The 111,221-nt window shown below is 59.6% G+C and carries 120 protein-coding genes (2 of these 120 only partly in view); 50 read left to right on the forward strand and 70 right to left on the reverse strand.

Annotated elements, in window-relative coordinates; translation table 11 throughout:
* The 8 genes from BDE40_RS09755 to coxB form a co-directional block, all read right to left on the reverse strand.
* A protein-coding gene (locus BDE40_RS09755) for a M16 family metallopeptidase (RefSeq protein ID WP_134014377.1) crosses the window boundary here: on the reverse strand, positions 1-248 show its start. 1,012 nt of this gene lie to the left of the window's left edge; 248 of the gene's 1,260 nt are visible here — the first part of the coding sequence; the start codon lies at positions 246-248; the stop codon falls past the left edge of the window.
* The gene (thrC, locus tag BDE40_RS09760) at positions 245-1,633 is read right to left on the reverse strand and encodes a threonine synthase (RefSeq protein ID WP_134014378.1); all 1,389 of its coding nucleotides are present in this window, start codon (positions 1,631-1,633) and stop codon (positions 245-247) included. Before thrC ends, BDE40_RS09755 begins: the two co-directional genes overlap by 4 nt.
* An 11-nt stretch (positions 1,634-1,644) precedes the next feature.
* Positions 1,645-2,319: an SURF1 family protein gene (locus tag BDE40_RS09765; RefSeq protein ID WP_134014379.1), complete on the reverse strand. Its 675-nt coding sequence runs from the start codon at positions 2,317-2,319 to the stop codon at positions 1,645-1,647.
* A 71-nt stretch (positions 2,320-2,390) separates the two neighbouring features.
* Positions 2,391-3,191, reverse strand: coding sequence for a cytochrome c oxidase subunit 3 (locus tag BDE40_RS09770; protein ID WP_134014380.1), 801 nt, complete (start codon positions 3,189-3,191; stop codon positions 2,391-2,393).
* Positions 3,192-3,216: 25 nt separating this feature from the next.
* Entirely contained in the window at positions 3,217-3,816 is a 600-nt protein-coding gene (locus tag BDE40_RS09775; RefSeq protein WP_134014381.1) for a cytochrome c oxidase assembly protein, read from the reverse strand.
* Positions 3,816-4,007, reverse strand: a complete 192-nt coding sequence (locus tag BDE40_RS09780) for a hypothetical protein (protein WP_073142600.1) — start codon at positions 4,005-4,007, stop codon at positions 3,816-3,818. Before BDE40_RS09780 ends, BDE40_RS09775 begins: the two co-directional genes overlap by 1 nt.
* 5 nt (positions 4,008-4,012) lie before the next feature.
* A complete protein-coding gene (gene cyoE / locus BDE40_RS09785; RefSeq protein ID WP_134014382.1) occupies positions 4,013-4,951 on the reverse strand; it encodes a heme o synthase in 939 nt (312 codons plus the stop codon).
* 61 nt (positions 4,952-5,012) lie between these two features.
* A complete protein-coding gene (gene coxB, locus BDE40_RS09790) occupies positions 5,013-5,897 on the reverse strand; it encodes a cytochrome c oxidase subunit II (protein WP_134014383.1) in 885 nt (294 codons plus the stop codon).
* Positions 5,898-6,058: 161 nt separating this feature from the next.
* Here coxB and tldD point away from each other — a divergent pair, with 161 nt between their 5' ends.
* Entirely contained in the window at positions 6,059-7,489 is a 1,431-nt protein-coding gene (gene tldD / locus BDE40_RS09795; protein ID WP_134014384.1) for a metalloprotease TldD, read from the forward strand.
* A 184-nt stretch (positions 7,490-7,673) separates the two neighbouring features.
* Positions 7,674-8,801: a DNA-processing protein DprA gene (gene dprA, locus BDE40_RS09800; RefSeq protein WP_134014385.1), complete on the forward strand. Its 1,128-nt coding sequence runs from the start codon at positions 7,674-7,676 to the stop codon at positions 8,799-8,801.
* Here the strand turns inward: dprA and BDE40_RS09805 are convergent.
* The 4 genes from BDE40_RS09805 to BDE40_RS09820 all read right to left on the reverse strand — a co-directional run bounded on the left by BDE40_RS09805 (position 8,798) and on the right by BDE40_RS09820 (position 12,650).
* Entirely contained in the window at positions 8,798-9,625 is an 828-nt protein-coding gene (locus BDE40_RS09805; RefSeq protein ID WP_134014386.1) for a DMT family transporter, read from the reverse strand. The two genes, dprA and BDE40_RS09805, sit on opposite strands and share 4 nt — an antisense overlap.
* Positions 9,626-9,833: 208 nt before the next feature.
* The gene (groL, locus tag BDE40_RS09810; RefSeq protein ID WP_134014387.1) at positions 9,834-11,477 is read right to left on the reverse strand and encodes a chaperonin GroEL; all 1,644 of its coding nucleotides are present in this window, start codon (positions 11,475-11,477) and stop codon (positions 9,834-9,836) included.
* Positions 11,478-11,545: 68 nt separating this feature from the next.
* Positions 11,546-11,833 (reverse strand): co-chaperone GroES, encoded by a 288-nt coding sequence (locus BDE40_RS09815; protein WP_073142584.1) that lies wholly within the window; start codon positions 11,831-11,833, stop codon positions 11,546-11,548.
* A 148-nt stretch (positions 11,834-11,981) separates the two neighbouring features.
* Positions 11,982-12,650, reverse strand: coding sequence for a DUF2161 domain-containing phosphodiesterase (locus BDE40_RS09820; RefSeq protein ID WP_134014388.1), 669 nt, complete (start codon positions 12,648-12,650; stop codon positions 11,982-11,984).
* Positions 12,651-12,758: 108 nt separating this feature from the next.
* On the opposite strand from BDE40_RS09820, the gene BDE40_RS09825 reads away from it, so the two are divergent.
* The 7 genes from BDE40_RS09825 (at position 12,759) to BDE40_RS09855 (ending at position 19,247) form a co-directional block, all read left to right on the forward strand.
* Entirely contained in the window at positions 12,759-14,228 is a 1,470-nt protein-coding gene (locus BDE40_RS09825; protein WP_134014389.1) for an asparagine synthetase B family protein, read from the forward strand.
* An 88-nt stretch (positions 14,229-14,316) separates the two neighbouring features.
* A complete protein-coding gene (locus BDE40_RS09830) occupies positions 14,317-15,234 on the forward strand; it encodes a manganese-dependent inorganic pyrophosphatase (RefSeq protein ID WP_134014390.1) in 918 nt (305 codons plus the stop codon).
* A 109-nt stretch (positions 15,235-15,343) separates the two neighbouring features.
* Positions 15,344-16,216: a TIGR01459 family HAD-type hydrolase gene (locus BDE40_RS09835; RefSeq protein WP_134014391.1), complete on the forward strand. Its 873-nt coding sequence runs from the start codon at positions 15,344-15,346 to the stop codon at positions 16,214-16,216.
* An 83-nt stretch (positions 16,217-16,299) separates the two neighbouring features.
* Positions 16,300-16,758 carry a MaoC family dehydratase gene (locus BDE40_RS09840; protein ID WP_073142572.1) on the forward strand — a complete coding sequence of 153 codons (459 nt, stop codon included), beginning with the start codon at positions 16,300-16,302 and terminating at the stop codon, positions 16,756-16,758.
* Positions 16,759-16,796: 38 nt separating this feature from the next.
* On the forward strand, positions 16,797-17,729 hold the full coding sequence (locus BDE40_RS09845; protein ID WP_134014392.1) for a bifunctional riboflavin kinase/FAD synthetase: 933 nt from the start codon (positions 16,797-16,799) through the stop codon (positions 17,727-17,729).
* Positions 17,726-18,193, forward strand: a complete 468-nt coding sequence (locus BDE40_RS09850; RefSeq protein ID WP_134014393.1) for a YcgN family cysteine cluster protein — start codon at positions 17,726-17,728, stop codon at positions 18,191-18,193. Before BDE40_RS09845 ends, BDE40_RS09850 begins: the two co-directional genes overlap by 4 nt.
* A gap of 1 nt (position 18,194) precedes the next feature.
* Positions 18,195-19,247: a threonine aldolase family protein gene (locus BDE40_RS09855; protein WP_134014394.1), complete on the forward strand. Its 1,053-nt coding sequence runs from the start codon at positions 18,195-18,197 to the stop codon at positions 19,245-19,247.
* Here BDE40_RS09855 and BDE40_RS09860 read toward each other — a convergent pair.
* On the reverse strand, positions 19,244-19,975 hold the full coding sequence (locus BDE40_RS09860) for an alpha/beta fold hydrolase (RefSeq protein ID WP_134014395.1): 732 nt from the start codon (positions 19,973-19,975) through the stop codon (positions 19,244-19,246). The two genes, BDE40_RS09855 and BDE40_RS09860, sit on opposite strands and share 4 nt — an antisense overlap.
* On the reverse strand, positions 19,976-20,572 hold the full coding sequence (locus BDE40_RS09865) for a 2-hydroxychromene-2-carboxylate isomerase (protein ID WP_134014396.1): 597 nt from the start codon (positions 20,570-20,572) through the stop codon (positions 19,976-19,978).
* A gap of 117 nt (positions 20,573-20,689) precedes the next feature.
* Between BDE40_RS09865 and BDE40_RS09870 the strand changes: the two genes are divergently transcribed.
* Positions 20,690-21,706, forward strand: a complete 1,017-nt coding sequence (locus tag BDE40_RS09870; RefSeq protein WP_134014397.1) for a ribose-phosphate pyrophosphokinase — start codon at positions 20,690-20,692, stop codon at positions 21,704-21,706.
* Between the two features lie 93 nt (positions 21,707-21,799).
* Here the strand turns inward: BDE40_RS09870 and BDE40_RS09875 are convergent, their stop codons facing one another.
* The 7 genes from BDE40_RS09875 to BDE40_RS09905 all read right to left on the reverse strand — a co-directional run bounded on the left by BDE40_RS09875 (position 21,800) and on the right by BDE40_RS09905 (position 28,200).
* Positions 21,800-22,150 (reverse strand): H-type lectin domain-containing protein, encoded by a 351-nt coding sequence (locus BDE40_RS09875; RefSeq protein WP_134014398.1) that lies wholly within the window; start codon positions 22,148-22,150, stop codon positions 21,800-21,802.
* A 156-nt stretch (positions 22,151-22,306) separates the two neighbouring features.
* Positions 22,307-22,696, reverse strand: coding sequence for a F0F1 ATP synthase subunit epsilon (locus tag BDE40_RS09880; RefSeq protein WP_134014399.1), 390 nt, complete (start codon positions 22,694-22,696; stop codon positions 22,307-22,309).
* Between the two features lie 18 nt (positions 22,697-22,714).
* Positions 22,715-24,139, reverse strand: coding sequence for a F0F1 ATP synthase subunit beta (gene atpD / locus BDE40_RS09885; RefSeq protein ID WP_134014400.1), 1,425 nt, complete (start codon positions 24,137-24,139; stop codon positions 22,715-22,717).
* An 18-nt stretch (positions 24,140-24,157) separates the two neighbouring features.
* The gene (locus BDE40_RS09890; RefSeq protein ID WP_121021998.1) at positions 24,158-25,030 is read right to left on the reverse strand and encodes a F0F1 ATP synthase subunit gamma; all 873 of its coding nucleotides are present in this window, start codon (positions 25,028-25,030) and stop codon (positions 24,158-24,160) included.
* Between the two features lie 15 nt (positions 25,031-25,045).
* Entirely contained in the window at positions 25,046-26,584 is a 1,539-nt protein-coding gene (atpA, locus tag BDE40_RS09895; protein ID WP_134014401.1) for a F0F1 ATP synthase subunit alpha, read from the reverse strand.
* Between the two features lies 1 nt (position 26,585).
* On the reverse strand, positions 26,586-27,146 hold the full coding sequence (locus BDE40_RS09900) for a F0F1 ATP synthase subunit delta (RefSeq protein ID WP_073142547.1): 561 nt from the start codon (positions 27,144-27,146) through the stop codon (positions 26,586-26,588).
* A 292-nt stretch (positions 27,147-27,438) separates the two neighbouring features.
* Positions 27,439-28,200: a class I SAM-dependent methyltransferase gene (locus BDE40_RS09905; RefSeq protein ID WP_134014402.1), complete on the reverse strand. Its 762-nt coding sequence runs from the start codon at positions 28,198-28,200 to the stop codon at positions 27,439-27,441.
* A gap of 258 nt (positions 28,201-28,458) precedes the next feature.
* Between BDE40_RS09905 and clpA the strand changes: the two genes are divergently transcribed.
* Both clpA and BDE40_RS09915 read left to right on the forward strand, forming a co-directional pair.
* Positions 28,459-30,792, forward strand: coding sequence for an ATP-dependent Clp protease ATP-binding subunit ClpA (clpA, locus tag BDE40_RS09910; protein ID WP_134014403.1), 2,334 nt, complete (start codon positions 28,459-28,461; stop codon positions 30,790-30,792).
* On the forward strand, positions 30,792-31,754 hold the full coding sequence (locus BDE40_RS09915) for a M23 family metallopeptidase (RefSeq protein ID WP_134014404.1): 963 nt from the start codon (positions 30,792-30,794) through the stop codon (positions 31,752-31,754). Before clpA ends, BDE40_RS09915 begins: the two co-directional genes overlap by 1 nt.
* On the opposite strand, the gene BDE40_RS09920 is transcribed toward BDE40_RS09915, so the two are convergent.
* The 3 genes from BDE40_RS09920 to BDE40_RS09930 all read right to left on the reverse strand — a co-directional run bounded on the left by BDE40_RS09920 (position 31,741) and on the right by BDE40_RS09930 (position 35,368).
* Positions 31,741-33,531, reverse strand: a complete 1,791-nt coding sequence (locus tag BDE40_RS09920; protein ID WP_134014405.1) for a peptidoglycan -binding protein — start codon at positions 33,529-33,531, stop codon at positions 31,741-31,743. The genes BDE40_RS09915 and BDE40_RS09920 overlap by 14 nt on opposite strands.
* A gap of 4 nt (positions 33,532-33,535) precedes the next feature.
* On the reverse strand, positions 33,536-34,750 hold the full coding sequence (locus BDE40_RS09925; protein ID WP_134014406.1) for a biopolymer transporter ExbB: 1,215 nt from the start codon (positions 34,748-34,750) through the stop codon (positions 33,536-33,538).
* An 81-nt stretch (positions 34,751-34,831) separates the two neighbouring features.
* Positions 34,832-35,368, reverse strand: a complete 537-nt coding sequence (locus BDE40_RS09930) for a gamma-glutamylcyclotransferase (protein WP_134014407.1) — start codon at positions 35,366-35,368, stop codon at positions 34,832-34,834.
* A 65-nt stretch (positions 35,369-35,433) separates the two neighbouring features.
* Here BDE40_RS09930 and BDE40_RS09935 point away from each other — a divergent pair, with 65 nt between their 5' ends.
* The gene (locus BDE40_RS09935; RefSeq protein ID WP_134014408.1) at positions 35,434-36,435 is read left to right on the forward strand and encodes a DUF2125 domain-containing protein; all 1,002 of its coding nucleotides are present in this window, start codon (positions 35,434-35,436) and stop codon (positions 36,433-36,435) included.
* Here the strand turns inward: BDE40_RS09935 and BDE40_RS09940 are convergent.
* From BDE40_RS09940 to BDE40_RS09955, 4 genes are all read right to left on the reverse strand, one after another.
* On the reverse strand, positions 36,432-36,995 hold the full coding sequence (locus BDE40_RS09940) for an extensin-like domain-containing protein (RefSeq protein WP_246030409.1): 564 nt from the start codon (positions 36,993-36,995) through the stop codon (positions 36,432-36,434). The two genes, BDE40_RS09935 and BDE40_RS09940, sit on opposite strands and share 4 nt — an antisense overlap.
* A 278-nt stretch (positions 36,996-37,273) precedes the next feature.
* Positions 37,274-38,188, reverse strand: a complete 915-nt coding sequence (locus BDE40_RS09945) for a prephenate/arogenate dehydrogenase family protein (protein WP_134014410.1) — start codon at positions 38,186-38,188, stop codon at positions 37,274-37,276.
* On the reverse strand, positions 38,189-39,259 hold the full coding sequence (gene hisC, locus BDE40_RS09950; RefSeq protein ID WP_134014411.1) for a histidinol-phosphate transaminase: 1,071 nt from the start codon (positions 39,257-39,259) through the stop codon (positions 38,189-38,191). It lies immediately after the preceding gene.
* A gap of 62 nt (positions 39,260-39,321) precedes the next feature.
* Positions 39,322-41,499 (reverse strand): primosomal protein N', encoded by a 2,178-nt coding sequence (locus BDE40_RS09955; protein WP_134014412.1) that lies wholly within the window; start codon positions 41,497-41,499, stop codon positions 39,322-39,324.
* Positions 41,500-41,586: 87 nt separating this feature from the next.
* Here BDE40_RS09955 and fsa point away from each other — a divergent pair, with 87 nt between their 5' ends.
* From fsa to BDE40_RS09990, 7 genes are all read left to right on the forward strand, one after another.
* Positions 41,587-42,240: a fructose-6-phosphate aldolase gene (gene fsa / locus BDE40_RS09960; RefSeq protein WP_073142522.1), complete on the forward strand. Its 654-nt coding sequence runs from the start codon at positions 41,587-41,589 to the stop codon at positions 42,238-42,240.
* Between the two features lie 72 nt (positions 42,241-42,312).
* Positions 42,313-43,269 carry a DUF808 domain-containing protein gene (locus BDE40_RS09965; RefSeq protein WP_134014413.1) on the forward strand — a complete coding sequence of 319 codons (957 nt, stop codon included), beginning with the start codon at positions 42,313-42,315 and terminating at the stop codon, positions 43,267-43,269.
* A gap of 55 nt (positions 43,270-43,324) precedes the next feature.
* Positions 43,325-44,272: a DMT family transporter gene (locus BDE40_RS09970; protein WP_134014414.1), complete on the forward strand. Its 948-nt coding sequence runs from the start codon at positions 43,325-43,327 to the stop codon at positions 44,270-44,272.
* A gap of 119 nt (positions 44,273-44,391) precedes the next feature.
* Positions 44,392-45,093, forward strand: coding sequence for a DUF484 family protein (locus tag BDE40_RS09975; RefSeq protein WP_134014415.1), 702 nt, complete (start codon positions 44,392-44,394; stop codon positions 45,091-45,093).
* A complete protein-coding gene (locus tag BDE40_RS09980; RefSeq protein WP_211342422.1) occupies positions 45,093-46,022 on the forward strand; it encodes a tyrosine recombinase XerC in 930 nt (309 codons plus the stop codon). The genes BDE40_RS09975 and BDE40_RS09980 overlap by 1 nt, the downstream gene beginning before the upstream one ends.
* A gap of 113 nt (positions 46,023-46,135) precedes the next feature.
* Complete coding sequence (locus BDE40_RS09985; protein WP_134014417.1) at positions 46,136-46,723, forward strand: cytochrome P460 family protein; 588 nt, start codon at positions 46,136-46,138, stop codon at positions 46,721-46,723.
* Positions 46,724-46,836: 113 nt separating this feature from the next.
* Positions 46,837-47,532 carry a CDP-alcohol phosphatidyltransferase family protein gene (locus tag BDE40_RS09990; RefSeq protein WP_134014418.1) on the forward strand — a complete coding sequence of 232 codons (696 nt, stop codon included), beginning with the start codon at positions 46,837-46,839 and terminating at the stop codon, positions 47,530-47,532.
* Here BDE40_RS09990 and BDE40_RS09995 read toward each other — a convergent pair.
* Positions 47,529-47,993: a methylated-DNA--[protein]-cysteine S-methyltransferase gene (locus tag BDE40_RS09995; RefSeq protein ID WP_134014419.1), complete on the reverse strand. Its 465-nt coding sequence runs from the start codon at positions 47,991-47,993 to the stop codon at positions 47,529-47,531. The genes BDE40_RS09990 and BDE40_RS09995 overlap by 4 nt on opposite strands.
* A 3-nt stretch (positions 47,994-47,996) precedes the next feature.
* Positions 47,997-50,978 (reverse strand): isoleucine--tRNA ligase, encoded by a 2,982-nt coding sequence (gene ileS, locus BDE40_RS10000; RefSeq protein WP_134014420.1) that lies wholly within the window; start codon positions 50,976-50,978, stop codon positions 47,997-47,999.
* Between the two features lie 317 nt (positions 50,979-51,295).
* Here ileS and BDE40_RS10005 point away from each other — a divergent pair, with 317 nt between their 5' ends.
* Positions 51,296-51,919 (forward strand): hypothetical protein, encoded by a 624-nt coding sequence (locus BDE40_RS10005; protein WP_134014421.1) that lies wholly within the window; start codon positions 51,296-51,298, stop codon positions 51,917-51,919.
* A 65-nt stretch (positions 51,920-51,984) separates the two neighbouring features.
* Here the strand turns inward: BDE40_RS10005 and BDE40_RS10010 are convergent, their stop codons facing one another.
* Entirely contained in the window at positions 51,985-52,443 is a 459-nt protein-coding gene (locus BDE40_RS10010; RefSeq protein WP_134014422.1) for an Rrf2 family transcriptional regulator, read from the reverse strand.
* An 81-nt stretch (positions 52,444-52,524) separates the two neighbouring features.
* On the opposite strand from BDE40_RS10010, the gene BDE40_RS18215 reads away from it, so the two are divergent.
* The 3 genes from BDE40_RS18215 to BDE40_RS10020 are packed head-to-tail and all read left to right on the forward strand — an operon-like array spanning position 52,525 to position 54,340.
* Positions 52,525-52,698 (forward strand): hypothetical protein, encoded by a 174-nt coding sequence (locus BDE40_RS18215; RefSeq protein WP_162848068.1) that lies wholly within the window; start codon positions 52,525-52,527, stop codon positions 52,696-52,698.
* Positions 52,683-53,105 (forward strand): group III truncated hemoglobin, encoded by a 423-nt coding sequence (locus BDE40_RS10015; protein WP_134014423.1) that lies wholly within the window; start codon positions 52,683-52,685, stop codon positions 53,103-53,105. The genes BDE40_RS18215 and BDE40_RS10015 overlap by 16 nt, the downstream gene beginning before the upstream one ends.
* 53 nt (positions 53,106-53,158) lie before the next feature.
* Positions 53,159-54,340 (forward strand): FAD-dependent oxidoreductase, encoded by a 1,182-nt coding sequence (locus tag BDE40_RS10020; protein WP_134014424.1) that lies wholly within the window; start codon positions 53,159-53,161, stop codon positions 54,338-54,340.
* On the opposite strand, the gene BDE40_RS10025 is transcribed toward BDE40_RS10020, so the two are convergent.
* Positions 54,337-55,320: a YcjF family protein gene (locus BDE40_RS10025; protein ID WP_134014425.1), complete on the reverse strand. Its 984-nt coding sequence runs from the start codon at positions 55,318-55,320 to the stop codon at positions 54,337-54,339. The two genes, BDE40_RS10020 and BDE40_RS10025, sit on opposite strands and share 4 nt — an antisense overlap.
* Positions 55,317-56,720: a YcjX family GTP-binding protein gene (locus BDE40_RS10030; protein ID WP_134014426.1), complete on the reverse strand. Its 1,404-nt coding sequence runs from the start codon at positions 56,718-56,720 to the stop codon at positions 55,317-55,319. The genes BDE40_RS10025 and BDE40_RS10030 overlap by 4 nt, the downstream gene beginning before the upstream one ends.
* Positions 56,721-56,814: 94 nt before the next feature.
* Between BDE40_RS10030 and truA the strand changes: the two genes are divergently transcribed.
* Positions 56,815-57,606 (forward strand): tRNA pseudouridine(38-40) synthase TruA, encoded by a 792-nt coding sequence (gene truA / locus BDE40_RS10035; RefSeq protein ID WP_134014427.1) that lies wholly within the window; start codon positions 56,815-56,817, stop codon positions 57,604-57,606.
* Here the strand turns inward: truA and BDE40_RS10040 are convergent.
* The 3 genes from BDE40_RS10040 to BDE40_RS10050 all read right to left on the reverse strand — a co-directional run bounded on the left by BDE40_RS10040 (position 57,603) and on the right by BDE40_RS10050 (position 60,184).
* On the reverse strand, positions 57,603-58,286 hold the full coding sequence (locus tag BDE40_RS10040) for a hypothetical protein (RefSeq protein WP_134014428.1): 684 nt from the start codon (positions 58,284-58,286) through the stop codon (positions 57,603-57,605). The genes truA and BDE40_RS10040 overlap by 4 nt on opposite strands.
* Positions 58,287-58,499: 213 nt before the next feature.
* Entirely contained in the window at positions 58,500-59,261 is a 762-nt protein-coding gene (locus tag BDE40_RS10045) for an ABC transporter permease (RefSeq protein WP_134014429.1), read from the reverse strand.
* Positions 59,258-60,184, reverse strand: a complete 927-nt coding sequence (locus BDE40_RS10050; protein ID WP_134014430.1) for an ABC transporter ATP-binding protein — start codon at positions 60,182-60,184, stop codon at positions 59,258-59,260. Before BDE40_RS10050 ends, BDE40_RS10045 begins: the two co-directional genes overlap by 4 nt.
* 245 nt (positions 60,185-60,429) lie before the next feature.
* On the opposite strand from BDE40_RS10050, the gene BDE40_RS10055 reads away from it, so the two are divergent.
* Positions 60,430-60,768 (forward strand): hypothetical protein, encoded by a 339-nt coding sequence (locus BDE40_RS10055; RefSeq protein ID WP_134014431.1) that lies wholly within the window; start codon positions 60,430-60,432, stop codon positions 60,766-60,768.
* Here the strand turns inward: BDE40_RS10055 and rpe are convergent.
* Positions 60,765-61,442, reverse strand: a complete 678-nt coding sequence (rpe, locus tag BDE40_RS10060) for a ribulose-phosphate 3-epimerase (protein WP_073142477.1) — start codon at positions 61,440-61,442, stop codon at positions 60,765-60,767. The two genes, BDE40_RS10055 and rpe, sit on opposite strands and share 4 nt — an antisense overlap.
* Positions 61,443-61,573: 131 nt before the next feature.
* Here rpe and deoC point away from each other — a divergent pair, with 131 nt between their 5' ends.
* Both deoC and BDE40_RS10070 read left to right on the forward strand, forming a co-directional pair.
* Entirely contained in the window at positions 61,574-62,560 is a 987-nt protein-coding gene (deoC, locus tag BDE40_RS10065; RefSeq protein WP_246030410.1) for a deoxyribose-phosphate aldolase, read from the forward strand.
* 4 nt (positions 62,561-62,564) lie between these two features.
* Entirely contained in the window at positions 62,565-64,865 is a 2,301-nt protein-coding gene (locus BDE40_RS10070; RefSeq protein ID WP_134014432.1) for an aldehyde dehydrogenase family protein, read from the forward strand.
* Positions 64,866-64,877: 12 nt separating this feature from the next.
* Here the strand turns inward: BDE40_RS10070 and BDE40_RS10075 are convergent, their stop codons facing one another.
* From BDE40_RS10075 to BDE40_RS10120, 10 genes are all read right to left on the reverse strand, one after another.
* Positions 64,878-65,531, reverse strand: coding sequence for a DUF1523 family protein (locus tag BDE40_RS10075; RefSeq protein WP_134014734.1), 654 nt, complete (start codon positions 65,529-65,531; stop codon positions 64,878-64,880).
* Positions 65,532-65,546: 15 nt separating this feature from the next.
* Positions 65,547-65,816 carry a hypothetical protein gene (locus tag BDE40_RS10080; protein WP_342775008.1) on the reverse strand — a complete coding sequence of 90 codons (270 nt, stop codon included), beginning with the start codon at positions 65,814-65,816 and terminating at the stop codon, positions 65,547-65,549.
* Positions 65,813-67,171: a DUF6638 family protein gene (locus BDE40_RS10085; protein WP_134014433.1), complete on the reverse strand. Its 1,359-nt coding sequence runs from the start codon at positions 67,169-67,171 to the stop codon at positions 65,813-65,815. The genes BDE40_RS10080 and BDE40_RS10085 overlap by 4 nt, the downstream gene beginning before the upstream one ends.
* The gene (locus BDE40_RS10090) at positions 67,168-67,407 is read right to left on the reverse strand and encodes a hypothetical protein (protein WP_134014434.1); all 240 of its coding nucleotides are present in this window, start codon (positions 67,405-67,407) and stop codon (positions 67,168-67,170) included. Before BDE40_RS10090 ends, BDE40_RS10085 begins: the two co-directional genes overlap by 4 nt.
* Before the next feature lie 51 nt (positions 67,408-67,458).
* Positions 67,459-67,920, reverse strand: a complete 462-nt coding sequence (locus tag BDE40_RS10095; protein WP_134014435.1) for a hypothetical protein — start codon at positions 67,918-67,920, stop codon at positions 67,459-67,461.
* A 1-nt stretch (position 67,921) separates the two neighbouring features.
* Positions 67,922-69,853: an ATP-binding protein gene (locus tag BDE40_RS10100; RefSeq protein WP_134014436.1), complete on the reverse strand. Its 1,932-nt coding sequence runs from the start codon at positions 69,851-69,853 to the stop codon at positions 67,922-67,924.
* A 30-nt stretch (positions 69,854-69,883) separates the two neighbouring features.
* On the reverse strand, positions 69,884-71,014 hold the full coding sequence (locus tag BDE40_RS10105; protein ID WP_134014437.1) for a hypothetical protein: 1,131 nt from the start codon (positions 71,012-71,014) through the stop codon (positions 69,884-69,886).
* A gap of 1 nt (position 71,015) precedes the next feature.
* Positions 71,016-71,291: a hypothetical protein gene (locus BDE40_RS10110; protein WP_134014438.1), complete on the reverse strand. Its 276-nt coding sequence runs from the start codon at positions 71,289-71,291 to the stop codon at positions 71,016-71,018.
* Positions 71,292-71,360: 69 nt separating this feature from the next.
* Positions 71,361-72,437, reverse strand: a complete 1,077-nt coding sequence (locus BDE40_RS10115; RefSeq protein ID WP_134014439.1) for a coiled-coil domain-containing protein — start codon at positions 72,435-72,437, stop codon at positions 71,361-71,363.
* Positions 72,438-72,557: 120 nt separating this feature from the next.
* Positions 72,558-73,349: an alpha/beta hydrolase gene (locus BDE40_RS10120; protein ID WP_134014440.1), complete on the reverse strand. Its 792-nt coding sequence runs from the start codon at positions 73,347-73,349 to the stop codon at positions 72,558-72,560.
* Positions 73,350-73,408: 59 nt separating this feature from the next.
* Between BDE40_RS10120 and BDE40_RS10125 the strand changes: the two genes are divergently transcribed.
* Together BDE40_RS10125 and BDE40_RS10130 are read left to right on the forward strand one after the other, a co-directional pair.
* Positions 73,409-73,945, forward strand: coding sequence for an RNA polymerase sigma factor (locus BDE40_RS10125; protein ID WP_134014441.1), 537 nt, complete (start codon positions 73,409-73,411; stop codon positions 73,943-73,945).
* Positions 73,946-75,988 carry a vWA domain-containing protein gene (locus BDE40_RS10130; RefSeq protein ID WP_134014442.1) on the forward strand — a complete coding sequence of 681 codons (2,043 nt, stop codon included), beginning with the start codon at positions 73,946-73,948 and terminating at the stop codon, positions 75,986-75,988. It abuts the gene before it with no gap.
* A 68-nt stretch (positions 75,989-76,056) separates the two neighbouring features.
* Here BDE40_RS10130 and BDE40_RS10135 read toward each other — a convergent pair whose 3' ends face one another.
* The 5 genes from BDE40_RS10135 to BDE40_RS10155 all read right to left on the reverse strand — a co-directional run bounded on the left by BDE40_RS10135 (position 76,057) and on the right by BDE40_RS10155 (position 78,607).
* A complete protein-coding gene (locus BDE40_RS10135; protein WP_121022090.1) occupies positions 76,057-76,611 on the reverse strand; it encodes a F0F1 ATP synthase subunit B in 555 nt (184 codons plus the stop codon).
* Positions 76,612-76,614: 3 nt separating this feature from the next.
* Positions 76,615-77,142, reverse strand: a complete 528-nt coding sequence (locus BDE40_RS10140) for a F0F1 ATP synthase subunit B' (RefSeq protein ID WP_134014443.1) — start codon at positions 77,140-77,142, stop codon at positions 76,615-76,617.
* A gap of 92 nt (positions 77,143-77,234) precedes the next feature.
* The gene (locus tag BDE40_RS10145) at positions 77,235-77,471 is read right to left on the reverse strand and encodes a F0F1 ATP synthase subunit C (protein WP_073142444.1); all 237 of its coding nucleotides are present in this window, start codon (positions 77,469-77,471) and stop codon (positions 77,235-77,237) included.
* Between the two features lie 46 nt (positions 77,472-77,517).
* Positions 77,518-78,276: a F0F1 ATP synthase subunit A gene (locus BDE40_RS10150; RefSeq protein WP_134014444.1), complete on the reverse strand. Its 759-nt coding sequence runs from the start codon at positions 78,274-78,276 to the stop codon at positions 77,518-77,520.
* Between the two features lie 4 nt (positions 78,277-78,280).
* On the reverse strand, positions 78,281-78,607 hold the full coding sequence (locus BDE40_RS10155) for an AtpZ/AtpI family protein (protein ID WP_134014445.1): 327 nt from the start codon (positions 78,605-78,607) through the stop codon (positions 78,281-78,283).
* A gap of 219 nt (positions 78,608-78,826) precedes the next feature.
* Between BDE40_RS10155 and BDE40_RS10160 the strand changes: the two genes are divergently transcribed.
* Positions 78,827-79,150 (forward strand): ArsR/SmtB family transcription factor, encoded by a 324-nt coding sequence (locus BDE40_RS10160; RefSeq protein WP_073142946.1) that lies wholly within the window; start codon positions 78,827-78,829, stop codon positions 79,148-79,150.
* Here the strand turns inward: BDE40_RS10160 and BDE40_RS10165 are convergent.
* Together BDE40_RS10165 and BDE40_RS10170 are read right to left on the reverse strand one after the other, a co-directional pair.
* Positions 79,147-80,022 carry a DMT family transporter gene (locus BDE40_RS10165; protein ID WP_134014446.1) on the reverse strand — a complete coding sequence of 292 codons (876 nt, stop codon included), beginning with the start codon at positions 80,020-80,022 and terminating at the stop codon, positions 79,147-79,149. The two genes, BDE40_RS10160 and BDE40_RS10165, sit on opposite strands and share 4 nt — an antisense overlap.
* A gap of 144 nt (positions 80,023-80,166) precedes the next feature.
* Positions 80,167-81,054, reverse strand: coding sequence for a LysR family transcriptional regulator (locus tag BDE40_RS10170; protein WP_342775009.1), 888 nt, complete (start codon positions 81,052-81,054; stop codon positions 80,167-80,169).
* 140 nt (positions 81,055-81,194) lie between these two features.
* Between BDE40_RS10170 and BDE40_RS10175 the strand changes: the two genes are divergently transcribed.
* From BDE40_RS10175 to trmD, 12 genes are all read left to right on the forward strand, one after another.
* Complete coding sequence (locus tag BDE40_RS10175; protein WP_134014447.1) at positions 81,195-81,668, forward strand: hypothetical protein; 474 nt, start codon at positions 81,195-81,197, stop codon at positions 81,666-81,668.
* Positions 81,647-82,126, forward strand: a complete 480-nt coding sequence (locus tag BDE40_RS10180; RefSeq protein ID WP_134014448.1) for a hypothetical protein — start codon at positions 81,647-81,649, stop codon at positions 82,124-82,126. Before BDE40_RS10175 ends, BDE40_RS10180 begins: the two co-directional genes overlap by 22 nt.
* Before the next feature lie 197 nt (positions 82,127-82,323).
* Positions 82,324-83,826, forward strand: a complete 1,503-nt coding sequence (ffh, locus tag BDE40_RS10185) for a signal recognition particle protein (protein WP_134014449.1) — start codon at positions 82,324-82,326, stop codon at positions 83,824-83,826.
* Positions 83,823-84,335 carry a GNAT family N-acetyltransferase gene (locus BDE40_RS10190; protein WP_134014450.1) on the forward strand — a complete coding sequence of 171 codons (513 nt, stop codon included), beginning with the start codon at positions 83,823-83,825 and terminating at the stop codon, positions 84,333-84,335. The genes ffh and BDE40_RS10190 overlap by 4 nt, the downstream gene beginning before the upstream one ends.
* Complete coding sequence (locus BDE40_RS10195; protein WP_134014451.1) at positions 84,335-84,937, forward strand: GNAT family N-acetyltransferase; 603 nt, start codon at positions 84,335-84,337, stop codon at positions 84,935-84,937. The genes BDE40_RS10190 and BDE40_RS10195 overlap by 1 nt, the downstream gene beginning before the upstream one ends.
* A complete protein-coding gene (locus BDE40_RS10200) occupies positions 84,930-85,223 on the forward strand; it encodes a chorismate mutase (protein ID WP_134014452.1) in 294 nt (97 codons plus the stop codon). Before BDE40_RS10195 ends, BDE40_RS10200 begins: the two co-directional genes overlap by 8 nt.
* A 45-nt stretch (positions 85,224-85,268) precedes the next feature.
* Positions 85,269-85,694 carry a 30S ribosomal protein S16 gene (rpsP, locus tag BDE40_RS10205; RefSeq protein ID WP_073142425.1) on the forward strand — a complete coding sequence of 142 codons (426 nt, stop codon included), beginning with the start codon at positions 85,269-85,271 and terminating at the stop codon, positions 85,692-85,694.
* A gap of 14 nt (positions 85,695-85,708) precedes the next feature.
* A complete protein-coding gene (gene bluB, locus BDE40_RS10210; protein ID WP_134014453.1) occupies positions 85,709-86,338 on the forward strand; it encodes a 5,6-dimethylbenzimidazole synthase in 630 nt (209 codons plus the stop codon).
* Complete coding sequence (locus BDE40_RS10215; RefSeq protein WP_134014454.1) at positions 86,335-86,757, forward strand: EVE domain-containing protein; 423 nt, start codon at positions 86,335-86,337, stop codon at positions 86,755-86,757. Before bluB ends, BDE40_RS10215 begins: the two co-directional genes overlap by 4 nt.
* Positions 86,754-86,900, forward strand: coding sequence for a hypothetical protein (locus BDE40_RS18220; protein WP_162848069.1), 147 nt, complete (start codon positions 86,754-86,756; stop codon positions 86,898-86,900). Before BDE40_RS10215 ends, BDE40_RS18220 begins: the two co-directional genes overlap by 4 nt.
* Positions 86,897-87,403 carry a ribosome maturation factor RimM gene (gene rimM / locus BDE40_RS10220; protein WP_134014455.1) on the forward strand — a complete coding sequence of 169 codons (507 nt, stop codon included), beginning with the start codon at positions 86,897-86,899 and terminating at the stop codon, positions 87,401-87,403. Before BDE40_RS18220 ends, rimM begins: the two co-directional genes overlap by 4 nt.
* Before the next feature lies 1 nt (position 87,404).
* The gene (gene trmD, locus BDE40_RS10225) at positions 87,405-88,208 is read left to right on the forward strand and encodes a tRNA (guanosine(37)-N1)-methyltransferase TrmD (RefSeq protein WP_134014456.1); all 804 of its coding nucleotides are present in this window, start codon (positions 87,405-87,407) and stop codon (positions 88,206-88,208) included.
* Here the strand turns inward: trmD and BDE40_RS10230 are convergent.
* On the reverse strand, positions 88,205-89,233 hold the full coding sequence (locus BDE40_RS10230; RefSeq protein WP_134014457.1) for an NADP-dependent oxidoreductase: 1,029 nt from the start codon (positions 89,231-89,233) through the stop codon (positions 88,205-88,207). The two genes, trmD and BDE40_RS10230, sit on opposite strands and share 4 nt — an antisense overlap.
* A 366-nt stretch (positions 89,234-89,599) precedes the next feature.
* Here BDE40_RS10230 and rplS point away from each other — a divergent pair, with 366 nt between their 5' ends.
* The 3 genes from rplS (at position 89,600) to BDE40_RS10245 (ending at position 91,478) form a co-directional block, all read left to right on the forward strand.
* Positions 89,600-89,974, forward strand: a complete 375-nt coding sequence (rplS, locus tag BDE40_RS10235; protein WP_073142406.1) for a 50S ribosomal protein L19 — start codon at positions 89,600-89,602, stop codon at positions 89,972-89,974.
* Positions 89,975-89,985: 11 nt separating this feature from the next.
* Complete coding sequence (rpmE, locus tag BDE40_RS10240; protein WP_073142404.1) at positions 89,986-90,207, forward strand: 50S ribosomal protein L31; 222 nt, start codon at positions 89,986-89,988, stop codon at positions 90,205-90,207.
* Between the two features lie 458 nt (positions 90,208-90,665).
* Entirely contained in the window at positions 90,666-91,478 is an 813-nt protein-coding gene (locus BDE40_RS10245) for a division plane positioning ATPase MipZ (RefSeq protein ID WP_134014458.1), read from the forward strand.
* Here BDE40_RS10245 and BDE40_RS10250 read toward each other — a convergent pair.
* From BDE40_RS10250 to BDE40_RS10290, 9 genes are all read right to left on the reverse strand, one after another.
* A complete protein-coding gene (locus tag BDE40_RS10250; protein WP_134014459.1) occupies positions 91,475-91,840 on the reverse strand; it encodes a hypothetical protein in 366 nt (121 codons plus the stop codon). The two genes, BDE40_RS10245 and BDE40_RS10250, sit on opposite strands and share 4 nt — an antisense overlap.
* Positions 91,841-92,018: 178 nt before the next feature.
* A complete protein-coding gene (locus BDE40_RS10255) occupies positions 92,019-92,927 on the reverse strand; it encodes an FAD:protein FMN transferase (protein ID WP_134014460.1) in 909 nt (302 codons plus the stop codon).
* Positions 92,928-92,931: 4 nt separating this feature from the next.
* Positions 92,932-93,492: a nitrous oxide reductase accessory protein NosL gene (locus BDE40_RS10260; RefSeq protein WP_134014461.1), complete on the reverse strand. Its 561-nt coding sequence runs from the start codon at positions 93,490-93,492 to the stop codon at positions 92,932-92,934.
* The gene (locus BDE40_RS10265) at positions 93,489-94,313 is read right to left on the reverse strand and encodes an ABC transporter permease (RefSeq protein ID WP_134014462.1); all 825 of its coding nucleotides are present in this window, start codon (positions 94,311-94,313) and stop codon (positions 93,489-93,491) included. Before BDE40_RS10265 ends, BDE40_RS10260 begins: the two co-directional genes overlap by 4 nt.
* The gene (locus BDE40_RS10270) at positions 94,310-95,200 is read right to left on the reverse strand and encodes an ABC transporter ATP-binding protein (protein WP_134014463.1); all 891 of its coding nucleotides are present in this window, start codon (positions 95,198-95,200) and stop codon (positions 94,310-94,312) included. Before BDE40_RS10270 ends, BDE40_RS10265 begins: the two co-directional genes overlap by 4 nt.
* The gene (locus tag BDE40_RS10275) at positions 95,166-96,497 is read right to left on the reverse strand and encodes a nitrous oxide reductase family maturation protein NosD (RefSeq protein WP_134014464.1); all 1,332 of its coding nucleotides are present in this window, start codon (positions 96,495-96,497) and stop codon (positions 95,166-95,168) included. Before BDE40_RS10275 ends, BDE40_RS10270 begins: the two co-directional genes overlap by 35 nt.
* A 3-nt stretch (positions 96,498-96,500) precedes the next feature.
* Positions 96,501-98,441 (reverse strand): TAT-dependent nitrous-oxide reductase, encoded by a 1,941-nt coding sequence (gene nosZ, locus BDE40_RS10280; protein WP_134014465.1) that lies wholly within the window; start codon positions 98,439-98,441, stop codon positions 96,501-96,503.
* A gap of 13 nt (positions 98,442-98,454) precedes the next feature.
* Entirely contained in the window at positions 98,455-100,659 is a 2,205-nt protein-coding gene (locus tag BDE40_RS10285) for a NosR/NirI family protein (protein WP_134014466.1), read from the reverse strand.
* On the reverse strand, positions 100,656-101,120 hold the full coding sequence (locus BDE40_RS10290) for a hypothetical protein (RefSeq protein WP_134014467.1): 465 nt from the start codon (positions 101,118-101,120) through the stop codon (positions 100,656-100,658). The genes BDE40_RS10285 and BDE40_RS10290 overlap by 4 nt, the downstream gene beginning before the upstream one ends.
* A 223-nt stretch (positions 101,121-101,343) precedes the next feature.
* Here BDE40_RS10290 and BDE40_RS10295 point away from each other — a divergent pair, with 223 nt between their 5' ends.
* Together BDE40_RS10295 and BDE40_RS10300 are read left to right on the forward strand one after the other, a co-directional pair.
* Positions 101,344-102,267 carry a LysR family transcriptional regulator gene (locus tag BDE40_RS10295; protein ID WP_134014468.1) on the forward strand — a complete coding sequence of 308 codons (924 nt, stop codon included), beginning with the start codon at positions 101,344-101,346 and terminating at the stop codon, positions 102,265-102,267.
* Positions 102,268-102,422: 155 nt separating this feature from the next.
* Complete coding sequence (locus tag BDE40_RS10300) at positions 102,423-103,283, forward strand: DUF481 domain-containing protein (RefSeq protein ID WP_134014469.1); 861 nt, start codon at positions 102,423-102,425, stop codon at positions 103,281-103,283.
* Between the two features lie 116 nt (positions 103,284-103,399).
* Here the strand turns inward: BDE40_RS10300 and BDE40_RS10305 are convergent, their stop codons facing one another.
* The 6 genes from BDE40_RS10305 to BDE40_RS10330 all read right to left on the reverse strand — a co-directional run bounded on the left by BDE40_RS10305 (position 103,400) and on the right by BDE40_RS10330 (position 109,454).
* Positions 103,400-104,410, reverse strand: coding sequence for an ABC transporter ATP-binding protein (locus BDE40_RS10305; RefSeq protein WP_134014470.1), 1,011 nt, complete (start codon positions 104,408-104,410; stop codon positions 103,400-103,402).
* Entirely contained in the window at positions 104,407-105,432 is a 1,026-nt protein-coding gene (locus BDE40_RS10310; RefSeq protein WP_134014471.1) for a Gfo/Idh/MocA family protein, read from the reverse strand. Before BDE40_RS10310 ends, BDE40_RS10305 begins: the two co-directional genes overlap by 4 nt.
* Positions 105,429-106,268, reverse strand: coding sequence for a carbohydrate ABC transporter permease (locus BDE40_RS10315; protein WP_073142368.1), 840 nt, complete (start codon positions 106,266-106,268; stop codon positions 105,429-105,431). Before BDE40_RS10315 ends, BDE40_RS10310 begins: the two co-directional genes overlap by 4 nt.
* A gap of 10 nt (positions 106,269-106,278) precedes the next feature.
* On the reverse strand, positions 106,279-107,205 hold the full coding sequence (locus tag BDE40_RS10320) for a carbohydrate ABC transporter permease (protein ID WP_134014472.1): 927 nt from the start codon (positions 107,203-107,205) through the stop codon (positions 106,279-106,281).
* Between the two features lie 79 nt (positions 107,206-107,284).
* A complete protein-coding gene (locus BDE40_RS10325; protein WP_134014473.1) occupies positions 107,285-108,538 on the reverse strand; it encodes an ABC transporter substrate-binding protein in 1,254 nt (417 codons plus the stop codon).
* Positions 108,539-108,560: 22 nt separating this feature from the next.
* Entirely contained in the window at positions 108,561-109,454 is an 894-nt protein-coding gene (locus BDE40_RS10330) for an N-acetylmuramic acid 6-phosphate etherase (RefSeq protein WP_246030411.1), read from the reverse strand.
* 152 nt (positions 109,455-109,606) lie between these two features.
* On the opposite strand from BDE40_RS10330, the gene BDE40_RS10335 reads away from it, so the two are divergent.
* Together BDE40_RS10335 and BDE40_RS10340 are read left to right on the forward strand one after the other, a co-directional pair.
* Positions 109,607-110,500 (forward strand): glucosamine kinase nucleotide-binding domain-containing protein, encoded by an 894-nt coding sequence (locus BDE40_RS10335; RefSeq protein WP_134014475.1) that lies wholly within the window; start codon positions 109,607-109,609, stop codon positions 110,498-110,500.
* A protein-coding gene (locus BDE40_RS10340) for a GntR family transcriptional regulator (protein ID WP_134014476.1) crosses the window boundary here: on the forward strand, positions 110,500-111,221 show its 5' portion. 37 nt of this gene lie beyond the right edge of the window; the window shows 722 of its 759 coding nt (coding positions 1-722); it begins with the start codon at positions 110,500-110,502; the stop codon falls past the right edge of the window. The genes BDE40_RS10335 and BDE40_RS10340 overlap by 1 nt, the downstream gene beginning before the upstream one ends.

Raw genomic sequence — 111,221 nt, forward strand, 5'->3', positions numbered from 1 at the left:
TCGCGCGAGGTGTAGGCGTTGATATACCCGCCCACGTCCTCGATCGCCTCGGCAATTTGCAACGCGCTGCGCCGCTTGGTGCCTTTGAACGCCATATGCTCAAGGAAATGCGCGATACCGTTTTGCTCGATACGCTCGTGACGCCCGCCCGCATTGACCCAGATCCCGACGCTGGCGCTTTCCAGCGAAGGCATGTGCTCGGTCACGATGCGGAACCCGTTCGGCAGGGTGGTCAGCTGTTGCGTCATGCGTTGATACGCTCGCGGATCAGGGCTTTGATCTTCTCGATGTCATTTGGCAATTCGGTCATGCGCTCCTCGCGCTCGAACAAGTCCGACATGCGGTCGGGCAGTTCAGGATGGTGGCCGGACGCAGCTTCCACTGCGGCCGGGAATTTCGCGGGATGTGCGGTGGCAAGCGTGACCATCGGGGTCGCGCCCAGATGGTCCATCGCAACTTTCACACCCACGGCAGAGTGCGGGCAAAGCAGCTCGCCCATCGTCGCGTTGGCGCGGGTGATCATGGCGGAGGTCTCTTCTTCGCTGACACGGCCCGACGCGTAGGTTTCCTTCAGCGCCTCGTAGGCCCCTTGGCTGACCTTGAATTCGCCGCTGGTTTTCAGCGTGTCCATCTGGTCCGACACCGCAGCACCATCTTGACCGTAGGCATAGAACAAGGCGCGCTCGAAATTCGACGACACCTGAATGTCCATCGACGGGCTGATCGACGGCTTTACGCCGTCAGTAGTGTAGGAGCCGGTTTCCAGCGTGCGATGCAGGATGTCGTTTTGGTTGGTCGCGATCACCAACTCGCCAATCGGCAGGCCCATTTGCTTGGCGATGTAGCCCGCGAAGATGTCACCGAAATTGCCCGTTGGCACAGTGAAGTTGACCTCGCGATCCGGCGCGCCCAGCGATACGGCGGATGTGAAGTAATATACCACCTGCGCCAGCACCCGCGCCCAGTTGATCGAGTTGACCCCCGCAAGGCGCACCCCGTCGCGGAAGTCGAAATCGTTGAACATGTCCTTGACGGCAGCCTGACAGGTGTCGAAGTCGCCTTCGATAGCCAGCGCGTGGACATTGTCCTCGCTTGGCGTCGTCATCTGGCGGCGTTGCACATCCGAGACGCGACCTTGCGGGAACAGGATAAACACGTCCACCGCATCCAGACCGCGGAACGCCTCGATCGCCGCCGAGCCTGTGTCGCCGGAGGTGGCCCCCACAATGGTCACCCGCTCACCAGAGCGCTTCAATGCGGCTTGGAACATCTGGCCGATCATCTGCATGGCGAAGTCTTTGAACGCCAAGGTCGGGCCGTGGAACAGCTCCAGCAGGTAGTGGTTTGACCCCAGCTGCACCAAAGGCGCGCGGGCGTCGTGGCCGAAGCCTTCGTAGGCCTTGGCGATAATCTCGCGGAATTCGGCGTCAGTGAATGTATCGCCGATGAACGGACGCATGACCGTGAAGGCCACGTCCTCGTAGGACGCGCCGCGCATGGCGCGGATCGCATCATGGTCCAGCGTCGGGACGCTCTCTGGCAAGTACAATCCGCCGTCGCGGGCAAGGCCGGTCAGCATGGCCTGCTCGAATGTCAGGACAGGGGCTTTGCCGCGGGTCGAGATATAACGCATGGGGTGTTCCTTCAAACGGTCCGCTGCCTGATACGCCAAAGCAAAAAGACTGTCATCCCAAACCATATACCTGCGAGCGAAAACCATGTGATCGCATAAGACAGGTGGTCATTGGGGATGCCAGCGCGGCTGACGGGAAGCGGGGTGATTTCGAGGGTGGCAGGTGTTGCAGCGCGCAAGATGAGCAAGACAGGCTCGGTGCCCAGCTTGGCGGCCATGCGGTCGACGTCGCGGGCAAACCAGATGTCGCGCGCCTCGTCCGGCTCGGGGGTGTAGCTATCGACTTCATTGGGCCAGTGGAGGTTGCCGGTCACCGTGACCTCACCTTGGGGCGTGGCGGGCAAGTCATCCGCAATGGGGATGACACCACGATCAACCATAATCGTGCGGCCTTGGGTCGTGAACGGGCTGATAATCCGGTAACCAGCGCCGACTTTCTTTTGGCTGACCAATACGCGAATGCGGTCTGCGCCGAAGCTGCCTGTTGCCTCAACGGGCAGATACAGGTCTCCCTCGCGGTCGAAGCTGACTGGCAAGGCGACGGGCTCAGCCGAGATGCGCGCGTCGATTTCCGACAGCGTCGCTTCCTTCCACGCAAGGCGCTTCACTTGCCATGTCCCGAGGCTCACCAGAATGCCGCAACCGATCAGGCCGAACAGCAAAGGCAGGATCATTCTTTTGGTCATGTTACCTCAATGAAGAAGCGCGAGGGTTTCCCCTCGCGCCTATCGATTTTCTCAGTAGATCGCAGGAAAGCTTAGCCGCCCCAGATATAGACCGCTGCGAACAGGAACAGCCAGACCACGTCCACGAAGTGCCAGTACCAAGCAGCGGCCTCGAAGCCGACATGCTGCTCTGGCGTGAAGTGGCCTTTGTAAGCGCGTATCAGGCAGACCAGCAGGAAGATCGTCCCGACCAGAACGTGGAAGCCGTGGAAGCCTGTCGCCATGAAGAAGTTGGCACCATAGATGTTGCCGGAGAAGCCGAAGGCTGCGTGGCTGTATTCATAGGCTTGGAACACAGTGAACAACGCACCCAGAGCGATCGCCAGGATCAGACCGTTTTTCAGGTCTTTGCGGTTGTTCTCATGGGCCAGCGCATGGTGCGCCCAAGTCGCGGCCGCACCGGAGCAGAGCAGGATCAACGTGTTGATCAATGGCAGGTGCCAAGGGTCGAACGTCTCGATGCCCGCAGGCGGCCATTGGCCGTCAACCGCAGGGCTTAGGGGCCCCATCGGGTACATGGCGTGTTTGAAGAAGGACCAGAACCACGCCACGAAGAACATGACTTCGGACATGATGAAGAAGATGAAGCCATAGCGCAGGCCGATACGCACCACCGGTGTGTGATCGCCTTGTTGGCCTTCGTCGACCATCTCGGACCACCAGCTGAACATCACGTAAAGCACGGTGGCGAAGCCGATCAGGAACAGCCATGGGCCGCCGTCATGCATCCACATCACCGCGCCGGTGAGCATTACGAACGCCGCGAGCGCCCCAAGGAACGGGTTAATCGACGGCGGCAGGATGTGATAGTCGTGGTTCTTGGCATGTGCCATTTTGTTGGGCTCCCTCGTGGTGGGCTTAGTTATATTCAGTTGTTTTTGCGGGCTGCTCGGGTGTCAGGGCCGCTTGCGCGCCCCCGTCTTCGGGCAGGTCGATTTCGTAGAAAGTATAGCTGAGGGTTATTTCCTCGACAAACTTTGCGTCAGGATCGTCGACGATTTCTGGATCGACGAAGAAGGTCACGGGCATCTGGATGCGCTCACCGGGCTGCAAAACCTGCTCGGTGAAGCAGAAACACGCGATCTTGTTGAAGTAGCCACCGGCGGTGAACGGAAAGACGTTGTAGCTGGCCTGACCTGCAATCGGGCGGTCGGTCGGGTTGTAGGCTTCGTAGAAGGCAAGACCCGTCTCGCCGATGCGCACGGTCATTTCCCGCTGCACAGGTTTGAACTCCCACGCCATGTTGGACGACAGAGACCCGTCGAAGCGCACGTTGATGGTGCGCTCCAGAATGGTGTCAGAGCCTGCATCCGCCTGCGCCGTCGTTCCGCCATAGCCTGTGACACGGCAGAACAGATCGTAAAGCGGCACAGAGGCGAAGCCGAGCCCGCCCATGGTCAGCACAACGCCGACCAGCACCGCCATGGTGCGTTGCTTTGGATCGAGCTTGCGCGCCATCAGTTGCTCCCCTCGTCAGGGATCAAGGCCGGGCGGGCCACGTGGTCATAGCCCTCGACGAAGCCGGTGTTTTGCACCTTCACCACGGTCAGCCCGAAGACGATGGCAACGAAACCAACCAGCAACAGGCCCACACCAAGGTTGCGGCCGAAGCGGCGCTTGTGCAGCTCGTGTTCTACTCTGAGTGCCATGACCTCTACCAAGCCCCCATGCCAGCTTTGACCCAGACCGCTTGCAATAGCAGGGCGCAGAAGCTGGCGAATAGATAGACGAGCGAGAAACGGAAGTAAGCCTTCTCGGCGGTATAGATATCGGCCTCGGCGTCGGCTTCCTCGCGCTGCCACAGCTTCCACGCGCCCCAGACGAATTTGGCGTTCAGATAGATCGCTGCGGTCAGGTAGATCCAGCCCCCGATGGAGGTGAAGGCAGCGCCGATGGCCAGCGGGGCCAGAAGCACAGCGTAGATGAAGATTTGCTTGCGGGTCTCGCGCTTGCCGTGGGTCACGGTCAGCATCGGCACGCCCGCATTGGTGTAGTCATTGTTCATAAACAGCGCCAAGGCCCAGAAATGGGGCGGGGTCCACATGAACACGAGACAGAACAAAAGCACGCTTTCGACGGAAACACCGCCCGTCGCGACCGCCCAGCCTATCATGGGCGGGAACGCACCAGCCGCGCCACCGATCACAATGTTCTGCGGCGTCCAGCGCTTGAGCCACATGGTGTAAACGACGGCGTAGAAGAAAATCGTGAAGGCCAGCAAGCCAGCGGCGACCCAGTTGGAGGCCAGCCCCAGCATGGTGACTGAGATAAACGACAGCCACAGGCCCAGCGTCAGCGCCTCGCCCGGCGCGACCTTACCCGACGGGACGGGGCGGTTGGCGGTGCGTTTCATGATGGTGTCGATGTCGTGGTCGTACCACATGTTCAGCGCGCCGGACGCGCCGCCACCCAAGGCGATGAACAGGATCGACACCATAGCAATAAACGGGTGAACGCTGACGGGGGCCACGAACACACCAACGGCGGCGGTAAACACCACCAACGACATCACGCGCGGCTTGAGCAACGCCCAATAGTCGCCGAACTGGCCTTCGCCAGCAGTCGTCCCGATGTTTTGTGTCGCGTCAGTCATGTGGCGTTACACCCAAGAAGAAGAGGAAGCGGTAGGGCGGGGTTCACCCCGCCGCACCTTATTAGTTAGCGGAAGCAACCTGCACGGACAGGGGTGTCCCTGCATATTCTTCAATCGCGCCTTCCAGCCAAGCGTCATACACCTCTTGGCTGACCACTTTCACGGTGATCGGCATGTAGGCGTGGGCTTGGCCGCACAGCTCGGAGCACTGACCGAAATAGATGCCCTCTTTTTCGGCTTTGAACCAAAGCGCTGCCAGACGGCCGGGAACGGCGTCTTGCTTCACACCAAAGGCCGGAATGGTCCACGAATGAATCACGTCCGCGCCTGTGACCTGCATCACGATGGTTTTGTTCACCGGAACGACGACGGCAGTGTCAGTGGCCAGCAGGAACTCGTCTTTGCTGTAGCCCGCTTCGACCAGCTCGGCCTCGACATCCGGTGTCAGGCGGTTTTCGCCCGCACCAATCATGATGCTGTCAAAGCCGAAGCCGTGGTCAACATATTCGTAGCCCCAATACCACTGGTAGCCGGTGGCCTTGATCACGATGTCGCCTTCAGGAATGCGCTGTTGCTTGAACAAAACAGGCACCGAGAACGCGCCGATGATGACCAGAATGATCACCGGAACCATGGTCCAGGCCACTTCGAGCGTTGAATGGTGCGTAAAGGTCGCCGCATTCGGGTTCCGTTTGGCGTTGAAGCGATAGGCACACCACAGCAGCAGGGCCGTCACGAACAAAGTGATCACGGTGATGATCACAAAGACGAACTGGTCCAGCCAATGCAGGTCGCGTGCCAGCTCGGTCACCGCAGGTTGGAAACTCAAGGAAGTCTCGGCATTTGGTTTGCCGATAATTTCCAGGTTATCAAGTGCGGCTTGCGCATGTGCGCCAGTGGCGGTCAATAGGGCCGCGAAGCCAGCAAAAAGTTTTGCAATTCTCATCTGTTGTTCCCGTCGTTGTCAGGGCCGTGCTCTTCGGGCACGGCTCCCCCGCTTGCGTCTGGCCTGTGAGAAACCATATTACCATGCAAGGGGCAAGCGCCGACACCAACAAAGCGCCACGATGCCGCACACAATTTTGCGCTAAATCAAGGGAATCACCAATGACCTCCGCTAACGCCGCCCCGTTTCGCCCGTTCGAGACCATGTTGGACCAAGACCGCGCGCTAGAGATTCTCCGCTCGGCGACCGCCGGAGCCGACGATGGCGAGCTATATCTGGAGCGCAAACGCGGTGAGGTTTTCGCCTTTGACGACGGTCGCCTGAAAACTGCCAGCTATGACGCCTCCGAAGGGTTCGGGCTACGCGCAGTGCGCGGAGAGACCGCCGGATACGCCCACGCCACCGAGATTTCGGAACACGCGATGATCCGCGCCTCTGAAACCGCCCGCCTCGCGGTGGGCGCAGGCGGCGGCACGCTGGCCCCTGCGCCTGCGCGCACCAACCGCAAGCTCTATTCCGACATGGACCCGATGGAAGGCATCGCGTTTTCCGCCAAGGTCGACACCCTGCGCGAAATCGACGCCTTCGCGCGCGCGCTGGACCCACGGGTAGTGCAGGTGTCCGCATCACTGGCCGCCTCCCATCAGGAGGTCGCGATTTTGCGGCCCGATGGCACCTTGGTCACCGATGACCGCCCGATGACCCGCATCAATGTCTCGGTGATCGCTGAGAAAGACGGGCGTCGCGAAAGCGGCACGGCTGGCGGCGGCGGGCGCACCATGCTGGACGGGTTGTTGGAGCCATCCCATTGGCAGGGCCTGATCCGCGAGGCTTTGCGCATCGCGCTGGTCAATCTCGACGCGGTTCCAGCTCCTGCGGGGGTGATGGACGTGGTGCTTGGGCCGGGTTGGCCGGGCATCTTGCTGCACGAGGCCATCGGGCATGGGCTGGAAGGCGACTTCAACCGCAAGAAAACCTCGGCCTTTGCGGGGTTGATGGGGCAGCAAATCGCGGCCAAAGGCGTCACCGTTTTGGATGACGGGACGATCCCGGATCGGCGCGGCTCGATCACTGTGGACGACGAAGGCACGCCCTCGGCCAAGAACACCCTGATCGAAGACGGCGTGCTGGTGGGCTACATGCAGGATCGCCAGAACGCCCGCTTGATGGGGGTGGAACCAACGGGCAATGGACGCCGTGAAAGCTATGCCCACACGCCGATGCCACGGATGACCAACACCTATATGCTGGGTGGCGACGCGGAGCCGGAGGCGATTGTGCGTGACCTAAAGGACGGAATTTACGCGGTGGGCTTTGGTGGCGGTCAGGTGGATATCACCAACGGCAAGTTTGTGTTCAGCTGCACCGAAGCCTACCGAGTCCGCAACGGGGTCGTCGGGGAGCCGGTAAACGGCGCCACGCTGATCGGCGACGGGGCGACCGCGCTAAAACACATCCAAGCTATTGGCAACGACATGGCACTGGACCCGGGCATGGGGAACTGCGGCAAGGCGGGCCAATGGGTGCCTGTGGGTGTAGGCCAGCCGACATTGAAAATTGGCAAGCTGACGGTCGGCGGTTCCGCGACCTAAGCGAAACACCGCGGCTGTGAGAATCAGCGCGCCGCTGGACGGCTGCGCGCTCGCTCTTGATAGGCGCAATTTTTATACAATTGTATTCAGTATCTTAGCGGAAATATCTCATCTTATTATCTGCATTCATTTTCCTTTAACTCCGACGCGGCAGAGTGGGCTCACTGATTAGACGGAGCGAAGAATGGCCAGCGACCTGCTGTCTACCCCACCCCCCCTCGCACCCCCAAGACTACAGGGCGATGTGTCCGCTTGGCTTCGTCTGATCAGGTCTCACCGCGTTGGCGTGAGCACTTTTTTCCGGCTTCTGGATGAACAAGGCAGCGCCGAAGCGGCGCTTGAGGCTTTGCCCGGCATCGCCTCTGCCGCAGGTGTGGCGCGCTACACCCCCTGCTCGCCCGAGGCCGCCCAACGTGAGTTGGAACAAGGGGCACAGCTTGGCGCAAAGCTTTTGCTGCACGGCGCGCCGGATTACCCGCAGGCTTTGATGGATCTGGATGACGCACCGCCCCTGCTTTGGGCGTTGGGCGACATATCTTTGGCGAACCGCGCCTGCATTGCGATGGTCGGTGCGCGCAACGCGTCCTCGCTCGGAACACGCATGGCGCAGGGCTTGGCCAACGATCTGGGCAATGCGGGCTACGCCATCAGTTCAGGTCTCGCACGCGGCATCGACACCGCCGCACATATTGCTGCCCTGCCCCACGGAACCATCGCCGTCGTCGCGGGGGGGCTCGACGTGGTGTATCCGCGCGAAAATGCCAAACTGCATGACGACATTGCCAAACAAGGCCTGATCCTGTCGGAGCGCCCGTTGGGCCTGCAACCACAAGCGCGGGACTTTCCGCGCCGCAACCGGATCATTTCAGGCCTCGCGCGAGGCGTGGTCGTCGTCGAGGCCGCCGCGAAATCCGGCAGCCTGATCACCGCCCGCAACGCGCTGGACCAAGGGCGCGACGTCATGGCCGTGCCGGGCCATCCGCTGGATGCCCGCGCTGCCGGATGTAACCTGCTGATCCGCGATGGCGCGACATTGGTCCGTTCTCCGCAAGATGTGCTGGCAAGTTTGGGGCAGCCACAAACGCATGAGGCACCGAAAGCGGCGCTGCGACTGGCCAGCACCTCCGCACACCCGCATGGTGCTGCACATGCGCAAATCCTTGGCCTGTTGGGGCCAACGCCCGTGGCCGAAGACCAGCTGTTGCGCGATCTGAACATTGACGCGGGGGCGTTGTCACCACAGCTCACCCTGCTGGAACTGGAGGGCAGGATCGAGCGTCAGCCGGGCGGCCTGCTCACCCGCTTGAACTAGCGTGTCGGGCGCAGCGCCAAGGCGACACCGCCGAGCACCAAAACACTTGCGAGGGCAAACCGCAGTGTCAGCGCTTCGTCCAGAAACGCGATACCCCCTGCCAAGGCGATAACCGGCACGGTCAGTTGCGCGGTTGCCGCGATCGTGGTCGGGAGTTGGGGCAATACGCGGTACCAAAGGGCATAGCCCAACGCCGATGTGACCGCACCGGAGACTACCGCCGCCATGTATCCCAGCGGCGTGCCCATCGGCAGACCGATCACTACGGCGATGGCAACCATGAACAGCGCCGCGTATCTGAAATTGCGCTCCGTGCGCAGCAATGGCGCAGCCGCACTGCGCCCGACCAAGGTGTATACACCCCAGCCCACGCCGGCGGCGGCCATCAGTATCGCCCCCCAGACATCCGGAGCTTCACCGCCGACGGGCCAAAGCAACGCGGCGAGGCCGGAAAACGCGATGCCACATCCGATGTAGCGGAGCGCGGGAATGCGCTCGCCCTTGATCGCTGCGGCGGCGAACATGGTTATTTGAACGACACCGAACAGAATCAACGCCCCCACGCCAGCCTCCAACGTCACATAGGCCAGCGAGAAGCCGAGCATATAGACCAGCAAAGACGCTGTGCCGATCAGGCTGCCCGTCTCAGTGACAGGTTTGCGCCGAACCCAGATCAGGAGCAGCAACATCAGGGCCCCACTCCACAGACGAAGCATGGCGAAGTCCAACGGCTCCATCCCGCCCCGAGACACGCCCAGTTTGTTGAGAACGGAGTTGGCGGCAAACGCCACCATCGTGAGAGCTGTGAGAAGGAAAAGACGCATGCGGGACGCATAGGCCGATTAGTGCGGAATGGGAATTCACGAAAAAAGAAAAAGGGCCGCCCAATGAAGGGCAGCCCTAGGTACATCAGACGGTTTGGTTCTCGGCAACGTTTGTCGAAGCGAAAAGCCTTCCCCTCTCGTGACAAAGGCCCCCACGAGGGAGGCCTTTGCACTGACGGATACGCCCTTTTGCCTTTGGCAAAAGGTCTTACATCATGCCGCCCATGCCGCCCATGTCGGGCATGCCGCCGCCGGCACCGCCGCCGTCTTTCGACGGTTTGTCGGCAACCATGGCTTCCGTGGTGATCAGCAGCGAAGCGATAGACGCCGCGTCTTGCAGAGCAGTCCGAACCACCTTGGCAGGGTCGATCACGCCGAATTTGAACATGTCGCCATATTCTTCGGTTTGAGCGTTGAAGCCGAAAGTCGGGTCGCTGGACTCGCGGATTTTGCCAGCCACAACCGCGCCGTCGACGCCAGCATTCTCGGCGATCTGGCGCAGAGGTGCTTCGATCGCTTTGCGAACGATGTTGATCCCGACGTTCTGGTCGTTGTTCACGCCTTCCAAACCTTCAAGGGTCTTGGACGCCTGAACCAGAGCAACACCACCACCGACAACGATACCTTCTTGCACGGCCGCACGGGTCGCGTTCAACGCATCGTCAACGCGGTCTTTACGCTCTTTGACTTCGGTTTCAGTCATGCCGCCCACGCGGATAACAGCAACACCGCCTGCCAGTTTGGCAACGCGCTCTTGCAGCTTCTCGCGGTCGTAGTCGGATGTGGTTTCTTCGATTTGCTGACGGATCTGGGACACGCGTGCCTCGATCTCGGCTTTCTGGCCTGCGCCATCGACGATGGTGGTCTCGTCCTTGGTGATCTGAACCTTCTTGGCGGTGCCAAGCATGTCCATGGTCACGGACTCGAGCTTCATGCCGAGGTCTTCGGCAATCACTTGGCCACCGGTCAGGATTGCGATGTCTTGCAGCATGGCTTTGCGGCGATCACCGAAACCAGGTGCTTTGACAGCAGCAATTTTCAGACCGCCACGCAGCTTGTTCACAACCAGAGTTGCAAGGGCTTCGCCCTCGACATCTTCAGCAATGATCAGCAGGGGCTTGCCGGATTGAATGACAGTTTCGAGCAGCGGAACCATAGGCTGCAACGACGAGAGTTTTTTCTCGTGCAGCAGGATCAGGCAGTCTTCCAGCTCGGTTGTCATTTTCTCGGGGTTGGTCACGAAGTATGGCGACAGGTAGCCGCGGTCGAACTGCATGCCCTCGACAACATCGGTTTCTGTTTCCAGGCCTTTGTTTTCCTCGACGGTGATAACACCCTCGTTGCCGACTTTCTGCATCGCGTCAGCGATTTGGCGACCGATTTCGGTTTCGCCGTTTGCAGAGATGGTCCCGACCTGAGCAACTTCGTCGCTGTCATTGACAGGGCGTGCAGCTGCTTTGATCGCTTCGACGACTTTGGTAGTCGCCATGTCGATGCCGCGCTTCAGGTCCATCGGGTTCATGCCCGCGGCAACCGATTTCAGACCTTCTTGCACGATGGCTTGGGCCAGAACCGTAGCGGTTGTGGTGCCGTCACCAGCTTCGTCATTGGTACGCGAGGCCACTTCTTTGACCATTTGTGCGCCCATGTTTTCGAACTTGTCTTCCAGTTCGATTTCCTTGGCCACGGATACACCGTCTTTGGTGATGCGCGGTGCGCCGAAGGATTTGTCCAGAACCACGTTGCGGCCTTTCGGGCCCAGCGTGACTTTGACAGCGTTGGCCAGAATGTTGACGCCTTTCAGCATCTTGTTCCGGGCTTCGGTGTCGAATTTGACGTCTTTAGCAGCCATTTTCATGTGCTCCTTAAAATTTTAGTTGGATCGAAAGCGTAGGGCGGGTTTGCAACCCACCTTCCAAATCAGGACAGGATGCCCAATACGTCGCTTTCTTTCATCATCAGCAGCTCTTTGCCGTCGACGGTGACTTCCGTGCCGGACCATTTGCCGAACAGGATTTTGTCGCCTTTTTTGACGGCCATGGGGATCAGCTCGCCCGAGTCCTTACGCGCACCTTCGCCAACGGCAACAATAATGCCCTCAGCAGGTTTCTCTTTTGCGCTCTCTGGGATGATCAAACCACCTGCGGTTTTCTCGTCGCCTTCAACACGTTCTACAAGAACGCGGTCGTGAAGCGGTGTTAATGCCATCTGTTGGTGCTCCTTAGCTCCAATGTTACGTCCATGGCTCCGTTTGACCGGAGCCGTTAGCACTCACCCAATGCGAGTGCCAACGACGGATAGCTAAGGAGCAGAGCGGTATGAGTCAACCACTGCATCCAAGAAATTGTCATGAATTTCAGACGGCAAGATCACCGAAGTCGGCAAGACCCTTCTTGCCCTGCGTCGACAGGTCGTAAACGCCTTTGGAAACCTTCTCGAACCAGCCGTAATGATTGTCGCGCATCACCCGTGTGGCGGTCGGTACTTCGGCCCATTCGGCCACCTTCGCCCCCTTGGACGCGCCATGCACCGCCAAGAACCGCGCACAGCGGATTGCGTCCTGCCGATACGCCGTAATCAACCCGTGCCGCGTCGCCCCGCCATCGTTCGGATCACCCACGCGGCGCGCGAATTCCTTCAGCAACCGACCCTTGCGCTTCTTTGATTTGCGGGGGGCATAGGGAACGGGGTCGGCATGCACCTCCACCAGCTTGTCAGACAACCGAACAGTTAAAAGCCCCAACCCGACCCTGCGGCACAGCGCGGTGTTTTCCTTCAACGCCCTTTGAAACGGCTTGCCGGTTTTGCGCGGCACCGCGATGTAAACGTCATCGCTCATCGCCAGCCGCGCCACGCCTTGATGAAACAGGCTCAGCGAAAATGCGGTTTTCAGCTCGACGATCACCGGATCATCACCGCCCCGCACGCCCACGACGTCGCACGCGCCGATCTCGCCCTTCACCTCGTAGCCCTGCCCTTCAAGAAAGGATTTCACCGGCGCGTATAGTTCAGTCTCTTTCGTCATGAGCCGGACGCTACACGGGCCAACAAGGTTTTGCCAAGCACCCGCACCATGGTGTACCATCCGCAAAACACGAGCAGACAATCAGAGCCCCGACAGGAGCCACCCGACATGCTAAGCGCCCCCCTTGCGGCCCATATGGCCTGCGACGCGGCCAAACTGGATTTTTCCCGCATTTTTCGGGGTCAGTTTGCCCTCAGCCAATCCACAGAGTTGAGCCTTGACGGCTACCGCGTGACCGAATTGTGCGAAGACTGGCGTTTGCACCATTGCCGCGCGCTTCCCTATGCCCGCCTGACCGACCAGAACGGCAAGGCTGCGGGCATTGTCCTTGGGATTGCCGTGGATGGCGCGGGCGTGTTGGTCACCGATGGCTACAGGCTGACAGCGTCCTTCGAAGCCTTCGTCACCGATGCAGCCGGGCGCTATGTCGCCTTTGACGCGGCGGGCGCAGTTTACGCCGACCCGACCGGATCAATGGGCGTGGTCTATGACGCGAACACACGCACGGTCGCATCCACCCCCTTGATGTGCTTGAACCGCCCCATCATCGACAACCCCCGCTTTGACGCAGACGCGATTCAAGCAGGGCGCGGCAGCTACGCGCTTGGATTTACCCGCGACACGTTTGTCCGCGGTTTGATGCCGAACCACCGGCTGGACCTGAGCGACTTCTCCCTGACACGTTTCTGGCCGCGCGCAGATGCCACCTATCCCACCGACACGCCAGAGCAGACCATCGCCGCCATGGGACAACGGCTGAGCGACGTCATCGGGGCCGTCGCGAAAGGTCATCCGACCTTACTGCCTCTGACCGGCGGGCGCGACAGTCGCAACCTTGCCGCCGCCGCCAAACCGCATCTGGCGCATATCGTTCAAAGCTACACGTTTGTGTCGAACTGGCAGGGCCAGATCGACGCCGAGGTGGCAGAACAGCTTGCCGAAGCGCTGGCGTTAAACCACCAAACCTATGCCTCGTACATTAACACCGCGCAGGACCGGGACACGCTGCCCCGCCCTGCCCGCAAGCGTCAAAAGATGGCCTACCGGCTGGCAGGCGGCTATGTAGGCGACGCCAACAACGACGTGCTCGACGGTCTGGCGCGCAAGGTGCCAAAGGGCGTGGTGCTGCGTGGCAACGCGATGGAATTGCTGAAAGCCAACCACTGGAAACGCGGCTTGGCCCGCGACGCGGCCCATCCGGACGGCCACGACGCCGATTATGCCACCGAACGGCTGGCGATCCTGCCCGAAGGCGGGGCCACAACCGTGGCGGCGTTCAAGCCCGACTATCTGGCGTGGAAGGCGACATTGCCAGAAGGCGCACAAGCGCTGGCCTATGACTTCGCCTTCGTTGAGAGCCTGCTGCCCGGCTGGCAGCCCAAATTTTATGGCTACACCCGAAACTTCCTGATGAACCCGTTCAGCGATCGCGCGCTGATCGAAGGATGTCTGCGCCTGCCCGTGGCCGAGCGTCAGGCCAACGCCTACAATGATGCGTTGCTGGCCCATCTTGCCCCAGAGTTGTCCGCAATCCCTTTCACGCCGGATGTGAAGCTCGCGCGCACCGCCGCCGCCTAATTCGCCGCATCCAAGCTGGCGTGACAAGCCAAGCGGCGGCTCCTATAAGGCCCGCAAAGACTGCACATATCACGAGGACACTCCCGCAATGACGACTTTTGTTTTTGGCCACAAATCCCCCGACACCGACAGCACCGGATCGCCGCTGATCTGGGAATGGTTCCTGAACCACACTGGCACTGACGCCTCTGCCAAGCTGCTGGGCGAGCCGAACACCGAAGCCGCCTTCATGCTGGAGCGCTGGAATCTGGCCAAGCCGGAAATCATCGACAACGTCGCCGATGGCCAGCCATGCGTGATCGTGGACACCAACAACCCTGCCGAGCTGCCCGCCAACATCAACGGCGCAGACGTCCAAGGCATCATCGACCACCACAAGCTGGTTGGCGGCCTGGAAACGGCTGGCCCGATCGAAATCACCATCCGCCCGCTGGCCTGCACCGCCACCATCATGCACGACCTGATGGGCAAGCACGCCGGTTGCATGCCGGAAAACATCAAAGGCGCAATGCTGTCTTGCATCTTGTCGGACACGCTGGAGTTCCGCTCCCCGACCACCACCGATACCGACCGCGCCTTGGCGGAAAAACTGGCGGGCGAGTTGGGCATCAACATCGCCGAATACGCCTCCGAGCTGTTTGCGGCGAAATCCGACGTCTCCGCGTTTTCGGCGGCCGAATTGCTGCGCATGGACAGCAAGGAATACGAGGTCGAAGGCGTGAAGTTCCGCGTCTCGGTGCTGGAAACAACCAGCCCCAAGATGGTTCTGGACCGGACAGCTGAAATCATGGAAGCGATGCCAGCCGTCGCCGGTGAAGACAAAGTGAACGAGGTTTTGCTCTTCGTCGTGGATATCCTGAACGAAGAAGCCACGATGCTGATCCCCAACGACTTGTCCAAGCGCGTGGCGGAAAAGTCATTCGGCGCGAATGTCACTGGCAACACGGTCGTGCTGCCCGGTATCATGAGCCGCAAGAAGCAGATCATTCCCTCCCTGAAGGTCTGATCCCGCCTCCACACAACCACTATCGGGCGCTGCAATTTACGACCTGCGGTGCCCGACAGAAGTCCGACGGAAAGCCGACAGGTATCCGACACCCAATTTCGAGGCCAAAATGTCCCAGATCATCACCCACCTGTCCGAAATATCCGACCGCTACGACGCGCTGTTCGTGGACCTTTGGGGATGCATCCATAACGGGCTGGAACCCTTTGCCGAGGCCGTCACGGCAATGCAGACTTACCGCGCCAAAGGCGGCAAGGTAATCTTCGTCACCAACGCCCCGCGCCACCGCGGCTCTGTCGCTTTGCAGCTTGGCAAAATCGGCGTGGCCGAGGACAGCTGGGACGCCATCGCCACCTCCGGCGACAGCGCACGGTTTGCGATGTTCAACGGCGCGGTCGGCTCTAAGGTCTATTTCATTGGCCAACCGCATGATCAGACCTTCTTTGATCCGTTGGAAATCGTCGAAAACCCTGTCGCGATTGAACAGGTGCCGCTGGAAGAGGCCGAAGGCATCATTTGTTGCGGCCCTTTCGATCCGCTGGCAGATCCTGACGTCATGCGACCGGAATTTCTTTACGCCAAGCAAAAGGGCCTCAAGCTTCTTTGCGCGAACCCCGATATCGTGGTGGATCGCGGCGAAACCCGCGAATGGTGCGCCGGGGCTTTGGCCAAGCTTTACACCGAGATGGGCGGCGAAAGCCTGTATTTCGGCAAGCCGCATCCACCGATCTATGACCTTGCCCGCCGCAGGCTTGCGGCATTGGGACAGGCCGTTCCGGATGACCGGATTTTATGCATCGGCGACGGCGTGTTGACGGATATCCGTGGTGCGATGGGGGAGGATATTGATTCCCTGTTCATCTCCGGTGGTCTTGCAGCCGCCGAGACGAAAACCACGCACCAGCCTGATCCGGAGGCCCTAAAAGCCTATTTGGAAACGGAAATGTCGTCGCCAACCTATACTATTGGCTACCTGCGTTAGGGCAAAAAAAGCTGGACTTTGCTGCAAGTGCAAAGTAATTATATTTCAAACCTGTCCATTCACTTGTTTGAAAGTTACGCGCCATGCTCGACGTTCATCGCACAGACAACCTTCCCCGCGGCACCATCTGCATCGAGGATATTGAAATCGGCATGAAGCGGCATCTGCGCAAACAGGTGACCGACCGCGACATCGAGTTGTTTGCTGAGGTCTCGACCGACCACAATCCGGTGCATCTGGACGATGACTACGCCCAAGACACCATCTTTGAAGGCCGCATCGCACACGGAATGCTGACCGCTGGCCTGATCTCTGCCGTGATTGGCGAGCAATTGCCCGGCCACGGCACGGTCTATCTGGGCCAGTCGCTGAAGTTTCTTGCCCCCGTGCGCCCCGGTGACATGGTCATGGCCGAGGTCGAAGTGACCGAGATCGACCACGCCAAACGTCGCGTGACTATGCACACCCGCTGCGAAGTGGATGGCAAAAACGTGCTGAAAGGCGAGGCCGTGGTTTTGGCCCCCTCGCGCAAGTTCGACTAGCCCTTGCACCCCTGCCCCACGGCGTTTACCCAAACGCCATGAGGATTATCCGAGACTACCAGTTTGTGCGACCAGAGGACCGTGGGGCGACCGCGGCCATTGGCAATTTCGACGGGGTTCATATTGGCCACCGCGCGGTAATCGACATTGCGCGCCAAGCGGTCCCCGACGCACCATTGGGTATCGTGACGTTCGAGCCGCATCCACGCGAGTTTTTCGCCAAGGACGCCCCGCCCTTCCGCCTGATGAACGCCGAGGCCAAAGCCAACCGCCTTGAAAAGCTGGGTGTCGAGCGACTGTACCAGTTGAACTTCAACACCACCTTGTCGAGCCTGACCGCCGAGGAATTCGCCAGTGACGTGATCGCCAAAGGCCTTGGCCTGAAACATGTCGTTGTCGGTGCCGATTTCTGCTTTGGCAAAGGGCGCGGGGGCAATGTGGAGATGCTCAAGGCATTTGGCGAGACATACGGGTTCGGCGTGACCATTGCCGAGTTGGTGACGCAGGACACAGCGCAGGTATCCTCGACCAATATCCGCACGGCGCTGTCCGAAGGCCGTCCCCGTGACGCCGCCGGAATGCTCAGCCATTGGCACCGCATCGAGGGCGAAGTGATCCAAGGCGACCAACGGGGCCGCGAACTGGGCTACCCCACTGCGAACATGTCGATTGACCGCCTGCATCCGCCAAAGTTTGGCGTCTACGCCGTGCTGGTGGACGTGCTGACAGGGCCGCACAAAGGAAACTATCACGGGGCCGCATCGATCGGGGTGCGCCCGATGTTCGGTGTAAACCGGCCCAATTGTGAAAGCTTCCTGTTCGACTTCAAAGGCGACCTCTATGGCGAGACGCTGTCGGTGGCCTTGGTCGAATACCTGCGCGGCGAAGAGAAGTTTGACAGCCTCGACTCGTTGATCACCCAAATGGATGCAGATTGCGACCGCGCGCGCGCCATTCTGGCCGCGCTATGAAAGACCCGATCGAGCGCGACGGGTTGCGCCACAAGTTCTGGGAAAAAGTCCCGTTGAAGAACATGGCCCCGAAGGAATGGGAGGCGCTGTGCGATGGGTGCGGGCGCTGCTGCCTGAACAAGCTTGAAGACGAAGACACGTTCGAGATTGCCTTCACCCGCGTCGCCTGCCGCCTGCTGGACGGCGACACCTGCCGCTGTGCGCAATATGACATCCGCAAACAATTCGTGCCCGACTGCGTGGTCCTGACTCCGAAGAATATCGACGAAATCGGCTACTGGATGCCTCCCACCTGCGCCTATCGGCTGCTCAACGAGGGCAAGGCATTGTACGACTGGCACCCGCTGATTTCGGGCACCGCCCAAACCGTCCATGATGCTGGTATTTCCGTGCAAGGCTGGACCGTGCCGGAATTCGAAGTGTCAGAGGACGAATGGGAAAACTACATAATCGAGGACCAATGACATGAACTTTGCCTCCGACAATGCAGGCCCGATGCACCCCAGCGTGCTGGACGCCATCGTGAAAGCCAACACCGGCTACGAGATGCCGTATGGCAACGACACAATCATGGCCCGCGTGCGCGACAATATCCGCGCCACATTCGAAGCGCCCGACGCCACCGTCTACCTCGTGGCCACAGGAACCGCTGCAAACGCGCTGGCCCTGGCCACCTACACCAACCCTTGGGACACGATCTTCGCCCACCGTGTGGCCCATGTCGAAGAGGACGAATGCGGCGCGCCGGAATTTTACGCAAATGGCGCGAAGCTGACTTTGGTAGAGGGCGCGGGGGCCAAGATGGACCCCGATGCGCTGCGCCAAGTGATTATCGGCACCGGCCAAAAAGATGTGCATAGCGTCCAGCGTGGCCCCGTGACCATCACCCAAGCCACCGAAGTTGGCACGCTCTACAGCTTGGAGGAAATCGCCAAGATCACCACCATCGCCAAAGAATACGGTCTCAAAACCCATCTTGACGGTGCGCGCTTTGCCAATGCCTGCGCAGCACTCGGCTGCACCGCCGCCGAGATGACATGGAGGGCGGGCATCGACATGGTGTCCTTCGGCGGCACCAAGAACGGCTGCGCAGGCGTCGAGGCTGTGATCTTCTTCGACCCCGAAAAGGCATGGGAATTCGAGTTGCGTCGCAAACGCGGCGCGCATCTGTTCTCCAAGCACCGCTATCTGTCGGCGCAGATGGAGGCCTATCTGAGCAACGACCTCTGGCTGGAACTTGGCGCAAAAGCCAACGCCAATTGCGCGCGGTTGGTTAAAGGGTTGGAAGCCATCAACGGGGCTGAAATCCCCGACGCGCCGGCTGCCAATATGGTCTTTGCTCTCCTGCCCCGCGCCGCACATCGCCGCGCAATCCAAGCTGGTGCGAAATACTACCTGTTCCCCGCTGACGCCCCGCTTGACGGCCCCGATGACGATCTGATCCGCTGCCGCTTCGTGTGCGACTGGTCGAAGCCCGACACAGAGATCGACCAGTTGCTCGCCCTGCTGCGCGGCTAGGTTGTAAGCGCCGTAATCTGCGCTGCCAGTTGCGGGCCATGGGTGACAGGGATCATGTGACCTGCATCCTCGAACACAACACTGGTGCAGTTTTCAATCTGCGCCTCCAGCCCTTGCACAATGCCCGGCATGACGGGTTCGGACTTTCCGCCGGAGACAATCAGAACCGGACAGGTCACATCCCGCAGCCGCGGCCAGATCCGTCCGGTATCCTCGATAAGGCTCGCCGCAGTGACACCGATAAGCGGCATCCGATCAGCAATCGCGGCGCGGGCGGGCGGCGGCATCATCGCCCAGCCGCCCTCAACACCCCAATCGTCAAGGAACAACTCTGCCGCGTGCAGCTGGTCCTTTTTTTCAATGGCCTGCATCACGGGGCCAGCGCGCTGAGCGTATTGGTCAAACAGAGCCGGATCCGCCTGCTTCGCCGCGTAGAAGAAGACAGGGTCCACAAGCGTCAGGCTGCGCATCAAGTCAGGCCGCTCCACAGCCAACCTTAACGCGACAGATGCGCCGAACGAGTGCCCCACCAGATGCAAAGGAGCGTCGCACAGGGACTGCGCCATCTCAAACGCCTGGCTTTGATAGTCCCCGCCATTCCACGCGACCGCACCACCATGCCCCGGCAGGTCCATTGTCCGGCACTTCAACTCAGGAAGATGCGCGGTCACCGACCGCCACACCCGCCCGTCGGCGAGCATGCCATGCAAAAACAGTGCGTCTGACACTTACAGCTTGCCCGACAGGTGCAGGTCCAGATCGTCGATCTTGTCTTGTCCCCAGAAGCGTTCATCCCCGTCGGTAATGTATGTCGGCGCGCCGAAGACGCCCGCCAACACGGCATCCTCCAGATTGCGGCCATATTGCTCCGCTCCGGCCAGCAAACCCTTGTCTGCCAGCGCAGGGTCGAAGCCAGATTTCTCCAGCACGTCGCGCACAACAGAATCCTCCGCGATGTCGCGATCCTCGGCCCAGCAGGCACGGGTGAACGCATGCACCAAAGCGCCGACATCACCGCCCGCAGCTTGAGCCGCAATAATCGCATAGGAGGACGGCGCAGGATTGACCGGCCAATATGCGGGTTTCAGATTGATTGGGAGTTCCAGCTTCTTGGCCGTGCGGCGCATTTCCTGAAGCCGCCATTCCTGGCGGTTGGGGTGACGCTGCGGGGGTGGCGTGCCGCCTGTGCGGGCAAACAGTGCCATGATGTCCAGCGGCTTGTAGGTGATCGTCGCGCCATGTTTCGCGACCACCTCCTCCAGACGCGTACCCGCCATGTAGGTGTAGGGAGACAGTGTCGCGAAATAATAGTCTATATGTGGCATATGGACGTCCTCTCGGGGTTAAACCTTTGCGCGAATCCTAGTCGGGTGTTACGGGGTGCGCAACGCGGTCCGGTTGGGGAACACAGGTCCGTGATAGCTGCCAAACGGGGACACTACATGCCAGTAAACACCGATCCTAAACTCATCGCGGGTAATTCGAACAAGCCGCTTGCCACATCCATTGCCAAGCGCATGTCGATGCATCGCGGTCAGGTCGTCAAACCTATTGATACAAGGGTCGAGCGGTTCAACGATGGCGAAATCTTCGTCGAGGTGTTCGAGAACGTCCGTGGCGAGGATATGTTTATCATCCAGTCCACCTCCAACCCGGCCAATGACAACCTGATGGAGCTGCTGATCATGACCGACGCGCTCCGTCGCTCTTCGGCGCAACGCATCACGGCCGTGATCCCCTATTTCGGCTATGCCCGTCAGGACCGCCGCACCAAGGCCCGCACCCCTATCTCCGCCAAACTCGTCGCCAACCTGATCGCCGAAGCCGGTGTGGAGCGGGTCTTGACCATGGACCTGCACGCCGCCCAAATCCAAGGCTTCTTCGATTTGCCGGTGGACAACCTCTACGCCTCCCCGATTTTCGCATTGGATATCCTGCACCACTTCAAGGACATGGACGACGTCATGGTCGTCTCACCTGATGTGGGCGGTGTGGCCCGCGCCCGAGAGCTGGCGCAACGCATCAAAGCCCCACTGTCGATCGTCGACAAGCGCCGCGAAAAGGCGGGCGAAATTGCAGAAATGACCGTCATCGGGAACGTCGAAGGCAAGCGCTGCATCATCGTCGATGACATCTGCGATACCGCTGGCACCTTGTGCAAGGCCGCCGAGGTCCTGATGGAGGCCGGTGCCACCGAGGTCCATAGCTACATCACCCATGGTGTCCTCTCCGGCCCCGCCGTCGAACGCATTACCAATTCGGTGATGAAAAGCCTGGTGATCACCGATAGCATCCAGCCCACCAAAGAGGTCAAAGCCTGCAAGAATATCCGCATCGTGCCAACGGCACCGATGTTTGCGCAAGCGATCCTGAACATCTCGGGCGGCATGTCCGTCTCGTCCCTGTTCGACAACGAAACGCTGGAGCCGATCTACGAAAGCCTTTATCCCAGCAGCTAACGCTGTCCCTATCATTGCTTCAAAAATACCTTGGGGGTTTGGGGGCAACGCCCCCATCAAAGCTTCAAGCGCCGAAGGCACAACTCGGGCAGCTTAGTACAGCTCCCAATCGTCCTCGTTGGGCAATGGCCCGACGACCATCCAGTTGGCGCGCACGCGCGCCACACGACTGTCACCCCATGTCCGGAACACCAGGTCAAATCCGGTCTCCGAGACGTTCTCTGCGGCGATATCCATCCGCTGGTTGGTCTTGGTATCGCTATCCCACATCGCAATCGACACCATCACATTGGGCACGGCCGCGTATCTTTCGGCAAATTCCACCTTAAACCGGTGCTCGCGAGGACCGGTTCCGGTCCACATCGGACCGTCATCGATGAAATCCGAAAACAAGACGCGGGAGCCTTGCGTGATTCCAACATTATTGCTGGTTAGTCGTTGCATAAATTACCCTTACGCGGTGGTGATACTCGTGAACTTCGGCGACACTATGGCAGTTCCCCTAATGTAAGCCCTGCCTATGGGTAACTTAAAAAAAAGCCCCGACCAAGCGGGGCTTTCTTTAAACGCGTTGCGCAATAGGCGCGTGACTACCGGAAACTAGCCCGAAATCTGGGTGCTTGCTGCAACCAGATCATCGGCATATTTCGCCGCCATATCCGTATTACTTGCATCACGCTGCAGGTTCGCCTCTTTGATGAGATCCTCCAACAGTTCAGGTGTGACATCCGCTTTGGCAAAAGCACGTTCCGCCAACACAGACGTGCCGGCAGCACCCACTTCGGCGAAACCGCCCGTCACCAGATACTCCTCGGTGCCGGACGCCGTCACAACCTTCAGCACGCCGGGGCGCAGGGTGGTGATCACCGGCGCGTGCAGCGCCATCGCGGTAAAGTCACCCTCGGCCCCGGGGATTTGCACCTCGGAGGCCTGCACGGAGGTCAGCCGCCGCTCGGGCGAGACCAGATCGAATTGCATCATCTCAGCCATGTGATGGCCTCCTTGAACTTAGGCTGCGTCAGCAGCCATTTTCTCGGCTTTGGCGATCACTTCGTCGATGCCGCCAACCATGTAGAAGGCACCTTCCGGAAGGTGATCGTATTCGCCAGCGACAACTGCCTTGAACGACGCGATCGTGTCTTCCAAAGGAACCTGCTTACCGTCGGACCCGGTGAACACTTTTGCCACGTCAAACGGTTGCGACAGGAAGCGCTCGATCTTACGGGCACGGGCCACAGCCAGTTTGTCGTCCTCTGACAATTCGTCCATGCCAAGGATGGCGATGATGTCTTGCAGGGACTTGTAGCGCTGCAGGATGCCTTGCACGCTACGAGCAACACCGTAGTGCTCCTCGCCAACAACGGCAGGGTCCATCAGGCGCGACGTGGAGTCGAGCGGGTCAACCGCAGGGTAGATGCCTTTTTCCGAGATCGCACGGTCAAGAACCGTTGTCGCGTCAAGGTGGGCAAAGGATGTTGCAGGTGCAGGGTCAGTAAGGTCATCCGCAGGAACATACACGGCTTGCACAGACGTAATGGAGCCCGCTTTCGTGGAGGCGATACGTTCCTGCATCGCGCCCATGTCGGTGGCCAGCGTTGGCTGGTAGCCCACAGCGGACGGGATACGACCCAGAAGCGCCGACACCTCGGAGCCCGCTTGTGTAAAGCGGAAGATGTTGTCCACGAAGAACAGAACGTCGGAGCCGGTGTCATCGCGGAACTGCTCTGCCAGGGACAGACCGGTCAAAGCGATCCGCATACGCGCACCTGGAGGCTCGTTCATCTGGCCGTAGACCAGCGCAATTTTCGACTCTTCGAGGTTGTCTGGAACGATAACGCCGGATTCGATCATCTCGTGGTAAAGGTCATTGCCTTCACGGGTCCGCTCGCCAACACCCGCGAACACGGACACACCGGAGTGCACCTTCGCGATGTTGTTGATCAGCTCCATGATCAGAACCGTTTTACCCACACCAGCACCGCCGAAGAGGCCAATTTTGCCGCCCTTCGTATAAGGGGCCAGCAGGTCGATAACCTTGATGCCTGTTACCAGAATTTCAGTCGCCGTGGACTGGTCTTCGAACGCAGGCGCGTCGCCATGGATCGGGCGGCGGTTGGTTGCTTTAACCGGGCCCTGCTCGTCCACCGGATCGCCGGTGACGTTCAGGATGCGACCCAGCGTACCCGGGCCCACCGGAACAGTGATCTGACCTTCGGTGTTGATCACTTCCTGACCGCGCACCAAACCTTCGGTGGCGTCCATAGCAATCGCACGAACGGTGTTTTCGCCAAGGTGCTGCGCAACTTCCAACACCAGCGTCTTGCCGTTGTTGTCTGTTGTCAGCGCGTTGAGGATCGCAGGCAGGTCATCGTCGAAATGGACGTCGACGACCGCGCCGATAACCTGTGTAATTTTGCCTTTAACATTGGCCATGTTGAGGTTCTCCGGGGTCTAGAGCGCTTCCGCGCCCGAAATGATTTCGATAAGCTCGTTGGTAATGACAGCCTGACGTGACCGGTTGTACTGGATGGTCAGTTTGTCGATCATATCGCCTGCGTTGCGGGTCGCGTTGTCCATTGCGGACATCCGTGCACCCTGCTCCGAGGCGCCATTTTCCAAAAGGGCCGAGAAGATTTGCGTGGCAACTGCGCGCGGCAGCAAGTCGGCCAATATGGCTTCCTCGCCGGGCTCGTAGTCATAGACCGTGCTTTGCTCGCCTACTTCAACGTGGCTGAAGTCGGCGGGAATGATCTGCTGCTCGGTCGGGGTCTGGCTGATGACGGACTGGAAGGTCGAGTAGAAGATCTTCGCCACGTCAAATTCGCCAGCATCAAAGCGTGTCAGCAAATCCTGAGCAATCGTCGCCGCGTTGTCATAGCCAAGCTTTTTAACTTCTGACAAGTCGACATGGCCAATGAAATGGGACCCAAGCTCGCGTTTCAGCGCCTCGCGACCTTTCTTGCCAACGGTGAGAATTTTCACAGTCTTGCCTTCAGCCAGCAGTTTGTTTGCAGCCACACGGGCCAGCTTGGCGATGTTGCCGTTAAAGCCACCGCACAAGCCGCGTTCTGCGGTCATGACAACCAACAGATGCGTTTGATTGGAGCCATTGCCGACCAGCAGCTTGGGGCCACTGTCGCCAGACACGCCACCGGCCAACTGCGCCATAACGGCGTTAAACCGTTCAGCGTAGGGGCGGCCAGCCTCCGCCGCTTCCTGCGCACGGCGCAGTTTCGCGGCGGCGACCATTTGCATCGCCTTCGTGATCTTGCGGGTCGATTTGACCGACGCGATCCGATTTTTTAGAACCTTGAGGTTTGGCATCTGCCTAAGCCCCCCTTATGCGAAGTCAGCTGCGAACGCGTCGATCTCGGCCTTAACGGCGGCCTCGGCATCACCCTTAATTTTCGGGTCATCCTTGGTGATCATGTCCAGAACCGCTTTGCCCTTGCCACGCAGGTGCGACAACAAACCAGCCTCGAAGCGACCAACGTCAGAGACGGCGATCTTGTCGAGGTAGCCTTTCGTGCCTGCATAGATCACGCAAACGATTTCAGCGTTGGTAAGCGGCGAGTACTGAGGCTGTTTCATCAGCTCGGTCAGGCGCGCACCACGGTTCAGCAACTGCTGGGTTGCGGCATCCAAGTCGGAGCCGAACTGAGCAAACGCTGCCATCTCGCGGTACTGAGCAAGCTCCAGCTTAACCGGACCAGCAACAGACTTCATCGAGTTTGTCTGGGCGGACGAGCCAACGCGAGACACCGAAAGACCAGTATTCACCGCAGGACGGATACCTTGGTAGAACAATTCGGTTTCGAGGAAGATCTGACCGTCGGTGATCGAAATCACGTTGGTCGGAATAAACGCGGACACGTCACCACCTTGGGTCTCAATGATCGGCAAAGCCGTCAGGGAGCCGGAACCATTGTCTTCGTTCAGCTTACAGGACCGCTCCAGCAGGCGGGAGTGAAGATAGAAAACGTCACCTGGATAAGCTTCACGTCCTGGTGGACGACGCAGCAGCAGCGACATCTGACGGTAAGACACGGCCTGTTTGGTCAAGTCATCATAGATGATCAGGGCGTGGCGGCCATTGTCGCGGAAGTGCTCGGCCATTGTCGTCGCGGCGTAGGGCGCCAAGAACTGCATAGGAGCAGGATCGGAAGCGGTCGCAGCAACAACGATCGAATATTCGATCGCGCCGGACTCTTCGAGCTTCTTAACCAGCTGCGCCACTGTGGAGCGCTTCTGACCGATAGCCACATAAACGCAATAGAGCTTCTTGCCCTCGTCGTCGCCTGCGGCGTCGTTGTAGGATTTCTGGTTCAGGATGGTATCCAGTGCGATGGCTGTTTTACCAATCTGACGGTCACCAATGATCAGCTCGCGCTGGCCACGGCCAACAGGGATCATCGCGTCCACAGACTTCAGGCCGGTGGCCATTGGCTCGTGAACCGATTTACGCGGGATGATGCCCGGAGCTTTTTGCTCGGCAACGGCGCGCTTTTTGGTTTTGATCGGACCCTTGCCGTCGATCGGGTTGCCCAGACCGTCAACAACGCGTCCCAGCAGCTCGTCACCAACCGGAACGTCCACGATGGAGTTCGTCCGTTTTACAACGTCGCCCTCTTTGATTTGGCTGTCGGACCCGAAGATAACAACACCGACGTTGTCGCTTTCGAGGTTCAAGGCCATGCCTTGAATGCCGCCGGGGAATTCGACCATTTCGCCAGCTTGGCAATTGTCGAGACCATAAACGCGGGCAATACCGTCACCGACGCTCAATACGCGACCGACTTCAGCAACTTCGATTTCTTTGCCGAAGTTCTTGATCTGGTCTTTCAGGATCGCAGAAATTTCTGCAGCTTGGATCGCCATTTTATCCGACCTCTTTCATGGAATTCTGGAGGGAAGCGAGTTTCGAGCGGATCGAGGTGTCGATCATCTTGGAACCCACTTTTACGACAAGACCGCCAATGAGACTTTCATCGACGGCCATATTGATTTTCACATCTTTGCCCACAGTCGCGGTCAGCGTCTTGGCAAGTTTGTCCTGTTGCGCCTTGGTCAGCGCCTTGGCGGCGGTGACATCAGCGGTAATTTCGCCCTTTTCGTCGGCGATCAGCCCGCGCAGCGCGGTGACCAACTGCGGCAGAACGAAGAGGCGGCGCTTGCCAGCCATCACGCTCAGCGTGTTGGCCATCGTTGGCGACAACTTCATTTTCTTGGCAATCGCCGCGACCGCATTCGCCTGCTGCTCTCGCGAGTAAAGCGGCGATGCGATCAAATCGCGGAAATCAGCACTTTCGGCCAATGCGGCATCCAGCGTGTCGACGTCGGTTTCCAACGCCTTCAGCTTCTTGCCTTCCTTGGCCAGTTCAAACACGGCGGTCGCATAGCGCCCGGCGATGCCTGTGGAGATCGAGACTGGTTCGGACACGTCCACCCTTCCGGTAACGGGGTCGGTGAACTTTAGCGAATGTCCAGACCGACCGTTGCAAGAAAGGCCGCGAACCTCGCAGCCTTCAAAATCAGTGGTGATCTAGCAAAGCGGGGTGCTTACCGCAACAGGGAAGGATAATATAATAGTGCATAAGTATGAGACCCGTTTCCCTTCTTTTATTGGGGTTCAACCAATTCCACCTCTGGGTGCGACCGATTGAAGCCGCAATAAGTGAGCACTTATGTCAAGTTTTTGGCTGATTCCGGCTTCGAGTCACCTTAACGCGCGTTCAGTTCGAACCGGCCAAATCGCGCCCCGCGACAGGATTCGCAGCGCCTTCTAATATTCGCAAAGGTGCCCTTACATCGACGGCCACCCCCCGCTTCTTCGGCGCATAAACTTGTTTGCTGGCTTCAACGATTAACACGCCACCGGCGTAATAGCTCGACATTTTACGCCCGTACCGCTCGAACGTGCTCGCCCATTTCAACCAGACCTTACGCTGGCTGGGAGGTGAAAACAGCGCCGCGCGATGGCTTTCAGGCGTGAAAGAATGGCGCTTCAGCTGCACTTCGAGTTGCGTCAGTGAATAGGGGCGCCCGAAGCCGAACGGCGTTGCATCCCGACTCGACCACAGTCCCGCACGGTTCGGCACCACAAAAACAGCCCGACCTCCGGGGCCAAGGACCCGGAAACACTCATCCAGCAAAGCGGTCGGATTCTCCGTGGTCTCCAGCCCGTGCAAAACCACCAGCTTATCGACCTGTCCGGTCTCCAGCGGCCAGAGCGCCTCTTCGCAGAGCACGGACATGTTATCCTGCCCCGCAGGCCAGTGCATAACCCCCTGAGGGCCGGGCATGAGGGCCACAACGCGGCGGGCTTCGCCAATGAACGGGCGCAGCAAAGGCACCGCGAAGCCGTAGCCCGCCACTGTTTGCCCCTTGGTATCGGGCCACAGCGCACACACCTGATCACGCACCGCGCGTTGCGCAACGCGGCCCAGCCCCGTGCGGTAGTAAAACTTCTTCAAATCCTGAACATCGAGATGCATAAACAGCCCCTAGCGCGTCTGAACCACTGTGCATTTCTTTTGAACACTTGCAAAGGTGCCAGCGCGTCTTACCTGAACTACAACAGCCGGAACGCGTATCCGGAGCAATCACCTCTTTCATTTCGGGCCGATCACGCTCATTGTGAAAAGAAAAGACTTGAAGATCGGCAATATAAACCGAACTGTAAGGTCTAAGAGGCAATGGTAGAGACCGGGTCCTCGGCCCGGAACCTGCCCTCGATAATAAAGGAGCATAGGGTGCCGTCATTCTCTGACACTCTCGAAAAGGCAATTCATTCCGCGCTGGCGCAAGCCAATTCGCATCGCCACGAGCTTGCCACGCTGGAACATTTGCTATTGGCCCTCATCGACGAGCCGGACGCCGCCAAGGTGATGATCGCTTGTGGGGTTGATCTGGATATCCTGCGGACAACCCTTGGTGAATTCATCGAGGACGAGCTGTCCACGCTGGTCACCGATGTTGAAGGGTCGGAAGCCGTGCCAACAGCCGCTTTCCAGCGCGTCATCCAACGCGCGGCCATTCATGTTCAATCCTCCGGTCGCACCGAAGTGACCGGTGCAAATGTGCTCGTCGCCATCTTTGCGGAACGCGAGAGCAACGCGGCCTTCTTCCTGCAAGAACAAGACATGACCCGTTATGATGCGGTGAATTTCATCGCGCATGGTGTCGCGAAAGACCCGACATTCGGCGAGGCCCGCCCGATTTCCGGCTCGTCCGACTTTGAAGACGACATTACGCCCGAAACCGCAGAGGTCGAAGGCGAAGGCAAGGAATCCGCGCTTTCCAAATATTGCGTGGATTTGAATGCCAAGGCTGTGAAAGGCGATGTCGACCCGCTGATCGGTCGATCCGAGGAAGTGGAGCGCTGCATCCAGGTGCTGTGCCGTCGCCGTAAGAACAACCCGCTTTTGGTGGGTGATCCGGGCGTTGGTAAAACCGCCATTGCCGAAGGCTTGGCCCATAAGATCGTGGCGGGTGAAACCCCGGACGTGCTAGCTGGCGCTACAATCTATTCGCTCGACATGGGCGCGTTGCTCGCAGGTACCCGCTACCGTGGTGACTTTGAAGAACGCCTGAAAGCCGTGATGACGGAGATGGAAGATCACCCCGACGCGGTGCTGTTCATCGACGAAATTCACACCGTTATCGGCGCGGGTGCGACCTCCGGCGGTGCTATGGATGCGTCTAACCTGCTGAAGCCCGCGCTTCAGGGTGGCAAGTTGCGGTGCATGGGTTCCACCACCTACAAAGAGTTCCGCCAGCACTTCGAGAAAGACCGTGCTTTGGCGCGTCGCTTCCAGAAGATCGACGTGAACGAGCCATCGGTGGATGACGCGATCAAAATCCTCAAAGGTTTGAAGCCTTATTTCGAGGAGCATCACGACATCAAATATACCACCGACGCGATCAAGTCGGCGGTGGAACTGTCTGCACGCTATATCCACGACCGCAAACTGCCGGACAAAGCCATCGACGTTATCGACGAGGCGGGTGCCGCGCAGCATCTGGTCGCTGAAAGCAAACGCCGCAAAACTATTGGGGCCAAGGAAATCGAGGCTGTCGTGGCCAAGATCGCCCGCATCCCACCGAAAAACGTGTCGAAAGACGACGCGGCAGTGCTGAAAGATCTGGAGAAAGCTCTGAAACGGGTGGTCTTCGGGCAGGATACGGCCATCGACGCGCTGTCCTCGGCAATCAAGCTGGCCCGTGCCGGCCTGCGCGAACCTGAAAAGCCCATCGGCAACTACCTGTTCGCAGGCCCGACCGGTGTAGGTAAAACCGAAGTCGCCAAACAATTGGCAAGCACTTTGGGTGTGGAACTTCTGCGTTTCGATATGTCGGAATACATGGAGAAGCACGCGGTATCGCGCCTGATCGGCGCCCCTCCAGGCTATGTGGGCTTTGACCAAGGCGGCATGCTGACCGACCAAGTGGACCAACATCCACATTGCGTGTTGCTTCTTGACGAGATGGAGAAGGCGCACCCCGACGTCTACAACATCCTGTTGCAGGTGATGGATAACGGCAAACTGACCGACCATAACGGCCGGACGGTGGATTTCCGCAATGTGATCCTCATCATGACGTCCAACGCAGGCGCTATGGAGATGTCCAAATCGGCCATCGGCTTTGGCCGTGACCGTCGCGAGGGCGAAGATACTGCCGCTGTTGAACGCACGTTCACGCCGGAATTCCGCAATCGCCTCGACGCCGTCATCAGCTTCGCGCCACTTGGCAAGAAGATCATCGCCCGCGTCGTCGAGAAGTTTGTGCTGCAACTCGAAGCGCAGCTGATGGACCGCAACGTGACCATCGAGCTGACCCCTGCTGCCGCAGAATGGCTTGGCGATAAAGGCTACGACGACAAGATGGGCGCACGTCCGCTGGGGCGCGTCATCCAAGAGCACATCAAGAAACCGCTGGCTGAAGAACTGCTGTTCGGCAAGCTGTTGAAAGGTGGTGTGGTCAAGGTCGGCGTCAAGAAAGGCGAGATCGACCTGACGATTCTGGAGCCGGAAGCCGCACGGATCACGTCCAAGAAAAAACCGCCGCTGCTCACTGCCGAGTAATGCGCGCCGCTTTTCTGGCCCTTACACTCACAGCTTTCGCGGCCCCCGTGGCCGCGAAAGACCCCCTCCTGTCGTTGCCCATTGATTGCGAACTGGGCAAAACCTGCTTCATCCAAAACTACGTCGATAGCGACCCGAGCCCTGCGGCCAGAGATCACACATGTGGCACGCTCACCTATGACGGGCATAAAGGCACGGATATCCGCGTCGCCACTCTGGCCGAAATGGAGGCGGGTATAACCGTCCTTGCAGCTGCCCCCGGCACAGTCCGTGCAATCCGTGACGGGATGCCGGACATCCCCTCCAACGCACCGGACGCCCCCGATCTTGATGGCAAGGATTGTGGCAACGGGCTGGTGATCAGCCACGGCGATGGCTGGGAAACGCAATACTGCCATATGCGCCGCGGATCAGTGACCGTCGAAAAAGGCCAACGTGTCGCGAAGGGCACCGCACTCGGGCTTGTTGGCCTCAGTGGAAGAACAGTGTTTCCACATATCCACCTGTCCCTGCGCCACAATGGCGAGGTGGTAGACCCCTTCGCCCCCGAAGCCAAAGGCACCTGCGGGCCGTCAGAGAACACACTTTGGCAAGATGGCATCGCCTACCAAGCCGGTGCGCTGCTCGATATCGGATTTTCCGAGGGCGTGCCGGACTTTGCCGATATCAAGGCGGGACTGCCCGACCCGGCAACGTTGAATGCGGATGCCGCTGGCCTTGTCCTTTGGGGCTACGCGTTTGGCACCCGCGAGGGTGACACGATGGAGTTCAACATCACAGGGCCAAACGGGTGGCGTCATGATCAAGTTGTGGAATTTACCAAATCCCAAGCACAAGTCTTCCGCGCGTCGGGGCGCAAACAGCCGCAAGGTGGCTGGCCCGCTGGCACATATGAAGGTGTGGTGACGTTCTCTCGTGCAGGCTCGCTGCTCAGCACGCAAAGCTTGTCTATTTCTCGGTAAGTTTCAGCTCGATCCGGCGGTTCTGCGCGCGCGCCTCAGGTGTGTCCGCCTCGTTTATCGGCTGGTATTCCCCGAAACCATTGGCCGCCAACCGCGCGGGTGGAATACCAAGATCGGCACTCATATAGCGCACCACCGAAAGCGCGCGGGCTTGGCTCAACTCCCAGTTATCCTTGAACTGCCCGAAGCCCGACAGCGGCACATTGTCGGTGTGCCCGTCGACGCGGATCACCCAGTCCAGCGTATCTGGAATGTCTCCGGCCACGCGCGACAGGATCGCCGCCACCTTGGCAACCTCGCCTTTGCCAGCCGGTGACAAGACTGCCTGCCCCGGCCGGAACAGCACTTCAGAGGAGAACACAAAGCGGTCGCCTTCGATGCGGATGCCGTCCTGATTGCCCAGCAGCGCCCGCAACTGGCCGAAAAATTCCGAGCGGTAATTTTTTAATTCTTTCGCCTCGGCCTCCAGACGCAACCGCTCCGCCTCCTCCAGTTTCGCACGTGCGCGCTGTTCAGACGCGACCAAGGCCAACGCGGAATTTAACTCCGACCCGAGATTTTGCACCTGAACATCCGCCGCTTCGCGCCGCGTGTCGGTTTCGTCCAAGATCGCCTGCAACGACCCCAGTTGGGAGCGCAGTGCGGCGACCTGTTGATTGAGGGCTTCGACCTTGCGCTGACTGTCCAGACTGATCGCCTTCTGGTCGGCCAGTTCATCGCGCGCTGCATCCAGCAACGCTGCGCGCTGCTCCGCCACGCTCAACGCTTCACCCGCGCCGGATTCCGCAGCGACCTTTGCGGCAAGCGCTGCCATCAACTGCTCGCGGAGGCTCTCTTGCGCCGTTTCCGCCGCTGCCAGATTGGCGCTGGTATCGGTCTTCGCCGCCAAGGCTGCGGCCAGCTTCTCTTCCAGCGTCAGCGCCGAAGTTCGACTGGACGACAACTCCTCTTGCAGCGCCTTCTCCGCCGCGCGTGCTGCGGCCAATAACGTCAGTGTGTCCTCGGCCTCCTTGCGTTGCGCTTCCAGCGCCAAGGTCATCGCGGTCAATTCGGCATCCGCATTTTTCAGACGGTCCCGCAACGCTTGTGCTGCGGCGGCATCCACAAGCTTCGCGGCTTCGGCTGCGTCCAGCGCGTCTGCCTGCTCGTTGGATTGCACCTCAAGATCGGCAACCAAGGCTTCCAGTGCTTCACGTCGTGCAGCCGCCAGTCGTGCAGCTTCTTCGCCTTCGCTGATCTCCTCGCGGGCTGCGGCCAAGGCAAGTTGCGCGGCCTCTTTCTCTGAAATTTCGCGCGCCAGTCCGGCTTCGATGTCCTCGATGCGCGCGCTCAATCCAGCGACCTGCGTTTGCGAGGCGTCCAGATCGCCGCTCAATGACGCGACTTGGTTTTGCAAACCCTCACGGTCTTTCAAAAGCCCCGCGACCTGTTCCTCGAAACTGGCGATGCGCCCTGCCTGCGTGTTATTTTGCGCCGACAGTGACGCAATTAACGCGGCTTGCTGTGCGGCCTGCGCATCCAGTTCGTCGATGTTTTGCTCAAGCCCGAAGCTGCGTTGCTGCTCCAGTCCGAGCGCTTCCGCCAGCGACGACACTTCACTGGTCAGCTGGTCGAGTTCGCTGTCTTGAGAGGTGATAGTTTCGCTGAGCATGAATTGCACGATCATGAAGATCGACAGCACGAACACCAAAACCAGCAAAAGTGCTGTCATGGCATCGACGAAGCCCGGCCAGATATTGGCCTCGAACCGTTTGCCGTTGCGTCGGGACAGCGCCATGCGGCTACTCCCCCTGCTCGCGGTCCGGTAGTCTGCGGGTGTTCGACGGTCGCCGCTCGCGGGTCAATGCGCGCACGGCCTGGGTGACTTGCGCCAAGTCGCCATGTAGCTGGGACATGCTTTCCTGCCGGCCCGACGACATCTCTTCGAGGATTTTCAGCAGCTGCACGTCAATCGACCGCAGGCGCATCCGGCTTTCAGGATCCACGCCGTCCTCGTTGGGTTCCGACAGTTTCGCCAGCAGACGCTCTTGCCCTTCGGCCACGCGGTTCAGCGCGTCCGTTGGATCAATGGTCAGGTCCAGACGTTCAGTCAGATGCCTGAGAGACGACGTTAGCCCGTCAAGCTTTTCAGCAGAGGCAGCGCGGCTCGCCTCTCCTTGCACGAACAATCCTTGTAGGCTGTCGATCTGCTCGACCATGTGGTCCAGAACCGTTGCCACGACACCTTGATCAAACCCGCCGCTGCCTTCGTTCTCACCAGCGGAAAATCCGACGCGGGTGATCGTCGACAACCATTCTTCCATTTCACGGTAAAAGCGGTTCTGCCCATGGCCCGCGAACAGTTCCAACAACCCGACGACCAATGACCCTGCAAGGCCCAGCAACGAAGACGCAAACGCTGTGCCCATGCCCGCGAGCTGGCCTTCCAGACCGGTCATTAACTGGCGAAACACCTTCGCGCCGCTTTCGCCCTCTGCGACGTTGAGCGAGCGAATGGTATCGACCACGCCGGGAATGGTCGTGGCAAGGCCGTAGAAAGTGCCGAGAAGACCAAGAAATATGAGAAGATTAACAATGTAGCGCGTAATGTCGCGCGCCTCGTCCATGCGTGACGCGACCGAATCCAGAATGGTGCGCGACGAGCCGGAGCTGATCTGCATCCGCGCCCCGCGAGACCGCAACAACCCTGCCAACCCTGCCAGCAAGCGCGGCGCGCGAAATTCATCGTGATCCGCGCGGTTTTGCGCGAAGCTGACAATCCATGACACCGAGGAGGTCAGTTGCAGCACCTGCCAAAAGCACGCCAGAACGCCGACCACAAACACCGTGAAGATCACGCCGTTCAGATACGGGTTGGATGCAAACACCTGCGATACCGCCGGATAGATCAAATACCCGCCAGCCACCACTAGGCCAAGAATGATCAACATGACGATAATCTGCCGCACGGGCTGGGTGAAATGCGGCGTGCGTTCCCGCTCGGCTGGGGTGTCCATCAGATTGGGGCCTCTATCATGCTCGGTCTTCTTTTTATATCGCGCATGATACGGGCGGAAGGGCGCATTTCAAAGGGGAAACTAGCCCGCCAGCTGCCGCACCCGCGCCACCAGCCATTCCATATCGACGTCATCAATTCCGAAGGCATCCAGCTGCTGCGCCGTATTGTAGAGGTATTCCGTATTCGGCCCGCGCCCACCGACCGCCTTGGCGATCACTTGCGCCTGACGCTCCAACTCCAGCCCGCCACAATACTGGATGTGGTCGCGCTCGATCACATAGCATAGGCCCGGAACCTTGCGCCCGTCGCGTAACTCTAGGTCATGCACCTGCTCGACATAGGCCGCGGAAATCAGTTCCCGCTCGCGCAGATAGTCCAGCACGCGGTCGCGCTCCGCATCGGCCACGCGCATCGCCACGCCTTCGCAAGCCGCATCCGCTTCGTCCAACGCCAGTACAAGCCCGGGTTCCTCCTCCGAGCCGCGGTGATGAATGGACCACATACAAAACGACCGATGGAATCCATTGAGCCGCGCCAGCACCTGCTCGGCAGGCTCGAAGCCCGGGTTCCACATCAGCGAGCCGTAGCCAAAGACCCATAGGGGTGTGTTAGTCATCATCTGGTCCTTCCATCTTCCGCCCTGTAAACAGCATCACGGGTTTCGGGAAAAGGACATTCCACATGCGCAAGCTTTTGATCATTGTACTGGTGGCCGCGACCGCATGGGGTGCCTATTGGGTGGTCGGTGCCACAACATCGCAAAAGGCGACCGAGGGTTGGCTGGACGCGCGCCGCGCGGAGGGCTGGCAGGTGGAGTATTCCGACCTGAAAGTACGCGGCTTCCCCAACCGCTTCGACACGACGATCACCGACATTCAGCTTACGGACCCCGAGACCGGCCTCAGCTGGTCCGCGCCGTTCTTTCAGCTTTTTTCACTTAGCTACCAACCTAACCATTTGATCGCAGCATGGCCCAACACACAAGTTTTTGCCACGCCATTTCAGAAAATTGACATTAAAACCAGCAAGATGACTGCATCCCTTAAAGTTCTGCCCACCAGCACGCTGGAACTCGACACCGCGACGGTCGTGATAGAAGGCGCCGCGCTTACGTCCTCGGCGGGCTGGAATTCCGGGGCCGACAAGGTCAATGCCGCGATCCGTCGGACCACCGGCAAAGAGATGACCTATGATGTTGCTGCCCAAGCTGACACCGTGATCCCCGGCGACGCCTTGCGCGACCTGCTGGATGCGGGTGGCACCTTGCCCGACGTGATCGAGGGCTTGACCTTCGATACCGAAATTGGCTTTGCCCGCCCGCTCGACATTCGGGTGATTGAAGACAACCGGCCAGACATCACCACGCTCAACATCAAAGACGCGCGCGGCACATGGGGCGAGCTACAACTGCGCGCCAAAGGCGATTTGGACGTCGATGCCGAGGGCTACGCGAACGGGGAGCTGGCGCTGAACGCCCGCAACTGGCGTGAAATGCTGGCATTGGCCGTCCGTGCAGGGGCTGTCCCTGCCGAGGCTGCATCGGCGGCAGAATTGGGTTTGGGGTTTCTGGCACGGCTTTCCGGCTCCGAAACCTCGCTCGACGCGCCGCTTACATTCGCGGGTAGTCGCGTCTTCCTCGGGCCGATTCCCATTGGCACGGCCCCAACGCTAAACCTGCGTTAACGGCAATAGGTGCCGGAGCGATACCGCGCGGTGTCAAAGTGGAAGTGATCTTGATGAAAGCGGTTCGCGTTCGGGCCAAGCACCGTACCAAACGGCCCGCAGGCCGCTTTGTGCATTTTCTTGAGCGCAGGCCCGTTCTTCGCGCTACGCCAGCCTTTTAGCACCGTCATCGACGAGCCGTCTTTCAAATTGATCGCGGCAATGTCCACTGCACGTCCGCGTCCGTGCTCCGAGACCTTCGCGCCCTTCTGGTTGTTGCGGGTCCGGCAGGCGTAATGCGCGACGACCTTCAAGGACTTAACTCCGCCACCACGGCGACCAACTGCGGGTTTAACGCCCCTTTCGACCCAAGTGTTCAATGCCTTGGCCGTATTACAATCGATCTTTGCGTGCTGCGTCAGCGCAACGCCGGACACTTCGGTAACCTTCACCCCATTATCCAGCCCGCATCCACGCAGCTTTGCGGGAATACGGCTGATCTTTTCGCCCCGAATATTCGGGTTACCGCAGACCGAGCCTTGCAGACCTTTCGCCACGCGCTTGGAGGTCTTTGCGTTCATGTTTGATTTGCTAGCTTTGGGCTTCTTCTTGAACGCCTGCTTCAACTGCTGGCCAAAAGTGTTCGCCCTTGCTTTGCCGCTTGATCCTTTCGTGATCACTCTGCCCCGCATTTCAGGCCGCAGCGATCGTCTTGGGGCAAGTTGCGATCGGGAGACCTCCACAATGACCGCACGGCTGGGTGCAGTAACCAACGGCTCTCGCGGAAGGGGGCGCAGAGAGCTTCCGGTATTTGCCTGCGCAGCGCCCGCGAGCAAAAGGAATGCAACCGCCAGCCGCATCATTTGGCGTTCCGCCCGAAGTTCGGCACGTCGGTATCCTGCCCCGCTTCGATAATGCCCCGCCGGATGGCGCGGGTGCGCGTAAAGTAGTCGTGCAAATGCTCCCCGTCGCCGGTGCGAATGGCGCGTTGCAACGCGAACAACTCCTCTGTGAAGCGGCCTAGAATTTCCAGCGTCGCGTCCTTGTTTGCCAGAAATACGTCCCGCCACATGGTCGGGTCTGACGCCGCGATCCGCGTGAAGTCGCGGAAACCGGCGGCGGAGTATTGGACCACCTCGCTGTCGGTGACACGGCCCAAATCATCCGCCACGCCGACCATCGTGTAAGCGATCAAGTGCGGCGTGTGCGAAGTCACGGCCAGCACCAGATCATGGTGCGGCGCGTCCATCTCGTCCACGTTCGAGCCCATCTGCCGCCACAACTCCTTGTAGCGTTCCAGCACCTCCGGATCTGTACCGTCCAACGGGGTCAGCAGGCACCAGCGGTTGTCGAACAGTTCCGCAAAGCCGGAGCGTGGGCCCGACTGCTCTGTCCCTGCCAACGGGTGCGCGGGGATGAAATGCACGCCGTCGGGCAGATGCGGGGCAACCGCCTCGATCACTGCGCCCTTGGTGGAGCCGACATCCGACACCAACGCGCCCTGTTTTAGATGCGGGGCAATCTCGGCGGCAACAGCTCCCATGGCACCAACCGGCACGCACAGGATCACCAAATCGGCCCCGTCGACGGCCTCGGCCACGCTGTCCACAACGCGGTCGCACAACCCGATTTCACGCGCCACATCGCGGGTCTGGGCAGAGCGTGCGTAGCCCACCACCTCCCCGGCCAAACCGGCGCGTTTCATAGCGTGAAACAGCGACCCCGCAATCAACCCCAACCCGATCAGGGCCACACGGTCATAGAGTTGTGCCATTCAGAGCACCTCCTTGATGGCCGCGACAACCCGCTTGCACGCGGCTTCCGTCCCGACGGTAATGCGCAGGCAATTCGGCAAGCCGTAGCCCGCCACCAATCGCACGATCAGCCCTTTGGTTTTCAAGTGGGCGTCCACGGCCTCGGCCTTCGCTTGATCCTCGAACCGCGCCAGCACAAAATTTGCCTCCGACAGGTCCACGGCAATGCCCATCGCGTCCAGCTGTGCCGTCATCCAGTCGCGCATCCGCGCGTTCTCGGTGCGGCACCAATCAGTGTATCCCACGTCGCGCATCGCCATCTCCGCGGCTTTCAACGCAGGCACGCTCAGGTTGAACGGCCCGCGCACGCGGTTCAGCGTGTCGATGATCTCTTGCGGGCCATAGCCATAGCCGATGCGCAACCCGCCCAACCCGTAAATTTTCGAGAATGTCCGCGTCATGAACACGTTGTCCCGCGCGTCGATCACCGCCTTGCCTGCGTCAAAGCCATCCACGAATTCCGCGTAAGCTCCGTCCAGCACCAGCAGGCAGCCCTTCGGCAGACCGTCCGCCAATCGCGCGACCTCAGCCTCGTCGATCATCGTGCCGGTCGGGTTGTTCGGGTTTGCAATGAAAACCAGCTTTGTATTCTCGGTTACAGCCGCCAGCAATTTATCAACATCCGTGCGCCGCTCGGTTTCCGGCGCGACCACGGGCGTGGCCCCCGCCGCCAGTGCGGAAATACGGTACATGGAGAAACCGTGTTCGGTATAGAGGACTTCATCTCCCGGCCCTGCATAGGCGTAGCACAGGAACGAGATGATCTCGTCCGAGCCCACGCCGCAGGTGATCCGCGCAGGGTCCATTCCCTGCACCTCGCCGATCGCTTCGCGCAGTTCAGCGTGGTCGGTGGACGGGTACAAATGCAGCTCGCCCGCCGCTTGCCGGAACGCATCCAAAGCGCGCTTCGAAGGCCCGTGGGGATTCTCGTTCGATGACAGCTTCACAACCTCAGTGACGCCCTCGATTTTCGAGGCCCCCGACTGGTAAAGCTTGATATCCATGATCCCCGGCTGCGGCGTGATCGTCATGTCGGTTGTCCCCAAAGTTCCGCCCGTTTTAACCAGCCCGAACGGGCTTGGAAAGGACCGCTTTAAAAGAAGCTTTGGGGGTCGATATCAATCTGTAATCGCAGGTCACCTTTTAGCCGCACAGGCCGGATCCATTCCGACAATGCGCCTTGCAAGGCCACACCCTTGGGCGCCTTCACCAGTAACCGCACGCGGTGCCGTCCGCGTATTCGCGCGATGGGGGCAGGTGCAGGGCCGTAGACTTGCGCACCGACGCGCTTCAACGCCCCGTCATTGCGCGCCAGCGCGTTACCCAAATCGAACACCGGCCCGACTTCCGGCCCTGACAGGATCACCCCCGCCATGCGACCGTAAGGCGGCATCCCCGCCTGTTCCCGCTCCGCCGCTTCGGCGCGCCAGAACGCTTCTTCGTCGCCGATCAGGATCGAGGTGATCACCGGATGCTCTGGCTGAAAGGTTTGCAGCAACGCGACTCCGCGCTTTTCCGCACGTCCGGCCCGCCCTGCCACTTGGCGCATCAACTGGAACGTCTTTTCCGCGGCCCGCAGGTCGGAGCCTTGCAGACCAAGATCGGCGTCAATGACGCCCACCAGCGTCAGATGCGGGAAGTTGTGCCCCTTGGCCACAAGTTGCGTGCCGATAATGATATCCGCACCACCTTCGGCAATATCCTCGATATGCGCTTTCAATTCGCGCGATGTGCCATAAAGATCCGACGACAGCACCACCACACGCGCCTCAGGAAACAGCTCGGCCAACTCCTCGCCCATCCGCTCCACGCCGGGGCCGATGGGGGCTAACCGGTCCTCCGCCTCGCAGGACGGACAAGCGGTCGGCATCGGCTTCGTCTCGCCGCATTGATGGCACATCAGGCGCTTCAAGAACCGGTGCTCCACCATCCGTGCGTCGCAATGTTCACACACGATCTGATGCCCGCACGCCCGACACAACGTCATCGGCGCGTAGCCGCGGCGGTTCAGGAACACCAGCGACTGCTCGCCCAACTCGATCCGCTTGGCGATCTCGCGCTGCAAGGTCGGCGACACCCAGCGCGATCCGGGCAGGTCTTCGCGCCGCATGTCGATCGCGCGCATTTCCGGCAGGACGGCATCGCCGAAGCGCGACGTCAGCTCGACCCGCGCATATTTGCCAGCCTCCGCGTTGGCCCATGTTTCCAGCGACGGGGTGGCCGAGGCCAGCACCACCTGCGCCCCGCACAAGGACGCCCGCAAAACCGTCATGTCACGGGCGTTATACAACACGCCGTCCTCTTGCTTGTAGGAGCTGTCATGCTCCTCATCCACGACGATCAACCCAAGGTCGCGATAGGGCAAAAACAGCGCGGAGCGCGCGCCCACGATCAATTCTGCCCCACCATCCGCGACCATGCGCCAGACGCGGCGGCGTTCTGTCATCGTCACGCCAGAATGCCATTCGGCAGGGCGTGCGCCGAAGCGTTCTTCCACGCGGGTCAGGAATTCCGAGGTCAGCGCAATCTCTGGCAGAAGTACCAAGGCCTGCCGCCCGCGGCGCAAGCAGGCTGCGACGGCTTCAAGATACACTTCCGTTTTACCCGACCCCGTCACGCCTTTAAGCAGTGTGGTCGAATACCCCTCCCGATCAAGTGCCGCTACCGCAGCCGCCTGATCTTCGGTCAATTCCTTGCTGGGGCGCGACGGGTCAAGCTTCATGAAGGGTAAATCGCGCGGGCTGTCTTCCTCGCGCACTGCGCCTTGCGCCGCCAATCCCTTGACAACAGACGTCCCGACGCCCGCCTGCTCGGCCAGCTCTTTCAACGTGAAGGACAGCCCGCCAAACTCTTCCAGCACAGCCAGCACTTTCTCGCGGGCGGGGGTCATGCGGTCGACCTTGCCTGAGCCCATGCGAAACACTTTGCGCATCGCGGGCGGGTCACCCAATCCCGGCGAGCGTGTCGCCAGCCGGACCATCGCATGCAACGGCGTCAGCGTGTACGCCCCCGCGCGGGTCAGAAATTCCTTCATCTCGTCGCGCATGGGCGGCACATCCAGCACCCGAATGACCGAGCGGACCTTTGCGTAGTCGAAATCCCCCTTGCCCGACCCCCAAACGACACCAAGCACTTTGCGCGGGCCAAGCGGCACTTCGACGAACGCGCCCAGGTGGCAGCCGCCTTCGGGCGCTTTGTAATCAAGCATGCGGTCCAGAGGCTGGGTGGTCACGACCCCCACCAAATCGCCTTCATGGAAAAACCCGCTCACGACTGCCCTTTCACCGTTTGCCCTCACCTACAGAACTGAGGTAAAGCCACACTTAACCAGAGCAACCGCCCACTGAAAGGTATTCCCATGAAATTCTTCGTAGACACCGCCGAAATCGACGACATCAAAGAACTGAATGCCTTGGGCATCGTGGACGGGGTCACCACCAACCCGTCGCTGATCGCGAAATCCGGTCGTGACATTCTGGAAGTCACCAAAGAAATCTGCTCGATTGTTGATGGTCCCGTTTCCGCAGAGGTGGTTGCGCTGAACGCTGACGATATGATCGCCGAGGGCCGCAAGCTGGCAAAAATCGCGGACAATATCGCCGTGAAAGTGCCGCTGACATGGGACGGGCTGAAAGCCTGTAACGTACTGACAAACGAGGGCCACATGGTCAACGTCACGCTCTGCTTCTCGGCCAACCAAGCCCTGCTGGCCGCAAAAGTCGGCGCGACCTTCATCTCGCCCTTCATCGGTCGCCTTGATGACCTGAACCTCGACGGCATGGAGCTGATCGCGGACATCCGCAACATCTACGACAATTACGGCTTCGAGACGCAGATCCTTGCCGCCTCCATTCGCTCCGCCAACCACATGTCCGATTGTGCAGCCGTTGGCGCGGACGTGGCGACTGCGCCTCCCGGCGTGATCAAGAAAATGGCAGACCATGTACTGACCGACAAAGGCTTGGACGCGTTCATGAAGGACGTGGCCAAGGCGAACATCAAAATCGTCTAAACGCCACCGAAATCCTATGTTAGAAGGCCGTGTGTTCACCCCGAACACGCGGCCTTTCCTTTAGGAGTATTTATGAGCGGACTACTTGCACTACTCGACGACGTTGCTGGCATCGCCAAAGTCGCGGCGGCCTCGGTTGACGATGTCATGGGGCAAGCCGCCAAAGCGGGGGCCAAAGCTGCCGGTGCGTTGATCGACGATGCGGCGGTGACGCCCAAGTATCTGCACGGGTTCGAGGCGTCGCGCGAACTTCCTCTCGTCTGGCGTATCGCCAAAGGGTCGCTCAAGAACAAGCTACTTTATCTGCTGCCTATCGGATTGTTGCTATCGAACTTTGCCCCGTGGTCGATCACGCCGCTGCTTATGCTTGGCGGTGGGTATTTGTGTTTCGAGGGGGCCGAGAAGATCGCTCACCTGTTCACCCATGACGATCACCACGCGGACCAGCCGGAAGACCTGCCAGAAGACCCTGCCCATCTTGAGGAAGAAAAAGCCGCCGGCGCGATCAAGACCGACTTCATCCTATCGGCTGAAATCATGACCATCGCGCTGGCAGAAATCCCGCCAAGCTCGCTGGCGATGGAGGCCGCAACCCTGTTTGCCGTCGCTGTCGGCATTACTGCGTTGGTCTACGGGTCCGTGGGGTTGATCGTTAAGGCCGACGATATCGGCCTGACCATGGCGGAGCGCGGACGCCTCTCGGCAACCCGCTCTCTGGGGCGCGGCATCGTAAAGGCTATGCCGGGCTTCCTGCAAATGCTGCTTGTCGTGGGCACCGCCGCGATGCTGTGGGTCGGCGGCTCTATCGTAATCCACGGCTTGGACAGCCTCGGGTTTAGTTGGCCCGAGCATATAATCCACGACATTTCCTACGCCGCGGCCGATGCTGTTGGTGCCGCCAAAGGTGCGGTGCAATGGATCACCAAGGCCACCATGGATGGCGTCTTCGGCCTTGCACTTGGTTTGGTCCTGATCCCCATCGCAACCAAAATTCTGATCCCGACTTGGGGGGCCATACGCGGGAAATAACCGTTAGGTGCTTTGCCGCTGGACCATGCCTGCGCCCTGCCCTAGCGTCGCCCGAATGAAGCTCTCTCCCACGACCCTCGGCCCGCTGTTTGCCGCCATAGCTGTGACGCTGTTCTCGTTGAACGACGTCACTATGAAGTTCCTGTCGGGCGGCTATGCGCTGCATCAGATCGTGCTGATCCGCTCGATCGTCGGCATGGCTGTGGTGATGCTGTTCATGGTGCCGTTTCAAGGTGGGTTTGCAGCGATCAAAACACACCGCATCGGGGCGCAGATGGCGCGTGCGGGCATGGTGTTCTTCGCTAACATGACCTTTTTTCTGGGCCTCGCCGCACTGCCACTGGCCGATGCCGTGGCGCTGTTCTTCGTGTCGCCCTTCGTCATCACCATATTTTCAGTGCTGTTTCTGGGCGAAACCGTCGGCGCACGCAGATGGGGCGCGGTTGCCGTGGGACTGATCGGCGTCCTCATCATCCTGCGCCCCGGCACGTCAGCCTTCCAGCCCGCGTCGTTGCTGCCCATCGCAGCCGCGTTTGGCTATGGTGGTCTGCACATCATGACCCGCTATTTGCGCAACACCGAGACCACCGTATCAATGGTGTTCTACATCCAGTTGATGTTCATCCTAGCAACCTGCGCCTTGGGTCTGCTCATGGGGGACGGCAAGTTTGCCACGACGGACAACGCCTCGCTGGAATTCCTGTTCCGCCCATGGGTCTGGCCCGAGCCGAGCGACCTGCCCTATATCCTGGTCCTGGGCCTGTTCGCGTCGGTCGGTGGCTACTTCATTTCGCTGGCCTACCGCATGGGAGAAGCGGCCTTGGTCGCACCGTTTGAATATCTGGCGCTTCCTCTTTCGATCATTCTCGGGATGTTGTTCTTTGATGAATGGCCCGACGCGGTCGCTTGGGCAGGTATCGCGCTCATTTTGGCGTCCGGCCTGTATACTGTCTGGCGGGAGCATCAACTGGCCAAGCGGCAAACCCCAAAACGTCAGGGCTAGCATTCTTCAAGGTGCTTCCCATTTGCGACACCTTCCCGCTCGCGCAATCTGAGCGTGGAAAAAGCCTATTCCATGGGCTATAGTCCCACAAAACAAGGCCCTAACCAAAGGCAACGAGCATGATTGAGCAGGCCGAAGTGCTGGACGCGCTGCGCAACAAAATCCTGACTGATCCGGAAGTTATTCTGGAAGATCAAGACCTTATGCGGGCCTTGATCGACGCGAACGAACGCTCACTTGGCGGGAACATCGTAGACCTTCGCGGAATCGCGATGGAGCGTTTGGAGAGCCGTCTTGACCGGCTTGAAGACACGCACCGCTCGGTAATTGCCGCAGCCTACGAAAATCTGGCCGGCACCAACCTCATTCACGGGGCTATACTGAAGGTGTTGGAGCCGACGGATTTCCCTGCTTTCCTGACAAGCCTGTCCAGTGACCTGCTTGAATCGCTGCGGGTGTCACGCCTGCGCCTGATCCTTGAATCCAAAGAACATGATAGCCCGTCCATCGGTTTCGAGGATGTATTGTCCATCGTGGAACCCGGCGTGGTCGACCACTACATCACCGCAGGCCGGGACATTCCCGTTCGCCCTGTGAGCTTGCGTCAGGTCTCGCCCGCGTCCGAGGACGTGTATGGCGACAACGCCGCCTACATCAAATCCGAAGCCCTGCTGCGCCTCGATCTGGGCGAAGGCCGCCTGCCGGGCTTGCTGGTCATGGGGTCCGAAGATCCGCACCAGTTCCGGCCCAATCAAGGCACTGACCTGCTGACCTTCTTCGGGTCCGCCTTCGAGCGGGCAATCAAGCGCTGGCTGGCATAATGCTGATCTCACCCGCCTGCCGCGACGCGCTGGAGGGGTGGCTCATTCATCGCAAATCGCTTGATGGCGTGGCCGCAAACACCATCGAGGCCTATCGCGGCGACGTGTTGGGGTTTCTCAACTTCATCACTGCGCATTTTGGCGACAGCACCGGATTGAAACCGCTGCAACGCGTCAAACCCACCGACATGCGCGCGTGGATGGCGCATGAGCGTAAGCGCGGCGTTGCGGCAAGGTCTTTGGCACGCGAACTGTCCTCCGTCAAAAGTTTCTACCGCTGGTTGGCGGAACGCGAAGGGTTCGAGCCCACCGCCGTCCTCGCGACACGGTCTCCGAAGTTCCAAAAGAAGCTACCGCGCCCGCTGGCCGTAGATGCGGCCCGCGCGATGATCGACACCGTCGAGATACAGGCCAGCAAGGACTGGATCGCGACCCGGGACGCCGCTGTGCTGACATTGCTTTACGGCTGCGGATTGCGGATTTCCGAAGCCCTTGGCCTGACCTTCGCGGATGCGCCGCTGCCGGAAGTTCTGCGCATTGTCGGTAAGGGCGGCAAGGAAAGGATTGTTCCCGTCATTGCCCCCGCCCGCGTCGCGGTGGACCGCTACCTTCAGGCGCAACCCCACCCGATGCAGCCCGGTGATCCGCTGTTTCGCGGTGCGCGCGGCGGGGCGCTAAGCCCGCGCCTGATCGCGAAGGCGATGGAGAGCGCACGGATGCAACTGGGCCTTCCCGCGACTGCCACGCCACATGCGATGCGCCATTCCTTCGCGACCCACTTGCTGGAGGCGGGCGGCGACCTGCGCGCCATTCAAGAACTGCTTGGCCACGCATCGCTTTCCACAACCCAAGCCTATACCGCCGTCGATACGGCACGGCTGATGGAAGTCTATGACAACGCCCATCCGAAAGGGTTGAAGCACGGGTAAACCCTTCAAAGCTTCACGCCTTTGTGTCTGATCGTTTGGAAACTTGTATTGGCAGAACCGGCCCAACCCTGCGACAAACTGTCCAAGTTTTGAATTTTGGGAGACACAAACACATGACCATCCGCACCTTCGTCGCCGCCGCGACTACGGCAACCGCCTTACTGGCCACAGCAGCAAGCGCCGCTGATTGCGCTGTCGACGTCGAAGACCCGTTCGACCTTGAAGCCGCCCAAATCAATGAAATCTACGACTGCCTGAAAGACGCAATGGCCGAAGGCTACGCCAAGGAAGGCGACGAGGTCGCATCGAGTTTCCGGTCCTGGACCGTCACCTCTACCCGTCCCGCCGTCGCCGGCGCGCATGGCAACCGGCTGCTACAAACATTCGCCAATGACATCGCAGCCGAGCAATATCTGAAATTCGCCGAAGAGGGTGTGAAAATGCCCGTAGGCTCTGTGCTGGCAAAAGAGTCGATCACCATATCTAAAAAGAAAAAGCAGGCCCGCGTTGGCCCGCTCTTCATCATGACCAAGATGGAGGACGGGGCGATCCCTGAAACCGCGGATTGGCTTTATGCGGGCATCCAGCCCAATGGCAAAGTCATGAAGATCAAGCAGAGCTTCTGCCATGATTGCCACGCAAGCTACGCTGATCAGGATATGCTCGCCTACCCCCTCGAAGAGGTGCGGGTCGGCAACTAGGCACGAATAAACGAACTTCTGGAAAGGCGCGGTCGAATGGCTGCGCCTTTTCTTATGTAATTTGACGGGTCGTTAGACTTTACAATTTACGTCACTTTGGGCCATGAGGGGCAATGACACCTCAGATCAAAGCCCTCTCCGTCCATTTTCTGACTGCCACCGGAGCCGTTTTCGCCATGTTGGCGATGCTCGCAGCCGTAGAGGAAGAATGGGCACTGATGTTCGTCTGGCTGGTAGTCGCCTTTGGCGTAGACGGCATCGACGGGCCTATGGCGCGCAAATATAACGTCAAACTATTCGCCCCGCAGTTCGACGGCGTGCTGCTTGATCTGATCATCGACTACCTCACCTACGTGTTCATCCCTGCGTTCGCGTTGTTCCAGTCAGGCATGTTCGAGGGTTGGACGGGTTGGTTTGTCATCATCGTGATCACCTTCGCGTCCGCATTGTATTTCGCCGATACGCGCATGAAAACTAAGGACAATTCATTCTCCGGTTTTCCCGGATGCTGGAACATGGTCGCCCTTGTAGTATTCGCCTTACAGCCAAACTTCTGGATCATTCTGGTGCTGGTCACAGTGCTGGCCATTTCCATGTTCGTACCGTTCAAATTCGTCCACCCCGTCCGAACTGAGCGTTGGCGCAGCATCACTCTGCCAATGGCACTGGCGTGGACGTTCTTCGCAGGCTGGGCCGCTTGGGTGGATTTCGACCCGCAAAGCTGGGCGCATTGGGGGCTGATCGTAACGTCGATCTATCTGCTGTTTGCAGGCGTTGCCCAGCAAGTGTTGTTTGGCAAAGACGGCTAGATCAGCAGCGACGCCGCGCCTTCAAGCTTCAACAACTCGATCTTCGCCTCGACCCCGCCCGCACCTGAAAAGCCACCCAAACCCGTGGCCCCCAAGACGCGGTGACAGGGGATCAAGATGGCAATCGGGTTCGCGCCGCAGGCCTGCCCGATCGCCTGAGCCGACACGCCCAACTCCGCAGCCAAATCGCCATAGGTGCGCGTTTCGCCATAGGGGATTGCACCAAGGGCCGCGTAAAACTTCTGTTGGAATTCGGACCCGCGCGGCTTTAGTGGCAGATCAAACTGCTGCCTACTTCCGGCGAAGTATTCTTGCAGTTGGGCGACCGCGTCTCCCAGCACACCTGTTTGCACTATGTCTCCGGAACTATCCCACTCCAGCTCCACAATCGCACCGTCCCGCTCAATTAGAGTGATCGGTCCGACGGGGCTCTCAAGCCGTGCTCGCGCCCCGTCGCTCATTGCTTACTCCAACGCCCTGTCGCAGCGCTGGCACACACCTTCATGAGTGTGTGTCCCCACATCCGGCAGGATCTTCCAGCAGCGTTGGCATTTGTCGCCATCCGCCTTGTCGAACACGACAGAAACGCCGTCAGTATCCTCCAAAGCGAACGCACCGTCCGGTGCCGCATCCGTCGACACCGTGATGCCGGAGGTGATGCACATATCGTCGAAGTTCACCGTTTTCAGCACCTCCGCGGCGTCAGCACCGACAAACACAGTCGGGGCTGCTTCCAGTGACGAGCCGATGACCTTGGCCGTCCGCTCGACTTCCAAAGCACCCGTCACCACGCGGCGAACTTTGCGCACAGTGGCCCATTTGGCGGCCAGCTCTGCATCACGCCACGCAGCTGGCGTTTCCGGAATGTCAGTCAGGTGAACTGACGATTCATCGCCCGGAAAGCGTTCCAGCCAGATTTCCTCGCAGGTGAACACCAGCACTGGCGCAAGCCACGTGGTCAGGCGATGGAACAAGATGTCCAATACCGTGCGCGCAGCACGACGGCGCGCGGTATCGCCGTCGCAATACAATGCGTCCTTGCGGATGTCGAAATAGAACGCCGACAGGTCAACCGTGGCAAAGGTAAAGATCGCTTGGAACACGCCTTGGAAATCGTATTTAGCGTAACCTTCGCGCACCACTTCGTCCAACTCCGACAGGCGGTGCAGCACCCAGCGCTCCAGCTCTGGCATATCCGCAGGCTCGACCCGATCCCCTTCGGTGAAGTCGTTCAGCGAGCCCAGCATATAACGCATCGTGTTGCGCAACCTGCGGTAGCTGTCAGCCACGCCTTTGAGGATTTCATCCCCGATGCGTTGATCCAGCGTGAAGTCCGTCTGTGCCACCCAAAGACGCAGGATATCGGCGCCGTATTGCTGCACGATCTTTTCGGGCACGATGGTGTTGCCGATGGACTTGGACATCTTCATGCCCTTCTCGTCCAACGTGAACCCGTGGGTCAGCACGCCGCGATACGGTGCATGCCCGATAGTCCCGCACGCCTGCAACATCGACGAATGGAACCACCCGCGATGCTGGTCGGTGCCTTCCAGATACAGGTCAGCCATGCCGTCCTCGCTACCATCCTCACGGTCGCGCAAAGTGAACGCATGGGTGGAGCCGGAATCAAACCAAACGTCCAAGATGTCCATCACTTGGTCGTAGTCGTCGGGGTTGACGATGCCGCCCAGAAACCGCTCCTTTGCGCCGTCCTTGTACCACGCATCCGCGCCCTCGGCCTCGAAGGCCTCCAGCACGCGGGCGTTCACGTCTTCATTGCGCAGCAGGAAGTCGTCGGCATCCGGCAAAGCGCCCTTCTTGGTAAAGCAGGTCAAAGGAACGCCCCACGCCCGCTGACGTGACAGCACCCAGTCAGGGCGCGCCTCAATCATCGAGAACAGGCGGTTGCGGCCTGTCTGCGGTGTCCATGTCACCAGCTCGTCGATGCTGCGCAATGCACGCTCGCGGATCGTCTTGCCATAGGTGTCCTGCCCGTCACCGACCTCCTTGTCGACCGCCGCGAACCATTGCGGCGTGTTGCGGTAGATCACCGGAGCCTTGGAGCGCCACGAATGCGGATAGCTATGCGTCAAACGCCCGCGTGCCATCAGCAGGTTACCCGACGCCAACACCTCGATCACCGCCTTGTTCGCGTCGCCCTCTTTGCCGTTGGGCTTGAGGATACGTTTGCCACCAAACAGCGGCAGGTCGGCACGGTAAGAGCCGTCTTCCAAGACGTTGTAGGTCATCGGCAGGCCGAATTTCAGACCGATCTGGTAGTCGTCATCCCCGTGCGAAGGGGCCGTGTGCACGAAGCCCGTACCGGCGTCCTCAGTCACGTGATCACCCGGCAGAAGTGGCACGTCATAGTCCCACTCGCCCTCGCCATCCGGCACGCCGCGCAGCGGATGCTTCAGTGTCAACGCTTCCAGTACCGCAGGCGACGCATCCCGCAGGCGCTGGAATCCATCCACACGCGCTTGACCGAAGATATCTTCCGCCAACGCATCCGCCATCAGGTATTTCTCGCCAATCTTGGCCCAGTTGTCCTCGGCGGCCTCGGTCACCTTATACAGCCCGTAGCTGATCTTCGGCCCGAAACACACCGCACGGTTTTGCGGGATGGTCCATGGCGTCGTTGTCCAGATCACCACATTGGTATTGGTGAACTCTGCGCCGATCTCTTGCGCGGCATTGGCAGTCTTGCCCTCGTCGCCACCGGTGATTTCAGCCACCAACGCCTCGGTGCCAACCAGACCCACAACAGGAAACTTCACCCAGATCGTGTGCGACTGGTGGTCGTGATATTCAACCTCCGCCTCGGCCAGCGCCGTCTTTTCGACAGGCGACCACATCACCGGTTTGGAGCCTTGGTACAGCGTCCCGGTCATCAGGAACTTCTGGAATTCCTCCGCGATCACCCGTTCGGCGTGGTAATTCATCGTCAGATACGGATCATCCCAGTTGCCCGTGACGCCCAGACGCTTGAACTCCTCTCGCTGGATGTCCACCCAGCCTGCCGCAAACTCGCGGCATTCCTGACGGAACTCCACCACGTCCACGGCGTCTTTGTCTTTGCCTTTGGAGCGGTATTTCTCTTCGATCTTCCACTCGATCGGCAAGCCATGACAGTCCCAGCCGGGGATGTAGCGCGCGTCGCGACCCATCATCTGCTGCGAGCGGACGACCATGTCCTTCAGGATCTTGTTCAGCGCGTGGCCAATATGCAGATGCCCGTTGGCATAGGGAGGGCCGTCATGCAGCGTGAAAGGTTGGCGGGTCTCGGCTTTCGCCTTCTCGCGCAGCTTCTCGTAGACGCCAATCTTAGCCCAACGCTCCAGCCAGCCCGGCTCGCGCTTGGGCAGGCCCGCGCGCATCGGGAAGTCGGTTTTCGGCAGGTTCAGCGTGTCTTTGTAGGAAATGGTCTCAGGGGTGTCGGCGCACATGTCAGGCGTCCTTTGTCGTCGAATTTGCAAATCGGAGTGGGGTCGGTGCGAGCATCTCAAACACCTTTGCCCGGCGTCTCATCTGGATCAGAGCGCCGGGGATATAATTCGAATAATGACGCGAAGATAGGTCATGGGCTTTCTATAGCGCTGCTGCGCGCGCTGGTCCATCGCCTTATTGCAGCGCAGGTGATCGCCCGTCAGCGGGGGCTTCACGTCTTTTGAACGGGTTTCTCACACGCTGATCTGGCGGGGGCCGCTAGAGTGTCGTCACTCCCCAATATCCCTTTTCACCCCTCACCTACCCGGAGGTCACTATGTTTAAGACACTTCTTTTCGCAGGTCTGACCACCTTGATCGCAACAGGCCAATTGGTTGCAGGACAGCACCTTTCGCCAAACGGCACAGAGTTAGGGACCGTCTCTGGCGGCTCCAATGACTACCTGTTCCTCAAGTCCCCTCGCGAAGGGGCTGATGTCACGCTGACCATTCGCCCGGTCGCCGGACAGGCCTTTCCCAACGAGATCGAACGCATCAATCCCGGCACCTCTGCACTGGCGGACGAGTTGAAGATCAACTGGTATGCCCAAGCCAGCTGTAGCGAAGGCATCCAGCAACTGCGTTCGGCAGGCCCCGGAGGCACCTCCGTGCAAACCATCAACGGAAGCCGCAACGCCATCGCTGGCCGCAGCAATATCCAGAGCTTTGACGTGGAGGCGGTAGACCGTGTGTGTATCCGCTGGGCAAAAGCCATGATTGCGCAATGCGGTTGGCCAATTGAGCAAGGGGCCGATTGCAGATTCGAGGAGACCTTCTTCTACGATGCAACCACACCGGTTCCACGTAGCAGCCCCGTGCGTATCTCGGGCAGTTGTGTGAACAGCCAGTTGCCCACGACCGACTATTATGGACGTCTGACCTTGCGCTGCGCCTTCGAGTAACCGCGACTCCTACAATCCCGGCGGGCATCTATTGGCAGGCTGCCCGTTAGGCTTGCGCGCCCCCGCTAGGCGGGTTCGTCCTGCACGTTTGCGGCCTCTAAGCCCAGCAATCGCGCCAATGCGGCACCCTGCCCGCTGACATCTTCCAGACTGTAGCCGTCCAGCACGGTAAAGAATGCCTCCTGCGCTTCGGCCAATGGCCCGCGCAGCCCGCAGGCTGGCGTGATGGCGCAAGCCCCGTTGCCCGCAAAACACTCCGCGACAGACAGATTTCGCGTCAGGCTGCGCACCACGGCGCCGATGCGAATCTCGCCAGCGGGCTTGGCGAGGCTCAAGCCACCCGCGCGGCCACGGGTGGACAGAACGAATCCTTCGCTCACCAATGCCGTCGCCACCTTGGAGAGATGATGCTCCGACAGCGAAAACTTCGCGGCAATTTCCGCGACCGACGCTCTGCGCGCGCCGCACAATCGCAGATAGATCAAGGCGCGAAGCCCGTAGTCGGTGAACTTGTCCAGTTGCATGCGACATAATTAGCATTTGTAATGCGCAATTAAAAGCGTTAGATATTGCGCATCTCAAATGCCCATTAAAGGGAATATCCGATGTCCGTAGCCACCACCGCCGAGAAGATCGCCGAAATCCTGCTTTGGCCGGGCACCAAGATTTGCCAGTTTTTCGGTATACAACCCACTGATGACGCGGGCTTGATCCGCTCCATGTTCAATATGCTGGTGTACCTATGCATTCTGCTTCCAATCGTATGGATCGTTCTTTGACCGCTCAGCCGCCCCGTTTCGACATCACGCCTCACCAGATCGACCAAGTGGTCACCAAATTCTACGCAAGGGTCCGCGCCGAACCCGTGCTTGGTCCCGTGTTTGCGGCGCACGTTCCTGACGATGGCTGGCCTGCCCACGAAGCCAAGATCGCCAGTTTCTGGCGCAACGCTATCCTGTACGAGCGCAGCTATGACGGGAACCCGATGCAAAAGCACATGGCCGCGCGCGATGTGCAAGGCGAGCATTTCCCCCGTTGGCTGGCCCTGTTCGACACGGTCCTCGCGGCAGAGCTGCCACCGCAGATAGCACTCGCCTTTTCGACCCTTGCTCACCGCATCGCCCGTGGATTGCGTATGGGCGTTGAAGATCTACGGGCACCCGTTGGGGCACCACCCAGCCTTTGACTGCGGTCATTTAGCTCATGACGCCAGCGGCTTAACCGCCTAAGTTCACCCTCATGAGTTACAACATCGCTATCGCCGGTGCAGGCATTGGCGGCTTGACCGCCGCCGCCCTTCTGGCCCGTCAGGGTCATACCATCACCGTCTTCGACCAATTCGATACGCCCCGCCCTGTGGGGTCCGGCCTGGTGATCCAGCCCGTCGGCCAAGCTGTACTGGACGAGATCGACGCAGGTGAAGCCGCCCGCGCCAAGGGTAATGCAGTGCGCCGGATGCTCGGGCATGAAGCAGACAGCGGACGCCGCGTCCTCGATGTTACTTATGACCACGACCCGAACGGTATCCATGTCGGCCTTGCGATCCATCGCGCCGCGCTGTTTGACGCCATATTGCAATCCGCGCTCGAAGCTGGAGTTGCCATCAAACCATCCCATCAGGTCACCGCGCTGAGGGACCGCCACCTCTCTTTCCGCTCCCATGATCCTCAAGGTCCGTTCGATCTTGTGATCGACAGCTCCGGCGCGTCCTCGCCGCTCTCCCCCATTCAGGCAAAACCGCTGCCCTATGGCGCAATCTGGGGTACCGTTCCGTGGCGCGACTGCGGCCTGCCTCAAGATCAGCTTACCCAAGTCTATCGCCGCGCCGACCGGATTATCGGGATCATGCCCTCCGGCACATTGCCCGGTTCCGACATCCAGCAAGCGGCCGTTTTCTGGTCCATGCCGCGCGATGCGCATGATGCATGGCGCGCCGCCCCGCTTTCGGTTTGGCAGGCAGAAGTTGCGCGGCTCTGGCCCGACGCTGCTCCGATCTTCGAGCAGATCACCAACCACGACCAAATGACCATGGCCCGCTACGCCCATGGCACCTTGCGCAAACCCTATGGTGACAACCTCGCAATCATCGGCGACGCCGCGCACAAGGCGTCCCCGCAGTTGGGTCAAGGTGCGAATATGGCAATGCTCGACGCGTCGGCGTTGGCGAAGGCCATCGCGCAGCATCCGCTACAAGACGCCCTGCCCGCCTACGCCATGGCGCGGCGCTGGCATGTGCGTATTTATCAGGCGATGTCATGGGCCTTCACGCCGCAATATCAGTCAGACAGCCGCATCCTGCCCGCGTTTCGTGATCATCTGTTGTTCCCAATCAGCCAATTTGGCCCGGTGCCACGCCTGCTGACCCGCCTTGTGCGCGGCGACATGATCCCGCCCATGGCCTCGCTCACCCCGCGCGACTAACCTGTCGGGAAAAGCCCAGTCAACGCGCGGCGCACCAGTCCTGTCACTGACGGGCGGTCTTGTGTGGAATACGGCAGCGGGCGGCACACATCCATAGCGGCAACCCCGACGCGCGCCGTCAACGCGCCGTTGATCACGCCCTCGCCAAAGCGGCGTGACAGCTTGGACAACACGCCCCCACCAGCGATGGAGCCAATCAGATCGTCGCCCACAGCCACGGCCCCCGTGGCCACCAGATGCGTCAGCACGGCGCGCGTCAGCCGCCAGCTTCCCAGCGTGCCGGAGCGCCCGCCATAAATCTCTGCAATCCGCCGGATCATTCGCAGGTTCGATGTTAAAGCCGCCACCAGATCGGCCAGCGCCAGCGGGACAATCGCCGTCACCGTGGCCACCTGCCGCGCTGCCGCCTCGACTTCCAAACGCGCCAGCGCGTCCAACGGGGCCAGCAATTGCGTCTCCGCCTCGCCCAGCACTGCATCCGCGTCAAACCCGTCTCCGTCGCGCGCGCTCACCGCGGCACGGCCCGCTTCCAACTCGGGACGGTTCGCATACAGCGTCATAAGTCGCCCCGACACCGCGCGGGAGGCCTTCAGGTCGCCTGTCGCCAACGCCGCTTCCGCGTCTTTGCGCAGCCCGTCGATCTTTTTCAATCGACCGATGGCCAGCCATTCCTTGCCCGAGATCAACAACAACGCGAAGACGAACAATCCCGTCAAACCAAGTGCAATCATGCCAAGAACAGGGCTGCGTTCGATCAATCCGTTCACGAAATCCCAAGCCGCAACGCTCGCCACAAAGCTCACCAAAGCCACCGACGCCGACCAGAAAAACTTCGCCAAGCGCGACGGCCTGCGCGCCGCCAAGGCCGCGACGGATTGCATAGCGCGCCCTTGCGGTATCTCGTCGGCAATCACCGGTGCTGTCGCGGGGGTGATCTCGGCAGGCTCGTCCAGCTCGATCAATACGGGGCGCTTGCTCATCTCAAACGGTCTCCAATCAGGAATTCTGCGGCGCGGTCCAACCGGATATGCGGCGGCCCTTCACCCGGGGCCAAATTCAATTTTGCAGGGGCAAAATTCATCACCGAGTATTCCCCGTCCAGCCAGCCTTGCGCCCCATCACGCGCAGCCCCGATTATCTTGGCAGGGTCCGACGGCAACTCTCCGGGATAGAACGCCGCCTGCTTGCCCGTGTCCACCAAGCGCCCGCGCACCACATCCAGACCTTGCAGATGGTCCTCCGTCGTCGCCCTGAGTGCGGCAATCGACATGGCTTGTGTCTTGGCCCCCGCGAAGTCCGCACGGTCCCGCGCCTCGCGTAACAGCGCTTCCATGATCGCGGTCAAACGCCCGTGTTGTGAGTGATGCAAATGGTCTGCTTTGGTCGCCGCAAACAGGATTTTCTCAACCCGCTTGCCAAATAACAATTGAGACAGCCACGCATTGGCACCGGGCCGGAACGCCCCCAGAATATCCGCCATCGCGTTGCTCAGATCATCCACAGCCTGCGGCCCCGAATGGATCGCGCCCAGCGCATCTACCAGCACCACCTGACGGTCAATCCGCGAGAAGTGGTCGCGGAAAAACGGCTTCACGACCTTGGATTTATACGCCTCGAACCGCCGCTCGAACTCGCGATACAACGATCCGCGTTTCGTGACCTCCGGCACAGGCATCGGCGCAAAGGTCAAAACCGGAGAGCCTTCCAGATCACCCGGCAACAGGAAGCGCCCCGGGGTGTAATCCGAATACCCAGCTTCCCGAATGGCCTGCAAATAAGCGGTATATGCTTCGGCAAACCGCTTCGCTTGCGGCTCGTCCAGCTTCACACCGCCATCGGTAGAGCGCGCCAAAGCCACGAATGCAGCCCCTGCGTCCCGACCGTCAGCGCGGGTCAAAGCCTCTTCCGACCACTGCGCATAGCTCTTGTCCATCAGGCCCAAATCCAGCAGCCATTCGCCGGGGTAGTCCACGATATCCAAATGCACCGTGCGCGGACCGGACACCATGCCCATAAGCCCCGTCGGCTGCACGCGCATCGACAGGCGCAGCTCGGAAATAGAGCGCGTCGACACAGGCCAATGCGGATCAGCCCCCGTCAGCGCGGCGAGATGCGTCTCGAAGTCAAACCGCGGGATCGTGTCATCCGGTTGCGGGTGCAAATACGCGGTCTGGATGCCGCCATCCGCCGCCGCCCGAAGCTGCCCCATGCGGGCGCGATCCATCAAGTTTGCGATCAGCGAGGTGATAAACACGGTCTTACCCGCGCGACTCAACCCCGTCACGCCCAGCCGGATCGTGGGCTCGAACACCCCCGTCACAGACTGCGTCGCGCCTTCCACCGTGCGGCCTATGCCGTCAACAATATCGTAAAGTATCAAGTCTGCCCCTCGGGTTGTTGATCCCTACATAGGGCGCGCAATGCGCTATGTGTAGGCCCTTGGCACCGCGCCGCAGTCAGGCTACCTGTCGGCCATGCCCCGTTACGCGCTCAAAATCGAATATAACGGCCAGCCTTACAATGGCTGGCAACGTCAGGATGGCCAACCCACCGTGCAAGGGGCCATCGAAGACGCCTTGCGCAAATTGCAGCCCGATTTCGAGAAGATTGCCGCCGCGGGGCGCACGGATACGGGCGTGCATGGCTTGGCGCAGGTCGCCCATGCGGACATGACACGCGACTGGGAAGTCTTCCGCCTGAACGAGGCGCTGAACTACCACCTGAAGCCGCACCCGATTTCGATCCTAGAAGTTGTGCGGGTTCACGACGACTGGCACGCCCGCTTCGACGCCACTGAACGGCGCTATTGGTTCCGGCTGCTCTACCGCCGCGCCCCCGCGACGCACGACAAAGGCCTTGTCTGGCAGGTCAACTACCCGCTGGACATCGCCCTCATGCGTGAGGCCGCGCTGCACCTTATCGGGCAGCACGACTTTACCACTTTCCGGTCGTCGACCTGTCAGGCGCTGTCGCCCGTCAAAACCCTCGATGCGCTTGAAATTGAGGAAATCGCCATCCCCTATGGAGCCGAATACCGCTTCTCCATCCGCGCCCGCAGCTTCCTGCACAATCAGGTGCGCAGCTTTGTCGGCTCGCTGGAACGTGTCGGCTGCGGCTCTTGGCAGCCAATCCAGATGAAGCATGCATTAGAAGCTGTTGACCGCGCAGCCTGCGGGCCGGTTTGTCCGGCGAGCGGTTTGTATTTGGCAGGTGTCGGCTATCCGAGCGATCCGTTCACACTTTCAGCCCAACCGCCCCGCAGCTAACTTGCGGTGCGGCGTTTTTTTAGGGCCAGTTGGTCGTCGAGTTCATCGGTGTTCAAGTCAATCAAATCCTGCTGGCAGCCCGCTACATAGCGCTTCAGCATTCCGGTATAGAAGCTGAGTTCTTCTTGTTGATCCGCCAAGCGCTTCAGACGTGCTTCAATCACACCGCTATGGCTTTTCAGAATATCGCGGGACGACGGCTCGGAGAGCGAAATCAGGTCAAATATCGGGGAGACGATATCGCTCAGAACTTCGACCGCAATCCGCTCCCTGACTGTGGCGGAGGGCAAGTCGGCAGATGGCAGGAAACAAAGTACTCTGTTCATGTCCCCGACATGCCGATCGAAACTAAGCCTCACACTTCCCGGCTCATCGACCCCGTGCGCAGGGTCGATGCGCAGGCCGGACACGCCGACCCTCGGAAGGAAGACCTCGAAATCCGGTAGGGTGATTGGCTCGCTTCCAATTTTTTGTGTGTTCAATACGGCAAGAAACCGGTCCGCGAACTCGGGTACGAGAACGCTTTCGATCGTCCGGCTCGTGTCGAAGAAAAAGCTGCTGTGCATCCCACCTGAAATCAGCTGGATGGATCGGACCCGATAGGTCGTATCACAGTATTTTGTTAGCGCAATCGTAACGCTGTCACTCGACATCAAGCCAAGGGATTTTGCCGTAGACATTGGGGGCCTCAATCTAGCGAAAGGGTACAAAAAACAAACTGGTTAAAATCGGCTAAGATCCGTTATTGCTTCGTAAAGACTGCGCCCAAATAGTTAACAAATCCTTTACAGCCGTTTCTGACAGGACCCGAGTGACCTGTGGAGACCTCCGCAAAATCGAAATTTTCTCAGAAAACCCATTGTTACCCAAGTTGGGTGAACACCCTCTGCAACTCAGGTTTTCAACCGATATCCTGTTTTGAATATCCATCCGATGACCGCAATGCAGACGGCCGTGAACAAGGCAATGGCGAACAAGCTTAACCCGATGGACACCTCTGCCTCACCGAAGAACGCCCAGCGGAACCCTGAAATCAGGTAGATCACAGGGTTGAACATGGTGATCGTCTGCCACACCGGTGGCAGCATCGAGATCGAGTAGAACGACCCCCCAAGAAACACCAACGGGGTAATCACCAGCAACGGGATCAGTTGCAGCTGCTCGAAATTCTTGGCCCAGATGCCAATGATGAACCCCAGCAAGGAAAAGCTGAAGCAGGTCATCACAAGAAACGCCATCATCGCCACCGGATGCGCGATTCTGAGGTCGACGAACACGAACGCCGTCCCCAGAATTATTAACCCCACCAGCAACGCCTTGGACGCCGCCGCCCCCACATAGCCGATCATGATTTCCACAAAAGACACCGGCGCCGAAAGCAGCTCGTATATCGTTCCGATAAACTTGGGAAAGTATATCCCGAAGCTGGCATTCGCCGTGCTTTGGGTCATCACCGACAGCATGATCAGCCCCGGCACAATAAACGCCCCGTAGCTGACCCCTTCAACCGTGTCGATACGTGACCCGATCGCCGCGCCGAAGACCACGAAATACAGCGAGGTCGATAACACCGGAGAGATAAAGCTCTGCAACAACGTGCGGAAAAAGCGCGTCATCTCGAAAACGTAGATCGCTTTGATAGCTGTCAAATTCATGCCGCGTCCCCCACCAAGCCAACGAAAATGTCCTCAAGCGAGGATTGCGAGGTCGACACGTCTTTCAGCACCAGCCCTTGCGCTGCCAGATCGCTCAGCAAGGCGGTAATCCCCGTCCGCTCGCCCCGCGTCTCATAAGCGTATTCGAGGCTGCATCCATCCGTGCCGATCACCAGCTCATAGGCGGCCAATCCGGCAGGTATCTCGGCAATCGGTTCCTGCAACTCGATGCACAACTGTTTGCGCCCCATCTGCGCCATCAATTCAGCCTTGTCCTTCACCAACAGGATTTTGCCGTCATTGATCACGCCAACCCTGTCGGCAATGGCTTCAGCTTCTTCGATGTAATGGGTCGTCAAAATGATCGTCACGCCGTCTTCACGCAGCCCGCGCACGATTTCCCACATGTCCTTGCGCAGTTCGACATCCACACCCGCAGTCGGCTCGTCCAGGAACAAAACCCGTGGCTCGTGGCTCAGCGCTTTGGCAATCAACACGCGCCGCTTCATCCCGCCTGACAGCTCTTTAACGCGGGCGTCCTTTTTGTCCCAAAGCGACAATTGGCGCAAAATGCGCTCTACATACGCGTCATTGCGTGGCTTGCCGAACAGCCCGCGTGAGAACCTGACCGAGTTGATGACTTTCTCGAACGGTTCCAGTGACAGCTCTTGCGGCACCAATCCGATCAAACTCCGTGCGCCACGGAAGTCGTCAACAATATCGTGGCCACCCACGCTGATGGAGCCCAAGGTCGCGTTCACCATCCCGCATATGACCGAAATCAACGTGGTCTTGCCCGCCCCGTTTGGGCCAAGCAACGCGAGGATCTCGCCTTGTTCGATATCCAAAGACACGCCTTTGAGGGCTTCAAAGCCGCCCTCGTAAATCTTCGTGACGTCTTTGGCGGATACGATTGCAGGCATGGGACCCCCGTTGATATTATCTCGCACTTGTAGGGGCTGCCGTAGCCAAGGAAAACCCAGAGTTATGTGCAGCAGGTGCAAGCTCATGTGCATTGCAGCTATCTACATTGAAATATTTAGAGTTTTCGGTAAGTTCATTGCATTCGCTCCGGGGTGGGGCACAGATTGATAACGCTTCGATGTCAGGCATATGGCCGATTGGCCATTGCTATGCGTGGTTTGTAACGATTGGGACGAGTGAATAGGTGAGTCTGCAGCAGATCGACACGATGATCGACTTTGCAATTGCGCAAGTGTCTGACACGCCGGACGGCTATCGCGCTGTCGTTCGGGAGCTTGCCAAAAGATGGCCGGACGTCACAGGCGCCCAGATTGTATTTGTCCTCGTCAGCTCGGCCCATGCCATTGAAAGAGTGTTCGAGATGACTCCAGAGCCACGGACCGAGGTGCAGCAAACCTTCCGCGTTGCCGCGTTGTTGGCCAGCGACCTTTTCGCCCTGCAGAAGCGTGGAAACTTCGCCCCGTCCGGTCGCGATTTAACGGCCTACTGGCGCGAAAACGATCCGTTCTTCTTAACCCTTTAAGCGTAAGACGCGCGGATCGCGCGGATGTTCTCGCCATAAGGCGCAGGATCGCTGACAGAGCCGCCCTTGAACACCGCCGAGCCCGCGACCAGCACATCAGCACCAGCCTTCACCAGACCAGGAGCCGTCGCAGGCGTCACGCCACCGTCAATTTCGATATGCACCGGACGGTCGCCGATCATCGCGCGCAACTCCGCCACCTTGCCTTCCAGCGGGATGAAGCTTTGACCGCCAAAGCCGGGGTTCACGGTCATCACGCAGACCATATCCGCCACATCCAGCAGATGCGCTACAGCCGAAGCCGGCGTGCCGGGGTTCAGAGCAACCCCCGCTTTGGCCCCTGCCCCACGGATTGCTTGCAACGTGCGGTGAATATGCGGCCCCGCCTCGACATGTGCCGTGATAATATCCGCGCCCGCCTTGGCAAAATCGTCGATATAGGCGTCGACCGGAGAGATCATCAAATGCACGTCCATAACCGTTTTGATATGGGGTCGGATCGCTGCACAGGTCATCGGGCCAAAGCTCAGGTTCGGCACGAAATGCCCGTCCATTACATCCACATGGATCCAGTCCGCGCCTTGCGCCTCGACAGCGACAATCTCGGCACCGAAATTGGCGAAATCCGCTGCCAGAATGGAAGGCGCGATTTTTACGGAACGGTCGATGGTCATGGCAGAATCCCCTGATGCGTTTACAGCCCTCTCCTAACGCGCAGGGTCTCGCTTGGGAAGGCAGGCTGCGTCTTGCAACGAACGCCCGCCCGTGCCACCTTTCGTGCTTCTCCACCCGAAGGACGCCTGACGTGAGCACCCTGACACAAACCCAAACGCAGTTGCCGCAAGTGCACCTGCCCCGAAACCCCGGCATGGCGCTAGACCTCGACTGGGTTGCGCGGGTTCAGGCGAACACCTCCGCAATCGAGCGTCGGGCCGCGACCCTGCCCGGCCGTCGCAGCGTCAAGAAGGACTATCAAGCTGCGTGGCTTTTGAAGGCCGTGACCTGCATCGACCTGACCACCCTGTCCGGTGACGACACCGTGGGCCGCGTCCGCCGCCTGTGCGCCAAGGCCCGCCAACCGATCCGCGCCGACATCCAAGACGCCTTGGGCGTCAGCGGCATCCAGACAGGTGCGATCTGCGTCTACCACGACATGATCGAAACAGCCGTGGACGCCCTGCAAGGCTCCGGCATCCCGGTCGCCGCAGTGTCCACAGGTTTCCCCGCCGGCCTCTCCCCCTTCCACCTGCGCGTGGCCGAGATCGAGGAAAGCGTGAAGGCTGGCGCGCGCGAAATTGACATCGTCATTTCCCGCCGCCATGTGCTGACCCAAAACTGGCAAGCGCTTTATGATGAAATGAAAGCCTTCCGCAAAGCCTGCGGCGACGCCCATGTGAAGGCTATTCTGGCAACTGGTGAGCTGGGCTCCCTTCGGAATGTGGCGCGCGCGTCGCTGATTTGCATGATGGCCGGTGCAGATTTCATCAAAACATCGACGGGTAAAGAAAGCGTCAATGCGACCCTGCCCGTCAGCCTCGTGATGATCCGCGCCATCCGCGACTATTTCGACGCAACCGGCTTCCATGTCGGCTATAAGCCCGCGGGCGGCATCTCCAAGGCCAAGGACGCAATCACCTACCTTGCCCTGATGAAGGACGAGCTTGGCAACCGGTGGTTGCAACCCGACCTGTTCCGCTTCGGCGCGTCGTCGCTTCTCAACGACATCGAGCGTCAGCTCGAACATCACCTCACTGGCGCCTACTCCGCCTCCTACCGTCACCCAATGGGCTAAAAACATGACCGTAAAAAATATTTTAGAGACGATGGACTATGGCCCCGCCCCCGAAAGTGCTGCCGAGGCCATGGCATGGCTCGACACCAAGAACCGCCAGTTCGGTCATTTCATCGACGGCAAATTTACCCCGCCCATGCAGGACTTCACCTCCAAGAATCCCGCAAATGGTGAGGTACTGGCAAGCCTGTCGCAAGCCCGTCAAGACGATGTGGATGCCGCCGTGAGCGCGGCCCGTAAGGCGCAGAAATCATGGGCGAAGTCGGGCCACACCCGCGCAAAATACCTCTACGCGCTGGCCCGTGCCTTGCAGAAACACGCGCGGCTGTTTGCTGTGCTGGAGACCCTCGACAACGGCAAACCCATCCGCGAGTCCCGCGACATAGACATTCCTTTGGCACAACGCCACTTCTACCATCACGCAGGCTTCGCCCAGCTGATGGAAACCGAGTTGCCCGACCGCGAACCCTTGGGTGTTTGCGGCCAGATCATTCCATGGAACTTCCCGTTGCTGATGCTGGCATGGAAGATCGCCCCCGCTTTGGCGATGGGCAACACCGTGGTGCTGAAGCCAGCCGAATACACCTCGCTCACAGCGCTGCTCTTTGCAGAGATTTGCGATCAGGTCGGCCTGCCCAAAGGCGTCGTGAACATCGTCACTGGTGACGGTGCAGTGGGCGAAATGATCACCGCATCGGATGTGGACAAGCTCGCCTTTACCGGCTCCACCGAGGTGGGTCGCATCATCCGCAAGGCCACCGCAGGTTCCGGCAAGGCCCTGTCGCTGGAGTTGGGTGGCAAATCCCCATACATCGTCTTCGACGACGCAGATCTGGACAGCGCAGTTGAGGGTCTGGTCGACGCCATCTGGTTTAACCAAGGTCAGGTCTGCTGCGCGGGTTCGCGCCTGTTGGTGCAGGAAGGCATCGCCGACACCTTCTATCGCAAACTCAAGTCCCGCATGGACGGGCTGCGCATCGGCGATCCGCTGGACAAATGCATCGACGTCGGTGCCATAGTGGACCCGATCCAGCGCGCCACCATCGCCGATATGGTCGCCAGCAATAAAGAGGGCGAAACCTATCAGACCACCGCCCCCGAAGGTTGCTTCTACCCGCCGACACTGATCACCGGCCTGACCACTTCCTCCAAACTCATGCAGGAAGAAATCTTCGGCCCTGTGTTGGTTTCCACAACCTTCCGCACCCCTGCCGAGGCCGTCGCTATGGCCAACGACACCCGCTACGGGCTGGCCGCAACTGTCTGGACTGAAAACATAAATTTGGCCCTCGACATCGCGCCGCAGCTCGTTTCGGGTATCGTCTGGGTGAACTCTACCAACCTGATGGACGCTGCTGCCGGCTTTGGCGGCGTGCGCGAAAGCGGCTTCGGGCGCGAAGGTGGATGGGAGGGGCTGTCGGGCTATACCAAGGCCAAAGACGCCCCCAAACCCGCCAAACCCGTTACGGCCTTCGAGGGCAAAGGTAGCCTGTCAGACCCGATCGACCGCACCGCAAAGCTCTATATCGGCGGCAAGCAGTCACGACCCGACGGGGGCTATTCCCGCGTGGTTTACGGCCCCAAAGGAGACGCCTTGGGCGAGGTCTCACTGGCCAACGGCAAGGACCTGCGCAACGCCGTTGAAGCCGCGCACAAAGCCAAAGGCTGGAGCAAAACCACGGGCCATTTGCGCGCGCAAATTCTGTACTATCTTGCCGAAAACCTCGCCACTCGCAGCGCAGAGTTTGCCGACCGCATCAAAGCGCTGACCGGAAAGCAAGGCCGCGACGAGGTTGAGAGCGCGATTCAAACGCTGTTTACCTATGCGGCGTGGGCCGACAAATACGACGGGCAGGTGCATGGCGTTCCGATCCGTGGTGTGGCCTTGGCCATGAAGGAACCGGTAGGCGTTATCGCCGCCCTCTGCGACCCGCGCCCCTTGGCGGGTTTGATCGAAGTCATCGCCCCAGCAATCGCCATGGGCAACCGCGTTGTCGCCTCGGCGTCCGAGGCCTTCCCATTGGCAGCGACAGACTTCATTCAGGTGCTGGAAACCTCTGACGTGCCTGCGGGCGTCGTCAACCTGCTGACAGGAGATCACGCCGAAATGGCATCCCATATGGGCGCGCATATGGATATCGACGCGGTTTGGAGCTTCTCGGACCCAAGCCATGCCGCAGCAATCGAAGCCGCCTCGGCAAGCAACCTGAAACGCACGTTGATCGCTCCCGTCCCTGGTGCTGCCAAGGCGATGCTGGACGCCGCGACCGAGGTGAAAAACATCTGGGTGCCCTACGGCGAGTGAGACATTGCCCCGCTACTTGCGGGGCTTGCTTTTCCAACTGTCGAGCCATGCGCGGAACCCCGTGCGTCGCTCATCCGCGTAGTCGTCCACCGCGTCCCAAGTCTCCCCTACACTGTCGGTAATCGGGTCGATCTTGGAGCGTTTGAACCATTGCAACATGCGGAAAATGCCCAGGCAGATACCCGCAAGAATGACCAGGATAATGATGTTCAGCCAAGGGATCAGCGTCGCATCCGGATCATCCGTCGGGCGGATACCAACAGCGTTCGGGAAGATCGAGTAGAATTCGTTGCGCCAGCCGTAATGGGTCAGCACCGCCCATTGCGGGGCCGCTTTGGTCGAAATCAGATCCGCCGCCTCGGTTTGCAGGTTCTTGGTGTCGAACTTGAAATAGGGCGGCCACCCCCAGCCTGTATCCTCATTGCGGTAGACCATCGGCTTGCCGTTTTGCTGGATCGTCTGGATGAACAGCACGTCGCGGTTGGTGCCGGTCACGTCACTGCCGGAATCACCCGATGCCCAGAACCACGAATTTTCGCCATAGTCGATGCGCTGCTCAAAGGTGCCAACAACCCGCACCACATCACGCTGCGGCATGGTGTAATGGAGCACCGAAAGCACAAGCAGCCAGAAAATCAGAACAATGGCGTATTTGACCCAACGCAGCATGGCTTAGGCTCCTTATTGAAAGTTGACCACGTAGACCAGCACAGCGATCACGAGGTAAGGCACCACGAAGACGCCAAGTATAAGTTTGCGACGCAAGGAGCCATCGTACTCCTCAAGCCCCTGCTCGATGAAAGCATCACGATCCCCCTCTCGCACCTCTTCGTCCCATTCCTCGGCCAGCTTGCCGCGGCGTACAGAACGCGACCACGCCGACAGGATAAAGTAGACGATCAGCATCACTATAAACGCGACCAGCGACAGACGTAGAATAGCGAATATCATCGTGTCCTCCTCACTGCGCCCCAAGGCCCGACCACTTCGACAACGTCGCGCGGTGCAGATTGCGGCGGCTCTTCCATAGGCGCGTCACCGCTGCCGAACAAGGCCTCGCGCGCGCCAGCTTTGTCGACCTGATACTCCCTTGCAAGGAAATCAGCCACAAAAGCCCTCTTCTGGTCCGGCCATGTGCGGTAGCGCGCGTAGAACAATTCCTTGTGGCAAATGAACAATTGCCGCACGTCCAGAAGTGACAGCTCGGACAGCAGCATATTCACCAAGTCGCGGTCCTGATGCGGCTTGGCCCTTAGCGTGTAGAAATAGGCGGGATCATTGGACGAGATGCGCGGCCACGCCCCGCCCCCTTCGGCCCAGCGCAACAGCTTGCCCAGAGTGTGAAACTCCGGCGGCAACAGGTCCGAATAGCGACGCGCCAAGGAACGCAGGTCGGTACGGCGCACTTGGCTCAGATCGGCCTCCATCGTCGCCGCGACGTCCACAACAATGAAATCCAGCTTCTGGCGCAGGATCGCCACCGCATCCACGCCACGTGCCTTGACGATAGGTTCCACTAGTTCGTTGTCGTCCAGAAACTTTGCAATCTTCGTGCGCTCCGACGCGCCAATGGCCGCCCCGCCCTGGCCCACGGGCAGATTGCCCAGATCATCCTCGGACATGGAGATCACCGCCGGTTTCTCCATGTCGCGGAACGCATAGAGCCCGCCGAAATGCGAGGTCCAGAAATTCTCCTGCTCGTATTCCGCATGGCCCAGCTTGATCGGCACCCGCGTCACGTCGCCCGTTTTGTGGGCCAGTTTGATCATATCAGCGATCAGCACATCGTCCCACCACGCATCGTCACGCGCGCGAAACTCCGCGATCATCCCGTCCAGCTTCCCCGCATCCGCCACCACGCCGGAGGTCGTGTCGGCCTCCACCCGTATCTTGCGAATGTCGAACAAATGCGCAGGCTTGGTCACGCTATAGACCGAGTTCACCAACTCCCCCGCCACCGCGTCCCGCGCGGTCAGGGCGAACAATTGCGCCTCGTTGGCGTCGATGAACTGCCGCAATATCCCGCGCGAAGTGGAAAACTTCGCCTCCAGCAGCGGCGCGGTTTTCTGCTCGGTCGACAGCAGGATGAACTGCCGGTTGCAGCCCTTGGGGTTCAGATACAGATGGTCGCCCAGCTCCTCGCCCACCTCCGGCGCGTAGCCGGAGATATCGACGTGGAAATCCGTCAGTCCCGTCTCCTTGCCCGTCAGATGCTTGAGCGCACGGTTATACCGGTCCGCCATCGCCTGCCCGTTCACATGGAACAGGTTGCCATACATCAGGCCCTTTTCGATCAAACGCATCATTCGTCAGGCCCCTCCGTCCCATCGCCGCGGCGATAGATTAACAAGTAACTAAACAGCGCACCCACCCATATGGCGATGCAGAACATGATAGCCAAGCTCAGGAACATCTCCCCGAACCCCTCCGTATGCCCCGCATAGTTCGCGCCCGTTGGTGTGAGAGCACCGAACAAGTAGGCCGTCACCGCCCATGCGAGCAGGATCGGGGCGAGGAGGATCGGGAGGAGGAGCACTTTCATACTGCTTAAGCCCATGTTCGCATTGCATTGTTCCAACCTAAAGCCACTACGTTAAAGCCCCAGCAATAGTGTACAGTTCTTCTTGCGATATTCGTTCGCAGCGGTTGCCGCTTGGAGCTCTTTCTTTTGATCAAAGTTCGCTTCCAAATCCTCCTGAAAGGTTTCATCATAGGCATGCTGTGAAAACTGAGCCCACATATATCCCATCGAAAAATCCGCACTGGGCCCACCAACAAAATACCAAGAAATTCCGATGGGTACTTCACTAGTATTCTCCTTAGTGAGCTTGCCATCCCTCCCCGCAGAAACATACGCATGTAGCATCTCGTGACCTTTAGCGAACAGCTCTTCAAAATGCTTCGCTTCGGTTTCAGAGAGTGAGGCGAATGCCGCACAATCCCAGAGAGCATAGCCAGTCTTACCCAGATAGTTATAGTCTGTTTCGGCATGTATAACCGAAGGCACAAACCCGATGAGAAAGGGTAACAACGAAAGGTAACGGGATGACGTCATACTACCCCTTCTTCTCCAAATACCGCCGCTTCGCTTCTTCGCTCAGCCCAAACTCCCGCACCATATTTGCAATCGCCACCTCGTCCGACTTGTCGGCATAACGGAACTCGCTATCGGCGTAGCGGTTGATTTCTTGGATCACCATGTCGACCGTGATCGGCTGGCGTAGCTCTTGGATCATGGCCTTTTTGTCGTCATACCCCTTGAACAGGAACAGGTCCGGCTCCTCCATCCATTCGTCCGGCAGCTCGAAGTCCATTGCGCGGACCTTCACGGCGTCGGTGATGTTCTTGATCGCGCGGCCGGTGAAGCGGTGGTCGGCCTCTTGGATGCCTTTCAGATATGTCCCCAGCTTGGCGATCGTATCCAAGCTACCTATGTCCTTCGACACCCGCTCATAGACCCTCAGCAGCCCGTCCTCATGCGGCTTCGAGTGCCCCTCGAACGATGCGGCGACGGCCTTCTTGATTTCCTGCGCGGCAAAAACCGTGTGGTCCCCCAAGGGAATGTCGTGGTTCTTGCCCATCAGCAGCGCCAGAATGTCGATATAGTCGTCCCGCGTGATCGGCCCGTCCACAAGGAACCGAGCGCCCGCCCGCTGGCGCAGGGCGTCATCCACGTTTTCCGGGTAGTTCGAGAACATCCCGAAGGTGCAATTCCCGCGCACCACGGTGTTGGCGCCCGCGAAGCTTTCCATCAGCACGGCAGTAATCTCCAACTGACCGGCGGAGGACTGACGATCCCCACGCTTGCCCGCCAACTGGTCAATGTCGTCAATGGTGCCGAAGCCGATCACGTTCGGATCGATCACGTTGTTGATGAACGCCTTGGCATTCTGGCCGGACTTGCCCTGATAGCTGTCGATATTATCCGTCGAAAGGTTTTGGTAGCGGAACGGATATCCCGCCGTCTCGCAGTAGCCAGACACCAGCCCCGCCATCATCTGGATCAGCGTCGTCTTCCCCGTCCCCGGCGCACCGTCGCCCATGAAGGTGAAGATGAAGCCGCCAAGCTCCGCAAACGGGTTCAGCTTGCGGTCGAAATCATAGGCCATCAGCATTTTGGCCAGTTTCATCGACTGGTATTTGGCGATATGGTTACCGACGACCTCGTTCGGTTTCTTGAAGGTCATCGTCAGCTTGGTGCCCTTGGCCGCGTGGGCGGGGGTGAAGCCGTTGATCGTCAGGTTGTCCGCCTCGACACGGTAGGAGGCCGAGTTGAACGCCGCCAGTCGCGGCGCGTTCTGGGCGCGCAGGGCGACCTTTTCCATCACCTGCTCGGCATAGGCCAGAACGGTCGCGACCAGCTTGGCGTCGTCCGTGGCGAACAGGGTCAGGTCTTGGTCCAATTCCCACAGCGCTCCGTGCAAGGCCAATTGCGCGTTGTCGGTCAGGATTTCCTCTACTCCACCGATCTCCACCGATACCTCGCTGGCCTGCGACGCCAGCAGAAAGGACGTCGCATTGGCAAAGGTGAACAGCACCGCCAAGGCTTCCGCCGCTAGCAATTCGCCAAACTCCGCGCGGCGGGCTTCCGCGACGCGGCCTGCGAGGTTTTCCTTCTTCAATTCCGCCAGACCCGTGGCTTCCGAGAACGCCTCCCCAGCCGCCAGTGCAATCGCCAAAGCGCGGCGAAGGCCGCGCAACACACTGGCCTGAACGGCGGAGGGCAACACATCCTCGCCCACGCCTTCCACCCGCTCGATCAGCCGCACGCCCTCGGGCCGCGCGGTGGAGCGGGTCACCAGCCCCGGCGTGGTCGACCGGAACCGGCGGCGTGTGCCCAACCCTGCGGATTTCTCCGCCTGCGGGGTTTCTTTCGCCTTCGCGATGCGCGGCGTGTGGTCCACGCCCTCCAGCATCGCCACCGCCGCCGCGTAATGCTTGCGGATGTCGTCTTCGGTCAATTCCATCAAATCGGCTGATTGGCTCATTCTATCTCCGTTGGCGGGTAAACCCCCGCCCTATCTGTAAGAAACTACACGCCCCGCAGGGCTGACGACAAACTTGCGCACGTCATGAAATCCGGCGGGGTTCTTCTCTGCCAGCACCTGAAACGGGCGTTGCGGCAAAATGATCGAGCGTTCAATACTCGTCGTTCCCGTCTCCGCCCCGCGTCCGCCGAACGGGTCGAGCTTGAAAATCTCGCGCTCGACAGTGCTGAACCAGCCCTTCTTCTCCATCTCCGTGCGCTCTGAATGGAGGTCCTCGACCGTCCATGCCAGCGTCCAATCCTCGCCCACGGGGCCTTGCGCCTCTTCCAGCACCTCGCGGATCGGGCCGGATTGCTGGGTAAACGCCGACGAATACATCGGCCCCACATGGACACGCCGCAGGCGCTTGGGGTGCAGATCGTCAAAATCACGATCGAACCCTTGGGCGATGGTCAGCAGCTTAAGCCCTGCCGAGCCTTGCGCGGTCAGGTGCGCCTGCGCCGACGGCCAACGCCGCGCGTCTTTGGGCAGCGCCACTTCCCCCGTGTCCTCGACATCCATCAGGTAGATCGTCGGCACGTTTTGCTGGCTGTCATAGACCGCCCAGTGCAACAGGTAGCTGCGCCGCTCGTCCGTGTTACCGGTCCAAAGCGCCTGCGGATCATTGGTCGCCCAGAACAGCCCGCCCTTGGCCAGCGCCTCATAATACAGCCGCTGCGACATGGCGTATTGCAGCTTGGTCGGCACGGTCAGATCGCCCACGATCTGGCGCACCATCTCGTCTTTCAACTCCTCGACCGAGCGCATTCCCGACAGATGCGCCTTGGCCTGCTGCGCGTCATTGGCCATCTTCATCAGTTCTGCAAAAACTGGAAACCCGCTCTCGTGGCGGTCAATCGACAGCGAGCCGAAGAACACGCCGGTATCGCGTCCCGTCAGCAAATACTTGTGGCTGAGCGCGCGAAAGGTCTGCGCAATCCGCGTCACGTATTCCGAGATGATGCCGACATCCGATTTGGAGAACGTCCGCTCCACTTCCATCTCGGCGGCCACGCGGGCCAGATGGCCGGTGATCCGTTCGAACTTGGAGAAATACCGCCGTGCTGCGAGGTCGTCGGTCAGGCCGGAGTGGTCAGCGGTGAGGTTGAGGTCTTCAGTCATCTTAAATCCCAACGCCCTTTCCAAAAAGCTTGAAGGTCGGCCGAAATGCAAATCGAAGTGCATCAGAAAATCGGTCGATTTGGCGTCGTTCGGCTGCCTTCAAGACCGACCTAGCTCCGGAAAAGATAAGAAACGACGTACCAAAAAAACCTAACATGAACAAAACTTCTTCTATTGTCGTCCTCGCATCAGAAGAAACACCAAGCCAAGTCAAAAATGGAACTGCTTTTAAGACCCCGTAAAACAGCAGCAAATAGATAGCGACAAGAGCAATCATTAACGTCCATAGGCTCGCGAATGTGCGCAACCAAGTTTCAAATCTCATGCCTTTTAGAGACACCTGGGCTTAGGCCCCATACAGGTTCTTGTCGTGCTTCTCGACGATCTTCTCGAACCGCCGCGCGAAGCGCTCATCCGCTTTCGCCTTCTGCTCCAGCACCTTGCGGGCGAAGACCATTTGGTCCTCATGGGCTTCCATCATTTCGGACATGCGCGCGTTGGTGGCCGCACCGATGCCAGCCATGGCGGATTGCGCCTCTTGGTCGGTTTTCACGCCAATCTCGTTGATCTTGTGCGCCACGTCCTGCTGCTGCGCCGTTTTCAACGATTTGGTCAGCGCGTCATACAGCACCACGCGTTGCTTGGTGTCGGTTTCCAGCTTGTTGATCAGCACCATCTGCGTCGCCGCCTGATTTTGCAGCGAGTCGATCCAGGTCTTGCCCTGCTCGATATAGCGTTCCAGCGTTTGGCTTTTGGCAAGTTTGACCTGCTCCGCCTGCACCTTCTCGTTATAAAGCGTGTTCAACTCGGCCAGTTTAGTCTCCAGCTTGGTACGCGCAGCGGCGTCCTGCTCGACCGAGATTTTGTTCTCCAGCTCGATAATCGCAGGGTCCATCGCAACGACTTCCGCACGCAAGGTTTCCAACTCGCCCACGGTAAATTCACGGTCATCGAGGGTCACGGTCAGGTTGGTTTCAACCTTTTCCTTTTGCTCGTTCAGGACAGCCAACTGCCCTTGCAGCAGCGCCACGATAGTGTCGGATTTCCCGATCAGGTCTTGCAGCTTGTCGTCAATCGACGCCGTGCGCATGCGCTCTTGGCGCAGGCTTTCGGATTTGCCTTGCGAGAAGATGCCAACGAAGCTTTCCCAGCCGGTCTTGTCGCGCATGGCGGAAAAGTCCTCGGAAAAGCCGGAGGTCACGTCGTCCAGACCCATGATCAGCTCTGCAATGTTGGCGTCCATGGCAGCGGTGTGCGCGTGCACATCCTCCAGCGAGGCGTTTTCGATGTCCAGTTCCAGCACGTCGCCAGCTTCTATCTTGGCGCGAGCGCTTTCGATCTTGCTCGTCATTTCAGCAATTTTCGCTTGCGCTTCAGCTACTTGCTCTTGGCTTTCACGGACTTGCGCGTCAAAATTGGCCATAGATAATATCCCCTCGTTCAAATGTTATTACCATTTACATAATGGCAAGAATTGCAGTTTTAAAGAGTTTGCCACGCCAAACCCGCCCCGCGCCATAGGAAAAAGGGCGCAGCGGGTAAATTAGCCAAGCGCCGCCTTCATCATCGGGCTATCCGCGTCCCGCAACCCGTCAATCACATCAAAATGGTGCCGACCGGGCAGGATCATCTGCTTCGCGCCCCATGCCTCCGACAGCCAGCGGGCCTGATCCAGAAATACTGGGCGCTCCTGTGCGCCGACCACCACGGTAATCGGCACGTCCAACGGCTTGCCCAAGGCGGGGCTTTCCGCCTCGGCCTCCGCCTCATCAAGCCGCAGCGTGTCGTTCATGGTCAAGGGCAGCAACGGGCGCAGGTCCGAGACGGGCGATATCGACAACACATGCGAAAGCCTGTCCGCAACGTCCTTCGGTAAAACTCCCGCCATCGCCATTCGCGCCACCAGATGCCCGCCTGCGGAATGCCCCGCGAGCACAATCGGCCCCTCTACCCGTGCCGCCAGCGCCGTGACGGCTTGCGCGATATGGGCTGTGATTTCGCCAATCCGAGCCTCTGGCGCCAGCGGATAGCCCGGATGCGCAATCGCCCACCCAGCGTTGAAAGCCCCCTCACCATAGCAGGTCCAGTCGTCCTTATGCCGTTGCAGCCAGTAGCCGCCATGCACGAACACGAACAGGCCCTTAGGGGTGCCTTCAGGCCGTATCAGGTCGAACTTCGCTCGCTCATGGTCACCATAAGCCACGTCATAGTCGCCCGCATGGGCCACCCGAAACGCCACCGACGCCGCTTCCCAGGCATCCGCATAGCTTTGGGCATCAGGAATAAATCCACCGTTTTCATATTCCAAATCAAGCTCTTGCCGGGTTTTCGTCATTTTTCTCAACTTTTTTCCAAGGATTGACGCCGCCCATGCGTCCTACCATCACTATGCGTATGAAAACCAGCGACGAGGCCTTGGCGCAAGCCGCCAGTGACGGGGACAGCGAGGCATTCGGCCTGCTGGCACGCCGCCACTACGACCGGTTGTTCCGCCTGTCATGGCGGCTGACGGGACATAAGGCCGATGCCGAGGACCTGACCCACGACATCCTCGCCGCCCTGCCCGCCAAGCTGCGCGGCTTCCGCTCCGACGCGCGGTTTACCACATGGCTTTACCGCGTGACGCTGAACGCCGCGACGGATCGTGCCCGCAAGGCGCAACGCCGCCGCACCGCTCGCGAGGGATGGGGGCAAGACTACACCCGCCGCGCTGCCGAGGCTGCGGAAGCTGCGCAAGCACAAGACTGGCTGACCACCGCCATGCGCGCCCTGCCGCCAGAGCTACGCGAAACTGTGGCGCTGACACTTGGCGAGGATTTGACGCAAGCCCAAGCCGCCGAGGTCATGGGCCTGTCGGAAGGAACAATCGCGTGGCGCATGTCGGAAGTGAAGCGCCACTTGCGCGAAATGGCCACAGAGGAGGCCAGATAGATGCCCGAATTTAAAGATGAACTAGACAAGCTCCGCGCCGCCCTGCGCGACGCAACCCCCGCGTCGGATGAGGCTTCGAAGGAAGCGGCATTACGCGTGGCCGAAGAAAATTTCGCCAATCTCCAAGGATCGGCCACCGCCGCACGTCCTACAGATACCAGCCCGCAACGGACGGGCCTTCTGAAAGGACTTGGACAGATGTTTATGAAACCGAATTTGAAGCCAATGATGTTGGCGACATCCTCACTGGTGATTATTGGTGTGGGTGTTGTGCTGACGATGCCCTTGATGCGCTCGGATCAAGCGCCGGTAACTAGCAGTGAGCCGCTCGTACCTCCGGTTATGGCCCCTGAAGTTGACGTTGCAGCCGAGCAACCCGCGCTCGCCAAAGTCGCCGAAAGGCCCGAAACCCCTATCGCGGAACTGGTAGAAGCCCCGCTTGAAGCAGAGGCGGAGCTATTCGTAACCGGCGATTTCGGAACAACCACCATGGCCGATACAGTCGGGTCCGCAGTTGCGCCCCCCGCGCCAAGCTCTAAACGATTGGCACGGTCCATGGGGGTGACCGCAATCGAAGGCGCGGCCCCCAGTGGCTTGACTGCCTCAAACGCAGCCCCCCTGCGCGACCGCCTCCCTCAACCACAGATCGCGCAATCCAACGATCAGTTCCCGGACGCCACGCCGAACCCGTTGAAGGTCACCTCCGAAGAACCGGTCTCCACCTTCTCCATCGACGTGGACACTGCCAGTTACTCTTGGCTGCGCTCCAGTCTGTCGCGTGGACAACTTCCCGACCCCAAATCCGTGCGCGTCGAGGAGTTGGTGAACTACTTCCCCTACGCCTACCCTGCACCCGAGGGCGATGTGCCGTTCCAGCAAACCGTGACGGTAAGTGAAACGCCGTGGAGCCCCGACACCCAACTGATGCACATCGCCATTCAAGGCGCTCGGGTGGAAGAGCGTCCACCGCTTAATCTGGTGTTCCTGCTAGACACCTCCGGCTCCATGCAAGACGCCAACAAGCTGCCCCTTCTGGTGCAAAGCTTCCGCCTGATGCTGGGACAATTGCGGCCGGAGGATGAGGTTGCAATTGTCACCTATGCCGGCTCCGCTGGCACCGTCTTGGAGCCGACCAAAGCGTCCGAGCGGCGCAAGATCGAGGATGCATTGCTACGCCTCTCCGCAGGTGGATCGACCGCTGGCGGTGAAGGGCTGCGCGCGGCTTATGCCTTGGCAGACCAGATGAGCCGCGACGGCGAGGTGTCCCGCGTCCTGCTCGCCACCGACGGCGATTTCAACGTCGGGATGCAATCCGACGCAGAGTTGAAAGGCTTCGTGGAACAGAAGCGCAAATCCGGCACCTACCTGTCGGTGTTCGGCTTCGGACGCGGCAACGTGAACGACGCATTGATGCAAACGCTCGCCCAGAACGGCAACGGCCAAGCCGCCTATATCGACACGCTGGCCGAGGCGCAGAAGGTGCTGGTGGACCAGTTGTCAGGCGCAATGTTCGCCATCGCCCAAGACGTCAAAATTCAGGTGGAGTTCAATCCCGCAACCGTCGCCGAATACCGGTTGATCGGCTACGAGACCCGCGCACTGAAACGCGAGGATTTCAACAACGACAAAGTGGACGCCGGAGAGATCGGTGCGGGCCATACCGTGACCGCCCTCTACGAGGTAACGCCCGTCGGCTCTGACGCCGTTCTGACCGACCCGCTGCGCTTTGGCACTGTCGCGGCGGACGGCAACACTTCCGATCTGGCCTTCTTGCGCCTGCGCTACAAAGAACCCGGCGCGACGCAAAGCAAGTTGCTGGAAGAAGTCGTGCCGGTCGGCACAGGCGACGTAGGCTCAGAAGCCGCGTTCAGCGCTGCTATCGCAGGCTTCGGCCAACTGCTGCGCGGCAACACAGCACTTCGCGAGTGGGGATATTCCGACGCCATTGCGCTGGCCAATGCCAATAAGGGCGATGATGAATTCGGCTATCGCGCCGAAGCCGTAAAGCTGATGCGATTGGCGCAGAGCTTGTCACCAAACTAACCCCGAAAAGCAAAAAAAGCCCCGAGGCCAATACGGCATCGGGGCTCTAAAACAATCTCGGTCTGCGTTTAGTGCAGTTTGTCTTTAACCTGTGCGATGGCGTCATCGATCAAGCCGTTTTGATCCGCAGCGGTCGTCTTGGACGCCACAACTTCAGCAGCAGCAGCGATAGCGACGTTGATCGCACGGTCACGAATTTCGCGCACGGCACCGGCTTCAGCGCTGGCGATCTGGTCCTCGGCACCTTTCAGGCGACGGGCAATCGACAGCTTCAGATCTTCCTTGGCCTGCGTGGCAGCAGCTTCGGCTTCACGCTTGGCTTCGGCGACAATGCGGTCTGCTTGCTCGGCCACTTCCTTTTGCTTGCGCTCGTAGGAGGCCAGCAGGGTTTGCGCTTCTTCGCGCAGCGCCTTGGCCTCATCAAGCTCGGCTTGAATGGTCTGGGCGCGTTTGTCGAGCATCCCGCCCAACATGCCTGGAACCTTGAAGTAGAACAGCACCGCGATGAACAAGATGAACGCGAGCAGCACGACGAAGTTGGTGTTGTGAAGTGAGAAGAAAGGGCCACTGGCAGCCAGCGCAGGTGCGGGCAGCAATGCCGTAAGAGCGAGGAGCTTCTTCATCTCTTATCCTTTCATCTTAGCGGTGACGGCAGCCGTGATCGACTTGGCGTCAATCTTGCCCGGAGCCACAGCCGACACGATGTCTTTTGCAATGTCCTTGGCCACAGTGGCAGCGCTGGTCGCGGCGCTGTCACGAATGGCCGCGATAGCTTTTTCGCCTTCAGCCGCACGTGCCGCAATTTCTGCGTCCGCTTTGGCGATGGCCTTGTCCAAATCCACCTGAATGGCGGCCTTGGTTTCGCCGACAATCCGGCCAGCCTCGGCGCGCGCGTCGATCAGGGCTTTCTCGTAGGCAGCTTCCGCGTCGATGGCCTGTTGTTTCAGGTCTTCGGCGGCTGCAATGTCGTTGGTGATGGTGCCGGCACGTTCTGCCAGAACCGATCCGATGCGCGGCAGCGCAACGCGCGACAGCACAAAGTAAATGACCACAAGCGTGATCAGCAACCAGACGATCTGGTTATCAAAGGTCGAGAAATCGAGCTGGGGCATGCCCGCGCTTTCTTTCACTACTTCACCGGTTTCAGTTGCCATGATGGCCCCCAGATGTGTCTGAATACTTGGATCTTACATCGGACGGGCCCGCTTCAGGCCCGCCCGACCGTAAGGATGGTATAGCTTGGTTCTTAAACAGCGAACATCAGCAGAAGGGCGACGAGGAACGAGAAGATCCCCAGAGCTTCCGCGAATGCGATGCCGATGAACAGTGTTGCAGTCTGCGAAGCAGCTGCGGATGGGTTGCGCAGAGCGCCGGACAGATAGCTGCCAGCAACATTGCCCACACCGACGGCTGCGCCGCCCATGCCAACAGAAGCCAGGCCTGCGCCGATGAATTGACCCATTTGTGCGATATCGCCTTCCATGTCTTTTCTCCTTACGATGGAATTGAGGTGATTAGTCTTCGTAACCTTAGTGCGAAGGATGCAGCGCATCTTTCAGATACACACAGGTTAGAATTGCGAACACGTAAGCTTGGATACCGCTTACGAGAATTTCGAGACCGTACATGGCGGTGATCGCCAGAACGGACAGGGGTGAAATGGCCGCGATGGCTGCGAAGCCCGCGAACACTTTGATAACAGCGTGACCGGCCATCATGTTGCCGGCCAGACGAATGGAGTGGCTGACGGGGCGCACGAAATAGCTGATGACCTCGATCAAGGCCAGGATCGGACGCAGCGCCAGTGGCGCCGAGGACACCCAGAACAGGCCCAAGAACCCGGCGCCGTTTTTGACGAAGCCAAGGATTGTGACTGCGAGGAACACCATCATCGCCAACACGCCGGTGACGGCAATATGCGAGGTGGTGGTGAACGCCATCGGCAGCAGGCCAAGGAAGTTGGACACCAGAATGAACATGAACAGCGTCATGATATAGGGGAAGTACTTTACGCCGTCCTTACCGGTGACGTCTTCGACCATCTTGTAGACGAAGCCATACATCATCTCGGCGATGGACTGGCTGCGCGATGGCACGATGGCACGGCGCGACGTGCCGAAGACCAGCAAAACGATGATACAAACAACCGTCAGGGCCATCCACAATGTCACGTTGGTGATCGTGAACGCGCCGACATCGCCATTGCCAAACAGCGGCTTGACGATGAATTGGTCCATCGGGTGAAAAACCAGACCGCCGTCTTCTGCGCCGTGAGCTTCTGTCGCCATCTGTTCAGTCCTTCTCGTTGGCCTCTTTGGCCAGATGTTCGTTTTGGACCTCTTTGGCGGTGCGAAGCATAACGTTCACCCCGGCCGCAAAGCCCAGCAATGTGAAGATCACCAGAAATATCGGCAATGTGCCGAACAGCCAGTCGAGGCCGTATCCGATGGTCAGACCGATCCCGAGACCGGCAACAAGTTCCGTCACCATGCGCCAGCCCTGCTGGGCCCCCGAATAGTGCTCGTCCCCCCTTGGCTTTTCAGCCTGAGAGGTTTTCTTGAGCCCTTCGATCCGCTCGCTCAGCGCATCCAGCTGGGCCTTATTCGGGTCATTGGTCATCAAAAGACACCCCTCGGGAGGTTTGCAGGAGGGATAGGCTGCGGGCCGCACAGAGTCAATCACCCTCAACAGTCGCCAAAGATCACTTTAAGCTTCTGTTACTTATGTCTAAAATCGAAGTTTACCCAAGTCTGGACACCACGCCGCAGGCCCCCATGCGGCTTTTTGATATTCAACCATTTGGTTGACGATCACGCCGCCCCGCGCCATGACACCGCCATGAGCACCGCCCTTGATACCACCTTCGCAGCCCTTGCCGACGGCACCCGCCGTGCAATTCTGGCGATGCTTCTGGAGGATGACATGGCGGTTACCGATGTGGCCGAGCCTTTCGAGATGTCACTGGCCGCGATTTCCAAACACCTGACAATTCTGACCCGCGCGGGCCTGATTACACAGGAAAAGCGCGGGCGGGTGAAGTGGTGCAAACTGGAGCCGGAGGCCATGCGCGAGGCCATCGTTTGGATCGAAAGCTTTGGCCAGCTGGAGGCGCTGAACTTCGACGCCTTCGAGCAGTTCCTGAACAAAGAACTCGGCAGCTAGTCTTTCAGCAGCATTCCCAAGGCAAGCACCGTCAGTGCTACCCCCGCCAGAACCAACGCCGGTGGGGCCGTGCCCCCCAAGGCCAGCTCCCATAGAATGACCCAACTGGGCACGAGGTAGGTATAGGCCATCACCTTCGACGACGGTAGCCGCAACGCCGCATATTGCAGCAGCACGAAGGTCATCGCCGAAGCGGCAATCGACACATAGAGGATGGTCACCCACACAATCGCGGGCAGCGCGGCCCAGTCGGTGGCCCACAGATCCGACCACCCCCAGATCGTCAGCAGCCCCAACCCGCCCAGCAGGGTGAAGAAGGAAAACACCACCGGTGCCTCGCCACGGTTCAGCTTGCGCACCAGAGGGGTGTAGACCGCATGCGCCGCACAGCCGACGAAATAAACCGCTTCGCCCCGCCCGACCTCGAAGGCCAGCAAGGCCTGCACATCCGCCCTGAAAATCACCCATAACGCCCCGACGGCTCCCAAAGCCAGGGCCAGCGCCATACGGGTGGTTAAAACCTGACGCAGAAGAATATATCCTACCCCCGCCGCCAGTCCCGGCGTCAGGGTGAAGACCGCCGCCGCACTTACTGGCGGCGCGGTCTTCAAGCCTTCGAACATCAAAACGAAATAAGCCGCGAATATCCCGCCCAAAAGCAAATATCGCCACGGGGCCACCAAGGCCTTGCGCGGCAGCCCCGTCGTCGCCAGTGCTGCCGCCCCGATCACCACGCCAGCAATCGCAAAACGCACTGCATTCAAAGCCGCCGGAGCTATCTCGTTGGCCGCCAACGACCCCAGCGAGAACGATCCCGCCACCAGAACCGAAAACAGCAGCATCGCCGCATGACCGCGGAGCGCCGGTTTCACAAGTACACCCTTACAGCTTCATCTTGGCTCAAATATTCAATCCTCACCCTGCCCCGCGCACGCCCTTGTCTGTTCGGGCTCACACCCGCCACAAAGCGCCAGAAATGTCGCGCGCCGCAGGCGCTCATTCAGGTCAGTCCACGCCTAAAGGTCGCCCCACCCTTTGGCTTCCTCTTTCAAAAAGGTCACAAAGGAATGCACTTTCGCGGTTCTGTGCAAATCCACGTGGGTCACACACCAGAAAGTTGACGACCAGCTCTGCTCGGACGGAAGCATCTCCTTCATATCCGGATGCGCATTGCCGATATAGGAGGGTAGAAACCCGATCCCGGCCCCGGCGATCACGCCGTCCTGCACGGTGTTGGAGTCGGAGCACTTGTAGACCACATTCTCCTCCGGCACGTTCTCCCCCATCCAGCGCATGAAGGGCGCGCGCGGGTTCAGTGTGGACATGCGGCAAAAGCGGTGGTTCGGGATGTCGTCTATCCCCTTCAACGGACCATGACGGAACACGTAATCCTTATGCGCAAAAAGCCCCATCGGCATTTTCGCCAGTTCCTGCACGATATTGTCCAGATCATCTCCCGGCGCACCAGCGCGCAGCGCCACATGCGCCTCGCCGTATTCAAGGCGCAGGGGCCGCGTATCGACGATCAGCTCGGCGCGGATCTCGGGGTTGTCAGCTTGGTATTTCGCAATCGTGCGCGCCATCAGCGGCGACATTTGCGGCAGGCAGGTAACGATCAGATCGCCAGAGACCGAGGCCCCGCGCCCGTGGATACGACCCGCCAGTTGCGTCAACTGATCCTCGGTCGCCGCGGCCACGGTCAGCAAATCCTCCCCGGCTTCGGTCGGAGTGTATCCGCGCGCATGGCGCTGGAACAGCTTGGCCCCCAACTTGCCCTCAAGGCTGTCGATATGGCGGATCACGGTGGCGTGGTGCACGCCCAACACCTCTGCCGCGGCGCTCACCGTGCGCAGGCGCGCGACCTGATAGGCGGTGCGATATTCGTCCCAGTTGTCAATTTCCATATGCCGCCGCCCCCCTTGTGCGCAAATGCGCGGACCCTGCCGAACCATTCCACATCGGTTTTATTTTGCAAAGCACAAAGCGCGACCACGCCAGCGCGCTCTCCCTTTTCAATCCTGCGCCGTCTGGTAGTCTTTGCACCATGAAAGTCACCCGCAACCTGCCCCAGCAATTGATTGTCGAGAACAGGCCTTGGGTCGTCTCCCTTGCCCTTGTCGGGGGCTGGCTTTTGTTCTTCGGCATCGGCCTTTCGATCTTGCTAAGCGGCGAAGCCATGGGCCTGATCTTCATGGCCGCAAGCCTCATTCCCGTCGTCTTGCTCTTTTTCTTCGCCCGCCGCACCCAAGCGCTGTTCCTGCGACCCGAAGGGAAACTGGTTATCCGGCGTAAAACGCTGCTGGGCGGGTCCGTGGTCGAGCATCAGTTGCACGAGGTTCAAAATGCCATTGTTCAGGCCAGCCACACCAAGAAGGGCGGCACAACCTACCGCGTGGCACTGGTCTTTCCCGAGGGCCAAAGCGCAGGCATCCACCCGCTGGTCTTCGCCTATGACAATTTCAGCGACCACCACGGTATCGCGGACACGATCAACCAGTGGCTGACACAGGCACCATGATCACGCGGGACAATCGCCCTTCAAGATTGGTTCTGGACCAGAAACCCGGGATGGTGGCCTGGTTCCTCGCGGCCTTCGTCCTGGCATGGGTTTATATTTCGATCACCATTCTCAAGGACGGCGATCCCATCGGCTGGATATTTCTGGCAGCCGTAATTGTCCCGCTGTTCTTTCTGACCTTTGTCGAACGCCAGACACTCACTCTGGATCGCGATGCGGATGCCCTTATCCTCACACGGCAAACCATCTTCAAAAAGCGCCGGATCATCGACGAGTTGGGGTTGGTCCAAAGGGCCAAAATCAATTGGCTTGGAGAAGGCTCGACCCGATCGGGGCGGCTGGTCTTACAGCGAGACACAGGCCCGCTGGAGTTCGGCTCCCCGCAACCGCAAAGCCGCGCTCGGAGTCTGGCACGAGAGGTCAACGCTTGGCTTGACTCCAAAGGCCCCACCGCGTAGATCGCCCACAACATCCGGAAGCACCAGACTTCCGGTCCCCGCCATGAGGCAGGGATCGCCCCCCATCAGCGCGTCGCGCCCATGGGGGCCAAACTGTTTGTTTGGACCCACTTGTGACACGTGGCGGGGGCAATTGTCGTTTAGCCGGTCCGTGCTTAGGTAGGGGCCACATGTGAGTAAGAAGGAGCCGAGAGCCCATGTTTGAGAATCTGTCCGAACGCCTCTCCGGCGTCTTTGATAAGCTCACGAAGCAAGGCGCGCTGTCCGAGGACGATGTCAAAACCGCCCTGCGCGAGGTGCGTGTCGCGCTGCTGGAGGCTGACGTCTCCCTGCCCGTCGCCCGTGACTTCGTTAAAGCCGTGGCTGACAAGGCCACCGGCCAGAACGTCACCAAGTCGATCACGCCGGGCCAGCAGGTCGTCAAGATCGTCCATGACGAGCTGAAACATGTGCTGGCAGGCGATGACGACACGCCGGGCGAGTTGAAAATCGACAGCCCCCCCGCCCCGATCCTGATGGTGGGTCTGCAAGGCTCCGGTAAGACCACGACGACGGGCAAGCTGGCCAAGCGGCTGAAAGAGAAAAACAACAAGCGCGTGCTGATGGCATCGCTCGACGTGAACCGCCCTGCGGCCATGGAGCAGCTGGCGATCCTCGGTGTGCAAATCGGCGTCGACACCCTGCCGATCGTCAAGGGCGAGAAGCCCGTCGACATCGCCAAGCGCGCCAAGCAACAGGCGACGCTGGGCGGCTACGACGTCTATATGCTCGACACTGCCGGTCGTTTGCAGATCGACGAAGTGCTGATGCAGGAAGTCGAAGACGTCCGTGACATCGTCAAACCACGCGAGACGCTGCTGGTAGTTGACGGTCTGACCGGTCAGGTCGCTGTGGAAGTCGCTGAAGAATTCGACGGCAAAATCGGCATCTCCGGTGTCGTGCTGACCCGTATGGATGGCGACGGTCGCGGCGGTGCGGCCCTGTCCATGCGCGCGGTCACCGGCAAGCCGATCAAGTTCGTCGGTCTTGGCGAGAAGATGGACGCACTGGAGACGTTCGAGCCGGACCGCATCGCGGGCCGCATTCTTGGCATGGGCGACATCGTAGCACTTGTCGAGAAAGCGCAAGAAACCATCGAGGCTGAACAAGCCGAGAAGATGATGAAGCGCTTCCAGAAGGGTCAGTTCAACATGAACGACCTGAAAAACCAGCTTGAGCAGATGATCAAGATGGGGGGCATGGAAGGCCTCATGGGCATGATGCCCGGTATGAAAAAGATGGCAGGTCAGGCCAAAGAGGCCGGCATGGACGACAAGATGCTGAAACAGCAAATTGCCCTGATCCAGTCGATGACCAAGCGCGAACGCGCCAACCCGCAGCTTCTGCAAGCGTCGCGCAAGAAGCGCATCGCCAAGGGCGCGGGGATGGAGGTCTCGGACCTGAACAAGCTTCTGAAGATGCAGCGCCAGATGGGCGACATGATGAAGAAGATGGGCAAAATGGGCAAAGGCGGGATGCTGAAACAGGCCATGAAAGGCATGTTCGGCAAAGGCGGCATGCCCGACATGAACGACCCCGCCGCCATGGAAGCCGCTGCCAAACAAATGGGCGCGAAGCTGCCTGGTGGAATGGGCGGTATGCCCGGCATGGGTGGCGGTGCGCTGCCCCCTGGCCTGTCAGGTTTCGGCAAGAAAAAATGAACGCCCCTACCCTCCATACAGAGCGCCTGACGCTGCGTGCGCATACCCGCGCGGACTTTCCCACCTATCGGGACGTGTTCGCGACGGATCACGCACAGTATATGGGCGGGCCGATGTCCGAGCAGCAAAGCTGGGCCATGTTCTGCAAGGACGTCGCACAATGGGCCTTGCTGGGCCATGGCGCGTGGGCCGTGACCAGAACCGAAGACGGCGCATTTGTCGGTCAGGTCGGCATCAACGCACACCCCTATTTCCCCGAGACCGAGCTAGGCTGGCTTGTCATGCCGGACGCCGCCCGTCAGGGCGTCGGATTTGAGGCGGCCCGTGCCGCGCGTGACTGGGCGTTCGGAACGCTGAAGCCCGCCTCGCTCGTCAGCTATATTGACGAGGAAAACGTCGCCTCCATCGCGCTGGCCAAGCGTCTTGGGGCCTTCGACGACCCCGCCGCCGAACGCTGCCCCTATGAAAACCACGCGGTCTACCGCCACCCGAAGCCGGAGGCCGCGTAATGGGCCACCGCGACATCCCCGTGCTGGAAACCGAGCGTCTGGTCCTGAAAGGGCCGGAACCGCAGGACTACCCCGATTTCAAAGCGACCTTCACCAGCTTCCGCGCCCGCTATATGGGCGGGCCGTTGAACCCGTATGAATCGTGGATGCTCTATGCCGCCGAAATCGGCCACTGGGAAATTCGCGGCTTCGGCATGTGGATGATCCACGACAAAACATCCGACGCCACGCTCGGCATGGCAGGCGGCTGGCAACCAGCGATGTGGCCGGAGCGCGAATTGGCATGGATCATCTGGCCCGAAGTTGCGGGCAAAGGTTATGCGCTGGAAGCCGTCGACGCCGCACGCCGCTATTTCTACAAATCCGGTTGGGAGGGTGCTGTCAGCTACCTTGACCCCTACAACCTGGATTCCGTCCGCCTCGCCGAGCGTCTGGGCTGCGTGAAAGACAAGGAAGCGAAATCCATCGGGGACGACGACGCGGTCTATCGCCACCCTGCCCCCGCTGCGCTGAACGACACTCAACTGTCCCACGGCATCGCCATGGAAGTTAGCCATTACCAAGACCCTGCCTTCAAACCGAAAGGGTTCGCACTTGACTGATGCCGTCACAAAAGCCGCCGAGGTATTGAAAGAGCACCGCGCCAGCATCGACCGCTTGGACGCGATCCTTGTTTATACGCTGGGCGAGCGGTTCAAGCATACCCAAGCCGTCGGCAAGCTGAAGGCCGAGCACAACCTGCCGCCAAGCGATCCTGATCGCGAAGCGCAGCAAATCAAACGACTCGAGGACATGGCAAAACGCGCCGATCTCGACCCCGAATTCGCCAAATCCTTTCTGAATTTCATCATTCGGGAAGTCATCCAAAACCATAAAACGTTTCAATAATTTCGGACATTTGTCCGGCACAGCCATCTTAAGGAGAACTACACAATGGCAATGAAAATCCGTCTGGCCCGTGGTGGGTCCAAAAAACGCCCCTTCTACCGTGTTGTCGCAGCTGACACGCGCATGCCGCGCGATGGCCGCTACGTCGAGAAATTGGGCACATACAACCCGCTGCTGCCCAAAGACAGCGAAGAGCGTGTGAAGCTCGACATGGAGCGCGTGCAGTACTGGCTCGACCAAGGCGCACAGCCTTCTGACCGTGTGTCCCGCTTCCTCGAAGCTGCCGGCGTCATCGAGAAGAAAGAGCGCGCCAACCTGAAAAAAGGCGAGCCGGGCAAGAAAGCTCAGGACCGCGTTGAAGAGAAAGCCGCAAAAGCTGCTGCCGCTGCTGAAGCTGCCGCTGCTCCGGCTGAGGCTCCTGCAGAAGAAGCACCGGCTGAAGAAGCTGCTGCGGAAGCATCCGCAGAGTAATCTGCGCTTGAGCAATGCGTGAATTCGAACCGGATTTCCGGGACGAGCTATATGAGTTGATGCGGTGGCGGCGCGATGTGCGCCGCTTCCGCACCACACCCGTGGACGAGGCACTGCTGATGCGGTGCCTCGACGCATTTTCGCACGCCCCCTCCGTGGGCCTGTCGGAACCTTGGCGCATCGTGCGTGTCGAGAGCGCCGAAGCCCGCGCCGCCGCGCGCGCCAATTTCGAGGTCGCCAATGCCGAGGCCCTTGCCCGCTATGACGGCGACCAAGCTGACAATTACGCAAAACTGAAACTGGCGGGCATGGACCAAGCGCCGGTTCAACTTGCGATCTTTTGTGACGAAGCCACAACCAAAGGCCACGGTCTAGGGGCAGCCTCTATGCCCGAGATGCGCCGCTATTCGGTCGTGTCCGCAGTCACCCTGTTCTGGCTCGCCGCGCGTGCCGAGGGTTTGGGGCTGGGATGGGTCTCCGTTCTGGACCCTGAGCAGCTGTGCCACGATCTGGACGTGCCAGAAGACTGGGCCCTGATCGGCTATTTCTGCATCGGCTATCCCGAAGCGAACCACGAGACACCCGAATTGCTGCGCGAGGGCTGGGAAGCCCGCGCCGCCGCGTTGGACATCCGAAGCATATGAGCCCGCGTTATGTCATAGGTGTCGTGCATGCGGCCCATGTCGCGGCGGGCAAGCGGCAAGGATTTGTGGCCTTCAGCCACGGCAAGGAAGCCGCCGTGCGCAATCTGGATGTGGGCGACAAAGTGATCTTCTACGCGCCAAAAACCGAGTTTGACGGCGACCCTGTACAGGCTTTTGTGGGCCACGCCACCATCACCGGCGCCACCCCGCGGCAGATGGATTACATGACCGGCCTGCCAGCATGGGTGCGGGACGCGGAATTTGACGACGTGGTCGAAGTTCCCGTGCGCCCACTTTTGGAGGACTTGTCTTTTGTCACCCGCCCCAGCCATTGGGGGATGGCATTCCGCCAAGGTAAATTTACAATCCCAGAAGCCGACTACCGGCTGATCGCCAATGCCATGGGGCTCGACACATGATTAGACGTCTGTTCACGCTGGTGTTTATGGGGCTGGCCTTCTATGGCGGGCTCAAGGTAGAGCGCGGTCTATCCGAAGGCCGCTGCACCCATGCGGGCGGTGCCATGGTCGACGGGGTTTGCATTGGAGCACTTTCAGAATGAGCAAAGATAAGATCGTTGTCGGTGCAATTGCCGGATCCTTCGGCGTCAAAGGCGAAGTGCGGCTGAAAAGCTTTTGCGCCACCCCCGAGGATATCGCGTTGTACTCCCCACTCACGGGCGACAACGGCGTGGAATACACGCTGAAGATCACCCGTCAGGTCAAAAACGGCTTTGCCGCCCGCCTGTCAGGCATTCGCTTCAAGGACGAGGCCGACGCGCTGCGCGGTGTCAAACTTTCGGCAGATCGTGACCTGTTGCCCTCCCTGCCCGACGACGAATACTACCACGCCGACCTGATGGGGCTGGATGTGCTGGACACCGGCGGCGAGGTTATCGGCAAAGTCGCAGCGGTGCTGAACCACGGCGCAGGCGACATTCTGGAGCTGCGCGGTCCAGGCCTCAAAGGCTCCGTTCTGCTGCCCTTCACGCTTGACGCGGTGCCGACGGTCGATCTTGCCGCAAAGCGCATCATCATCGACCCTCCGGAAGGCTTGTTGGACTAGCATGAGCATCCCGTCCAGATCCCATGGTCGCAAGACCATTTCCGCTTCCCTCACGCCAAGCGATCTGATGGCAGAACCGACACGCCTGAAAGGCGCGTGGTCAGCCAAGATCATAACGCTGTTTCCTGATGCCTTTCCGGGTGTCTTGGGCGCGTCGCTGACAGGCAAGGCGCTGCAAGAAGGCAAATGGGCCTTGGAGGCCATCGACCTGCGCATTTTTGGCGAAGGCAAGCACCGCAATGTGGATGATACTCCTTACGGCGGTGGTGCCGGCATGGTGCTGCGGGCCGATATCGTCGGCAAGGCGCTGGATTTCGCCAAGCGCGGCACATCCGAGCGCGCCAAATGGCCCGTGGTCTACCTGTCACCGCGCGGCAAGCCGTTCACCCAAGCCAAAGCGGCCGAATGGGCGCAGGCAGACGGCATCACCATGCTGTGCGGGCGGTTTGAAGGCGTGGACCAGCGGGTGCTGGATTACTACGAGATCGAGGAAGTGTCTTTGGGCGACTTCGTTCTGACCGGCGGCGAGATCGCAGCGCAGGCGATGATCGACGCGACCGTGCGCTTGTTGCCGGATGTGCTGGGAAATGCGGACTCAACAGAAGACGAAAGCTTCTCCGACGGCCTAACGCTGGAGCACCCGCAATACACCCGCCCAGCCGAGTGGCGCGGATTGGGCGTGCCGGAGGTTTTGACCTCCGGCGATCACGGGAAAGTCGATGCTTGGCGGCGCGAGCAATCTGAGGCGCTGACCAAGGCGCGCCGGCCCGATCTGTGGGCCAAGCGCGAAGAAGGTGAAGGCTAGACCTTCACCACCATTTTACCAAAGCTGCGGCCTTCGAGCATGTCCATGAACGCTTCGGGTGCATTTTCCAGACCGTCAACGACCTGCTCTTTGTACTTCACTTTGCCCTCGGCCAGCCATCCGGTCATCTCGGCGGCGAATTCTTTGTAAGTCTCTGGTCCGAAGCTGTCGAAGATGATGAAGCCCTGAACCTTGACCTTCATGCGCAGAATTGTGCCCATGATGACCGGCCCCATGTCGGGGGTGTCCGGCAAGCCCGGCAGGTTGTACCACGCGACCATGCCGCACACAGGCATCCGCGCGAAAGGGTTCAGCAGGGGCAGCACGCCATAAAGAACTTTGCCCCCGACATTCTCGAAATAGACGTCGATCCCGTCAGGGCACGCGCCTTTCAGCTGGGCCGCGAAGTCGTCAGCTTTGTGGTCGATGCACGCATCGAACCCGAGGTTGTCGACCACATGCGCGCATTTCTCTGCACCGCCCGCAACCCCCACAACGCGGCAGCCTTTGAGCTTGGCGATCTGGCCCACGGTCGCCCCCACGGGGCCGGAGGCGGCGGCGACCACAACGGTCTCACCCGCTTTCGGCTCGCCGATTTTCAGCAGCCCCGCATAGGCGGTGTAACCCGGCATACCCATGATCCCCAAAGCCCAGGATGGGTTCGCGGGATCAGCACCAAAGTTCAAAACCTGATCGCCATTCGAAACCGCGTAATCCTGCCAACCGCTACCGGACAACACGTAGTCGCCCTCGGCAAAGCCTTTGACGTCGGAGGTGACGACCTGTGCCACCACCTGCCCCGTCATGACTTCGCCCAGCTTGACCGGCTCGGCATAGGATTTGGCGTCGTTCATCCGGCCGCGCATGTATGGATCAAGCGACAGGTAGACCGTACGCAGCAGCATCTCGCCTGCACCTGCGGTGGGGATGTCGGTCTGCTCAAGGCGCAGGGTGTTGTCGTCCGGCAGGCCTTGCGGGCGTTCGGCCAGAACGATGCGGCGGTTGCTTTTGTCTGATTGTGTCATGGGGCGCTCCTTGGGTATGGTTGCCTCAAGGATGGGCCGTGCAGGTGCGCGCTTCAACCATTCCCCTGCGAAATGCGCTAAAAATCGTTTCTGGGGTGATGGCCGCTTGATCTACGCAGCTAACCCTCCTATACCCCGCCAATCTGGAATCAGAATACTGACCGGAGCCTTTGTTTTATTGACCATCCGACGCGCTTTTTTCGGCGTACATTGCGGATGCAAAGCTTGGGCACTCAAAGCAACGTCGATCTAATCTCTGGCGGGCGCTTTCTCGGAAACGGGGGCGGACCCGGAAGAAAACCAAGAGCTCTTAGAACGCGAGACATATTCTCCGGGTAAACCGGGATCAAAAAAGGAGCGTTTCAGATGAACCTGATCGCACAACTAGAAGCGGAACAAATCGCCGCTTTGGGGCATGATATCCCCGACTTTAAAGCGGGTGACACCATCCGCGTTGGCTACAAAGTGACCGAAGGTACACGTAGCCGTGTCCAGAATTACGAAGGCGTTTGCATCGCACGTAACAACGGCAAAGGCATTGCCGGGTCGTTCTGCGTACGCAAAATTTCCTTCGGTGAGGGCGTGGAACGTGTGTTCCCACTGCACTCCACCAACATCGACAGCATCACCGTTGTGCGTCGTGGCCGCGTTCGTCGCGCCAAGCTGTACTATCTGCGTTCGCGTCGCGGTAAATCCGCTCGTATCGCCGAGGATTCCAACTACAAAGCGCCTAAGGCGTAAGGGGAACTGTCATGAAAAAAGATACTCATCCAGAATACCACACCATCAACGTCAAAATGACCGATGGCACAGTGCTTGAGATGAAATCCACTTGGGGCGCTGAAGGCGACCAGATTTCTTTGGACATCGACCCTTCCGTGCACCCCGCATGGACCGGCGGCAACCAGCGCCTGATGGACACTGGCGGTCGTGTTTCCAAGTTCAAAAACAAATACGAAGGTCTGGGCTTCTAAAAGCCGCACCCTTCGACGCAGATCAAAGCCGCACCCTTCTGGGGGCGGCTTTTTTCATTGGACACGCCAAATGCCGTGGCAGGCGGACCTGTCACGGTTTTGGGATACGCTCTGTCTGGATATCTACAACGCGTGCGCCCTCGAAAGGCGCCGGACGGGGGAATACCCCCGCATCCTCGCCGGTTTTTCCGGCGTATCGGGGCAATAGCCCCGTCTCATGCATGATGTTCGGATGCCCCGTAAGCACTGCCAGCCTGCCAAAGCCAGCAACGCGGGGCCCGGAACCATTTGGGATCGACGTCGATATGCAAGGGTTTACGCCCTAGCCGTTTACGTCCGTTTAACCATGCGTTCGCAACCTGCAAACTTTGCGGCGGTTTTGCTTCCCCTCGCCCCGCCCCGTGCTTATAACGCCTCAAACCCCGACAAGGGGCACGCACTAATCTACGGGACAGAACATGGCCGCGCATATCATCGTCTTTGGCAACGAAAAGGGCGGATCAGGAAAATCCACCAATTGCATGCATGTGGCCACCGCGCTCGTGCGGGCGGGATTTACCGTGGGCGCACTGGATCTGGACCTGCGTCAACGCAGCTTTTCGCGATATTGCGAGAATCGCGCGGGCTATTCGAAAAAGAACGGACTCGACCTGCCGCGCCCCGAAATTGTCGAGTTGCCAGAGGTTGACCCCGCGACGCTCAACCCCGGCGAAAACATCTACGACCGCCGTTTGACCGAAGCCGTTGCTGGGATGGAGGGGCGCTTTGACTTTATCGTCATCGACTGCCCCGGCTCCCACACGCGGTTAAGTCAGGTCGCACACTCGTTGGCGGACACCTTGGTGACGCCCCTGAATGACAGCTTTATCGACTTTGATCTGCTGGCCCGCATCGAGCCGGAATCGCAGAAGATCATCGGCCCGTCGGTTTATGCCGAAATGGTCTGGCAGGCCCGTCAGCTGCGCGCGCAGGCGGGGCTGTCCCCGATCGACTGGATCGTGGTGCGCAACCGCGTGGGTACCCAGCGCATGCACAACAAGAAGAAGATCACCGACGCGGTCGAGGCGTTGGCCAAACGCATCGGCTTCCGCGTGGCCCCCGGCTTCTCGGAGAGGGTGATTTTCCGTGAGTTATTCCCACGGGGGCTAACCTTGCTGGACTTGGGCGATATCGGGGTGAAAAACCTCAACATCTCCAACATTGCCGCCCGTCAGGAAGTGCGTGAGTTGATGAAATCGTTGCGCCTTCCAGGCGTCGACATCAATTTCTAGCCGCCGGTATACACATCGCCGCTTGGAATTATGCGTTGCCGCTGCCGTTGTTTGAGCGCTTGCAAACTGGTGCCTGTAACCTGAGGCGCCTCGATCACAGGGCCCGACGGCGCAGCGCGCACAGATCTGATATTTCTGGACTGCGCATCAAGGCCTGACATCTGGCTTCCGCTGGCAATCATCTTCATCATCGTGGGATTGGACGCAAAAAAAGTCGCGAATTTTTCTGCGAGCCCCATATAGACCACACCGCGATCAAGCTTGCCTGACGCCATCCCCACAAACATCATCGAGCTTGCCGCCAATGTGAAGGCAAAGAAGAATAATTGCACGCGTTTGAAAATTTCGGTGAAGACGGTCATGAGCGGCCTCCGAAGAGTGTTTCGGGCGCTAAATTGGTCAGGGGTTCAGATATTCGCATGACAGATACGATCCACGACTCGGGTTAAGCTGACGTGAATATCAATTATAAATGGGGCAATATGCGGGCAGTCGGGCAAGCATTTGCTGCCCGAGCATGCCCGCGGCCACAGCCGCGCATTAGGCGGCTGAAATCGCCTCGAGTTTCACACGCCGGAACTGCGCAAGGCATGCGTCTATGCTGGCGCGGTCCTCGATCAGACACGCTGCCGTTGAAAGCGCGTCCGCGAGGGCCGCAGACTGTGCCGAAACACTAATTTCACGCCAGTTCGGGCGCGCCGGCCGGCCTGTGCGCGGGTCAAGAATGTGGCTCACCTGCGCATTTACATCGAAGGTCGTGCCCAAAGGCGCAGAGGTAGCAAGCGCTCGCGCCGTCAACGGCACCTCGCCCCCCGCCGCCAGCTTGACGGGCCATGCACCACCATCGGGGTGGCCACCAACAGCACGGAATTCTCCGGTGTCGATCAGGATGTTCGTCAGCCCCTCGGCCTCTAGCAAATCGGCCACGCGATCCGCGATATAGCCCTGCGCGATACCGTTCAGGGTCAGCGCCATGCCTCGGCGCATGGTGATGGCGGCAGGGTCGAGCGTCACGTGGGTCCAACCGGTCAGCGCCTGCGCTTCGTGCAAGGTGTCAGCGCGAGGCAACGCACCTTGCGCCGACGCCTCGGCATAGGCCGCCCAAAGCGGCTGTACGGTCGGATCGAACGCACCACCACTGGCAGCGTGGACGGCCCCGGCAAGCGACAGGCATTCCAGCAGCTCGAACGGCGGGGTTTGCAGCGTGGCTTTTCGGTTCAGTTCTGACAGAGCGCTATCCGGGCGGTAAAGGCTGAAGATGTCCTCCAGCCGCGAGATCTCGGACGCCACACGGGCGCTGATCGCCTTGGCGTCGGGGTGGGCCAGACGCAGCGTGGCGCGGGCGCCAAGCGCCACGCCTTGCCATGTATGGACCGGCTGCGCGGTGCTGCGACCGGCGCAGGCAAGTGCGGCGGCGGTGATGGTCAGGAAACGGCGGCGGCTGGTCATGGGGTCATCCTTCCGAATTGCGCGACAGGGCGCGCAGGCGGTTGTCAAAATCGTCGTCGGTGGTGTCGCCATCCAAGGCGACAGGGGCAAGCACGGCGCTGTTTGGTATCTGCCCCAACTGCATCACGTCGCCACCATTGACGGCGGCAAACTTCACGGCGTCGTCGCGTTTGGAAAACGGCACCAGTTCCGGCGCGCCCATGCCGCCCAAAACGCGGCCACCTACGACATAGAACGCATCTTCGGCGGCGATCCAGTTGGTCGGGCCGGGCGCGTCCCATGTGGCGCCAGTGGCGCTCATGTCGTTGACCCAGACGGCCAGAATATCGTGGCTCTGTTCGGGCATCCGCGTATAGGCCACCACGTCGCGCACCTGAGAAAAGAACAGCGGCGCACCGGGAAGCCCGCCCAGATGAGCCTGCGCCTTGGGGCCTTCATGTTCCAGCAGGTTCATCTGGCAATAATGGCCCACGGCCTCCTCGGTCAGGGGCAGTGCCGACGTATTCTGCACGGCCTCTTCCTTGCAAGCTGTCAGCAGCATCAGGGCGATCAGCAGATACCTCATGGCTCCACCTTCCGGAATGCCAGTGCGGCCAGCGCCAGCGAGACCAGCGGCCAGATCAGGATGGACAGCAGCGACTGCCACAGCGGGATCGTCGCCGCCGCTCCGCCCACGCCGGACGCCGCGGCGGTGGCTTGCGAGGCGGTCAGGTTGAACAGCCGGAACGCGTCGGCGGGGTTGGCCAGCAATGCCGCAGGGAACACGTCCGTGGTGAAAAATCCGCCATCGTCGGCCACCACGGCGGCCAAAAGACCCAAATCGTAGAGCACGACCAAGCCCAGCCACAGCCCGATTGCCAGACCGGCAGCGCCGGACACACGCCGCGCCAGCGAGGACAGGGCGTAGCCGATACCGATAAAGGTCGCGCCCAGCAGGACGGAGGTCCATGTCAGCCGCCACAAAGCGCCCAGACCCGACACCGCCGCCGGATCGGCCGCGATGGTGATCGCCGCCGCGACGCCATAGCCCGCGACAATCGCCACGATCAGGATCGCCGTGTGCGCCAGCAGCTTGCCGGCCAGCACCTCCCAACGGGCGACGGGGTAGGTCAGCAGCAACGGCAGCGTGCCACGCTCGACCTCGCCCGCGACGGCGTCGAAGGACATGAGCAACGCCACCAACGGCACCAGATAGACCGATAGTGAGGTGAGCGACGCCACCACGACCGACAGCCGGTCCGCCCCAAGCGCCCCCGTGGGCGCGGAGCCTGCGGCGGACAAAACAAGCGAGAACACCACCATCAGCGCCACGGCGATCAGCACCCAGCGGTTGCGCCGCGCGATATGTGCCTCGGTGACGGCGGTGGCTAGGATGCGGGCGATCATTGGCCGTCCCTCCGGCTGAAATGGCTGTAGATGTCTTCCAGCGACGGCGGAATGACCTCCAGATCAGCAACCTTTTCCTGCATTGCGGAGATACGGGCCAGCGTCGCCAGCTTGTCCTCCTGCGTGCAACTCAGATGCAGCCCGCCATTGAGGCGGATGGCATCGGGCAGGGCCGCCATGATATCCGTGTCATAACCGTTCAGTGCAGTGATCTGCATCGACACGGGCAACGCCGCTTCGCGCCGCAACTCCGGAAGGGAGCCTTCGGCGACCATGCGCCCGCCCGACAGGATCAACAGGCGGTCGGTGCGGGCCTCCACCTCGGTCAGGGCGTGGCTGGACAGCAGGATCGACGCACCATCGGCGGCCAAGCCGTCAAGCAGTTCGTAGAAGTCGCGGCGGGACACGGGGTCAAGGCCGCTGGTCGGCTCGTCCAGCACCAGCAGACGCGGATGCCCGATCAACGCCTGCGCCAGCCCGACCCTTTGCCGCATCCCCTTGGAGTAGGTGCCGATGCGCCGCTTGGCAGCATGGCCCAGCCCGACGCGGTCCAGAAGCTCCATCGCGCCCGACGCAGCCTCGCCCCGCAGGCGCATGTAATAAGTGATCTGCTCCAGCCCTGTCAGCGCCGAATGGAACGCCGCGTTTTCCGGCAGGTAAGCCACTTTGCTGCGGGCCTTGCCAGGTGCCGCGCCGCAAACGGAAATCTCGCCACCATCCGGCGCGATCAGGCCAAGGATCACCTTCATCAGCGTGGACTTGCCCGCGCCGTTATGGCCCAGCAGCGCCACACGCTCGCCCGGCTCCACGGCGAGCGACACGTCGGACAGGGCTTTCACCCCGCCAAACGCCTTAGTGAGATGCGAGATCGTTAACGTCGAAGTCATCTGGGTTACTTTCCTTCCGCCGCGCGGCCGCGTCGGCCTCCATCGCGGTGTATTCGGGTAAAACGGGTATCTTCGGGGCCGCCATCAGCGGCGCACTGTCAACCACGCCGCCGGGCAGCGTGGCGGGGAAGCTGGACTGCGCCCAGCGGATAAGCTGTACCGCAGGCGCACCGGTCAGCAAAGACGCAGCGGGTTGCGACCACAGGATATGGTCCATCAGGTCATTGGGCCGGAACGGGCTGTCGGCGATGCCGTCGCCGCCAAGATCAAAGCCGGGGTGGTCGGACCAGTAGTTGCCGCGGTCCTCAAAGCTCCATTCGATGTCGCGGGTGCCCACGTATTTCACCTGCGTGCGGTTGCCGATGAAGGCGTTGCCGGTCAGCACGTTCCGCTCGGACCCCGCAGTAAAGTGGATGCCGATATTGCAGCCCTCGAAGCGGTTGTCATAGATCAGGTTCTTGTGCGCGTTGTAGATAAACGTGCAGCGATCCGCCCCGCCGCGCACCAGATTGCCCGACACGTCGGCGTTGTTGGCGTAGTTCAGCATGACCCCGTGGCTGATGTCCGACAGGCTCAGGTTATCCTTCACGATCACCTTGTTGGAGAACATGATCGCATAGCCGAGATGGTTGCCGATGGACACGTTCCCCGACACCTCGGAATCGTTGGTATACATGTAATGCACCGCAAAACGCAGGTCGCGGAACAGGTTGTTGCGGTAGATCCCCTTGCGCGATGTGTTGGAGAATATCCCGTCGCGGCCCCAGCGGACGGTGTTGCCCTCGACCAGCGTGCCGGGAGAGTTCCACACATAGATGCCGTTGCCCCGGTCGTTCATGCGGAACTGCTGAGTGCCTTCGATCACGTTGCCGCGCACCTGCGCGTCATGGCCGCCATGCACGTCGACGCCGTGCAGGTTGCCCAGCACGCGGTTGTTTTCCACCAGCGCGCGGTCGGCCTTCTTCAAAATCTTGATGCCCGCGTCAAGGTTCTGGCTGTCCAGCCCCGAGCCTGTGACGGTTACGCCGGTTACGGACACATCCGGCGCGTCGATGGTCACCACGGTGCCCTGCCCCGTGCCGTCGATGATCGCGTCATGGGTGCCGTTGATGGTCAGCGGGCGGTCAATGGTGACGGGACCGGCGTAGACACCGGCTGAAAGGGTCAGCACATCGCTGGGATTGGCCCCGGCGATGGCTTTGGCAAGCGTCCCCTGCCCCGCAGGCACGGCTGTCTGGGCCGCCCAAAGGGGCAACGTGACCAACAGTGACAGCAGAAGGGACAGGGACCGCATCATGGTTTAGCTCGCCTTTGGTTCGACGAACATCCGGCCGCGCATCTCCATGTGGAGCGCGTGGCAGAACCACTGGCAATAGTACCAGAAAACACCGGGCTGGGCTGCCACAAAGGTAACCGAGGCTGTTGCTTGCGCCCCGATTTCCATTGCCACACCGTGATTGCCCATGGTGAAGCCGTGGGTCAGATCGTCGATGTCATCAAGGTTGGTCACAATTACAGTGACCTCATTGCCTTGCTGCACGGTAAACGACTCCAGCGAGAAGTTCGGCGCCTGGCTGGACATGTAGACCCGCACCTTGTTGCCCTCGCGGATGATCGTGTCCTGATAGTCGTCCAGATCGACACCGTCCGCCTCGGCCTGTGTGCGGGCGTCCTGCCACATCGGGTCGTTGCGGTCCCAGACCGATTTCGGGCTGACCTTGGCAGGGTCCACGATGATCGAGTCGTGTGGCTCCGCGAAGGTGGGGCCGTCATGGATCAGGGTCATGTCGTCGCCGTCGATGGCGAAGAGCTGCTCGTTCTCGGGCTTCAGCGGGCCGACATTGAGGAACCGGTCCTTGGAGAACTTGTTCATCGTCAGGTAGTACTTGTCGGTCGCCTCCAGCGTCTCGCCCATCACGGTGGAGTTGTGGCCGGGCTGGTAATGCACGTCCTTCTTGAAGCGGATCGGGTCGGCTTCCTCGCCGTTGTAGAGCTTGATCGCGTCCTCGATGTTCCACTTCACCACCTGGCTGTCCAGGAACAGCGTGGTGTAGCAGTTGCCCTTGCCGTCGAACGCGGTGTGTAGCGGGCCAAGGCCCAGTTCCGGCTCTGCCACGACGGCGTCACGCGGCTCGATCTCGCCTGCGAAGACCTGATCGAGCTTGCGCACGTCGATCACCGACACGGTGGGCGACAGCTTGCCCGCGATGCACAGGTGGACCTTGTCGGGCGCCATGTTGCAGCCGTGCGGGTTGTTGGGGATCGGGATGTAGCGGGTGTATTTGCTGCCCGCATCCTTGCGCCCGTCCAGCACCTTGACGCCGTTCAACTCCTGAAAGTCGCCGGCCTCGATGCCTTTCTCGATTTCGGCGATGTTGAACACGACGACGTGGTCCATGTCGGCCTCGGTCATGTCGGTCAGGGTCATTCCCATTTCCGAGTTATACGAGGTCGAGAACGCGTATTTGCCCTCGTAGTCGCAATCGGTGTTGTCGAGGTTGCCCGTCACCATCACCTGCCACGCGACGGTCATCTCGTCGGCGTTCAGGGCGGTGTAGAAGTTTACATACTTCTCCGGCTCGTCGAGGATTTGGCCGTCATTGACCATCGGCACTTCGTCCTCGCCGTTACAGAAGACGTAGTTGGTGCGAGGCCATTTTTGCGGACGCAGGCCGTGGATGGCTTTGGCGTTCGGGATCTCGATGATCTTGTCGCACTTCATCACGTCGCAACGCACACGGGCGACGCGGGTGTTGGCCTTGTCGTTCATGAACAGGTAGCGGCCGTCATAGGTGCCTTCGGTGAAGGACATATGCGGGTGGTGCAGGTCGCCGTTCGGCGGAAACTCGTGGCCGTTGGCGGCAAGATAGGCCTTGGTCTTCTCGGTCAGGCCTTCGGTCAGGATCTTCTTGGACTCGTTGGTGATCCCCCAACCGGTGGCAGAGCAGATGTTAAACACCGGAACCCGCATCAATTCGCGCATGGACGGCACGCCCAGAATACGCATCTCGCCACACTGGCCCGAGGACCAGAAGCCGTAATATTCGTCAAGCTGGCCCGGACCCACTTGGGCATCCGTGGCGGCACGCGCGGTGGTGGTGCTTGTTGCCAATGCGGCGGCGCCGACGGCACCCCCTGTCAGCATGGCGCGGCTGCCGAATGCGCCCGCAAGCGCGGCCGTTCCGGCGGTGGCGCCCAAGAGGCCCCTCCGCGTGATTGGCAGTTTCTTTTCCTCAGACATAACTCGTCCTTTCTCAGTTGGTGACGGTTGGTTTGACTTGGTTCGGATGCCCCAGATTGGGCCGCGACAGGTCCGGCGCTGCGCCGACTTTCTCACGCCGCTTCATCTTCTTGATGACGACGGGGCAGGTGGTTTTGGACTGGTAGAGCACCTGACAGTGCAGGCAGTTGATGCACTCGTTCGGGTTGATCTCGCCAGTTGGGTGGATCGACTGAACGGGGCATTGATGCGCGCAGGTCTGACACGGGTTGCCGCATTCATGATAGCGCTTCAGCCAGTCGAACATCCGCAGCCGCGCGGGGATGGCCAGCGCCGCGCCCAGCGGGCAAAGGTAGCGGCAAAAGAACCGCTCCACGAACAGGCCCGCGATCAGCAGCGCTGCGACATAAGCCACAAACGGCCATGCGCGCACAAAGTTCAGGATGATGGCGGTCTTGAACGGCTCCACCTCGGCCAGACGCTCGGCTTGCTCGATGCTGGTCAGCGATACGCCAAAGAGGCCAAGGAAGATCATGTATTTCAGCGGCCACAGGCGCTCATGCAGCCCCCAAGGCAGCGTCCATTGCGGGATGCGCAGCTTGCGGGCCACTTGGTTCAGCAACTCCTGTAACGCGCCAAACGGGCAGAGCCAGCCGCAATAGGCCCCGCGTCCCCAGAACAGCAGGGCGGCGGCCACGGCGAACCACAAGATGAAGGTCAGCGGGTCCAACAAGAAGGCTTGCCAGCTGAAGCCCGAGACGAGCGAGCCGAACAATGCCATCAGGTTAACGACGGACAATTGCGCGTTGGCAAACCAGCCCAGATAGACCAGCGTGACGGTCAGGAATCCCATGCGGAACCAGTAGAAGCCGCGTTCGTTGCGGGTCACCAAGCCTTGGAAGAAGAAGACACCCGTCAGGATCGTTAGCATGATGCCAAGCACCACGATCTCGATCTGTTTGCCCGCCCAGATGCGCTTCCAAAGCGCCTGATGGGCATCTGCCTCAGTTTGCGAGGTCACTTCTGCCACGCTGGCCGGCACTTCCGCCGCAGGGGGAAGTGCAATGGTGCGAATGTACTGTTCCGGCAGCTGATAGCCCAGATCAAAAGTCGTAAACACCTTCTCGATTGCGCCTACGTCACGATGCACCAGAAGCTGGATACGGAAGGGTTTTGTCGGGTTAAAACCGCTATCAGCGGGTATTTTGAACAGGTCCGCCTCGTTGAAAACAGGCGCATCATCAGCTTCAATAGTGTTGATGCGTTTGTGCATCCGATCACGGAACCGCACCGACACATCGTCCTGAATAAGCACGATACGGTCGAAGATACCGCCCCGCACATAGCCAGAGCCTTTGAAGGAATAAAGCCCGCGTCCGACGATGGCGACGGCGTGGTCACCCTCATCCAGCCAGTCCTGAATATTCGCGTTTACGGCCTCGCCCAGAATGGCGCGCCCGATGGCAGGATGCGACACGAGAGCTGCCTGCATCTCGATAAACGTCGTCTCCGGCGCTTCGGTCAGCGCCCGTTCGTCCGCACGGGGGTCTTCCATCGCGGCGAAGGCGGCATTAATCTGCCCGACATCCAGCGACAGGCGGCGCAAGGTGCCGTCGCCCTCCAGCGTCATCCAGTCGCTGGCGGCCTCTGCATCGGGGTTGATCTCGAATTGGGGCCCTGACCCTACCTCTTCGACTGCCAACCCGCCCAACCCAAGTTGGCGCGCGACCTTCAAACCGGCACGGATGATCGAGTCGTCGATCACCATGATGGTCACGGTCGCGCCGGAAATGATGTCGAGCTTATGCGAGGAGCCACCGGATTCCGCTTCGGCGACCAGATCGAGACCGCGATAATTGGCCACCAGCGCCTTCACCTTGGCGTCAGGTATCCCGATCAGCACGATTGGCTCGGAATGCTTCACCAACTGCACGCCGATAACCTGCGCGGCATCATCGACGGCCACCATGGTATGGATGGGCTTGCCGGAATATCCGGTGGTCGACACATAGTCAGAGGTTACAAATGCCCAACCGATGCGCTCGCCGCCCTTGAGGACCTGGATTGCGGGTGTATCCGGATGGGTGGCGCCAAAGGTGTCGGCCCCTTCGACCAGCTCCCCGACTTCAACGTCAGGCAACAGCTTGGCCAACAACGAGTCTGCTGCGGCGGGAAGCCCGAAACCGAGCAGCGTCGCAACAAAAATCATAGTTTTTAGAAAGAGCCGGAAAGTCGTCATGCGGTGGCGTCCTTGAAGAAAGATCGCCCGTCGCTGCTTTTGTGTTGGCCCATCAAAGACTGATCAGGATTGATCAGGTTCAGCTGGGACAGAACTGAAAGGTGCATGACCGGAGGGGCACGCGGCATCGGGCGAATGGTTCGCTTTAGAAAACTTGGGGTTTGATAGGGCGTACGCTCCAGCGCGACGTCCAACGTCAAGATGTTCAGACCGGCCTCTGTCACGATATTCGGGTGGGCTCCCGTTGTCTCGCAGCAAATCAGGCAGTCTTGGCACTCTTGGTGAGGTTCAACTGGAACTCCATCTGCATCGACGCGCACCGTCCGAGCAACGCCATCCGCACAGATTTCCATGCTGAATGACGCCCCCCCAGTATTCGTCGCAGCCATCGCTATCGGGCCGTATACGACAAGACACACGGTCAGCAGCAACCTGAACAAAAGGGGTAATGCAGTCTTCATAAAGCCGCGTGTAGCAACGGCGCAAACGAGGAACTTTGTGCTAGCGCAAAGAAGCTCTATTCATTCACAATTTTTGCGGAGCAGGTCCGGATTTATCGCGCGCAGTTCATCGCTATTCTGGATGAAGTGCAGAAATCGAAAATCGACGCGCACAGCACCGGTGATCAGGAAAGCATCACGAATATCAATTGAGGGTTAGCCCAGTTATTCTTATGCTTCCCTAATGGATATTACACTCGTCAAAACCTTTCTGGAGGTCGCAGCCACCGGATCCTTCGTTGCCGCGTCTGAACGACTGTTTGTCACCCAGTCAGCTGTCAGCCTGCGCATTCAACGGTTGGAGGACAGTCTTGGGCGCCCGCTGTTTAACCGTTCGAAAGCGGGAGCCGTTTTAACACCCGCGGGAACCGAATTTGAACGCTATGCCCTCGGTTTGATAAAGCTTTGGGAAGAGGCGCGCCAACAGATCGCCATCCCTGAAGGCTTTACCAAGAGCCTGACCATTGGCGCGCAATATTCGCTGTGGCCGCGTTTGGGGTTTCGGTGGATTGATGCCCTGCGCGCCGAGATGCCATCGCTGAGCATTCGCACCGAGTTGGGAATGCCAGATCGTTTGACGCGGTTTCTGATCGAAGGCGTTGTGCAGGCAGGGCTAATGTATAACCCACAACTACGTTCGGGACTGTCTGTGTCGAAGGTCAGTGATGAAGAACTGGTGCTGGTGGCTTCGTGGGCAAACCCGTCGCTGGACCAGATTGACGGTCGATATGTTTTTATAGATTGGGGCGCGGAGTTCACACAGGCGCACGCCATTGAGCTACCACATCTAATCAACTCGGGACTCACCTTGTCCCTTGGAGCGATGGCCGCCGAATTTATCGTTAAGCGCCAGTATGCGGGTTACCTTCCGGCACGCTATATCAAGCAATATGTCGACGCTGGTCGGTTACACCTAATCCCGGATGCGCCCCGCTTCCCCTATCCGGCTTATGTGGTCTGGCGGGATGATCTTGATGCAGAAGTCGCCGATGTTGCGCGAAAGACACTCCAAGAGACCGTTGAAAAGGCCATCCTCGCACAGGATGAGGTAATCAACAGGCTGAGTGAAATCAGCATATTCAAGCAAATCCCTATACTTGGAGGCTGATCTTAAATTTAGGTGAGTAATAGTCGTTTTATACGTGATTATTTCGAATTTAACTTATGTGAAATACGTTTCTAAACCCGTTCTTAGCAGAGATGCTCCCGATCTTCGGCAAACATGCCGGATGACGGGTCACCTTGTTGGGAAAGGAATGACCCATGAAACTTATTTCTAAACTGGCGACCGCTTCCGTAGTCGCGCTACTGGCCGCGACTCCGTCGATGGCACAAGATCGTCTGGTTGGCACAAAGGCGCTGGACGACCGTATTGACGACATCACCGACGATGTGAACGAAGACCTAGCACGTGGCGATGACGACGAGCGTTTTGGCCCGACCGGCGTTGCGCAAGGCTTTCGCGGCTCGATCGCGCTGACAGCATCTGGTACCTCCGGCAACACCGACACCGGTGAATTGTCCGGCGCAGGCCGTCTGTCTTACGGCATCGGTGACTGGAACCACTCCGCCGGTTTCGCAATCGAATACGGCGAAGCAAACAACCAAAAGAACGAAGAAAAATTCTTCGCGACCTACGAAGCACAACGCTACTTCAACGAGAAGTTCTACCTCTTCGGTATCGGTCGTTACGAATATGACGGCTTCTCGGCTCCGACCGTCCCTGGTGGCGCACCTGTTGCTGGCAACTCGTCTGATGCGTTCTTGGGCTTTGGTCCAGGCTACCGCGTGATCAACACACCCGAGCAAGCATGGCGCGTTCAAGCCGGTATTGGTGTACGTCACACGAAAGACTTCGCAAACGTGTCGAATACCGAAGAAGCAATCATCGCATCCTCGCGTTACTTCATGAAACTGACTGACACCATGTCGCTGACCAATGACACTGACGTTCTGTCCTCTTCGGCCAACACGGTTGTGTCAAACGACTTGGGTGTGAACTTCAAAGTTTCTAACAACCTGTCGACCCGCGTATCTTACCGGACCGACTACAACAGCGCCCCTGCGATCGGCCGCAAATCAACTGACAACACTTTGGGCTTGTCCCTCGTGCTTGGTTTCTAAATAGCAATCCGGCGTGGTCAGGCAGACCGATTTCCCTCGAGAGTTCTGATTACTACGGACAAGGGGCGGAGCAATCCGCCCCTTTCGCGTTCGGGCCTTGGGTGTATCTCTATTGCCTATCCGTGATCCGCAAAAACCCGCTGCTTTTCGTGATCGAACGCGAAGGCGGCATGGTCGTCGAAATCCAGCTCTATTTCTTCACCGACACGGGTTTCATCCTGACCGAAGATGCGCACAGTCAGGGCTTCTTTCTGTGCAGTCGAGACCAACAGGTTGGTGTCGCCGCCCAAGCGCTCCACATGGGTCACAGTGCCTTTGATCCGCCCGCCCTTGGTGGCACGCAGGTGTTCTGGCCGGATACCCAGCGCCCCATTTTTCGGGATGGACAACGGTGCTTTGCTCAGGAAATTCATCGCGGGCGATCCAAGGAAACCGGCAACAAACTGGTTGGCCGGATTGTTGTAAAGCTCCATCGGCGATCCGACCTGCTCCACCCTACCGTCCCGCAGAACAACGATCTTGTCGGCAAGTGTCATCGCCTCGGTTTGGTCATGGGTAACGTAAATCATCGACGCACTGAGCTTGCGGTGCAGTTCCGCTATCTCGATGCGTGTGTTCATCCGGAGCGCTGCATCAAGGTTGGACAGCGGCTCGTCGAACAAGAACAGCTTCGGCTCGCGCACAATCGCACGCCCGATGGCCACACGCTGGCGTTGCCCGCCGGACAAATCGGACGGACGGCGATCAATATATGCGCCAAGATCAAGCATCTGAACCGCCTTGCTCACGCGCTCCTCGATTACCGATTTGGGCTGCTTTTCCTGCTTGAGGCCAAGCGCCATGTTGTCCCGGACACTCAGATGCGGATAAAGCGCGTAGGATTGGAACACCATCGCGATGCCGCGTTTGGCGGGCGGGATACTGTTCACCACAGTGCCGCCAATGTTCACCGTGCCTTTGGTGGCATCCTCCAGCCCTGCGATCACCCGAAGCAATGTGGATTTACCGCAGCCCGAGGGGCCGACGAACACCACAAACTCACCCTCCTCGACGGTCAGATTGATATCTTTGAGAACTTCTACAGAGCCGAAGGACTTGCAGACATTGGTGAGGGTCAGGGCGGTCATTGGATAACTCCTAGGTCAACTGGGCGGCCAGTACGGATGCTTTCATCAGCGGCGAGGCAAATGCTCAAAGATTGCACGGCATCCGACATGTGCCGGGTCAAATCGACGTCATTCAAAATGGCATCGATCATGAAAGCTTGTTCGGCATCGCAAAGGTCCTGATGGCCCGGCTCGTCAGGCATTTCGATCAGCTTGTCACCGTCGGCACGGTGAACGAGTATTCCACCGACCTTTGTGTGGCCGTCCACATCGTCCGACGCGCCCTTGTTGCCATCGGAGATCGACACCGCCCCATTGGGCGACACCACATCCTTCACGAAGAACGCGGTTTCCGACATCATCGGACCCCAGCCGGCTTCGTACCATCCGATCGAGCCATCTGCGAACCAGACCTGCAACTGGCCGTAATTATACATCTCCGGTGCAATCTCGTCCGACAGGCGCAGGCCCATTCCGCTGACACGCACGGGTTTGGCATCGGTGATCTGGCACATCACATCGACGTAGTGCACACCGCAATCGACAATCGGGCTTGTGGTGCGCATCAATGCTTTATGCGTCTCCCATGTGGGGCCATCAGATTGCTGGTTGAGGTTCATGCGAAACACATATGGCCCGCCCAAGTCACGCGCCTCGGCGATCAGCCTCTGCCAACTGGGATGGTGGCGCAGGATATAGCCCACCACAAGTTTGCGGTTCAGCCGCTTGGCCGTCTCGACCACACGCACCGCATCCGCGACTGTGGTCGCCAACGGCTTTTCAATAAAGACATCGGCCCCCGCCTCCATCGCGGCAATCGCGTAATCCGCGTGGCTTTCGGAATATGTGGCAATGCAAACCAGATCGGGCTTCAACGCCAAGCCTTCGTCGAAGGATTTGAATAGGGGATATCCCGGAAGCTCGGCTGGCAAGGCAACATCGGAACGGTTCACCAACCCGACAATTTCGGCGTCTGGATGGGCATGGTAGGTCAACGCGTGGCTGCGGCCCATATTGCCAAGACCTGCAACAACAACCCTCATTTGACTGCCCCCGAGGTGATGCCGCGGATCAGCTGGCGCGAGAAGATGACATAAAGCGCCATCACCGGCAGGATCGCCAGCGACAGGGCAGACAGCACCGCGTTCCAGTCGGTGACGAACTGCCCGATGAACACCTGGCTGCCAAGGGTCAGGGTTTTCACCTCTTCGGCGGGGGCAAGGATCAAAGGGAACCAAAGGTCGTTCCAGATCGGGATCATGTTGAACACTGCAACTGTCGCCATGGCCGGACGCACCAGCGGCAGGACAAGGCGGAAGAAAATGCGGTACTCGGACAAGCCATCAATGCGGCCTGCGTTTTTCAGATCATCGCTGACCTGCCGCATGAACTCGCTGAGGATGAACACCGCCAGCGGCAAACCTTGCGCCGTATAGACGAGGATCAGCGCCCAAAGCGTGTTGACCAGACCTGTCTGCACCATCATCTCCAGTATCGCGACCGTGCCGATGCGGATGGGGATCATGATCCCGAGAGCTAGATACAAGCCCATGACCAAGTTGCCTTTGAAGCGGTACTCGGCCAGCGCAAAGGCTGCCATCGCTCCGAACAACAAGATGAGGAACAGGGACCCCACAGTAACGATCATCGAGTTTTGGAAATATAGAAAAAAGTCCCCCTGCTTGAGCACCGTCTCGTAGCCGATCAACGAGAAGCTGTCGGCGTTCGGCAGTGCCAAAGGTTCACGAAAGATCGCCTTGCGGGTTTTAAAACTGTTGATCACGATCACAAAGACCGGAAACAGCGCAATCAGCGTGTAGAGGATCAACGCACCATGTGCGGCGACTGTGTTGAAGCGGTTTTGGCGTGCAGCGTTCATGTCACCCTCCTCAGAACTGGTAGCGGCGCATGCGCGACTGGATACCGAACAGGTACAGGCACACACCGACGAGGATGATTGCGAACATGGCCGACGCGATGGTGGAGCCCATATGCGGATCCCCTAGCTGCAGCTGGAAGCCGAAGAACGTGCGGTACATGAACGTCCCCAGAATATCCGTCGAGAAATCCGGCCCCGCCAGCGCCCCTTGTGCGGCGTAGATCAGGTCGAATGCGTTGAAATTTGCCACAAAGGTCAGGATCGAGATAATCCCGATGGACGGCAGAATAAGCGGCAGCTTGATCTTCCAGAACGACGCGAAGCCGGTGATGCCTTCGACCTCGGCGGCCTCAAGGATTTCGTCAGGGATCGACAGGAGTGCTGCATAGATCAGCATCATCGGAATGCCGACAAACTGCCAGACCGAAACCAGCGACAACGCGGTCAGGGCGTAGGCTTCCTTGCCCAGCCACGGCGCGTAAAGGGATTTCAGGCCGACCGCGTCCAGCATTCCGGGGGCGATACCCCAAATGGGCGACAGGATCAGCTTCCACGCGAAGCCTACGATCACGAAGCTCAGGATTGTCGGGATGAAAATCGCAGATCGGTAGAAGCTGGCAAAGCGCAGTTTCGGATGGCTCAGGATCGCGGCAAGGGCGACGCCAATCGGGTTTTGAACCAGCATGTGGACGACGAAGAACCAGAAATTGTTACCCAAGGCGTTCCAGAACTGCGTTGACCAGACCGTCTCCCCGAACAATGTGCGGAAGTTTTGCAAGCCGACAAAAACGCGTTCCTGATCAATTACGGTGAACAATGACAGCCGCAAGGTGTTGAAAAGCGGGTAGATCATTACCGCGGTGTAGACGAGCACGGCAGGTGCCAGAAACACGACAATATGCCATCTGAACTTTGGTTTGGTCTGCGTGTCGGGCATCAGAAAATCCTACCGCTGGTCAGGGGAAAGAAGGGTGCCGCCCCGATCAGGGGCGACACTTGGCTTTAAGTGGGAGGACTTATTTCTGTGGGTCGTACCAACTGGCCAGACCGTCTTGCAGGCGCTTGCCCGCATCTTCCGGGCTTTCCTCGCCTTTGATCACGGCAACGGATGCGTTCCATGTTTCGTTCTCAAGGTTCGGGGTACCGCGCGACAGGATCTGGTACGTCGACCGGATCGAGCTTTCACACTCGCCACGCCAAGAGATGAACTCTTGCGCAAGCGGATCTTCCAGCGTGACCGGAGCAGACGAAAGCGGGAAGAAGCCCGGCAGCGCATTCGCGAAGATCGTGGCAAATTCGGAGGAGCCGACCCAGTTCAAGAAGGTTTTCGCGGCTTCTGCATTTGGCGTTGCGGCGTTCATGCCGATGCCGATATCGGTGTGATCCGAGATGTAGCAGGTGTCGCCAGCGTTCTGCACAGGCGGGTAGAAGGCACCCATCTCGAAGTCAGCCAGCCCGTTGAAGCCGGAAACTTCCCAAGACCCTGCGGGATAGATCGCAGCGCGGCCCAAGGTGAAAATGTTCTGGCTGTCGGGATAGGTCTGCGCCTCGTAACCGTCACCTAGATAAGGGGCCCATTTGGCGAGTTGGCGATAGGGGGCTACCCATGGCTCATCCGTCAGCTTCTGGTCACCGGCGATCAGCGCCAAGCGGCCCTCCTCACCTTTCCAGTAGTTTGGACCGATGTTGTTATAACCCATGGTGGCAGCTTCCCACTGGTCATTTGTGCCCATCGCCATCGGGGTGTAATTGCCGTCTTCCTTGATCTTGTCCAAGACGGCGAAGAATTCGGCCTCGGTCTTTGGAACCTCCACGCCCACTTCAGCGAATGCATCTTTGTTATAGATGAAGCCATGGATCACGCTGGCCATCGGAACGCAGTACTGGACGGACGCGTCATCCGTGCTCCAGCCCGACTTGGATACAGCCGAGAAATTCGCCATCCCCTCAAGGTCGGTGATGTCAGCCAGATGACCCGCTTCGAACAACGCCTGCGAGGCATCGAAGGGGCGGCACGTGATGATGTCACCAGCAGAGCCTGCGTCCAGTTTGGAGTTCAGCACCGCGTTGTATTCAGCAGGAGCCGAGGGCGTAAACTTCAATTTGATCCCTGGATGCTCTGCCTCGAAAGCAGGGATGATTTTATCCTGCCAGATGGCCAAATCATCATTGCGCCAGCTCTCGATTGTCAGCGTCACATCCTCGGCCGAGGCAGCACCCGCCAGCATGGTCGTGGCCAGCATGGCACCTATTAACGTTGTCTTTTTCATAGTCTTCTCCCTAGTTTGGTTTTCAAGTTTGTATTGGTTTAAGCGATTGAAGGCAGGGTCCCAAATGTCCGCCATGCGCGTCCAGAATATCTCCAGCGGCTTCGACGGTGACACCTTTCGCGACAAGTATTGCCAGCTTCGGGTTGCCCTTTGCTTTTTGCAACGCAGTCTCTGCCTCCGGCATTGACACATCCGCGACACGCGACACGATCCCCGCTGCGCGTGCGATCAGCTTGGCGTTATCAGCGACAACGTTGACCATCATACCTTGGTAAACATGGCCCAGCTTCACCCCCATCATCGAGGACATCAAGTTTAACGCGGCTTTCTGCGCCGTCCCAGCGCCCAGCCGGGTCGATCCCGCGATCACCTCTGGCGGCGTCTCAAGGCATATCGGGACATCAGCAATGTCCAAAAGCGGTGTTTGCGGATTATTTGCGAGAGCGATAACTGTACCGCCGTTGGCCTTGGCACTTTCTGCAACAGCCAGAGCGTAAGGTGTCGTTCCGCTTGCGCTGAGAACGATCAGGACATCCCCCCGCTTTACACCACGACCCACAGCTTGCGCCGCGTCGACATCATCTTCGGTGTCACCCGGCATGTAGCCATCGGCGGGAACCCCGCCTGCCATGTAAATTCGGATGCTCTCAGGCGAAATCCCAAAGGTTCCCGACAGCTCGCACGCATCTGCCAAAGCCATCAAACCGGAGCTTCCCGCAGCCGCATACACCAAGGCGCCCCCAGATCGAACAGCTGAGGCCATAACCTCGGCACCTTGGTCGATATCCCCTACCGCAAGCCTTACAGCCGCAATCGCAGCCTGCTGACCATCGAGTAGCGCAGAGATTGCATGACCCACAGGCACCACATCAATTGTCACGGTGCTCGAAAGCCTTTCTGTAGTTGGCGACAGCATGGAATCCTCCCTGCATAAACTAATACCTTTTAAATACCTTTTGTCTACCATTTTATTCTATGCCGCATTTCTGCCGCAATCATAACGCCAATATCAACCATAAAAGCAATTTTGGTCTATCTTTTGCAAAATAGGTATTATAAAGGTATTGCATGATCAATTCCGGCGACACAGTGATTATTGGCGTGGATGGAGGTGGCACGGGCTGCCGCGTCGCCATTGGCACGTCATCCGACGGGGTGCTCTCGAGAGCCGAGGGCGGTCGCGCCAACGCAGCCTCGGATGCTGCACTTGCCGTGAAGAACATTGTGTTCACAGTCGAAGATGCTGCGAGACTTGCCGGCATCTCGGAGGCCGCGCTATCGCAAGCCACAGCACATATCGGGATTGCCGGAATACTGGGGACTGAGGACAGCGCCCGGATCGCCTCCGCACTGCCCTACAAGACCATAACCGTAACGGATGACCGCCCGACCGCAGTCACAGGCGCCTTGGGCAATCAAGACGGCTACTTGCTGTCCGTCGGCACCGGCGCGTTTGCGGCAGCAAATAAGGCTGGTGAGTTTACGTTTCTGGGGGGCTGGGGTTTTTACGTTGCAGATCAGGGATCAGGTGCATGGCTTGGCCGCGCCGGTCTGGAGCAGGTCATGCTCTGCCATGACGGGCTTGCTGATCATACTCCGCTAACCCGCGCGCTGTTTGAGAAATTCGGCGGCGACCCTAATGAGTTGGTGTCGTTCAGCATGTCGGCCAAGCCGGGCGACTTCGCCACGCTCGCTCCGGACATCATCGCAGGCGCGCACGCTGAGGATCCGTGGGGGCAAGCCATCATGAAGAAGGGTGCGGATCACCTGATAAGGTGCCTTGCAAGGCTGGGCTTTCGAACCGGAGATACGCTTTGCCTCACCGGTGGCATCGGGCCTCATTACGCAGGCTACCTTCCTGAAAGCTTCCTGTCTGGTCGCATGCAGCCATTGGGCTCCGCTCTTGACGGGGCGTTCCAGCTCGCAAGCTCCAACGCAACACAACAGCTGGAGAGCAATTGATGACGATCGCTGCATTCCTGACGCCAGATAAGTGGCTGCTTCCCGATGGTGGGCCAAGATATGTCCAACTGCGCCAACGGCTGTCGGAAGGTGTTGATCAGGGTCTTTTGAAAGCAGGAAGCCCCCTCCCACCGGAGCGCGAAATCGCGGCGATTACCGAACTGTCCCGCGTCACCGTTCGCAAGGCGATACAAGCTTTGGCGAAGGATGGCATCGTTATTCAAAAGCAGGGATCGGGGTCTTTCGTGGCGTCTAACGCGCCGCAGATCGAGCAGTCCCTGTCGCGCTTGACCTCGTTTAGCGAGGATATGTCGCGTCGCGGCATGGTTTCGACAAGCATCTGGTTGGAACGCGGGGTTTACATGCCATCGCCGGATGAGGTGCTTGCACTTGCGCTGTCACCTGACGCGTCGGTCTCGCGGATTGCCCGTCTCAGAACTGCCGATGGCAAGCCGATGGCAATCGAGCGCGCGTCGCTGTCCTCCGAGATACTGCCCAACCCGTTGATGGTTGAAACGTCACTCTATGAGGTCTTGGAGCAGGTCGGGTTCAGACCGGTTCGGGCCTTGCAAAAGATCTCCGCAATCAACCTTGAGGAGGACAACGCAGCGCTGCTGGATGTCGCCCCGGGCAAGGCTGGACTGCGGATCGAGCGGACCTCGTATCTGGCTGACGGGCGGACGGTCGAATTCACTCAATCCATATATCGCGGGGACGCTTA

Source organism: Litoreibacter halocynthiae, from assembly GCF_004365635.1.
Taxonomy (GTDB): Bacteria; Pseudomonadota; Alphaproteobacteria; order Rhodobacterales; family Rhodobacteraceae; genus Litoreibacter; species Litoreibacter halocynthiae.

Excerpts from the sequence above, each read along its gene's own strand:
- thrC (WP_134014378.1), bottom strand. The coding sequence starts at position 1,633 with ATGCGTTATATCTCGACCCGCGGCAAAGCCCCTGTCCTGACATTCGAG.
- BDE40_RS09765 (WP_134014379.1), bottom strand. The coding sequence starts at position 2,319 with ATGACCAAAAGAATGATCCTGCCTTTGCTGTTCGGCCTGATCGGTTGC.
- BDE40_RS09770 (WP_134014380.1), bottom strand. The coding sequence starts at position 3,191 with ATGGCACATGCCAAGAACCACGACTATCACATCCTGCCGCCGTCGATT.
- BDE40_RS09775 (WP_134014381.1), bottom strand. The coding sequence starts at position 3,816 with ATGGCGCGCAAGCTCGATCCAAAGCAACGCACCATGGCGGTGCTGGTC.
- BDE40_RS09780 (WP_073142600.1), bottom strand. The coding sequence starts at position 4,007 with ATGGCACTCAGAGTAGAACACGAGCTGCACAAGCGCCGCTTCGGCCGC.
- cyoE (WP_134014382.1), bottom strand. The coding sequence starts at position 4,951 with ATGACTGACGCGACACAAAACATCGGGACGACTGCTGGCGAAGGCCAG.
- coxB (WP_134014383.1), bottom strand. The coding sequence starts at position 5,897 with ATGAGAATTGCAAAACTTTTTGCTGGCTTCGCGGCCCTATTGACCGCC.
- tldD (WP_134014384.1), top strand. The coding sequence starts at position 6,059 with ATGACCTCCGCTAACGCCGCCCCGTTTCGCCCGTTCGAGACCATGTTG.
- dprA (WP_134014385.1), top strand. The coding sequence starts at position 7,674 with ATGGCCAGCGACCTGCTGTCTACCCCACCCCCCCTCGCACCCCCAAGA.
- BDE40_RS09805 (WP_134014386.1), bottom strand. The coding sequence starts at position 9,625 with ATGCGTCTTTTCCTTCTCACAGCTCTCACGATGGTGGCGTTTGCCGCC.
- groL (WP_134014387.1), bottom strand. The coding sequence starts at position 11,477 with ATGGCTGCTAAAGACGTCAAATTCGACACCGAAGCCCGGAACAAGATG.
- BDE40_RS09815 (WP_073142584.1), bottom strand. The coding sequence starts at position 11,833 with ATGGCATTAACACCGCTTCACGACCGCGTTCTTGTAGAACGTGTTGAA.
- BDE40_RS09820 (WP_134014388.1), bottom strand. The coding sequence starts at position 12,650 with ATGACGAAAGAGACTGAACTATACGCGCCGGTGAAATCCTTTCTTGAA.
- BDE40_RS09825 (WP_134014389.1), top strand. The coding sequence starts at position 12,759 with ATGCTAAGCGCCCCCCTTGCGGCCCATATGGCCTGCGACGCGGCCAAA.
- BDE40_RS09830 (WP_134014390.1), top strand. The coding sequence starts at position 14,317 with ATGACGACTTTTGTTTTTGGCCACAAATCCCCCGACACCGACAGCACC.
- BDE40_RS09835 (WP_134014391.1), top strand. The coding sequence starts at position 15,344 with ATGTCCCAGATCATCACCCACCTGTCCGAAATATCCGACCGCTACGAC.
- BDE40_RS09840 (WP_073142572.1), top strand. The coding sequence starts at position 16,300 with ATGCTCGACGTTCATCGCACAGACAACCTTCCCCGCGGCACCATCTGC.
- BDE40_RS09845 (WP_134014392.1), top strand. The coding sequence starts at position 16,797 with ATGAGGATTATCCGAGACTACCAGTTTGTGCGACCAGAGGACCGTGGG.
- BDE40_RS09850 (WP_134014393.1), top strand. The coding sequence starts at position 17,726 with ATGAAAGACCCGATCGAGCGCGACGGGTTGCGCCACAAGTTCTGGGAA.
- BDE40_RS09855 (WP_134014394.1), top strand. The coding sequence starts at position 18,195 with ATGAACTTTGCCTCCGACAATGCAGGCCCGATGCACCCCAGCGTGCTG.
- BDE40_RS09865 (WP_134014396.1), bottom strand. The coding sequence starts at position 20,572 with ATGCCACATATAGACTATTATTTCGCGACACTGTCTCCCTACACCTAC.
- BDE40_RS09870 (WP_134014397.1), top strand. The coding sequence starts at position 20,690 with ATGCCAGTAAACACCGATCCTAAACTCATCGCGGGTAATTCGAACAAG.
- BDE40_RS09875 (WP_134014398.1), bottom strand. The coding sequence starts at position 22,150 with ATGCAACGACTAACCAGCAATAATGTTGGAATCACGCAAGGCTCCCGC.
- BDE40_RS09880 (WP_134014399.1), bottom strand. The coding sequence starts at position 22,696 with ATGGCTGAGATGATGCAATTCGATCTGGTCTCGCCCGAGCGGCGGCTG.
- atpD (WP_134014400.1), bottom strand. The coding sequence starts at position 24,139 with ATGGCCAATGTTAAAGGCAAAATTACACAGGTTATCGGCGCGGTCGTC.
- BDE40_RS09890 (WP_121021998.1), bottom strand. The coding sequence starts at position 25,030 with ATGCCAAACCTCAAGGTTCTAAAAAATCGGATCGCGTCGGTCAAATCG.
- atpA (WP_134014401.1), bottom strand. The coding sequence starts at position 26,584 with ATGGCGATCCAAGCTGCAGAAATTTCTGCGATCCTGAAAGACCAGATC.
- BDE40_RS09905 (WP_134014402.1), bottom strand. The coding sequence starts at position 28,200 with ATGCATCTCGATGTTCAGGATTTGAAGAAGTTTTACTACCGCACGGGG.
- BDE40_RS09915 (WP_134014404.1), top strand. The coding sequence starts at position 30,792 with ATGCGCGCCGCTTTTCTGGCCCTTACACTCACAGCTTTCGCGGCCCCC.
- BDE40_RS09920 (WP_134014405.1), bottom strand. The coding sequence starts at position 33,531 with ATGGCGCTGTCCCGACGCAACGGCAAACGGTTCGAGGCCAATATCTGG.
- BDE40_RS09925 (WP_134014406.1), bottom strand. The coding sequence starts at position 34,750 with ATGGACACCCCAGCCGAGCGGGAACGCACGCCGCATTTCACCCAGCCC.
- BDE40_RS09930 (WP_134014407.1), bottom strand. The coding sequence starts at position 35,368 with ATGACTAACACACCCCTATGGGTCTTTGGCTACGGCTCGCTGATGTGG.
- BDE40_RS09935 (WP_134014408.1), top strand. The coding sequence starts at position 35,434 with ATGCGCAAGCTTTTGATCATTGTACTGGTGGCCGCGACCGCATGGGGT.
- BDE40_RS09940 (WP_246030409.1), bottom strand. The coding sequence starts at position 36,995 with ATGAACGCAAAGACCTCCAAGCGCGTGGCGAAAGGTCTGCAAGGCTCG.
- BDE40_RS09945 (WP_134014410.1), bottom strand. The coding sequence starts at position 38,188 with ATGGCACAACTCTATGACCGTGTGGCCCTGATCGGGTTGGGGTTGATT.
- hisC (WP_134014411.1), bottom strand. The coding sequence starts at position 39,259 with ATGACGATCACGCCGCAGCCGGGGATCATGGATATCAAGCTTTACCAG.
- fsa (WP_073142522.1), top strand. The coding sequence starts at position 41,587 with ATGAAATTCTTCGTAGACACCGCCGAAATCGACGACATCAAAGAACTG.
- BDE40_RS09965 (WP_134014413.1), top strand. The coding sequence starts at position 42,313 with ATGAGCGGACTACTTGCACTACTCGACGACGTTGCTGGCATCGCCAAA.
- BDE40_RS09970 (WP_134014414.1), top strand. The coding sequence starts at position 43,325 with ATGAAGCTCTCTCCCACGACCCTCGGCCCGCTGTTTGCCGCCATAGCT.
- BDE40_RS09975 (WP_134014415.1), top strand. The coding sequence starts at position 44,392 with ATGATTGAGCAGGCCGAAGTGCTGGACGCGCTGCGCAACAAAATCCTG.
- BDE40_RS09980 (WP_211342422.1), top strand. The coding sequence starts at position 45,093 with ATGCTGATCTCACCCGCCTGCCGCGACGCGCTGGAGGGGTGGCTCATT.
- BDE40_RS09985 (WP_134014417.1), top strand. The coding sequence starts at position 46,136 with ATGACCATCCGCACCTTCGTCGCCGCCGCGACTACGGCAACCGCCTTA.
- BDE40_RS09990 (WP_134014418.1), top strand. The coding sequence starts at position 46,837 with ATGACACCTCAGATCAAAGCCCTCTCCGTCCATTTTCTGACTGCCACC.
- BDE40_RS09995 (WP_134014419.1), bottom strand. The coding sequence starts at position 47,993 with ATGAGCGACGGGGCGCGAGCACGGCTTGAGAGCCCCGTCGGACCGATC.
- ileS (WP_134014420.1), bottom strand. The coding sequence starts at position 50,978 with ATGTGCGCCGACACCCCTGAGACCATTTCCTACAAAGACACGCTGAAC.
- BDE40_RS10005 (WP_134014421.1), top strand. The coding sequence starts at position 51,296 with ATGTTTAAGACACTTCTTTTCGCAGGTCTGACCACCTTGATCGCAACA.
- BDE40_RS10010 (WP_134014422.1), bottom strand. The coding sequence starts at position 52,443 with ATGCAACTGGACAAGTTCACCGACTACGGGCTTCGCGCCTTGATCTAT.
- BDE40_RS18215 (WP_162848068.1), top strand. The coding sequence starts at position 52,525 with ATGTCCGTAGCCACCACCGCCGAGAAGATCGCCGAAATCCTGCTTTGG.
- BDE40_RS10015 (WP_134014423.1), top strand. The coding sequence starts at position 52,683 with ATGGATCGTTCTTTGACCGCTCAGCCGCCCCGTTTCGACATCACGCCT.
- BDE40_RS10020 (WP_134014424.1), top strand. The coding sequence starts at position 53,159 with ATGAGTTACAACATCGCTATCGCCGGTGCAGGCATTGGCGGCTTGACC.
- BDE40_RS10025 (WP_134014425.1), bottom strand. The coding sequence starts at position 55,320 with ATGAGCAAGCGCCCCGTATTGATCGAGCTGGACGAGCCTGCCGAGATC.
- truA (WP_134014427.1), top strand. The coding sequence starts at position 56,815 with ATGCCCCGTTACGCGCTCAAAATCGAATATAACGGCCAGCCTTACAAT.
- BDE40_RS10040 (WP_134014428.1), bottom strand. The coding sequence starts at position 58,286 with ATGTCTACGGCAAAATCCCTTGGCTTGATGTCGAGTGACAGCGTTACG.
- BDE40_RS10045 (WP_134014429.1), bottom strand. The coding sequence starts at position 59,261 with ATGAATTTGACAGCTATCAAAGCGATCTACGTTTTCGAGATGACGCGC.
- BDE40_RS10050 (WP_134014430.1), bottom strand. The coding sequence starts at position 60,184 with ATGCCTGCAATCGTATCCGCCAAAGACGTCACGAAGATTTACGAGGGC.
- rpe (WP_073142477.1), bottom strand. The coding sequence starts at position 61,442 with ATGACCATCGACCGTTCCGTAAAAATCGCGCCTTCCATTCTGGCAGCG.
- BDE40_RS10070 (WP_134014432.1), top strand. The coding sequence starts at position 62,565 with ATGACCGTAAAAAATATTTTAGAGACGATGGACTATGGCCCCGCCCCC.
- BDE40_RS10080 (WP_342775008.1), bottom strand. The coding sequence starts at position 65,816 with ATGATATTCGCTATTCTACGTCTGTCGCTGGTCGCGTTTATAGTGATG.
- BDE40_RS10085 (WP_134014433.1), bottom strand. The coding sequence starts at position 67,171 with ATGATGCGTTTGATCGAAAAGGGCCTGATGTATGGCAACCTGTTCCAT.
- BDE40_RS10090 (WP_134014434.1), bottom strand. The coding sequence starts at position 67,407 with ATGAAAGTGCTCCTCCTCCCGATCCTCCTCGCCCCGATCCTGCTCGCA.
- BDE40_RS10095 (WP_134014435.1), bottom strand. The coding sequence starts at position 67,920 with ATGACGTCATCCCGTTACCTTTCGTTGTTACCCTTTCTCATCGGGTTT.
- BDE40_RS10100 (WP_134014436.1), bottom strand. The coding sequence starts at position 69,853 with ATGAGCCAATCAGCCGATTTGATGGAATTGACCGAAGACGACATCCGC.
- BDE40_RS10105 (WP_134014437.1), bottom strand. The coding sequence starts at position 71,014 with ATGACTGAAGACCTCAACCTCACCGCTGACCACTCCGGCCTGACCGAC.
- BDE40_RS10110 (WP_134014438.1), bottom strand. The coding sequence starts at position 71,291 with ATGATTGCTCTTGTCGCTATCTATTTGCTGCTGTTTTACGGGGTCTTA.
- BDE40_RS10115 (WP_134014439.1), bottom strand. The coding sequence starts at position 72,437 with ATGGCCAATTTTGACGCGCAAGTCCGTGAAAGCCAAGAGCAAGTAGCT.
- BDE40_RS10120 (WP_134014440.1), bottom strand. The coding sequence starts at position 73,349 with ATGACGAAAACCCGGCAAGAGCTTGATTTGGAATATGAAAACGGTGGA.
- BDE40_RS10125 (WP_134014441.1), top strand. The coding sequence starts at position 73,409 with ATGAAAACCAGCGACGAGGCCTTGGCGCAAGCCGCCAGTGACGGGGAC.
- BDE40_RS10130 (WP_134014442.1), top strand. The coding sequence starts at position 73,946 with ATGCCCGAATTTAAAGATGAACTAGACAAGCTCCGCGCCGCCCTGCGC.
- BDE40_RS10135 (WP_121022090.1), bottom strand. The coding sequence starts at position 76,611 with ATGAAGAAGCTCCTCGCTCTTACGGCATTGCTGCCCGCACCTGCGCTG.
- BDE40_RS10140 (WP_134014443.1), bottom strand. The coding sequence starts at position 77,142 with ATGGCAACTGAAACCGGTGAAGTAGTGAAAGAAAGCGCGGGCATGCCC.
- BDE40_RS10145 (WP_073142444.1), bottom strand. The coding sequence starts at position 77,471 with ATGGAAGGCGATATCGCACAAATGGGTCAATTCATCGGCGCAGGCCTG.
- BDE40_RS10150 (WP_134014444.1), bottom strand. The coding sequence starts at position 78,276 with ATGGCGACAGAAGCTCACGGCGCAGAAGACGGCGGTCTGGTTTTTCAC.
- BDE40_RS10155 (WP_134014445.1), bottom strand. The coding sequence starts at position 78,607 with ATGACCAATGACCCGAATAAGGCCCAGCTGGATGCGCTGAGCGAGCGG.
- BDE40_RS10160 (WP_073142946.1), top strand. The coding sequence starts at position 78,827 with ATGAGCACCGCCCTTGATACCACCTTCGCAGCCCTTGCCGACGGCACC.
- BDE40_RS10170 (WP_342775009.1), bottom strand. The coding sequence starts at position 81,054 with ATGGAAATTGACAACTGGGACGAATATCGCACCGCCTATCAGGTCGCG.
- BDE40_RS10175 (WP_134014447.1), top strand. The coding sequence starts at position 81,195 with ATGAAAGTCACCCGCAACCTGCCCCAGCAATTGATTGTCGAGAACAGG.
- ffh (WP_134014449.1), top strand. The coding sequence starts at position 82,324 with ATGTTTGAGAATCTGTCCGAACGCCTCTCCGGCGTCTTTGATAAGCTC.
- BDE40_RS10190 (WP_134014450.1), top strand. The coding sequence starts at position 83,823 with ATGAACGCCCCTACCCTCCATACAGAGCGCCTGACGCTGCGTGCGCAT.
- BDE40_RS10195 (WP_134014451.1), top strand. The coding sequence starts at position 84,335 with ATGGGCCACCGCGACATCCCCGTGCTGGAAACCGAGCGTCTGGTCCTG.
- rpsP (WP_073142425.1), top strand. The coding sequence starts at position 85,269 with ATGGCAATGAAAATCCGTCTGGCCCGTGGTGGGTCCAAAAAACGCCCC.
- bluB (WP_134014453.1), top strand. The coding sequence starts at position 85,709 with ATGCGTGAATTCGAACCGGATTTCCGGGACGAGCTATATGAGTTGATG.
- BDE40_RS10215 (WP_134014454.1), top strand. The coding sequence starts at position 86,335 with ATGAGCCCGCGTTATGTCATAGGTGTCGTGCATGCGGCCCATGTCGCG.
- BDE40_RS18220 (WP_162848069.1), top strand. The coding sequence starts at position 86,754 with ATGATTAGACGTCTGTTCACGCTGGTGTTTATGGGGCTGGCCTTCTAT.
- rimM (WP_134014455.1), top strand. The coding sequence starts at position 86,897 with ATGAGCAAAGATAAGATCGTTGTCGGTGCAATTGCCGGATCCTTCGGC.
- trmD (WP_134014456.1), top strand. The coding sequence starts at position 87,405 with ATGAGCATCCCGTCCAGATCCCATGGTCGCAAGACCATTTCCGCTTCC.
- BDE40_RS10230 (WP_134014457.1), bottom strand. The coding sequence starts at position 89,233 with ATGACACAATCAGACAAAAGCAACCGCCGCATCGTTCTGGCCGAACGC.
- rplS (WP_073142406.1), top strand. The coding sequence starts at position 89,600 with ATGAACCTGATCGCACAACTAGAAGCGGAACAAATCGCCGCTTTGGGG.
- rpmE (WP_073142404.1), top strand. The coding sequence starts at position 89,986 with ATGAAAAAAGATACTCATCCAGAATACCACACCATCAACGTCAAAATG.
- BDE40_RS10245 (WP_134014458.1), top strand. The coding sequence starts at position 90,666 with ATGGCCGCGCATATCATCGTCTTTGGCAACGAAAAGGGCGGATCAGGA.
- BDE40_RS10250 (WP_134014459.1), bottom strand. The coding sequence starts at position 91,840 with ATGACCGTCTTCACCGAAATTTTCAAACGCGTGCAATTATTCTTCTTT.
- BDE40_RS10255 (WP_134014460.1), bottom strand. The coding sequence starts at position 92,927 with ATGACCAGCCGCCGCCGTTTCCTGACCATCACCGCCGCCGCACTTGCC.
- BDE40_RS10260 (WP_134014461.1), bottom strand. The coding sequence starts at position 93,492 with ATGAGGTATCTGCTGATCGCCCTGATGCTGCTGACAGCTTGCAAGGAA.
- BDE40_RS10265 (WP_134014462.1), bottom strand. The coding sequence starts at position 94,313 with ATGATCGCCCGCATCCTAGCCACCGCCGTCACCGAGGCACATATCGCG.
- BDE40_RS10270 (WP_134014463.1), bottom strand. The coding sequence starts at position 95,200 with ATGACTTCGACGTTAACGATCTCGCATCTCACTAAGGCGTTTGGCGGG.
- BDE40_RS10275 (WP_134014464.1), bottom strand. The coding sequence starts at position 96,497 with ATGATGCGGTCCCTGTCCCTTCTGCTGTCACTGTTGGTCACGTTGCCC.
- nosZ (WP_134014465.1), bottom strand. The coding sequence starts at position 98,441 with ATGTCTGAGGAAAAGAAACTGCCAATCACGCGGAGGGGCCTCTTGGGC.
- BDE40_RS10285 (WP_134014466.1), bottom strand. The coding sequence starts at position 100,659 with ATGACGACTTTCCGGCTCTTTCTAAAAACTATGATTTTTGTTGCGACG.
- BDE40_RS10290 (WP_134014467.1), bottom strand. The coding sequence starts at position 101,120 with ATGAAGACTGCATTACCCCTTTTGTTCAGGTTGCTGCTGACCGTGTGT.
- BDE40_RS10295 (WP_134014468.1), top strand. The coding sequence starts at position 101,344 with ATGGATATTACACTCGTCAAAACCTTTCTGGAGGTCGCAGCCACCGGA.
- BDE40_RS10300 (WP_134014469.1), top strand. The coding sequence starts at position 102,423 with ATGAAACTTATTTCTAAACTGGCGACCGCTTCCGTAGTCGCGCTACTG.
- BDE40_RS10305 (WP_134014470.1), bottom strand. The coding sequence starts at position 104,410 with ATGACCGCCCTGACCCTCACCAATGTCTGCAAGTCCTTCGGCTCTGTA.
- BDE40_RS10310 (WP_134014471.1), bottom strand. The coding sequence starts at position 105,432 with ATGAGGGTTGTTGTTGCAGGTCTTGGCAATATGGGCCGCAGCCACGCG.
- BDE40_RS10315 (WP_073142368.1), bottom strand. The coding sequence starts at position 106,268 with ATGAACGCTGCACGCCAAAACCGCTTCAACACAGTCGCCGCACATGGT.
- BDE40_RS10320 (WP_134014472.1), bottom strand. The coding sequence starts at position 107,205 with ATGCCCGACACGCAGACCAAACCAAAGTTCAGATGGCATATTGTCGTG.
- BDE40_RS10325 (WP_134014473.1), bottom strand. The coding sequence starts at position 108,538 with ATGAAAAAGACAACGTTAATAGGTGCCATGCTGGCCACGACCATGCTG.
- BDE40_RS10330 (WP_246030411.1), bottom strand. The coding sequence starts at position 109,454 with ATGCTGTCGCCAACTACAGAAAGGCTTTCGAGCACCGTGACAATTGAT.
- BDE40_RS10335 (WP_134014475.1), top strand. The coding sequence starts at position 109,607 with ATGATCAATTCCGGCGACACAGTGATTATTGGCGTGGATGGAGGTGGC.